Raw genomic sequence first — 100,483 nt, 5'->3', positions numbered from 1 at the left:
GTGGCCGCGGTGGCCGCTGGCCCCGGATCCGCGCCGCGCCCCGCCGCCGGCGCGTCGAAGGTGACCTCGAACATCGCGTCGAGCGCCGCCATCGCCTGCGCACGGCTGTCGGGCGCGCCTTGCGCCGGCATCGGCTCGAGCGGCACGCCGCGCTGCAGCTGGCGCTCGATCGCGCGCGCCAGCTGGGTGTGCAGCGCCGCCTCGTCGATCGGCTTGGTCAGGAAGGCATCCATCCCGCAGGCCAGGTAGCGCGTGCGGTCCTCGTCGCTGGCGTTGGCGGTGAGCGCCACGATCATCAGGTGCGGATCGATCACTGGCGCATCCTGCGGGCCGCCGGCGCGGATCAGGCGGGTGGCGCTGGCGCCGTCCATCTCGGGCATGCGGCCGTCCATCAGGACCAGGTCGTAGCGCTTGCGCGCGCAGGCGGCCACCGCTTCCAGGCCGTTGTCGACGATGTCGATCGCATGGCCCAGCTCCTCGACCATCAGGCGCGCGATGATCTGGTTGGTAGGGAAGTCCTCGGCGCACAGGATACTGAGGCGATGGCTGTGCGGCGCGCGCGGCGCATGCTCCACGCGCACCGGCGGGGCGCCGTCCGGCAGCGGCAGCAGCACGCTGAACACGCTGCCCTTGCCTTCCTGGCTGTTGACGCCGATGGTGCCTCCCATCAGCTCCACCAGCTGGCGGCAGATCGCCAGGCCGAGGCCGGTGCCGCCGTAGCGGCGCGTGGTGGTGGTATCGGCCTGCTCGAACTTCTGGAACAGCCGCGGCAGCGCATCGGACGGGATGCCGATGCCGGTGTCGCGCACCGTGAAGCGGATCATGTGCATGCCCGGCGGGCGGTCCTGGTCGTCCGGCCGACACTCGACCTGCACCGTCACGCTGCCCGACCTGGTGAACTTGAAGGCATTCCCGATCAGGTTCACCAGCACCTGGCGCACGCGGGTCGGGTCGCCCACCAGGAAGCGCGGCACGTTGTCGTCGACCTGGACCGAGAAGTCCAGGCTGTGGCCGGCGGCCTGCTCCTGGAAGAGGCTGGCCACGTTGCGCATCTTCTCGTGCAGGTCGAAGTCGATGCGCTCGACGGTCAGCTTGCCGGCCTCGATCTTCGAGAAGTCGAGCAGGTCGTTGATGATCGCCAGCAGCGCTTCGGCATTGGCCTGGCCGCGCAGGATCTGCTCGCGCGTGTTGTCCCTGAGCGCCGCGTCGCGCAGCGCGAAGCCCAGCATGCCGATCACGCCGGCCAGCGGGGTGCGCATCTCGTGGCTCATATTGGCCAGGAACTCGGACTTCTGGCGCGTCGCATCCTCGGCGCGCTCCTTGGCCTGGCGCAGGACTTCCTCGTTCTCCTGCAGCGTGCGGTAGGCGCGCGCCAGCTCGTTGCTCTGGTGGCGTCCGCGCCGCTCCTGCTCGCGCAGTTCCTGCGTCTGCTGCTCGAGCATGCGGTTCTGCTGCTCCACCTGCTCGGTGCGCGCGCTCACCTGGTGTTCCAGCCGCTCCTTGTGGCGGCGCAGGCTGGACAGGCGCATGCGCAGCCCCCCGTAGACGGCGCTGCACACCAGCAGGATCATGGCGATCCGGGCCCACGGCGTGCCCCACGGCGGCGGCTCGATGGTCAGCGCCAGCGCCGCCACGTCCTCGCTCCAGACGTCGTCCTTGTTGGCCGCGCGCACCCGGAACACATAGGTCCCGGGATCGAGGTTGGTATAGGTGGCGAAGCGCTGGTCGGCGCCGGCGTTCACCCAGCCCTTGTCGAAGCCGTCCAGCCGGTAGGCGAACTTGTTGCGTTCGGGCGCGGCGAAGTGCAGCGCCGCGAATTCGAGGGTGAGCACGGCGGCGTCGGCCGGCAGGGTCACGGCGCTGGCGTTCTCGATCGGCCCCGGCAGCAGGCCCGGGAAGGCTTGCTCGAGCGGCCGGTTGAAGACCTGCAGGCCGGTGATCACGGGACGCGGCGCGATGCGGTTGTCGCGGATCGCGCGCGGATCGAAGGCGGTGATGCCGTTGAAGCCGCCGAAATACAGGGTCCCGTCGCTCGCGCGCAACACCGAGGCGTCGAAGAAGGCGCCTTCGGTGATGCCGTCGGCCGCCGTGTAGCTGCGCCAGCGCCCGTTGGCCGGGTCGAAGCTCGAGATGCCGCTCGAGGTGCTGGCCCAGATGCGGCCGTCCTGGTCTTCCACGATCGCCGCCACCGAATCGTCGACCAGGCCGTCGCGCGTGGTGTAGCGGGTGAAGCTGAGCGCGCCGTCGCGCCCCGTCACCATGCGGTTCAGGCCTACCGCGGTGCCGATCCAGATGTCGCCGCGGCTGTCTTCCATCAGGTGGTGCACCTCGTCGTGGCTGATGCTGTTCGGGTCGTAGGGATCGTGGCGGAAGTGGCGGAACCTGCCGCTGGCGCGGTCCAACAGGTCGAGGCCGGCGAAGGTGCCGACCCAGAAGCGGCCGCGCCGGTCTTCGAGCATCGGCCGCGCGATGTCGTCCGACAGGCTGGTGAACTTCGACGGATCGTGGCGGTAGCTGGTCACCGCGCGCGTGACCGGGTCGAGCCGGTGCATACCGCCGCGGGTCGTGATCCAGACCATGCCGGCGCGGTCGAGCAGCATCGAGCGCACGTTGTTGGCGTCGGCGTCGCCCGGCAGCACCTGGCGCCGGAACCGGCGCGCCGCGGGGTCGAAGGAGGTGATGCCGGAGCGGCTGCCGATCCACAGCAGGCCGGCGCCGTCGCGCACGATGGCCGCCGCTGGCACGTCGATCAGGCTGTTCGGGTCGTCCTTGCGGTGGCGGAACACCTCGGCCTTGCCGGTGCGCGGATCGAGGTGGTGCAAGGCGGTGGCCGAGCCGACCCACAGCCGCTGTCCGTCTTCGAGCAATGCGCGCACCTTGTTGTCCGCCAGCGAGTCGGGCATGCCGGGGCGCGCATTGAGGCGCGCGAAGCCGCCGCTGCCCAGGTCGACGCGCGAGACGCCGCCATACCAGGTGCCGGCCCAGAAGGTGCCGACCCGGTCGCGGTACAGGGCCGAGACGTAGTTGTCGACCAGGCTGTGGCGGTCGGTCACGACGTTGCGGAAGGCGTCGAAGCGCTCGCCCCCGGCGCGCCAGCGCAGCAGGCCGTCTTCGTGGGTGCCGGCCCACACCGTGCCGTCGGGATCCTGGTACAGCGTGGTGATCCAGGATTCCTTGACGCCGTCGGCCGGCCCGAAGCGGCGCAGCCTGCCCGCATCCGGGCCACGCAGTTCGCGCCGTTCCAGCCCGCCGAAGCGCCCGACCCAGAGCCGCTGCCCGGCGTCGACCAGCAGCGCGTGCACCGGCCGTGAACGAACGTCCAGTTGCGAAGGATGGTGCTCGACCGTCCGGCGGTTGGGGGCCAGGCTGTCCAGGCCCGCCGCGGTGCCGATCCAGAGGCGCCCGTCGGCGTCGAGCGCCAGCGCCTGGATGCCGTCGTCGCGCAGGGTGCGCTCGTCGTTCGGCACGTGGTGCCAGACCGTGAACTTGCCGGTCTCGGTGTCGAAGTGCTGCAGGCCGTCGGCGGTGCCGATCCACAGCCCGTCCTTGCCGTCGCCGATCATGGCCTTGATCTGGCGGTTGCCGGTGCCGCGCCGGGTCGGCTCGTGCGGCGCGTACAGGGTAAAGCTGCGGGTGGCCGGATCGTAGCGGTTCAGGCCGCCGTCGGTGCCCAGCCACATGCGGCCGTGGCGGTCCAGGTGCAGCACCCGCACCCAGTTGCTGGACAGGCTGCGCGGGTTGCCGATCTCGCTGCGGTAGTGCACGAACCGGTAGCCGTCATAGCGCGACAGGCCGGACTGGGTGCCGAACCACATGAAGCCGTCGCGGTCCTGGACGATGGACAGGACCGATTCCTGGGCCAGGCCCTGCTGCACCGACAGGTGTTCGAAGCGCAGGGTCGGTTCGGGCGCCGCCGCGCGCGACGGCGCCGATGCCGCCAGCACGAGCGGCAGCAGGAAGATCGACAGGAAGATGGAGAAGCACCGGCGCAGCATGGTCATGGGGCGCGAAAGCGGGCGCGCGCATCGGCGACACGCGCTCCCGCTCCCATCGGGATCGATCCGGTTTTCTGTTTGCTATCCACGGGCGACAGGTTAGCAAACTCTGATTGTCTTGAGGCAAATATGGGGTGGGGAACGCAACAAATTGTCTGCATTTGTCGCTTCCCCGCCCATTTTCAATCGCCCTTGGCAATGCCCTCGCGGCGCGGATCGGCGCCGCCGAACCACATCGGCACCCCGTGCACCTGGATCCGCTCGATGCCGTGCAGGCCCGAGGTCTGTTCGCTGACGCGGATCGCATGGCCGCGCGCGCGCAGCAGGTCTTGCGTGGCCTGCGGGAAGCGCCCGCGTTCCAGCTCGGTGGGGCCGTTGCGGCTGCCGAAATTGGGCAGCGCGATCGCCTGCTGCACGTTCAGGCCCCAGTCCAGGGTTCCGACCAGCACCTTGGCCACGTAGTTGATGATGGCCGGGCCGCCCGGCGAGCCGACGGTGAGCACCAGCCTGCCGCTGTCCTTCTCGAACACGATGGTGGGCGACATGGCGCTGCGCGGCCGTTTATTGGCCTCGACCCGGTTCGCCACCGGGCCGTCGGCGTCACGCGCGCTGAACGAAAAATCGGTCAGCTGGTTGTTGAGCATGAAACCGTCGACCATCTGGCGCGAACCGAAGGCGTCCTCGATGGTGGTCGTCATCGCCAGGCCGCGGCCGTCGGCGTCGACCACCGACAGGTGCGAGGTCGACGGCGTCTCGATCGCATTGTCGGTGCCCCACGCGACTTCCATGCCCGGCGGCGTGCCGGCCTTGGCCTCGCCCATCGAGCGGGCGCCGACCAGGGCGGCGCGCCCCTTCAGGTAGCCCTTGTCGATCAGGCTCGGGATGCCGCGACCCGGCAGCGGCACGAAGTCGGCGTCGGCCGCATAGCGGTTGCGGTCGGCGTAGGCCAGGCGCCCCACTTCCGAGAACACGTGCACGGCTTGCGCGCCCGGCACGCCGTCCTTCGGGGCCAGCGCCTTCATGTCGAAGGTCTCGAACATGCCCAGCATCTGGGCCACGGCGATCCCGCCGGACGACGGCGGCGGCATGCCGCACACGGTGTATTGCCGATAGTCGCTGCAGACCGGCGCGCGCACCTTGGGCCGGTAGTCGGCGATGTCCTTCGCCGTGAGCAGGCCGGGGTTGGTCGGATGGCTGGCGACCTTGGCCGCGATATCGCGCGCGATGCGACCGGTATAGAACACGTCGGCGCCGCCCTCGGCGATCTCGCGCAGCGTCCTGGCCAGCGCCGGGTTCTTCAGCACATGGCCGACCGGCCACGCCTGGCCATGCTGGTCGTAGAAATAAGCGGCGGCCACCGGGTCCTTGCGCAGGTGGGTCTCGCCGGCCAGCATCTTGTGCATGCGCGGGCTGACCGCGAAGCCCTGCTCCGACAGCCGGATCGCCGGCTCGAACAGCGTCTTCCAGGGCAGCTTGCCGTGCTGGCGGTGGGCCAGTTCGAGCATGCGCAGCACGCCCGGGGCGCCGACCGAGCGGCCGCCGACCACGCCTTCGGTGCGCGACAGCGGCGTGCCGTCCGGGCGTTCGAACAGGTGCTCGTCGGCCCTGGCGGGCGCGGTCTCGCGGCCGTCGAAAGCCTGGGTCTGTTTGCCGTCGTAGTGGACCATGAAGGCGCCGCCGCCGATGCCCGACGATTGCGGCTCGACCAGGGTCAGCACCAGCTGGGTGGCGATCGCCGCGTCGATCGCGCTGCCGCCGCGGCGCAGGATCTGGTAGCCGGCGTCCACCGCCAGCGGGTTGGCCGCGGCCACCATGTATTTCTGGGCCGGCCAGCCGGCCTTGTCGGCATAGCCGGTGGCCGCTTCCGGCGCGGCCTGCAGGGAATCCTGGGCGCCGGCAGGCAGGTGGAAGGCGGCGGCCAGGGAAAGTGCAGGTATGACTGCACGCGCAAAGGTGCTGAACTGTTTCAAATGATTCTCCCAAAAGCAGACGGGCGCGCCGCCGCACGACAGCGGCGACGCGCCCGAGATCGCAGACATGCTACCTCATGTCGCGCGAGCTTGCTTTAAGGACAATGCCTGAGCTAAGCGTTTACTTCGGCTGCATGCGGATCGCGCCGTCGAGGCGGATCGTCTCGCCGTTGAGCATCACGTTCTCGATGATAGCCTTGGCCAGGTGGGCATACTCCTTCGGCAGGCCCAGGCGCGGCGGGAACGGCACCATCTTGCCCAGCGAATCGCGCACTTCCTGCGGCATGTTCATCAGCATCGGGGTTTCGAAGATGCCGGGCGCGATGGTCATCACGCGAATGCCGCTGCGCGCCAGGTCGCGCGCCATCGGCAGGGTCAGGCCGGCCACGGCCGCTTTGGATGACCCATACGCGGCTTGCCCCATCTGGCCGTCGTAGGCCGCGACCGAGGCGGTGTTGATGATGACGCCGCGTTCGCCGTATTCGGCCTCGTCGGTCTTCGCCATGGCGTCGGCCGCCAGGCGCGCCATATTGAAGGTGCCGACCAGGTTGATGTTGACGGCGCGCTGGAACACCTCGAGCGGATGCGGGCCGTCCTTGCCGACGGTCTTGGCGGCCGGCGCCACGCCGGCGCAATTGACCAGGCCACGCAGGACGCCCAGCGCGACAGCCGCCTCGACCACCGCCTTGCCGTCCGCTTCCTGGGTGACGTCGCAGCGGACGAACTGGCCGTTCAGTTCTTGCGCCAGCGCCCGGCCGGCCTCTTCCTGGACGTCGGCGATCACGACTTTCGCCCCGCCGTCCGCCAGCATGCGCGCGGTGGCCGCGCCCAGGCCGGAGGCGCCGCCGGTGACGATGAAGACGTTGTTCTGGATTTGCATGGTGTGTCCCTTATAAAAGTTCTATGTGCCACATGTTTAACGTTTACGTTAACGTCAACTGGCATTGTAGCGAACTTTTATAGGGAACCACCATGTCGCCGCTCAGGCGTTCAGAAGCACTGCATCGTGTTGCCGGTGCGGTTGCACAGGCGGCCTTCGCTGTTGACGCTGGCGTTGCCGACCTGGCCGGCCGTGGTGGCGCCGCTGGCGTCGGTGCAGGTGGCGCCGGTGCAGGCGCTGACCGGGCGCGACGTCGGGCCGACCGGGGCCGGCGCGGTGGTCGGCGTCGGCGTCGGCGTGATGCGCGTGCTCGCCGGCACCGCCTGGGTGTCCTGCGGACGCGGCATCGGGACCGGCTGCGGACGCACGTTCTGCGGCGCCGGATGGGTGGCGGGATCGATGTCCTTCAGGCGCGACGGTTCCTGGCGCCCGGTCGCCTTTTCTTCCTGGGTCATGGGACGCATGTCAATCGTCGGGGCCGGCGCCGTGGTCTGCTGGCCGTCGAGCGATGGGCGGTAGGTCGCGCCAGTCGCCGGCTGGCCCTGCGTGACGCCGGTGGTCTGGGCGCCGGCGCCGATGGCGGTGGCGGCGAGCAGGACGGCAAGGATGGTTTTCGGCGTATTCATGGCAGACCTCTCTCTTGGCTTGATCGATGACCTATTATCGTCTTGTCAACGTGCGCACGGCGCACGAGAAACAATTTCTCACATAATCGAGGGGACATGCAGGTCAGGCAGAGAATGCGCCGCGCTCAAAAACGTCGTTCCCGCGGAGGCGGGAACTCAAGTTGCTTGCGTCATCGCGACACGTGGAACTTGGGTTCGCGCCTGCGCGGGAACGACGGTTACTGCTAACTTGCTTTGGTTGCTGCGCTTATTCGGACAGCGCCGCGAACGCGTTGTCGCGCACCTGCTCGACCGGGCCGACGCCCGAGATCTTGCGGTATTTCGGCGCGCCCGGCAGGCCCGACTCGGCCCACTTGCCGTAGTAGCCCAGCAGCACTTCGGTCTGGTTGTGATAGACCTCCAGGCGCTTGGAGACGGTCTCGGCCTTGTCGTCGTCGCGCTGGATCAGCGGCTCGCCGCTGACGTCGTCGACGCCTTCGACCTTCGGCGGGTTGAACTTGACGTGGTACACGCGGCCCGAGGCCGGGTGCGAGCGGCGGCCGGTCATGCGTTCGAGGATCATTTCGTCAGGAACGTCGATTTCGAGCACGTAGTCGATGGTGACGCCGCTGTCCTTCATCGCCTCGGCCTGGGCGATGGTGCGCGGGAAGCCGTCGAACAGATAGCCGTTGGCGCAGTCCGCATCCTTCAGGCGCTCCTTGACCAGGCCGATGATGATGTCGTCCGACACCAGTTGGCCGGCATCCATCACCTTTTTCGCAGCCAGGCCCAGTTCGGTGCCCGCCTTGATCGCGGCGCGCAGCATGTCGCCGGTCGAGATTTGCGGGATATTGAACTTTTCCTTGATGAAATTTGCCTGGGTGCCCTTCCCGGCGCCGGGTGCTCCTAACAGAATGAGACGCATGAGTTTCCTGAGATTCTAGAAAATAATGAAAATTGCTGTGGATTGTATAAATTATGTTTGATGTTGCCAAGCCTTCTTGACACGGAAGTTACCACAAAAGTTGGCTTTCAAGCCAGTTTTGGGGCCCTGCGGCCAGGATTATTGATCCTGCGCAGACAGCCCCATCACAGACCTGTGGTCTACATCAAGACGGATAATGCAGGCGTACTCGCGCCAGGTCGTCCGGCGTGTCGACGCCGCCGGGCGGCGCATCTTGTGTGACGTGCACGGCGATCGGGTAGCCGTGCCACAGCACGCGCAGCTGTTCGAGCGCCTCGATGCTCTCGAGCGGCGAGACCGCCAGCTTCGGATAGGCTTGCAGGAAGGCGTTGCTGTAGGCGTAGAGGCCGATATGGCGCAGCGGCGCGTAGCCGAGCGGCAAGGAGTCCTGGGTGGCCGCGAAGGCGTCGCGGTGCCAGGGAATGGTGGCGCGCGAGAAGTAAAGCGCGCGGCCGAGCTTGTCGAGCACCACCTTGACGATGTTCGGGTTGAAGACCTCAGAGGTGTCCAGGATCGGATGCGCGCAGGTGGCCATCGGCGTGTGGGCGTCGATGCGGGCGGCGCAGGCCGCCAGCAGCGCCGGATCGATCAGCGGCTCGTCGCCCTGCAGGTTGACCACGACTTCATCCTGGCCCAGGCCCAGCACCTGCGCCACTTCGGCGATGCGGTCGGTGCCGGACGGGTGATCGGCGCGCGTGAGCACCGCGGAGACGCCATGGGCGGCGCAGGCGGCGGCGATGTCTTCATGGTCGGTGGCGACGATGATGCGCGCCGCGCCGGATGCGCGCGCGCGTTCGGCCACGCGCACCACCATGGGTTTACCGCCCAGGTCGGCCAGCGGCTTGTTCGGCAGGCGGGTCGAGGCCAGGCGCGCCGGGATGATGACAGTGAAGTTCATCTGTAACCCGTCATGCCGGTTCGATCTTGCGCGCCTGGTCGGCCCACATGATCGGGATGCCGTCGCGGATCGGGTACGCCAGGCGGTCGGCGCGGCAGGTCAGTTCCTGCGCCTTTTTGTCGAGTTCAAGCGGTCCCTTGCACAACGGGCAGACCAGGATATCAAGCAAGCGAGCGTCCACGACATTTCTCCACGATTTGTTCGGCCAGTGCAGGGTCGAGCTGCGCCGTGACCGGCACGACCCACAGGCGTGGATCGTTCTTCAGATGATCAATTTGCCGACATTTTACTGCATCCTTCTCGGTGATCAGGATGACATCGGCATCGACCCCGGCAAACGGGTCGTCCATGAAGTCGTGATGGTCGGGCAAAGGCAGCTCGCCGACCGCCAGGCCGGCCGCGCGCAGCATGGCGAAGAAGCGTCCCGGATTGCCGATGCCGGCGGCGGCCACGATGCGTTGTTCGCTGAACTGGGCCAGCGGAACCTGCCCGCCGCCCTGCAGCGGCTCGGCATGGTCGCCGGCCAGGCGCATGCGCCAAGGTTGTCCGCCGACCGCCCGGGCCAGGCCGGGCGTGATCTCGGGCGCGTTGACGACCGTGAAGTCGCGCCGGCGCGACGGCGGTTCGCGCAGGGGACCGGCCGGCAGCAGCCAGCCATTGCCGACGCCGCGGCCGTCGAACAGTACGATCTCGACGTCACGCGCCAGCGCGTAGTGCTGCAGGCCGTCGTCGGCGATCAGCACGTCGACGCCGGGATGCGCCGCCAGCAACGCCCTGCCCGCCTCGACGCGGCGGCGGCCGACCACGACCGGGCACCCGGCGCGGGCCGCGATCAGGAGCGGTTCGTCGCCGACGGCGCGCGGATCGGACTGCGGGGCGACCTCCAGGGCCGCGCCTTCCTGGCCGCCATGGCCGCGCGAGATCACGCCGGGATTCAGGCCGGCCGCGCGCAGGCTCTCGGCCAGCCAGATCGTCAGCGGCGTCTTGCCGGTGCCGCCGATGAAGATATTGCCGACCACGATCACCGGCACCGGCAGGCGTTCGGCGCGCTTCAGGCCGGTGCGAAACAGCAGGCGGCGCAGGCCGGCCAGCAGGCGAAACAGCAGCGCCAGCGGCAGGAGCAGCAAGGCCAGGGGCCCGCGCCGGAGCCAGGCGCGGGTCAGGGTCGATTCGAGTCGGGAAGCCATGCGGAAAGAAAAACGGCGCGCAGCGTGCGCGCCTTGGGGATTATTTGGCGGCGCCGGTCTGGGCCGCGAAGGTCAGCTTGTCGTAGCCGGCCACGCGCGCCGCTTCCAGCACGTTGATGACCATCTGGTGCATCGCGAACTGGTCGGCGTTGACGATGATCACCGGGCTGGCCACCACCTGGCCGTCGGGCGTGCGCGCGGCGTTCTTCATGTCCTGGGCCAGGCCGGCGACGCTGTGGAAGGTCACCGGCGTATTGTTGACCGTGTAGTTGCCCTTGGCGTCGACCGTCACGTTGATCTCGAAGGGTTTCTCCGCCTGCTTCTCGGCCTCGGCGGTCGGCAGGGTGATCTGCAGCTCGGTGAACTTGCTGTAGGTGGTCGAGACCATCAGGAAGATCAGGACCACCAGCAGCACGTCGATGAACGGGATCAGGTTGATCTCCGGCTCTTCGCGCTTGCGGCCGCGGCGAAAGTCCATCATTTGCGGGCACCGTGGACGACATCGACCAGTTTCACCGCCTGCAGTTCCATCTCGACGATATAGGTGTCGACCAGGTTGCGGAAGTGGCGGTAGAACACCAGGGCCGGCATCGCGATCGCCAGGCCGAAGCCGGTGTTGTACAGCGCCACCGAGATGCCGTGCGCCAGTTGCGCCGGATTGTTGCCGCCGGTCGGGGTCGAGGCGCCGAAGATCTCGATCATGCCGACCACCGTGCCGAACAGGCCCATCAGCGGCGCCAGCGAGGCGATGGTGCCGAGCGTGGTGAGGAAGCGTTCCAGGTTCTGGGCCACGCCGCGGCCGGCCTCTTCGATCGACTCCTTCATCACGTCGCGCGGGGCGTCGACGTTGCGCAGCGCCGCGGCCAGCACGGTGCCGAGGGGCGAGTTCTGTTCCAGCTTGTCCACCACGTCGGGCGTCACCTTGCCGCTGCGGTAGACGCGGATGACTTCATCGAGCAGGTTGCGGGGCAGGATCTTCTCGCGGCGCAGGGTGATCAGACGTTCGACGATGAGGGCGACGGCGACGATCGACGCGACCAGCAGGAACCAGATGGGCCAGCCTGCGGCTTGAAAAATGGCGAGCAAGAGATACTCCTGAGAGGAAAAAGATCAATTCGGCAATGTAGCAAGTTGGCAGCGAAGCGGCAAGTAGAGTTCTTCACATCTTCTGTGGATAAAATTGTGCGCAATGGCCGCGAGGTGGAACAAGTACCTTGATTTGTAAGGGCTTTCTGCGCCTGCGCAAGAAAATGGCAGTCTCATGACTTGGCTCAACCGGGCCCGGGCTCAACCAGTTACTCACTGGCATCGTGTAGTTGCGAACAAATTCTGTGGACAAAATTGTGCGCAAGGGTAGCCGGACTCGACTAAGTAACTGATTCCAGACGATTTTATTGTTGAGCCTAAATTCCGGGCAGCCGAACCCGGCTGTACTTTGGCTGCGATCAGGTGAGGTTCCGCACACTTTTTGTGGACAAAAGTGTGAGCAATGGGCACTTTATGACCGTAAGCCTTTGATTTACCTCAATAAAACACCGCTGCTTAAAATATTGGCATACAGCACTTTTTGCCAACAAAAGGTGCCTGAGTGGCGCTTTCTGCCTCGTTTGTTTGGCCTCCGGGGCACCGGTGCACACATTATTCGTTATCTGCACAATTTTTGTGGATAAGAATGTGAGGAAGGTCAAACTTTACTACTTAAGTGCTTGATTTGATTGACATTAGATCAGACTGCCTCAAGAACAGGCAGCGGAGAACGCAACATGTTCAGCTCGACAAAGGGCACGGTAGTCCACGCCGCTGACCTGGACACGACGCCAAATGTTTGCACAGATTCTGTGGACAACTTTGTGATCAAGCTTCCGGCTAGGGGGTTAAGTCATTGATTCGTAACAATTCTACTTATCCTGCCCAATCGCTGCGCACTCCCACTTCGCGCGGATGAGTTCCCCACAGTTTTTGTGGATAAACCGCTCTCAAACGACATTACCCAACATCCAAGCCCTTGATTTAAAAGGGTTTTCAATAGATTGCATTGAAAAGCAGCAACATTGATCGGATCCGGGCCACGGCGTGGAAACCACTTGCCATCCGCCGATAAGGGATAATGATCGCTTTCGCCATTTTCACCAGCCCGCCATGCAAGCACCGAACGACGCCGATCCAGCCTTCACCGCCCCCGCCGTCCTGAGCGTCACCGCCCTGAACCAGCAGGTGGCGCGCCTGCTGGAGCGTTCGTTCCCGCTGGTGTGGATTGGCGGCGAGATCTCCAACTTTACCCGGGCCGCCTCCGGCCACTGGTATTTCACGCTGAAGGACGACGCGGCCCAGGTGCGCGCCGTGATGTTCCGTAGCCGCGCGCAGATGGCCGGCTTTACCCCGCGCGAAGGCGACAAGGTCGAGGTGCGCGCCTTGGTCACCCTGTACGGCGCGCGCGGCGACTACCAGATCAACGTCGAGGCGATCCGCCGCGCCGGCGTGGGCCAGCTCTACGAAGCCTTCCTGCGCCTGAAGGAAAAGCTGGCCGCGCAAGGCCTGTTCGACGCCGACCGCAAGCGCGCGCTGCCGCTGTTCGCGCGCAGCATCGGCATCGTCACCAGCCCGCAGGCCGCCGCGCTGCGCGACGTGCTGACCGCCCTGCGCCGGCGCGCCCCGCACGTGCGGATCGTGCTCTACCCTGCCCCGGTCCAGGGCCAGTTCGCAGCCGACAAGATCGCCGAAGCCATCATGACCGCCTCGCGCCGCGCCGAGGTGGACGTGCTGCTGGTCTGCCGCGGCGGCGGCTCGATCGAGGATTTATGGAGCTTCAACGAGGAATGCGTGGCGCGCGCAATCGACGCCTGCGCGATCCCCGTGATCTCGGGTGTCGGCCACGAAACCGACGTCACCATCGCCGACTTCGCCGCCGACGTACGCGCCGCCACGCCGACGGCAGCCGCCGAACTGGCCGCCACGCCGCGCGCCGACTGGCTGGCCTCGCTCGAAGGCGACGCCCTCGACCTGCAGCGCGCGATGGAGCGCCGCCTGCACGACGCCAGCCAGGGCCTCGACAACCTGAGCCGCCGGCTGCTCAGTCCCTCGGCCCAGATCGGCCACCAGCGCCTGAAACTGCTGTCGCTGGCCACGGCCATGACGCACGCGGTCAAGCTGCCGGTGAACCGCCACGGCCTGCTGCTCGCCCAACTGCAGCAGCGCTGGTCGCGCCACCGTCCCGACATGCGCGCCCTGCGCGCCCGGCTGGCGTCGGACAGCCGCCACCTGAACGCCAGCCTGTGCAGCCAGGTCAGGGCGCGGCGCGAAGCGCTGAACGCCCTCGCCGCCCAGCTCGAGCTGCTCAACCCGCAGCGCACGCTGGAGCGCGGCTATGCCATCGTGCGCGACGCCAAGGGCCAGATCGTGCGCGACCCGGCCCAGATCCATGCGCGCGACACGCTGACGATCCGCCTGGCCAATGGCAGCGCCGAGGTGGGCGTGGCCCAGGTCCAGAGCGTCCTCGAGTGAATTGGGATCGGTTGGCGGGACTGCATAAAATGCAAGCCTGCAACGTTGCTCCATATTGCGTAGAATAACGGCGCTATAAGAACAGCAACCTTTCCCAACCACTAAGGAACGCACAATGGAACACACCCTGCCGCCGCTGCCGTATGCCAAGGACGCCCTGCAACCGCACATCTCGGCCGAGACCCTGGAATACCACCACGGCAAGCACCACCAGACCTATGTCACCAACCTGAACAACATGATCAAGGGCACCGAGTTCGAGAACCTGTCCCTGGAAGAGATCATCAAGAAGTCGACCGGCGGCGTGTTCAACAACTCGGCCCAGGTCTGGAACCACACCTTCTTCTGGAACTGCATGAGCCCGAACGGCGGCGGCGCGCCGACCGGCAAGGCGCTGGACGCGATCAACGCCAAGTGGGGTTCGTTCGACAAGTTCAAGGAAGAGTTCAACAAGTCGGCATTGGGCAACTTCGGCTCGGGCTGGACCTGGCTGGTGCAAAAGGCCGACGGCAGCGTCGACATCGTCAACACCACCGGCGCCGGCACCCCGCTGACCACCGCCGACGTGCCGCTGCTGACCGCCGACGTCTGGGAACACGCCTACTACATCGACTACCGCAATGCGCGCGCCAAGTTCCTGGAAGCGTTCTGGAATGTCGTGAACTGGGAATTCGTGAACAAGAATTTCGTCTGAATGCGCTGACGGTCACGCCGGCGACGGCGTGATGCGTCGACGACCAGGGCCCGCTCGCGCGGGCCTTGTTTTTACCGGAACCCCAAGCTAGTCGCCGCCGCCGCAGCCACCGCCCCCACCATCGCCGCAACCGTCGCTGCCGCCAGCGGAATCGAAAACGGCAATGCCGCCATCGCCTGTTTGCGCTTCCGGTCCTGGTTTCTTCGACAGCGCCAGGTAAGTCATTTCACTGACCAGGCCCGCACCGAACAACGCCGGCAGCGCGACATCAAACCGCGCCCACTTCTACTCCCTGGAATAGGAAGAGCAGGTCGTCATTCACCCATCGAACGCACCAGGCTCGCTGCGGTAACGCAAGGCATCGAGCACCAATGCGAAGGCGGGCGAGGCCTGCCGCCGGCTTGGATAATAAAGGTGGTAACCGGGGAAAAGCTCGCACCAGTCTTCCAGCACCCGCTGCAGAGCGCCCGTCGCGAGCTGGCGCTGCACCACGTCTTCCAGCACGAACGCCAGCCCCATCCCGGCCAGCGCCGCGTCGACCACCTGCGGGAAACCATTCAGGGTCATCTGCCCTTCCACCCGAACGACCAGCTCGCGCGTACCTTGCTTGAAATCCCACGGCAGCAGCCCGCCATGCGTGGGCAGACGCACGTTGATGCAGTCGTGGCTCGTCAAATCCTGTGGCTTCACGGGCCGGGGGCGGGTGGCGAAATAGGCCGGAGACCCCACCACCGCCATCCGCACTTCGGGGCCGACAGGCACCGCGATCATATCCTTCTGCAAATGCTCTCCCAGGCGCACGCCGGCATCGAAGCGCTGCTCGACGATATCGATCATGCGGTAGTCGGTATTGATCTCCACCTTGATGTCAGGGTAGTTCGGCAGGAGCGTTGCCAGCCGCGGCAGCAGAATCCAGCTTGCCGCGTGCTCGGATGCAGTGATCCTGACATTGCCCGCAGGCTTGTCGCGCAGCTCGCTCAAGGCGGCGAGATCGTCCGCGATGCCGTCGAGTCGCGGGCCGACCGATGCCAGCAGGCGCTCGCCAGCGTCGGTCGGCGCGACCCGCCGCGTCGTCCGGGTCAGCAGGCGCACACCCAGTCGCTCTTCCAGCGCGCGGATGGTCTGGCTCAGCGCCGATTGCGAGACCCGCAGTTGCGCCGCTGCGCGCGTAAAGCTGCCTTCGCGCGCCACCATGACGAAGGCCGTCAGGTCATTCAGATTCTCTCGCATTACTCATAAGGGAAGCTAATAAGGACACGTCGATTATAGCGAGATGCCCAAAAGACATTGATAAGTTGAGCTAATAACGCCATGCACAATTAAGCGGCTAATCAAGGGGCAATCGTGCCCGGTACAGTACACCGGCAGATTGCAGCTTACTGACAAGGATTCGACCATGGACCATGTGACACTCAATAACGGGCTCAGAATGCCCATCCTCGGCTTCGGCGTTTTCCAGATTCCCGACCCGGCGGAATGCGAACGCGCGGTCATCGACGCGATCGCGTCCGGCTACCGCCTGATCGACACCGCGGCGTCGTACCTGAACGAAGCCGCGGTCGGCAACGGCATCAGGAATGGCGGCGTCGCCCGCGACGAGCTGTTCGTCACCAGCAAACTGTGGGTTCAGCACGCGGGCTACGAACGTACCCGCGAGGCCATCGACCAATCCCTGCAACGCTTGCGCCTGGACTACCTCGACCTGTACCTGATCCACCAGCCATTCGGCGACGTCCACGGTGCCTGGCGCGCGATGGAGGAAGCGCAGCGCGCCGGCAAACTGCGCGCCATTGGCGTGAGCAACTTCCAGCCCGACCGCCTGATGGACATCATCGCCTTCAACGAGATCAAGCCGGCGCTGAACCAGATCGAGGTGCATCCCTTCCATCAGCAGGAAGAGAGCGCCGCCTTCATGGCCGAGAACGGCATACAGGCCCAGGCCTGGGCGCCGTTTGCGGAAGGCAGGAACGGCTTGTTCGAGCACCCGGACCTGGCGGAGATCGCGGCCAGGCACGGCAAGTCCATCGGCCAGGTCGTGCTGCGCTGGCTTGTCCAGCGCAATATCGCGTCACTGGCCAAGACCGTGCGCCGCGAGCGGATGCGGGAAAACCTGGACGTGTTCGATTTCGCGCTGGACGGCGACGACATGGCCGCCATCGCGGCGCTGGAAACCGGCGCCAGCAGCTTCTTCTCGCATCGCGACCCGGCGATCGTGAAGTGGATGAGCGAACGCCGGCTCGGGATCTAGGCGATGATCGAGCGACTGCTGGCGCCGTGCGCCCTCCTCTTCTGCATCGGCGTCGCGAGCGCCGCCGAGAACCCATCGCCGGACGTGACGATCATTCGCAACGGCTCGCGGCCGGCCGTCGCGGGGCCGGAGCAGAACTTCACGGGCGCGGTCCGCGTCGATTCCGCGTTCCGTGCCCCGGCGCCCGGCCGTTCGAGCGGTGGCGTGGTCTCCTTCGCGCCGGGCGCGCGCACCGCATGGCACGTGCATCCACTGGGGCAGACGCTGATCGTCACCGAAGGCGCCGGACGGGTGCAGCAATGGCAGGGTCCGGTCGAGGAAATCCGGCCGGGCGACGTCATCTGGATTCCCGCCGGCGTGAAGCACTGGCATGGTGCGAGCCCGACCCAGGCGATGCGCCATGTGGCGATCACGGAATCGCTGGACGGCACATCGACGGTATGGATGGAAAAAGTCGGCGACGCCGCTCCCGACGCAAGCGCCCCCGGCCCGTTAGCCACGCCGGCACAACGCATGTATGGGGACATCGCGCCGAAACTGGCCGATCTCACCGACAGGGTGCTCTACGCCGACGTCTGGGAACGGCCCGGGCTGTCGAAACGCGACCGCAGCCTGGCCACCGTCAGCGCGTTGGTCGCCATGAACCGCCCCGATCAACTGCGCTCGCACTTGCGCATCGCACGCGAGAACGGCGTCACCGAAACCGAACTGGTGGAATCCATCACGCACCTGGCGTTCTATGCCGGATGGCCGAACGCGGTCACGGCAATCGCCGTCGCCAGGGAGGTGTTTGCCAAGCCCACGGGCGCGCAATGATTGCCCTGCTCAAGTCCTTCTACAGCAATCCCGATGAAAGGTTGGATATGTCGACACACACCACGAAGCACGCATCGGCTCCAGGCCGCCGGAATTTCCTGCTGGCGGCGGGCAGCCTGGCCGCGGCGCCGCTCGCGGGCGATGCCCTGGCCCAGGCAGGCGCCAGCAGCGGCGCACCGGCGCGCGCCGCGGCCGGCATGCGCCGCAAGCTGGGTACGCTGGAAGTGTCCAGCATCGGCCTGGGGGTGCAGAACATGAGCCGCACCTACCAGACCACGGTTCCCAGCCGTCCGGAGATGCTGAACATCATCCGCGCCGCCCACGAGCGCGGCCTGACTTTCTACGACGCCGCCGAAGCCTATGGGCCGCATGAAGTCGAGCGCATCCTCGGCGAAGGCGTGGCGCCGTTTCGAAACGAGATCGTCATCGCGACCAAGTTCGGATGGAATATCGACCTCGAGACCGGCAAGCGCCTGCCCGGCCTGAACAGCCGGCCCGCGCATATCAGGCAGGCAGTCGAGGGCATGCTCAAACGCCTGCGCACCGACCGCATCGACCTGCTATACCAGCACCGCGTCGATCCGCAGGTGCCGATCGAGGACGTGGCCGGCGCGGTGCAGGATTTGATGAAACAGGGGAAGGTGCTGCACTGGGGACTGTCGGAAATGGGCTTGCAGACCCTGCGCCGCGCGCATGCCGCGCTGCCCGTCAGCGCCGTGCAGAGCGAGTATTCGATGCTGTGGCGCGGACCCGAGCAGAATGTGATCCCGACCTGCCGCGAACTGGGCATCGGTTTCGTTCCATGGAGCCCGCTGGGCGTGGGCTTTCTCACCGGCGCCATCGATGCCAACACCCGTTTTGCCGAGGGCGACATTCGCCGCATCGAGTCCAGGTTCGCCCCCAGCAACCTGTCCCACAACCTGGCCCTGCTCGACCTGCTCGGGCACTGGGCTCAGCGCAAGGGCGCGACGCCGGCCCAGCTGGCGCTGGCATGGCTGATGGCGCAGCAGCCGTGGATCGTGCCCATCCCCGGCACCACCCAAATGGCGCATATGGTCGAGAACCTGGGCGCCGACGCCGTGCGCTTCACGAGCGCCGAACTGGCCGAACTCGATCGCGCCGTCAGGGAGATCCAGGTGCGCGGCGCCAGGCTGCCGGATGCGGTGCAGGTCTATTCGGACGTCGAGGCGCCCGCCAGGTCTTGATCGACGCATGGTCGCCAACGAACACGAGGACAGACAATGAACAGCAACGACAACCCGTCATTCACTCGCCGCGCCTTCATGGCCGCCAGCGCCGGCGCCACCGCCGCGCTGGCGGCGCCGCTGGCCGAAGCCGCGCAAGCGCCTTCCGGTGCGCCTCCATCGGCCGTCAGCTTCGAGGTCAACGGCAAGCCACTCCGCCTCCAACTCGACACCCGCACCACCCTGCTCGATGCGCTGCGTGAACACCTGCATCTCACCGGCACCAAGAAAGGCTGCGACCAGGGCCAGTGCGGCGCCTGCACCGTGCTGGTCAACGGCGAGCGCATCAATTCGTGCCTGAGCCTGGCCGTCATGCACGATGGCGACCGCATCACCACGGTCGAAGGACTCGGCACCCCTTCGAAGCTGCACCCGATGCAGGCCGCCTTCATCAAGCACGACGGCTACCAGTGCGGCTACTGCACCCCCGGCCAGATCTGTTCGGCGGTGGCGGTGCTGTCTGAAATCGCGGCCGGCATCCCGAGCCACGCCAGCGCCGACCTGAACGCGCGGCCGCTGCTGTCGAAGGCCGAGCTGCGCGAACGCATGAGCGGCAATATCTGCCGCTGCGGCGCCTATCCCAACATCATCGATGCGATGACCGAGGTCGCGGGAGACGCCGCATGAAGTCATTCACCTATGAACGCGTCCACAGTCCGGCAGAGGCGGCGCAGGCCATGCGGCGCACGCCCGGCGCCCGTTTCATCGCCGGCGGCACCAACCTGCTCGACCTGATGAAACTGCAGATCGAGACGCCGCAACACCTCATCGACGTCAACCACATCGGACTGGACCGGATCGAGTCCGCTGCCGATGGCGGCTTGCGCATCGGCGCGCTGGTGCGCAACACCGCCCTGGCCAGCGAGCCGCGGGTGCGGCGCGACTACGCGGTGCTGTCGCGCGCGCTGCTGGCAGGCGCCTCGGGCCAGTTGCGCAACAAGGCGACCACCGCCGGCAACCTGCTGCAGCGCACCCGCTGTCCCTACTTCTACGATACCGCCCAGCAGTGCAACAAGCGCCAGCCCGGCAGCGGCTGCGGCGCCCTGCGCGGCTTCAATCGTCCCCACGCCATCGTCGGCGCCAGCCAGGCATGCATCGCCACCCATCCGAGCGACATGGCGGTGGCCATGCGCGTGCTCGATGCGGCGGTGGAGACGGTACGCCCGGACGGTGCCACGCGCACCATTCCGATCGCGGATTTCTACCGTCTCCCCGGCATGACGCCTCAACGGGACACCAACCTCGCGCCGGACGAACTGATCACGGCCGTGACGCTGCCCCGTCCCGCAGGCGGCATGCACACTTACCACAAGGTGCGCGACCGCGCGTCCTACGCCTTCGCGCTGGTGTCGGTCGCCGCCATCGTCCAGCCCGACGGCAGCGGGCGCGTCGCCGTGGGCGGCGTCGCCCACATGCCGTGGCGGATCGAGGCGGCAGAGGCCGAGATGCCGCGCGGCGCCGCGGCGCTGACCGCCCGCTTGCTGGCCGATGCGGCCACCACGGAACAGAACGCCTTCAAGCTGCAACTGGTCGAGCGCACGCTGGCCACCATATTGACCGACGCGAGGACCAGCCCACGATGAAATTCCTGACTCCCGCCACCCGCAACCCGATCGACCGCTTGAACGTGGTCGGCAAGCCGACCGCGCGCATCGAGGGACGCCTCAAGACCACCGGAACCGCGACCTACACCTATGAACACCATGCCGCCGTGCCGGATGCGGCCCATGGCTACATCGTCGGCACCGGCATCGCCAAGGGACGCATCGTGGCGATCGACCTGGCCCAGGCGAAGTCCGCGCCGGGCGTGCTCGGCATCGTCACGGCGGACAACGCCGGCAAGCTCGGCGTCGGCCAGTTCTACGTGGCGCGGGTCCTGGCCGGCCCCGAGGTGCAGCACTACCACCAGGCGGTGGCGATCGTGGTCGCCGAAACCTTCGAACAGGCGCGCGCGGCGGCCCAGCTGGTGCGCGTGCGGTACGCACGGACCGACGGCAAATTCAGCCTGGCGCAAGAGAAAAGCACACCGCTGCCGCCCGAGCCGGGCATGGACACGGCGGCAGGCGATTTCGATTCCGCCTTCGCCAGCGCCCCGGTCACGCTCGACCAGCACTACACGACGCCCGACCATTCGCACGCGATGATGGAGCCGCATGCGGCAATCGCGTCCTGGAAGGGGGACAAACTGACGCTCTGGAATGCGATCCAGCTGGTGAGCTGGGGCATGCGAGACCTGTCGCGCACGCTCGGCATCCCGCGCGAGAACATCCGCATCGTGTCTCCCTACATCGGCGGTGGTTTCGGCGGCAAGGCCTCGGTCCTGGCCGACGCCGTGCTGGCCGCCGTTGCCGCGCGGCTGGTGGGACGGCCGGTCAAGGTCACCCTGCAGCGCCACCTGATGTTCAACAACACCTCCCACCGCCCCGCCACCATCCAACGCATCCGGCTCGGCGCGGGGCGCGACGGCAAGCTGACCGCGATCGGCCACGAAAGCTGGTCCGGCAATCTCGGCTCGCTGCCCGAACGGGCGACGCTGCCGACCCGCCTGCTGTACGCGAGCGCCGACCGCATCACGCGGCTGCGCGTGTCCCATCTCGACCTGGCCGAGGGCAATGCGATGCGCGCGCCAGGCGAAACGCCAGGCCTGATGGCGCTCGAAGTCGCGATGGACGAGATGGCCGAGAAGCTGGGCCTGGACCCGGTCACCTTCCGCATCCTCAACGACACCCAGGTCGACCCCGAGGTGCCCGCCAGGCCGTTCTCGACGCGCCAGCTGGTGCGGTGCATGCAGACGGGAGCAGATCGATTCGGCTGGGACCGGCGCAACGCCAGGCCGGGCGCCCGGCGCGAGGGCCACTGGCTCATCGGGATCGGCATGGCCGCGGGCATCCGCGGCGGGCGCGCCATGAAGTCGGCGGCTAGCGTGCGACTGGACCGCCAGGGCCGGATCACGGTAGAGACGGACATGACCGACATCGGCACCGGCAGCTACACGATCATTGCACAAACGGCGGCCGAAATGATGGGTGTCGGGATCGACAAGGTAACGGTGCTGCTGGGCGACTCGGCGTACCCGGAAGGCGCGGGCTCCGCCGGCCAGTTTGGCGCGGCCTCGTGCACGGCCGGCGTGTACGCGGCCTGCGTCAAGCTGCGCGGCCTGGTTGCAGAGCGGTTGGGACTGGGCACTACCGACATCGAGTTCAGCGGCGGCCGCGTACGGGCCGGCGGCACGAGCAGGCCGCTGGCAGACGCCGTCGATGCGGGAGAGTTGCAGGCCGAAGACGTGATGGAAATCGGGGAACTCGGCAAGCAGTATGCCCAGCAGACGTTCGCGGCCCACTTCGTCGAGGTGGGCGTGCATGCGGGCACCGGAGAAATCCGGGTGCGCCGCATGCTGGCCGTGTGCGCCGCCGGCCGCATCATCAATCCGCTCGCTGCGCGCAGCCAGATCATTGGCGGCATGACGATGGGCGTCGGCGCGGCGCTGATGGAAGACCTGGTGGTCGACAAGCAGGTCGGCTTCTTCGTCAACCACGACCTGGCCGGCTACGAAGTGCCGGTGCATGCCGACATCCCGGAGCAGGAAGTGATCTTCCTGGACGAGGTCGATCCCACGGTGGGGCCGTTGAAAGCGAAAGGTGTGGGCGAACTCGGTATCTGCGGGACGCCGGCAGCCGTTGCGAACGCGGTCTACAACGCCACCGGCATCCGCGTGCGGGAGTATCCGATCACGCTCGACAAGCTGCTGCCGAAGCTGCCCAGGATGGCATGAGGAGAACGCCATGAGTCAACCCGCTTCGACCCGGCGCCGCCAGTTCATGGCGACGTCCGTCCTGTCCGGCCTCGCGGTGGCGGCGCCCACTGCCGGCGCCGCCCCAGGCAGCATGCGGCGCCAGGGCGGCGACGTCCTGGTCGCCTACTTTTCACGCAGCGGCAACACCCGCGTGATCGCCGGCCAGATCCAGCGCGCACAGGCGGCGACGCTGTTCGAGATCCAGCCGGCCCGGCCCTACCCCGAGGACTATCTCGAGACGGTCGAGCAGGCCCGCCGCGAGCGCGACGGCGACGTGCGTACGGCATTGATGGCGACCGTGCCCGACCTGGCCCGTTACCGGACCATCTACCTCGGTTTTCCGATCTGGGGCGAAACCGCGCCCCCGGTGATCCGCGCCTTCCTTGCGGCGCATGATGTCAAGGGCAAGACGATCATTCCATTCATCACACATGGCGGCTATGGCCCCGGCAACAGCCTGGCGGTGGTCGCCGCCCATGCCCGTGGTGCGCGCGTCCATGACCAGGGCCTGGTCATGGAAGCCGACCAGGAACGCCGCACGATGGAGCGGGTCAATCAATGGCTGAGCGGTCTCGGCAGCACCTAGAACAGGAAATGCAGGTCGAGCCGCTCACCGCTCAGCGCGCCATCGTAGCCCGGCAGCGTCGACAGCACCTCCCTGAACGAGCCGCCCGCCATCGCGGCCTGCGCCGACGTCAGGAGCGGCGTCTCCAGCGCGCCGGCGTCGCAAGCCAGGAAATACCGTTCGCGAATCACCGGGATGAAATCCAGATCGAAGCGCCGCGCCGCGGTTTCGACGCCGAAGCCCACGTCGGCCATGCCGCTGGCAACGTAAGCCGCCACCGCCGCGTGCGTGAATTCGGCGGTGCCGGAACGGTTGATGACGGCCGGGTCGACGCCAAGGTCGGCCAATAACAATTCGAGCAGCACCCGCGTCCCCGACCCCTTCTGGCGGTTGACGAAGCGCAGGTCCGACCGCGCCAGGTCGGCCAGGCTTGTCACGCCTTTCGGATTGCCCTTGGCCACGAACAGCCCCTGCATGCGGTACGCCAGGTGCAGCAGCGCATGGCGCTCTGGATCGAGCCAAAGCCGGTACTTGGCCGCCGCCGCTCCCTCCAGTTCTCCCACCGGCAAATGAAAGCCCGCCAGGTCGCACTCCCCGCGCGCCAGCGCCGCCACCGCGTCGCTGCTGCTGCGGTAATTGATGTCGACCGTCACGCCATGCTCGTTCAGCTGCGTCACCAGCGCGGCCACCGCGAACCCGTGCGAAGCGGTCAGGCGCAGCACCTGGGCGTCGCCGACCAATACCCGCGCCAGTTCCTGCTGCAATTCCGAGGCCAGGCTGTCGAGCATGGGGGTCAGGCGGGCGTGGATGCGGCGGTCGGCCCACATCAGCTTTTCGGCGAGCGGAGACAGCACCGTGCCCTGTCCGCGCACCTTGTGAACGAGCTCCACGCCGAACTGTCGCGAGAACTGCTGCAGCAATCCCCATGCATGGCGGTAGGACATGCCGCGCGCCGTGGCGGCCTTGCTGATCGAACCGAGCTCGCTCACCGCGAGCAACAGCCCGAGCAGCGCCGGCAGCGCGGTCGGCTGGCCGGCGGCGTCGCGCACGATCCAGTCCGGCCGTATCTCCACTCTGATCATATGCAAAATCCTTCATATTGAACACCTGCAGAACGGGTGCTACTCTGGACGGAGCAGTACATAAAAGCCGTTATATATGTTCCCATAAACATATGCAAGGCAGAGATGGAGACACCCATGAATGCACCAGATACCCTTGACCCGCGTCGCGTCATCGGCGACATCCTCGCACTCCATGCGCACAATGGCCTGCTCGGCCAGGACATGCTGCTGCCGGTGCTGCACGCCATCCAGGACCGGCTCGGCTTCATCCCGCCCGATTCGGTCGAAGGACTCGCGCAAATCTTCAATCTCTCGCGCGCCGAGGTGCATGGCGTGATCACTTTCTACCACTACTACAAGACCACGCCGCCGGCGCGCTGCACGGTGCAGGTCTGCCGCGCCGAGGCGTGCCAGAGCATGGGCGGCGACGCCCTGCTGTCGCATGTCCAGCAGGCCCTCGGTTGCGACCTGCACGCGCATACCACCGACGGCGGCTTCGCCCTGGAGCCGGTGTACTGCCTCGGCCAGTGCGCCACCGCGCCCGCCATCATGATCAACGACGCCGTCCATGCCCGCGTGACGCCGGCGCGTTTCGACAAGCTGGTCGCGAAAGTGGCCGCCAAGGCCAAGGAGGCAGCATGAGCGTACGCATCTACGTCCCGGCCGATTCGGCGGCGCTGGCCCTGGGCGCCGACGACGTCGCCGCCACGATTCAATGCGAGGCCGCGCGGCGCGGCATCGCCATCGACCTGGTGCGCAACGGCACGCGCGGCCTGCTGTACCTCGAACCGCTGGTCGAAGTCGAGACGCCAGGCGGGCGCATCGGCTTCGGCAACGTCGATGAAAGCGACGTGGCCGCCCTGTTCGACGCCGGTTTCCACGACGGCCAGTCCACCCACCGCCTGGCGCTCGGCCTCGTCGAGCAGATTCCCTACCTGGCCCGGCAGACCCGCCTGACCTTCGCCCGCTGCGGCGTCACCGATCCGCTGTCGCTGCGCGACTACGAGGCGCATGGCGGCTACCGCGGCCTGCGCCAGGCCGTGACCATGAGCGGCGCCGACATCATCGCCGCGGTCACCGCCTCCGGCCTGCGCGGACGCGGCGGCGCCGCCTTCCCCACCGGGATCAAGTGGAACACGGTGCTGCGCGCGCCTGGCCACCAGAAATACATCGTCTGCAATGCCGACGAGGGCGATTCCGGCACCTTCGCCGACCGCATCATCATGGAAAGCGATCCCTTCGTCCTGATCGAGGGCATGACGATCGCCGGCCTCGCGGTCGGCGCCACCCGCGGCTTCATCTACGTGCGCAGCGAGTATCCGCATGCGATCGCCGCGCTGAATCACGCGATCCAGACCGCCACGCGCGCGGGCCTCCTCGGACCGAACGTCGCCGGCAGGGGCCGCGCCTTCGAGCTCGAGGTGCGCAAGGGCGCCGGCGCCTATATCTGCGGCGAAGAGACCGCCCTGCTGGAGAGCATCGAGGGCAAGCGCGGCGTGGTGCGCGCCAAGCCGCCCCTGCCCGCGCTCGCCGGCCTGTTCGGCCAGCCGACCGTGATCAACAATGTGTTGTCGCTGGCCTCGGTGCCGGTCATCCTCGACCAGGGCGCGCAGTATTACCAGGACTTCGGCATGGGGCGCTCGCGCGGCACCTTGCCGGTGCAACTGGCCGGCAATATCAAGAACGGCGGCCTGATCGAACTGGCGTTCGGCGCCACGCTGCGCGAGATCTTGTACGACTACGGCGGCGGCAGCGCCAGCGGCCGTCCGATCAAGGCGGTGCAGGTGGGCGGCCCGCTGGGCGCCTACCTGCCGCCGTCGCAGTGGGACACCCCGCTCGACTACGAAGCCTTCGCCGCCCTGTGGGCGGTGCTGGGCCATGGCGGCATCGTGGTCCACGACGACAGCGCCGACATGGCGCATCTTGCGCGCTACGCGATGGAATTCTGCGCCGTCGAATCGTGCGGCAAATGCACGCCCTGCCGCATCGGTTCCACCCGCGGCGTCGAGGTGATCGACAAGATCCGCGCCGGCGCCGAGCGCCCGCAGCAGGTGATCCTGCTGCGCAGCCTGTGCGACACGATGCTCAACGGTTCGCTGTGCGCGATGGGCGGCATGACGCCCTACCCGGTGCTGTCGGCGCTGAACCACTTCCCGCAAGACTTCGGCCAGGTGGCCGGCGACGAAATGGCCGCCTGAATGGCTGCCCAGGAGAGAAGGCAATGATCGAAACCATCCTCACTCGCGACTTTGGCACCCCGGCGAAAGACATCGACGTCGCCACCGAAATGATCACCTTGACCATCGACGGCGTCCAGGTCACCGTCCCGGCCGGCACCTCGCTGATGCGCGCGGCGGCCGAGAACAGCATCAACATCCCCAAGCTGTGCGCCACCGACAGCCTGGAGCCGTTCGGCTCCTGCCGCCTGTGCCTGGTGGAGATCGAAGGCCGCCGCGGCTATCCGGCGTCGTGCACCACCCCGGCCGAAGCGGGCATGGTGGTGCGCACCCAGAGCCCCAAGCTGCAAGAAGTGCGCAAGGGCGTGATGGAGCTGTACATTTCCGACCACCCGCTCGACTGCCTCACCTGCCCCGCCAACGGCAACTGCGAGCTGCAGGACATGGCCGGCGTCACCGGCCTGCGCGAGGTGCGCTACGGCTACGAGGGCGCCAACCACCTCAAGCTCAAGAAGGACGAGAGCAATCCCTATTTCACCTTCGATTCATCGAAGTGCATCGTGTGCAACCGCTGCGTGCGCGCCTGCGAAGAGACGCAAGGCACCTTCGCGCTGACCATCTCGGGCCGTGGCTTCGATGCGCGCGTGTCGGCCGGCCAGAGCGAACCGTTCATGCAGTCCGAATGCGTTTCGTGCGGCGCCTGCGTCGAAGCCTGCCCGACCGCCACCCTCACCGAGAAATCGGTGATCTGGCTCGGCCAGGCCGAGCACAGCATCACCACCACGTGCGCCTATTGCGGCGTCGGCTGCTCGCTCAAGGCCGAGATGAAGGGCAACGAGGTGGTACGCATGGTGCCGGCCCGGGACGGCAAGGCCAACGAGGGCCATGCCTGCGTCAAGGGCCGCTTCGCCTGGGGCTACGCCACCCACAAGGACCGCATCCTGAAACCCATGATCCGCGCCAAGATCACCGACCCGTGGAAGGAAGTGTCGTGGGACGAGGCGCTCGACTACGCGGCATCCGAGTTCAAGCGCATCCAGGCCAAGCACGGTCGCGATGCAATCGGCGGCATCGTCTCGTCGCGTTGCACCAATGAAGAAGGCTATCTGGTGCAGAAGCTGGTGCGCGCGGCGTTTGGCAACAACAACGTCGACACCTGCGCCCGCGTATGCCACTCGCCGACCGGCTATGGCCTCAAGACGACGCTCGGCGAATCGGCCGGCACCCAGACCTTCAAGTCGGTCGAGAAGGCCGACGTGATCCTGGTCATCGGCGCCAACCCGACCGACGGCCACCCGGTGTTCGCCTCGCGCATGAAGAAGCGCCTGCGCCAGGGCGCGCGCCTGATCGTCATCGATCCGCGCCGCATCGACCTGGTCAAGTCGCCGCACATCCGCGCCGACTACCACTTGCAGCTGCGGCCCGGCACCAACGTCGCGATGATCAGCGCGCTGGCCCACGTGATCGTCACCGAAGGCCTGATGGCCAACGATTTCATCACCGAGCGCTGCGACCTGCGCGCCTTCGCGCAGTGGCGCGCCTTCGTCGCCCAGCCCGAGAACTCGCCGGAAGCGATGGAAGCGATCACCGGCGTGCCGGCGCAGCAGGTGCGCGACGCCGCCCGCCTGTATGCGCTCGGCGGCAACGGCGCGATCTTCTATGGCCTGGGCGTGACCGAGCACGCGCAGGGCTCGACCGCCGTCATGGGCATCGCCAACCTGGCCATGGTCACCGGCAACGTCGGCCGCCCCGGGGTGGGCGTCAATCCGCTGCGCGGGCAGAACAATGTGCAGGGTTCGTGCGACATCGGCTCCTTCCCGCACGAGCTGCCGGGCTACCGCCACGTCTCGGACACCACCGTGCGTACCCTGTTCGAGCAAGCCTGGGGCGTGCCGCTGCAGGCCGAACCGGGGCTGCGCATCCCGAACATGTTCGAAGCGGCCCTCGACGGCAGCTTCATGGGCCTGTATTGCCAGGGCGAGGATATCGTGCAATCCGACCCGAACACCCAGCACGTCACCGCGGCGCTCGAGGCGATGGAGTGCATCGTGGTGCAGGACATCTTCTTGAACGAGACCGCCAAGTATGCCCACGTGCTGCTGCCCGGCTCCTCGTTCCTGGAAAAGGACGGCACGTTCACCAATGCCGAACGCCGTATCTCGCGCGTGCGCAAGGTGATGCCGCCGCGCGCCGGCTATGCCGACTGGGAAGTCACGGTGGCGCTGTCGAACCGGCTGGGCTATCCGATGAACTACCGCCACCCGTCCGAGATCATGGACGAGATCGCGCGCCTGACCCCGACCTTCAGCGGCGTGAGCTACCGGCGCCTCGATGAACTGGGCAGCATCCAGTGGCCTTGCAACGACGAGGCGCCGGAAGGCACGCCGACCATGCACGTCGACGGCTTCGTGCGCGGCAAGGGCCGCTTCATCATCACCCAGTACGTCGCCACCGACGAGAAGGTGACGCGCAAGTATCCGCTGATCCTGACCACCGGCCGCATCCTGTCGCAGTACAACGTCGGCGCGCAGACGCGCCGCACCGAGAACGTGCGCTGGCACGCCGAGGACCGGCTCGAGATCCACCCGCACGACGCCCAGGAGCGCGGCATCGAGGATGGCCAGTGGGTCGGCATCCACAGCCGCGCCGGCGAGACCGTACTGCGCGCGATGATCACCGAGCGCATGCAGCCGGGCGTGGTCTACACCACCTTCCACTTCCCCGAATCGGGCGCCAACGTCATCACGACCGAGAACTCCGACTGGGCAACCAACTGCCCCGAATACAAGGTCACGGCGGTGCAGGTGATGCCGGTCCAGCAGCAGTCGGATTGGCAGCTGGAGTACGCCCGCTTCAACCAGATGCAGCTGGGCCTGGCGGAGCCGGTCGCATGACCTGCGCTGTCGACCTGGATGCGGATACCGGCGTGCAGGCGCCGGTCCAGCACTTTCCGAGCGCCTGCATGACGGTGGCGCGCACGCACGGCGGCGCCTTGCGCAGCGCCCAGGACGAGCTGGCCGAGGAAGTGCCGGTCGCGCTCGAGTACAACGGCGTCTCGCATGCGGTGATGCTGGCCACGCCCGCCGACCTGGAAGAGTTTGCGCTCGGCTTTTCACTGAGCGAAGGCATCATCGCCTCGCCCGCCGAATGCTATGGCGTCGAGATCGAACACGCTGCAAGCGGCATCACCGCCCACATCGACCTCGCCGCCGGCGCTTTCATGCGCCTCAAGGAACGGCGGCGCAGCCTGGCGGGCCGCACCGGCTGCGGCCTGTGCGGGGTCGACAGCCTGGCCCAGGTGGTGCGTCCCCTGCCCTGGCTGGCGCCGACGCGGGCGCTGTCCGGCGCGGCGATCCGGCGCGCCCTGCTCGATGCCAGGGCCCAGCAGCCGCTCAATCGCATCACCGGCGCCACCCATGCGGCCATCTGGTGCGGCCGTGACGGCATGCCGCGCGCGGCGTTCGAGGACGTCGGCCGCCATAATGCGCTCGACAAGCTGATCGGGGGGCTGCACATGAATGGCGCCGATCTCGCCGACGGTTTTTGCGTGATCACCAGCCGCGCCAGCGTCGAGATGGTGCAGAAGGCCGCCACCGTCGGCATCGGCGCCCTGGTCGCCATTTCCGCACCCACCGCCCTCGCCGTGCGCACCGCGCTCGGCTGCGGCCTGACCCTGGTCGCCTTCGCCCGCGGCGACGACTTCGTCGCCTACGCCCACGGCGCCAACATCGCTATGGAGTCCGCATGAACATCGACAACCTGGTCACCATGGCCAACCAGATCGGCACCTTCTTCGCGTCCTACCCGGATCCCCGGGAAGGGCGCACCGAGATCGCCAACCACCTGCAGCGCTTCTGGGCGCCGCGCATGCGCAGCCGGCTGTTTTCGCACATCGACGACACCCAGGGTGAGGGACTCAGCCGGATGGTGATCGAGGCCTTGCTGGAACACCGGCGCGAGCACATGCCGCCGCCGCCGCCGGGTGGCGACGCCGGCTGATGTCCCACGTCCCGCGGCCCAGGCGCGTCATTCCCGCGTAGGCGGGAATGACGTTCTTGCATTACGGGACTAGCATGGAGCGAGACTGGATGAACAGGATCAAGCCTGCGCCGTCTCGAGCTGCGCCAGCCGCGCGCGCAGCTTGCGTTCTTCTCCCCAGCGTTCGGTCTCGTCACGCACCAGGGCGACGATCGCCGACACTTCCCCGCCCGGCCCGTGCAACAGCGCCACCGTGAAGGCGATCGACAGTGGCTTGTCTTCCTTGTGCACAGCCGGCACCCGCAATACGTCGGCGCCATAGCGCGTCTCGCCCGTGGCCATGGTCTTGTGATAGCCGTCCCAGTGCCGCTGGCGTTGGCGCTGGGGGATGATCAGGTCGAGCGACTGTCCGATCGCCTCGCTTTCGGTGAAGCCGAAGATGCGCGTGGCGGCGGCGTTCCAGAATGTGATGTCGCCTTTCGCGTCGCAGACGATGACGCCGTCGCCCAGCGCCTGCAGCAGTTGTTGAAAATCGATGTCGGCTTGCATGCTTGTCTCCCCCATAAAAAACAGGTGCGCGTCGCACACCGCCGACGCGCACCAGACGCTCGTTTTATCCAGCCAGGCCCGTGATCACACCACCCGCTTCTCGTGCAGCGCCGCGATCTCCTTGCTGCTGTAGCCCAGGCCTTCCAGCACCTCGTCGGTGTGCTCGCCCAGCAGCGGCGAACCCTTGATCTCGACCTTCATGTCCGAGAACTTGATGGGGCTGCCCACGGTCAGGTACGTGCCCCGTTCCTTGTGCTCGACCTCGGCGATCGTGCCGCTGGCGCGCAGCGATGGATCGGCGGCGATTTCCTTCATCGACAGCACTGGCGAGCAGGGAATGTCGAACTTGCGCAGGATGTCGACCGCTTCGAACTTGGTCTTGTCCTTCAGCCATTCCTCGATCGTGCCGAAGATGTCGAAGATCTTGTCCTGGCGCGCGATCGCGGTCGTGTAGGCCGGGTCGTCGATCCACTCTTCCTTGCCGATCGCCCTGCAGATCGGCGCCCAGGCATGGCCCTGGATGGTGAAGTAGATATAGGCGTTGGGGTCGGTTTCCCAGCCCTTGCACTTGAGCACCCAGCCCGGCTGGCCGCCGCCGCCGGCGTTGCCGCCGCGCGGCACGACGTCGGAGAACTTGCCGTGCGGGTACTGCGGATACTCTTCCAGGTAGCCGACCCGGTCCAGGCGCTGCTGGTCGCGCAGCTTGACGCGGCAGAGATTCAGCACGCTGTCCTGCATCGACACCGCCACTTTCTGGCCCTTGCCCGTGGTGTCGCGCGCACGCAGGGCGGTCAGGATGCCGATCGCCAGGTGCATGCCGGTATTGCTGTCGCCCAGGGCGGCGGCGCTGACGGTCGGTGGGCCGTCGTCGAAACCGGTGGTGGACGCGGCGCCGCCGGCGCACTGCGCCACGTTTTCATAGACCTTCAGGTCTTCATAGTGGTGACCGTCGCTGAAGCCCTTCACCGAGGCCACGATCATGCCCGGGTTCAGTTCCTTGATGTGCTCCCAGGTGAAGCCCATGCGGTCGAGCGCGCCCGGACCGAAGTTCTCGACCAGCACGTCCGACTCCTTGATCAGCTTGGTCAGGATTTCCTTGCCTTCGGGCGTCTTGGTGTCGAGCGTCAGCGAGCGCTTGTTACTGTTGAGCATGGTGAAATACAGGGCGTCGACGCCGGGGATGTCGCGCAACTGCGAACGCGTGACGTCGCCCGCGCCGGGACGCTCGACCTTGATCACGTCGGCGCCGAACCAGGCCAGCAACTGGGTGCAGGCAGGGCCGGCCTGGACGTGGGTGAAATCGATGATCTTGATGCCTTCGAGTGGTTTGCTCATGATGTCAGTCTCCTTTGTTCAGTCGATATTGCGGGCACCGCCGGCGGCCTCGTGGGCGCCGGCGGTCGTGCGTCGCTGGGCTATATCACTTCTTTGCGTTGCTTTGCGGATTCAGATTGGTCAGGCGGCCGCTCTCGGTGCCGGCGGTCTCGTCGATCACGGCATTGATCAGGGCGGGCTTGCCGGCCGCGATCGCCTCGCTCAACGCCCGGGTCAGCTCTTCCGGGGTGGTGGCGTGGTAGCCGATGCCGCCGAAGGCCTCGATCATCTTGTCGTAGCGGGCGTTCTTGACGAACACGGTCGGCGCGACGTCCTTGCCGCCGGTCGGGTTGACGTCGGTGCCGCGGTAGACGCCGTTGTTGTTGAAGATGATGGTCGTCACCGGCAGCTCGTAGCGGCAAATGGTCTCGAGTTCCATGCCACTGAAGCCGAAGGCGCTGTCGCCTTCGATCGCGACCACCGGCTTGCCGCTGACGACGGCCGCGCCGATCGCGTAGCCCATGCCGATGCCCATGATGCCCCAGGTGCCGGAGTCGAAACGCTTGCGCGGCTGGTACTGGTCGACGATGCTGCGCGCATAGTCCAGGGTATTGGCGCCCTCGTTCACCAGGTTGATGTCCGGATGCTGCTTGAGCACGTCGCGGATGGCGCGCAGGGCGGTGTGGAAGTTCATCGGCGCCGCATCGCGATTGAGCAGCGCCGTCATCTTGGCCATGTTCTGCTCCTTGCGCTCGGCGATCGGACCGAGCCATTCCGCGTCCGGCTTCGCGATGCCGGCGCCGTCGAGCCCGTCGAGCAAGGCCGCCACGCAGGAGCCGATGTCGCCGATCAGGGGCGCGGCGATCGCCACGTTGCTGTCGATCTCGGTGGGCGAGATATCGATCTGGATGAACTGCTTGGGCTTGCCCCAGGTCTTGCCCTTGCCGTGCGCCAGCAGCCAGTTGAGGCGCGCGCCGATCAGCACCACCACGTCGGCCTCGGCCAGCACGTAGGAGCGGGCCGCCGAGGCCGACTGGGCATGGGTATCCGGCAGCAGGCCCTTGGCCATCGACATCGGCAGGTACGGAATGCCGGTGCGCTCCACCAGCGCGTGGATGTCGGCGTCGGCCTGGGCGTAGGCGGCGCCCTTGCCGAGCAGGATCAGCGGCTTCTTCGCGCCCTTGAGCAGCGCGAGCGCGCGCTGCACCGAGTCCGGGGCCGGGATCTGGCGCGGCACCGGGTCGACCACCTTGACCAGGGAGCGCTTGGCGTGGCCGGCCTCGATCGTCTGCGCCAGCAGCTGGGCCGGCAGGTCGAGATAGACGCCGCCCGGGCGGCCCGAGACGGCGGCGCGGATCGCCCGTGCGACGCCGATGCCGATGTCCTCGGCCTTGTTGATGCGGTAGGACGCCTTGGCGTAGGGCTTGGCCGCGTTCAGCTGGTCCATTTCTTCATAGTCGCCCTGCTGCAGGTCGACGATCTCGCGTTCGCTCGACCCCGAAATCAGGATCATCGGGAAGCAGTTGGTGGTCGCGTTGGCCAGCGCGGTCAGGCCGTTGAGGAAGCCCGGCGCCGAGACCGTCAGGCAGATGCCTGGCTTTTGCGTCATGTAGCCGGCGATTGCCGCGGCGTTGCCGGCGTTCTGTTCATGACGAAAGCCGATGAAACGCATTCCTTCGGCCTGCGCCAGGCGCGCCAGGTCGGTAATCGGAATGCCGACCAGGCCGAAGATCGTATCGATGTCGTTGTGTTTTAGCGCATCGATTACCAGGTGGAAGCCGTCGGTCACGTCTACCGATACGAGGTTAGTCATTGCTGTCTCCAGTTATTGTCGATCCGGGCAGAACGCGGTGTGTATCGCCCGCAAACCATCATAGCCAGCGCGCCTGATTTGTCTCATTGACCATGGTCAATTTTGGCCGCATGATGCGAGAATCTCGGTAAACGGCCGCGTCATGACGACTATTGCAAATCACTCCGAACGAAACATCATTCGTCTGCAGTTAAAACAAAACGTGGTCCTCAAGGAACTGCGCGACAGCGAAATGGCGGCGCTCGAGCCGTACCTGACGATCGAGAACCACCAGAAGGGCGACTTGCTGCTGAACCAGGGGGTGCACGAGATGTCGCAGTACTTCATCCTGGACGGCATCCTCAAGCGCCAGGTCTCGAACCAGGAAGCCAAGGAGATGATCCTGCGCTTCTCGGCGGAGCGGGACATCGAAACCAGCTACGCCGCCTGGTGCCTCAAGACGCCGACGCCATTTTCCATCGCCTGCGTCACCAAGGTGCGGGTAGCGCGCATGCCGCTGCCGCAATGGGTCGACTTCATGCGCAGCCACAGCATCGTCAAGCAGGCCTTCGAGTACGAGGTCATGAACCTGATGAGCGCCATCATGGCGCACACCATCACGCTGCATCTGCTCGATGCGCCGGGCCGGGTCCACCGTTTCATGCGCAAGCACCCCGACCTGTTCGAACGTCTGCCCAAGAAAGAACTGGCGGCGTACCTGAACCTGTCGCCTGAGACGCTGAGCCGCCTGAAGAATCGGGGGAAGATCTGAAGATCAGGCGAAATCAGTTCCTTCGTCTGCTCGAAAACGTCGCCCCCGCGAAGGCGGGGGCCCAAGTTCAGCGTTACCGAGACGCTTGTAATCTTAGGCCCCCGCCTTCGCGGGGGCGACGTGCTGATTGCATCTAAGCGGTCGTTACCGCCCTCTGCAGCTTGACCCCACCACCCTCCTCGGTCATGGTCTGCTCCAGCAGCTTGACGAGCGCATACGCCGAATCGATATGCGGCGTCGGGGTGCCGGTCATGCGCGCCAGTTCGATCACCGACCCGACCAGGGCATCGATTTCCGGCCCCCGGCCCGCCTCGACGTCTTGCAGCATCGAGGTCTTGTGCTTGCCGATCTGGGCGGCGCCCTCGATGCGCCGGTCCAGGGGCACGCGGAAGGTGATGCCCAGTTTGGTTGCCACCGCTTCCGCCTCGCGCATCATCTCCGCCGCCAGCTCGCGTGTGAGCGGGTATTGGCAGATGTCGACCAGGGTCGAATGCGCCAGCGCGCTGATCGGGTTGAAGCAGACGTTGCCCCATAGCTTGAGCCAGATCTCGGCCCGGATATTGTCGAGCACCGGCGACTTGAAGCCGGCGTTCTGGAAGCAGGTCGAGACTTCATTGACCCGCTCGCTCGCCGTGCCGTCCAGTTCTCCCAGCGGGAAGCGCGCACCTTCGATGTGCCGGATGACGCCCGGCGCCACCAGTTCGGCGGCCGGATAGACCACGCAGCCGAGCACCCGCTCGGGTGGAATCCGGCGCGCCAGTTCGCCGCCGGCATCGACGCTGCGCACGGTGCGCCCGTCGAACTCGCCGCCATGGCGGTGGAAATACCAGAACGGTATGCCGTTCTGCATCGTCACCACCACGGTGCGCGGCCCGAACAGCTTGCCGATCTGGGCCGATACCCCATCGACCTGGTGCGCCTTGAGGGCCAGGATCACCAGGTCCTGCTCGCCGGCCGCGTCATAGTCGTCCGTCGCGCGCACTTGCGAGGCAATCTTCTCCTCCCCGTCCATCTCGATGAGCTTGATGCCGTTCGCGCGGATCGCCGCCAGATTGGCGCCCCGCACGATGAACGTCACCTCCTCGCCCGCCAGCGCCAGCCTGGCGCCGACCAGGCCGCCGATTGCTCCCGCTCCGATAACTGCGATCTTCATGACCCACCCCTTGTCGTTTACTCGAACCGATTGATGAGCTTTCCGATGCCGTCGATCTCTACCTCGATCGTGCTGCCCGGCCGCATCGAGCCGACGCCGACCGACGTCCCGCACAGCAGGAGGTCGCCCGGCTCCAATGTCATGTCCTGGGAAATCCGGCTGACCAGCTCGGCCACCGGAAACACCATGTCGTTGATCGGGTAATCCTGGCGCACCTCGCCGTTCAGGGTGGTGCGCACGACCAGCATTGCCGGGTTGAGCCCGGTGGCGATCACCGGGCCGAACGGGCAGAAGGTGTCGAAGCCCTTGGCGCGCACCCACTGGGGAAAGGTCGGGTCGCGCCCGATGATCTCGCCCACGGTGACGTCGTTGGCGCAGGTATAGCCGAACACGTAGTCGGGCGCCTCCTCGACCGGGACGGCGCTGCAGCGGCGGCCGATCACGATCGCCAGCTCGCCTTCGAACGCCACCTTGCCCTCGCACAGCGGCTTGCGGATCGTGCCGCCCGGCGCCAGGTAAGAGGTCGATGGCTTCATCAGGTAGAGCGGCTCGCCCGGGGGCGCCAGGCCCAGCTTCTGGCCGAGCGCGTGAAAATTGTTCCACATCGCCAGCACCTTGCCGGGCACGCACGGGGTGAGCACCTCGACCTCGTCCAGGTTCACCGCCAGGTCGGTGCGGCGCGGGCTGTCGAACATATCGCCCTTGAAGATCCGGATCTTGTCGCCCTCGATCGTGCCGAAACGTACGGTGTCGAGGTGTTGGAAGCGTATCCAGTGTCGGATCATATGATGTCTCTCGTACGTCGGGTCGGTGGATGGGCTGATTGTGGAAGAACGATTTCCGTATATCCTTGACCACGGTTAAGATTCGAAAATCTCTGCCCAGCCGTTGGTGTCTACACGCCGATCTGCCGCTGCTGGAGCGCGGACCAGTCGATAAAGGCGCCCGGATTGCAACCGGCGGCGCTCAGCTGCGCGTGGCAGCGCTCCTTGGCGGCCAGGATCGCCTCGACCAGGAAGTCGGCGTCGTGCGCGCTCAACAGGTGGGATTGATGCCGCGCCAGATAGTTGCGCAGGCCGGTGCGGTCGTCGGCGCCGGCGACCGCGCTCGCGTACAGTCCGGTGTCCCAGACCCAGCTCAGTCCCAGTTCATGAAAGGCCGCGTTATAGGCGTTGCACTCGGCATCGGCATTGCAGATCGTCGTCATGGCACTCTCCAGGTGGTGGTGGTTGCGGTCGAGCTGTCTGAACATCATCGTAGTCCAACAAAATGATGAGCAATAGTGAAAGTTTTTAGGGATAATCATTAACGACTGCTTATACATGGACAGAAGCGCCGATGAAGAACGCGACACTGCGTCAACTGAAGGTCTTCGAAACCGTCGCGCGCCGGCTCAGTTTTTCGCGCGCCGCCGAGGAGCTGCACCTCACCCAGCCGGCCGTGTCGACCCAGGTCCGCACGCTCGAGGGCCACGTCGGCATGCCCTTGTTCGAACAGCTGGGAAAGAAGATCTACCTGACCCAGGCGGGCGAGGAGCTGCTGCACTTCTGCCGCGCCATCATCCAGCAGTTCGATGAGGCGGAAGATGCGATGGCGCAACTCAAGGGAATCGCCGGCGGCAAGCTGAACGTGGCGGTGATCAGTGCCGGCGACTATTTCTTTCCGCAGCTGATGGTCGCCTTCGCGCGCCAGCATCCTGGTGTGCAGCTGAACCTGACGGTGCACAACCGCGAGGAGTTGCTGGACAAGCTGGCGGCCAATCGCACCGACCTGGCCGTGATGGTGCGCCCACCCGCCGAACTCGACACGCAGAACGATGCGTTCGCCCCTCATCCGTACGTGATCGTGGCGGCGCCCGACCATCCGCTGGCCGCGGCCAGGCATGGGCGCATCCCGATGAGCGACCTGATCCGCCACCCGTTCGTGATCCGCGAACCGGGCTCCGACACCTGGTTCTCGATGCAGGACGCCTTCGGCCCGCACCTGGCCGAGCTGAGCGTCGCCATGGAGATCAAGAGCACCGAGACGATCAAGCAGGCGGTGATCGCCGGCATCGGACTGGGCTTCCTGTCGTTTCACACGATCGGCCGCGAACTCGCCGCGCGCAGCCTGGTGGTGCTGGAGGTCGAGGGGTTTCCACTGATGCTCAACTGGTATGTCGTGCATCGTCGCGAGAAGCGCCTGCCGCCGGTGGCGCGGGCGTTTCGCCAGTTCCTGCTGGACGAAGGAAAGGCACGCATCGATGCGCTGATCCCCTCATCCTGACCGGCAGCCTGTGGCGACGCAGCCACATCCGACGACCACGCGGGCCGCGGTAGAGATCACGCATAAATGCCGGTTTTTATAGAGCAACATTCACGAGCAGCATAACTGGTATCAGCACTCGAAATTGGAAGCGCCGGTAAGTAGTCCCTATATTTACTGCATTGCACAAACCAACTTTCAGGAGCCAGTCATGATCAACGCACCAGCCGAAACCACGTTCGCAGCCCCGTCGCACTCGCTGCTGTCGCTCATCGTCGCTTTCCTCACGCTCAACCTGCGCGAAAAGCTCGAGCCAGGCTACACCGGCCAGGATTCGGACCCGGCCTACTACGGTTGCGGCCTGTAATTTCCCGGGGCCAGCCCCGCGCAACACCCTTCAGCGCTGCAGCAGCGCACGCACGTGCGCCGCGCTGCCGCCCTGCAGCCCCTCGACGCTGTAGCCTCCTTCCAGGATCGACACGATCCGGCCCTCGCACACCTCTGCTGCGATCGCCATCACTTCACGCGTAATCCACGCGAAATCCTCGTCTTCCAGGGCCATACTGGCCAGGGGATCGCTGCGGTGCGCGTCGAACCCGGCCGACATCACGATCAATTGTGGCGCGAAGCGCCGCAAGGCGGGCAGCAGCCCGCTCGCCACCGTGGACCGGAACAGCGCCGAGCCGCAGCCCGGCGGCAGCGGCAGGTTGACGATATTGCCGCTGGCTCCCGTCTCGCCCGCCGCGCCGGTTCCCGGATACAGCGGCGACTGGTGGCTCGAGCCGAAGAATAGTTGTGGGCGGTGAAAGAATGCGGCCTGCGTTCCATTGCCGTGGTGGACGTCGAAATCGACCACGGCGACGCGCTGCAGGCCATGCGTCTCGAGCGCGTGGACGGCGGCGATGGCGGCCTGGTTGAAGATGCAGAAGCCCATCGCCCGTTCCGGCTCGGCGTGATGGCCGCACGGCCGGGTCGCGCAAAACACGTTGGCGGCTTCGCCCGCCACCACCGCATCGACCCCGGCGCAAGCGGCGCCGACGCAGCGCATCACCGCCTCCCAGCTGCCGGGCGACATCAATGTGTCGCCGCCGTCCAGCGCCACCAGGCCGCTGCGCGGCGCCGCGGCGGCGATCGCGTCCACATACTCTTCGCCATGCACCAGCAAGACCTGGTCGCGCGTGCCGAGCGGCGCCTCGCGCCAGGCCAACCGCGAGAATTCCGGCTGGCGCAGCGCCTGCATGACCGCATGCAGGCGCTGCGGCGCTTCAGGATGGCCTGGCCCGGGCTCGTGCGCCAGGCAGGCCGGATGATGAAACACCCAGGTATCCATATGCTGCCTCCATTGGCGCCACGCCGCTGCCTCAGGCCGCGGCGATGGCGTGGTTCGACATCCGCTCGATCGCCTGGCACAGCGCCGAATGGTCGAGCTGGGCCATGCCGTGGGCGGCGCAGGAATTCATCAGCTCCTGCGCGCTGGCGGTATTCGGCAGCGCGAGACCGAGGCTCTTGGCACCCTGCAGCGCCAGGTTGAGGTCCTTCTGGTGCAGCTCGATGCGAAAACCCGGCGCGAAGGTGCGCTTGACCATGCGCTCGCCGTGCACTTCCAGGATGCGCGAGGCGGCGAAGCCGCCCATCAGCGCCTGCCTCACCCGGGCCGGGTCGGCGCCCGCCTTCGAGGCGAACAGCAGCGCCTCCGCCACCGCCTGGATGTTCAGCGCGACGATGATCTGGTTCGCCACCTTGGTGGTCTGGCCATCGCCATTGCCGCCCACCAGCGTGATGTTCTTCCCCATCAGCTCGAACAGCGGCCGGGCGCGGTCGAACGCCTCTTGCGCGCCGCCCACCATGATGGTGAGCGTCGCGGCGCGCGCACCCACCTCGCCGCCCGACACAGGCGCGTCGAGGTAGTCGCACTGGCGCTTGTTGATCTTCTTGGCGAACTCCTTGGTGGCCATCGGCGAGATCGAACTCATGTCGATCACGATCTTGCCCGGCGTGAGGCCCGCGGCCACGCCGTCGGCGCCGAACAGCACTTCCTCGACGTGCGGGGTGTCGGGCACCATCACGATGATGATGTCGGCGCGCTTGGCCACCTCGGTGGCGTTGGTGCAGACGGTGGCGCCGCCCTCGATCAGGGCCAGCGGCGGATTTTTCAGGTCGTGCAGGTACAGCTTGCAGCCGCCCTCCTGCAGCTTGGCGGCCATGGGCCCGCCCATGATGCCCAGGCCGATGAATCCTACTTTCGTCATGATGGTCTCCAGTGTGATGGTGTGCGATACCCTATGCCTGCAGGCCGTGCTCGCCGATCCAGCGCAGGCCCTGGGCGGTGCCGGCCCGGGGCTTGTACTCGCAGCCGACCCAGCCGTCATACCCGATCTCGTCGAGCATGCCGAGCAGGTAGCGGTAATTGATCTCGCCCGTGCCCGGCTCGAAGCGGCCCGGATTGTCGGCCAGCTGGATGTGGCGGATCAGGCCGAGGTTGGCCTTGATCGTCGCCGCCAGCTCGCCCTCCATGCGCTGCATGTGATAGATGTCGTACTGCAGGAACAGATTGTCGGAGCCGGTCGCGCCGATGAGCTCCAGCGCCTGGCGCGTGCCGTGCAGGAAGAATCCCGGGATGTCGAAGGTGTTGATCGGTTCGACCAGCAGGCGGATCCCCTCGCGTTTCAGCTGGCCGGCGGCGAAGTCGAGGTTCGACACCAGCGCGAGATAGGCCTCTTCGAGCGCGACGCCGGGCGGCACGATGCCCGCCAGGCAGTTGAGCTGTCTGACGCCCAGCGCCTTGGCATAGTCGATCGCCGCGCCCACGCCGTCCTGGAATTCCGCCTTGCGTCCCGGATGGCAGGCGATGCCGCGCTCTCCCGCGGCCCAGTCCCCGGCCGGCAGGTTGTGCAGCACCAACTCGAGGCGGTGTGCGTCGAGCCGGGCGGCGATGTCCTCGACCCGGTAGGCGTACGGGAACAGGAATTCGACGCCGCGAAAGCCCGCCCTGGCGGCGTGCTCGAAGCGGTCGAGGAAATCGACTTCGTTGAACAGCATGGTCAGGTTGGCGGCAAGTCTGGTCATGGCAGTCTCCTCATCTCGGTCTCCCGTGCTGGCGTTATTTGACGTCCAGGACTTCATTGAACTCGTTGAGCGCATCGATCTCGGTGCCCATCGCGATATTGGTGACGCGCTCCAGGATGATCTCGACCACCACCGGCACGCTGTACTGCTGCATCAGCGCGCGCGCACGTTCGAAGGCGGGGATGATGTCGTCGGGCCGGAACACCCTGAGCGCCTTGCAGCCCAGGCCCTCGACCACGGCGACGTGATCGACGCCATACCCTTCCAGTTCGGGCGCGTTGACGTTCTCGAACGCCAGCTGGACGCAGTAATCCATCTCGAAGCCGCGCTGGGCCTGGCGGATCAGGCCGAGGTAGGCGTTGTTCACCAGTACGTGGATGTAGGGCAGCTTGAACTGTGCGGCCACCGCCAGTTCCTCGATCAGGAACTGGAAATCGTAGTCGCCCGAGATGGCGACGATGTCGGCGTCGGGGTCGGCCACGCGCACGCCGAGCGCCGCCGGGATGGTCCAGCCCAGCGGGCCGGCCTGGCCGCAGTTGATCCAGTGGCGCGGGTGGTGCACGTGCAGGAACTGGGCGGCGGCGATCTGCGACAGGCCGATGCTGGCCACGTAGCGCACCTCGCGTCCGAAGTAGGCGTTCATCTCGTGGTAGACGCGCAAGGGGTTGACCGGCACGGTGTCGAAGTCGCTCTTGCGCAGCATGGTGCGCTTGCGCTCCTGGCATTCCTCGAGCCATGCGGTGCGGTCTTGCAGGCGGCCGCTCGCGCGCCACTCGCGCGCCACCTCCACCAGCAGTTCGAGCGCGGCCCTGGCGTCGGACACGATGCCGAGATCCGGCCCGAACACGCGCCCGATCTGGGTCGGTTCGATATCGATGTGCACGAACGTGCGGTCCTTGGTGAACACCTCGATGCCGCCGGTATGGCGGTTGGCCCAGCGGTTGCCGATGCCCATCACGAAGTCGGAGGCCAGCAAGGTCGCATTGCCGTAGCGGTGGCTGGTCTGCAGGCCGGCCATGCCCGCCATCTGCGGATGGTCGTCGGGAATCGCGCCCCATCCCATCAGGGTCGGGATGACCGGCACGCCGGTGATCTCCGCGAACTCCACCAGCAGCGCCGACGCGTCGGCATTGATGATGCCTCCGCCGGCGGTGATCAGGGGGCGCCGCGCCGCGTTCAGCATGTCGAGCGCCTTCTCGACCTGGGCGCGGGTGGCCTGCGGCTTGTGCAGCGCCAGCGGCGCATAGGTGTCGCCGTCGAACTCGATCTGCGCCATCTGCACGTCGATCGGCAGGTCGATCAGCACCGGGCCCGGCCGGCCGGAGCGCATCAGGTGGAAGGCTTGCTGGAAGACGCGCGGCACCAGGGCCGGCTCGCGCACCGTGACCGCCCACTTGGTCACCGGCCTGGCGATCGACTCGATGTCGACCGCCTGGAAGTCTTCCTTGTACAGGCGGGCGCGCGGCGCCTGGCCGGTAATGCAAAGAATAGGTATCGAATCGGCTTGCGCCGAATAGAGGCCCGTGATCATGTCGGTGCCGGCCGGCCCGGAAGTGCCGATGCACACGCCCAGGTTGCCGGCCTTCGCCCGGGTATAGCCCTCGGCCATGTGCGAGGCGCCTTCGACGTGGCGCGCCAGGTAGTGGCGGATGCTGTCGCGCTTGCGCAGCGCGGCGTAGAAGGGATTGATCGCGGCGCCGGGCACGCCGAAGGCGACCTCGATGCCCTCTTTTTCCATCACCAGGACCGCTGCCTCCGCGGCTGTCATCTTTGCCATTGCGCTCTCCAGGTTCATCACCGCACGATTGCGATGAGCGTATGCTAGAGCGTCGCGGCGCTGCTGATAAGAACACAAAAAGTAGGTGTATTCGATCCCTGGAGTATGGAATACTGCAGGGATGGACAAGGTCAAACAGATGTGGGCCTTCGTCGACGCGGTCGACAAGGGCAGCTTGGCGCGCGCCGCGCTGGGGCAGAACATCACCCCGGTCATGCTGGGGCGGCGCATCGACGCGCTCGAACGCCGCCTGGGCGTCAAGCTGCTGCACCGGACCACGCGCCACCTGACGCTGACCGAATCGGGGTCGGTATTCCTCGAGCATTGCCGCAGGCTGCTGGCCGACATCGACATGGCCGAGACCATCGTGTCCGAAGGCCGCGACCAGGCCAGCGGGCACCTGATCGTCTCGGCGCCGGCTGCGTTCGGGCGGCTGCACGTGGCGCCGCACGCCCCGGCCTACCTGGCCGCCAATCCGAACGTGCAGATCTCGTTCAACCTCACCGACCACGTGGTCGACCTGGTGCGCGAAGGCTATGAACTGGGGATCAGGATCGGCGGCGTGCTCGATCCGAGTTTCGTGGCGGTGCGGCTGGCAACCAACCGGCGCGTGGTGTGCGGCACCCCGGACTATTTCGCGCGCTGCGGCGTCCCGCGCACGCTCGAGGAACTGGCGCAGCACAACTGCCTGGCCTTCAACCTGCAGGGCGGGCAGCAGCGTGGCTGGTACTTCCAGAAGGAGGGCAAGCCGGTGACCATCAAGGTCAACGGCAACCTCGATTGCAACGACGGCGAATTGCTGCACCGCTGGGCCAGCGAAGGACTGGGCCTGGCCTGGCGCTCGACCTGGGAAATCCAGGCGCAGCTGGCGGCCGGCGAGCTGGTCACGGTGCTCGACGAGTTCGCCCTGCCCGACTACGACATCATGGCGGTCTACATGCAGCAGCGCCACCTGCCGGCGCGGGTGCGCAGCTTCATCGACACCCTCAAAACGGTCTACGCCCAGCCCGGGTACTGGACCCGGCCGGCGGCGGCGCGGCCCTAGATCACCCGCTCTTCGCGCAGCATGGCGATCTGCTCGGGAGAGTAGCCGAGCTCGGACAGCAATTCGTCGGTATGCTCGCCCAGCAGCGGCGAGCGGCGCACCTCGGTCGGGCTGTCGGACAGCTTGATCGGGTTGCCCACCGTGAGATAGGAGCCACGCTCGGGATGATCGACCTCGACGATCGTGCCGGTGGCGCGCAATGACGGATCTTCGGCGATTTCCTTCATCGAGAGGATCGGCCCGCATGGGATATCGTATTTGTTGAGGATATCCATCGCCTCGAACTTGGTCAGCGTGGTGCTCCACTCCTCGACGGCGGCAAAGATCGCCATCAGGCGCGGCAGGCGCGCCTTCGGCGTCGCGTAATCGGGATCAAGGATCCACTCCTCGCGCCCGATCAGCTTGCAGACCGAAGGCCAGACCTGGGCCTGCGCAATGAAATAGATGTACGCATTGGGATCGCTCTCCCAGCCCTTGCACTTGAGGATCCAGCCGGGTTGGCCACCGCCCGAGGCATTGCCCGCGCGTGGGACGGACTCGCCGAAGCGGCCCTCCGCGAACTGCGGATACTCTTCCATGACGCCGTTGCGCTCGAGACGCTGCTGGTCGCGCAACTTGACCCGGCACAGGTTCAGCACGGCGTCCTGCATCGCGGTGAGGACCCGTTGGCCGCGTCCCGTGGTGTTACGCTGGTAGAGCGCGGTCACGATGCCCAGCGCCAGGTGCAGGCCGCTGCCGCTGTCGCCGATCTGGGCGCCGCTGACCATCGGCGGGCCATCGTCGAAGCCGGTGGTGGCCGCCGCGCCGCCGGTGCACTGGGCGACGTTTTCGTAGACCTTGCAGTGCTCGTAGGGGCCGGGGCCGAAACCCTTGACCGAGGCCACGATCATGCGCGGATTGAGTTCCTGGATACGTTCCCAGCTGAAGCCCATCCGATCCAGCGCGCCCGGCGCGAAGTTTTCGACCAGCACGTCGCATTGCCTGATCAGCGTTTCGAGCACCTTCTTGCCGTCGGGCCGCTTGGTATCCAGCGTCATGGAGCGCTTGTTATGGTTGAGCATGGTGAAGTACAGGCTGTCCACGCCCGCGATGTCGCGCAACTGGCCGCGGGTCGCATCGCCCTCGCCGGCGCGCTCGACCTTGATGACGTCGGCCCCGAACCAGGCCAGCAGCTGGGTGCAGGTCGGTCCGGACTGGACATGGGTGAAATCGAGGATGCGAACGCCTTCCAATGCCTTGCCCATACCAGTTTCCTCCGAAGATTTAACTCAGCCATTGCATTCTGCTCCCGCCAACGCCTTAATGCACGCTGCGGTGCACACTTCGCCGCTTGCCTCAGCGCGTGAGAGCAAAACGCCAATTGATGGTAGCGAAACGCACCGGCCGAGCTCAATGACCGCCGTCAAGATTCATGAAATAGCGATTTGACATTGAAATACCGTTTCATCGGCAAGAAAAAGGGCTTCCGAAGAAGCCCCTTTCCCTGTCACGCTACGCTTGCGGCAAGGCCATCATGCAGGCAAAGGCCCTTTCCCGACCGCGTTCTCCTCGGCATAGCGACTCCTGGAGTAGCTGACGTGGTTGCGCAGCACCGGTCGCAGCACCGTGATCGCCAGCAGCGCCGCGGTCAAGTCCATGATGGCGACCGTGTACAGGACGGTCGACCAGGTGCCGGTCGCCTCCATCATCAGGTTGCCGACCGGGACGAACAGCGCGCCGATGCCCTTCGCGGTGTACAGGACGCCGTAGATCTTGCCGATGTGCTTGGTGCCGAAGGCATCGCCGGCCAGGGCCGAGAACAGCGAGTACACCTCGCCCCAGGCCAGGAACACGACGCCGGACAGGATCAGGAAAGCGTACGGGTTGCTGCCGAAGTAGCCGAGCGCGATGATGCCGCAGCCTTCGAGCGTGAACGCGATGACCATGGTCTTCTCGCGGCCGATGTGGTCCGAGATCCAGCCGAACAGCGGCCGCGAGATGCCGTTCATGATCCGGTCGAGCATCAGCGCCAGCGGCAAGGCGGCCATCACGAAGAAGTGCAGGTCGACCTGGAATTCCTTCACGCCCAGGTCTTGCGCGATCACGCCCAGCTGCGCCACCGCCATCATGCCGCCGGTGACCACCAGCACGAACATCACCAGCATCAGCCAGAACAACTTGGTGTTCAGCGCTTCCTTGAGCGTGTAGTCGTGCGTCGATTGCACCAGCTTGCCCGACTTCCTGACCTCGGTCGCTTTTGGCGAGCGCAGGAACCAGGCGGCGACGAAGGCCAGGGTGCCTTGCAGGATCCCGAAGAACAGGAAGGTCTGCTGGAAGCCCGACGACTCGATCATGGCCGCGATCGGCAGGATCGTGGCGGCCGAACCGGCGCCGTAGCCACCCGCCGTGAGGCCGACGGCCAGGCCGCGGCGATCCGGGAACCACTTGATCGCGTTATTGATGCAGGTGGCATAGATCGAGCCCACGCCGATGCCGCCGACGGCCGCGCCAGCGTAGAAGCCGGCCAGGCTGGTGGCTTGCGAGTTGATGATCCAGGCCAGGCCGATGAAGATGGCCCCGAAGGCGACCATCATGCGCGGACCGAATTTATCGATGAAGTAGCCTTCGAGCGGTGCGAGCCAGGTCTGGACGATGACGAACAGCGTGAAGGCGACCTGGATGCTGGCCCGCGACCAGCCGAACTCACCCTGGATTTCGGGAACGAACAGGGTCCATGCATACTGGATGTTCGCGGTGGCGATCATGCAGACGACGCCGACGGCGAGCTGGAACCAGCGCGTATTGCCGGAGGCCGGTTGCTGTGGCTGAAGCGCGGCTGCCGATGAATTATGCATTTGGCGCTCCTCGATCGGTGTGGTGTTGTTCTTCCCAACGTGCAGACGGATATGCGGGCGCCCGGGGCGCCTGCCTGGTTATGGTTTCCAGCATTTTCATGTCTCCATTTTTATGGTGTGATGTGCATGCTCCACGTCGAGTCATGGACTCGCGCGCCAACCCCTACGCCTTTTCTAGTTAAAATTGTTAAAGCACCCTGCCAGCAAAAAGGACGTCGGCATGCTCCTGGCGGCCAACCTGCCCGCCAGGCGAGACAGCCGCTTGCTACAGTGCTCTCCAGATTTTGATGTGCGCTATTGCCGCTCTCCTCATCTAGCAAGATTGCTACCCTGGACGACCGCAAAGGTATTGCGTTCCCCTGCTTTCACCATCGGCGCCCGAAACGGACGGCGCCGCATCGTGATCTGGAAAACGGTGAAAGTGAGATGATGTTGCTGGAGCCGATTTTGAGAATCATTGACCGCGGTTATGTTTTGAGTTTTTAGCGGGCCGCCGCCAGGCGGGCTTGATTTGGCCGCCGCGTGGCGGCCTGGCCTCAGGGAAGGTGCGACTGCGTCATGCTCATCAATACACTGTAGTCGCTCAATGCCTTCAACGCGAGCCTGTCGTTGAAAAATCATCGTGGCGCACTGCCCGCCGTCCTGTTTTGTGTGGGGGGGGCGGACGTTGGTCTAGTCGGCGGGCGGCTTTTCGACAACGAGCGCGAAGGACGACCCGCCGCCCTTGAACATCCCCATCTCCTGGCCCTTGCGCACCCGCGCGCCGCGCCGCATGCCAGGATCGAACGCGATGCTGGCGACTTCGCTCATGCCCAGCGCGATGCAGCACACGTGACCATGGTCCTCGGTCCTGATCACGATCACCCCGCGCGCGCGGTCCTGGCCGATGAAGCAGCCGGGAATGGTGAACGGATCGAACAGCACTTCGCCATCGGCCGGCGCCCACCAGCGGTGGAAGTCATATGGACCCAGGTCGGTCTGGAAGACCTGGCCACCTTCGAACAGGTCCAGCAGCCGGTAATCGTCGATCAGCGCCTGCTGCCGCGGCACGCTGGATGCGAGGAGATCGGCCGGCGAGCGATGCCTGTCCCCGGACCGGCGTGCGTCCCCGGGCGCCGGCGCGCGCGCCGGCCCGGGATGCTCGAAGGTGCGGGCCAGGAAGGCATTCCAGCTTTTCCAGTAAGGCGGCTTGCCGGCATCCTTTTTCCATAGAGCGAACCGGTAGCGCTCCTTCACGTCTGGCGCCAGCCACTGTTCGCCTTCGATGCGAAAACCCGCATTCGAGGCCGGGCTGTCGAGGAAGGCGTGCCAGTCGGTCAGGATGTTCGACATCAGGAGGCTGACGGTGGGCTGCCTGAACAAGGCGGCGCCGCGCGCGGTGCTGCCGAACTCCGCCAGGAAGGCGGAAAACGGCAGGCCGATCAGCTCGCCGTCGACGAAGCCCGGCGCATGGGTAAGGACCGTGTTCAGGCCGTGCAGCAGGGCGCCCACGTCCCCGATGCGCGCGCCCGCCATGCTCCCGGCCTGCGGCGCATGCCGGTCGATGGTGGCCAGGTTGGCGGCGCAGGCAGCGTCGGCCAGGCGCAGCCAGCCGCCGTGCGGATCGACGGCGCCGGGATCGATGTCGAATTGCGCGTCATGCAGGGCGATCGTCACGGCGTCTCCTTTGGCATGGTGATCAACATGGAACGATCACCTTTTTAACTGCCGCCCGATCACGCCTGTTTGATATGGATCAGTCCGCTCTCCTGCCATCCCGGAGGCATCTCGACAAGGTGCAAGCCCGCCCAATTGTCGTCAAACTGTAATGAACTGTCTTCTATTTCTGGAGGATGTGTTAATTCGACACTTGGTCTTATACAATGGCAGACCAAGGAGAAAATGTATGTACCGAGTGATGTTGGTGGAAGACGATGCGCGCCTGGCCGAGCTCGTCACCGAATACCTGTCCGGCTATGAATTCGCGGTCGAACTGGTCACGCGCGGCGATGCGGCGCTCGGCCGCTTCAAGGAACTGGCGCCCGACGTCGTGATCCTCGACCTGATGCTGCCGGGCCTGGACGGCATGGTCGTCTGCCGCCAGATTCGCGACCAGTCCGACGTGCCCATCCTCATCCTCACCGCGCGCGAGGACTCCTACGACGAAGTCTCCGGCCTCGAGCAAGGCGCCGACGACTTCGTCAACAAGCCGGTCCAGCCGCGCGTGCTGCTGGCGCGCCTGCGCGCGCTGATGCGCCGCACCCAGGCCAAGTCGGGCGTCGATGCGCGCGTGCTGCAGTTCGGCGCCCTGCGCATCGCCACCTCCGACCGCAGCGTGGTCTGGCGCGGCCAGCCCTGCGTGCTGTCGAATACCGAATACAAGCTGCTGCTGGTGCTGGCCGAGGCGGCCGGACGCGTGCTGTCGCGCGACGCCCTGCTCAAGAAGATGCGCGGCATCGAATTCGACGGCCTGGATCGCAGCATCGACAACTGCATCTCGAAGCTGCGCCGCAAGTTCGACGATGCCGAATCGGAAAAGATCAAGACGGTGTGGGGCGAAGGTTACCTGTTCTCGCCGTCGGCCTGGAATTGACGACCTCCCCATGAAACCTGCGCCGTGCAGGTTTTTTTTCGTCGCGCGCCGGTTACTCGAACAGCGGCACGATCGCCAGCGGAGCGTTGTAAGTGACGACCTGGCCCGCCGGCTGCGCGCCGAAACGGTAGGTGACGACCGGGAAGTCGGCATCAAGGTCGCCCGCGAAGGCGGCCCCGCGCGCCGCCGGCAACGCCTGTTCGGCGCCGCCCGTACGCACCCGCACGCCCGCCGCCGCGCCCTCTTTCGGGAACACCAGGCGCACGCCGACGCATTGGCGGCCGCGCGCCGAGTTGTCGGCATAGCGAGCGAAGCCGAGCGCCTGCTCGCAGGCCGCGCGCAGGTCGGCCACGTCGTACGAACCGTCGGCGCGCAGCGCCAGCGAGACCCGCGGCTTCACGGTGAAGCCGCCCAGCGGCCGGTTTGGCGTCAACACCGCGTTTTCGTCATAGGCCGCCTTCAGCAGCGGCAGCACGGCGCGGCCGAGCGGATCCAGCGCCAGGCTGGTCTGGACGGTCTTGCCCTGCATGAGCAGTTGCGCGCCCGGCCCCAGCACGCCCTTGTCGCGCGGCAACACCTGCAAGTGATTGTTCAGCAGATTCTTGGGGCCACCGTATTTGTCAAACAGCACCATCGCGCGGTAGGCGTCGCGATAGTTCACCCATTCCCCGGCGCGCGATTGCGCCACGGCCGTTCCGGCCGTCAGCAGCAAGGTCACGCAGGCGGTGAGGTGTGCGCGTCGCATCATCAAAACCGGTAGGCGAAGGCGGCCGAAACCGTCACGTTGGTGGGCCGCTCGACGAGCGGGCTATTGCGGACGCTGCCGACCAGGCGCGCGGCCTGGACATTGGTGACCAGCATCCAGGACGGGCTCAACGCCCAGTTCCAGCGCACGCCGGCGCGGACATCCTTGAGGCCGCCGCCCGGGCGATACGGAGGATTGCCGCTTTGCCAGGACTCCTGGCCAGTGACGCCGAAATAGGCGCGGCTGTAGTCGGCATTCACGATGGTGGCGCCGGCGTTGAACGACAGCGTATGCCGCGGCGCGACCTGCACCGCCAGGCGCTGGATGCCCAGCTGCATGCGCGCGCCGTCGCGGTCATTGCCCGCGCCGAGCAGCACGCTGCTGGTCAGCCGCCATTCCGGCGCCAGGTAGTAGTTGAAGAAGAACCCGCCTTCGAGGCGGGTGCTGACGTCCTTCATGCCGTCCAGGCGGTTGCCGGTGCGTGCGAACTGCATGGGCGAGCTGGTCACGCCGACGCCGTCGACGACATGCCCCGTGCCGGACTCGTCACGGTTGGGGTGGACCGACAGCAGCGGACCGTATTCGACCGTCGGGCGGTTGGACAGATGCATCCCTGCGCTCATGCCGGAAATAAAAAGGCCGTTGCTCCATTGAACCTGGAGCACCGGCAAGGCTGAAACCTTCTGGCTGTCCGCCCCTTCGTAACGCGGCCGCGAGACGGCGCCCAGCCCTGCGTACATGTCGCGGCTGCCGTCGGGCATCGGGTTGGTGGCCGGCGTCTGCGCACTCGCTGCGGTGCTCGCAGCCGCCAGGGCCAGGGCGAAAAATGGTTTCATCGTGAAAGTACTCGGAGAGTTCGTTGGTCGATATTTTACGTCGAGCAAGCTTCGCTCTCCCATCCCATTATGACAAGCGTCGCATTCCCGTTCGGGCTGCGTTCACGGTCAGCGCATGGAACCGCGCTATGCGCCGCGCGGGCGCTTCGGAACCGACCGGCGCGGCGCCGGGTTCGACGATGTTGCTCGCGCGCACCATACTCATAAGCGCTTCCTTATGGTCGCGGCGCGGCCCGTGCGGGTCGATTCCTATGAATAAAAAAACCCACCGATACTTTCGCATCAGGTGGGCAAACGGAAAACCTGATGATGGGAAAGATGGTAATCGCCCGGCCTCCTGTCATGCACCCTCCAGATGTCGGCCAATTGTCATCAATTTGTAAGCCGCGCTGCCTCCCGCTCTCATGGCTCACCAAAGTAATCGTTGCGCCTGTACAATTCGTGCCCGAGGAGACACCATGCAGCCGGCACCACTGCCAGACCGACAGTTACCCAGGACCCGCCCGTGAACCGGATCTTCTTCCGCTTCTTCGTGCTCGTCATGCTGTCGATCACGGCTGCCACCTTCGTCATCTATTTCGCCTTCGCGCGCCTGTTCGGCGACCCGCTGGACGACATCGCGCGGCGCCAGGCCGCGGCCCAGATCTTCCTGCTCGAACAATACGTCGACCAGGCGCCCGGCGACGAATGGCTGACCCGCCTGAACAATGTGCGCGAAGTGTCCGAGGTGCGCTACGACCTGATGCCCCTGGCCCAGGCGCTGGATGCCCTCGGCGCCGGCCAGCGCGCCGAGCTCGAGCGGGGCAACATCGTGATCGACGTGGCCGGCAAATCGTTCTACCGGCGGGTCGACCTGGACGGCGAACGCTATATCGGCAGCCAGGACGAAGTCTTGCACGCCCGGAACTTGCCGATCGATACAGGACAGGCGCTCAAGATGGAGCTGCTGCGCTACGTGATCGTCGCCATCGCCCTGCTGGTGCCGATCGCGCTGTGGTCGCGCTCGCATTGGCGCGCCCTGCAGTCGCTGTCGCGCATGGCGGACGAGTTCGGCGCTGGCAAGCTGTCGGTGCGCGCCCGGCTGAAACCGTCGGACGCCGTCTATCCGCTGGCCGAACGGATCAACCACATGGCCGGCCGCATCGAGGACTTGATGGAAGCGCAGCGCAACCTGCTGCACTCGGTGTCGCACGAACTGCGCACGCCGATCGCGCGCCTGGAATTCGCGCTCGAGCTGCTCGACGCCAAGGCCAGGGATCCCGAGCTGAGCCGCCGCATCGCCGCCATGGAGGGCGACCTGTCCGAGCTGAACAACCTGGTCAAGGAATTGCTCGATATGAGTAAGCTCGACAGTACGCGCACGCTGCAGGGCGCGCCGGTCGAGCTGGAAGCGCTGCTGCGCGATTGCTGCGCCACCCTGCCGCCTTCGCCGCAACCGGTGGCCTGCGAACTGGCGTCCGGGCTCGGCACGGTCGAGGCTGACGCGCGCCTGCTGGCGCGCGCGGTCGGCAATCTGCTGCGCAATGCCCAGAAGTATGCGCAGGGGCGCATCGTGCTGTCGGCGCGGCGCACGCCGGATGGCGTCGAGATCGCCGTCGACGACGACGGCCCCGGCATCCCCCTTGACGAGCGCGAGCGGATCTTCGACCCGTTCTACCGCCTCGACCGCAGCCGCGACCGCGCCACCGGCGGCTTCGGGCTCGGCCTGTCGATCGCGCACAAGGCGGTGGCCCTGCACGGCGGGACGCTGCGCGTGGAAAGCTCACCGTTGGGCGGCGCCCGCTTCGTGCTCAGGCTGCCGGCATGAACGAACGCCTGCTGATCGCCACACTGTGCGGGCTGGGACTGCTGTCCACCGTCGGCGCCTCCCTCCCCTATCCGATGCTGGCGCCGCTGTTCGCGGACGGCGGCGTCAACGGCCTGAACAGTTTTCTCGGCCTGCCGCCCAAGCTGCTGCTGGGGATCGCGCTGATGATCAATCCGGTCGGCCTGCTGATCGGCAGCGCGGTCCTGGGGCCGCTGTCGGACGGCTTCGGCCGGCGCCGCGCCCTGCTCCTGACCACCGTCGGGGCGGCAGTGGGCCACCTGCTCACGGCCGTGGCGATGGTGATGGAATCGTATCTGCTGTTCCTGGCCGCGCGTTTCTTCACCGGTCTGCTGGAGGGCAATGGCGCGGTAATGCGGGCACTGGTCATCGAGCGCATCAAGGGGCCGCTGCGCAACCACGCGCTGTCGTGGCTCAACGGCTCCTTCAACCTGGGCTGGCTGGTCGGCCCGCTGCTGGCCGGCTTCACCATGTCGTTCGGCCCGGAGCTGCCGTTCTACATCGCCGCCGGCGCCCTGCTGCTGGGGACGCTGGGCGTGCTGGTGTCGATCCCGTCCACGCCGGCGCCGCCGCATGCGCACCGCTGGTGGGCGGTGGCGCGCGACCGCCATGCGCTGACCCTGCTGCGCCATGCGCCGCTGCGCACCCTGTTCACGGTGCACCTGGCGTATTGCTGCGGCGTCGCCGCGCTATATGAATTCTTTCCGCTGTGGCTGGTGGACGTGGGCGGCTACGATGCGCGCCAGATCGCCGTCGTCAACATGGGCATGTGCGCGCTGATGACCACGGCCGCGCTGTTCGCCGGCCATGCCAGCCGGGTCGAGGGCCGCCTGCGCGCCGGCTGGTATGCGAGCATGGCCGCCGCCGCGGTGCTGTGCGTGGGCTTCGGCAACCTGTGGGTCGGCATCGCCGGCATCGTCCTGTTCGGCGCACCGCACGCCTTCTACAACACCGCCCTGCAGACCTGGTCGGCCGACGAGTTCGCGCTGCACGGCCAGGGTTCGGTCATGGCTCTGCTGTCCACGATCTTTTGCCTGGCGAATATCCTGATGGCGCTGATCGGCGCCGTGCTCACGCTGATCGATACCCGGCTGGTGCTGATCGTTGGCGGCCTGTTGACTGCCTGGGCCTCGGTGGCCCTGCGGCGCTGGAGCGCCCGCAGTCCCCGTCCGCACCTGGAAAGCACCTGACCCGCATCCAGACAGAAAAACGGCGTCCGCAGGGGACGCCGTGTTGTCTTACCGTATAGTATTACTTCCTGGTATCGATGCGACCATCGTGCTCGGGATGGGAACGCACATGGGTCACGCCGTACCAGAGATGCTCCCACCAGTGATCGCGCGAACGCACGGTCAGCAGGCACTTCTGGTCGAACCCCTCCTTGAACACTTGATCGGGACAGAGGTTCGACGCCATCGCGTGGCGCTGGTTTTCGGCATGGACGAGCGCGATGCCGAACCAGACGGTGGTCAGGACGAAGATCAGCGCAAGCGTCCACGCGACGTGATTCACGTTACTGGTCTCGAACAAGTTTTCCTCTTTGGGCCGGGACCCTTCGTAAATCTTGAGGATCTCGCCTTCGACTTTATCGGTCATTTTTCCTTGGCTGCCTTCGCCACCAGTGCGTCGAGGACCTGGCCGGTCGCCGTCATCAGCTGGCCCATGTCCTGGATCTTGTTGGATTGCGCCACCGTTGCCGGCGACACGACGTATTTGCCGTCGATGACGACGGTCGGGGTGCTGCTGGCTTTATACGCTTCGGCGATCTGCGGCAGGCGCTTGAGCTTGGTCTGCACGCCGAACGAGTTCCACGCTTCCATGAATTTCGCCTTGTCCAGGCCGTTCGCGGTCGCCCAGGCGATGATGTCGTCGTCCTTCATCAGGCGCTTGCGCTCGACGTGCACGGCGCGGAACACGCGGTGATGGTACTGCTCCAGTTTGCCCATGGCGTCGAGCGTCAGGAACAGGCGGGCTTCCGGATCGCTGGCGCCCTGGAACGGCAGCGGGATGCGGCGCATCACGATATTGTCACCCTGCTTCTTGACCCAGTTCACCAGGGTCGGCTCGAACGCATTGCAGGCGCCGCAGTGATAGGCGAAGAACTCGACCACTTCGACCTTCTTGCCCACGGTCTGGGTCGGCTGCGGGGTCGCGAGCACGGTGTATTCGGCGCCGACGCGCGGATCGGTTGGCGAAGCATTGGCGAAACCGGCGACCAGGGCAGCGGCAACGAGGGCGAAACGCAGGGTGCGCATAAAATCCTTCCAAAAGAATGAACGAACGACCGCGAGATTACCACTTTTTGTCTGTCCCCTGTCCCGGGAGCGCATTTTTTTTGCATTTGCTTACGGCTGAAACAGGGGCGTGGTGACTTTCAATCTACGCCGGCAACGCGAATAGTCAAGTCGTCAAGGCCGGCGCCCGCGCGCGTCCTCGAGCAGCGCGCAGATGCGGGCGGCGCCGTCGGCCGTGCGCGGCCCCGCCCGGCTGGTCAGGTCGCCATCGATCTCGAACAGGTTGCCGCGTCTTACCGCCGTCATGCCCTTGTACGGTTGCCAGATCTTCCAGCCGGGGTCCTTGGGATCGTCGCGCTTGCCGACCAGGATCACTTCGGGATCGGCTTCGATCACCGCCTCGATGCCGACCTCGGGCGCGATCGTCTTCAGGGCCCCGAACAGGTTGCGGCCGCCGCACAGGCGCAGGATGTCGCTGGCGACATGGTCGTCGTTGAGGGTGTACAGCGGGCGGTCCCAGACCTGGTAGAACACGCCGACCTGCGGCCGCCCGGCGTAGCGCGTCCTGAGCGCCGCGATGCGCGCCCCGTAGTCGTGCGCCGCCCGCCGGGCCACGGGCTCGGTGCCGAGCAGCCGGCCCAGGCGCAGCAGGCTGTCGCCGACCTGCTCCAGCCGGCTCGGCTCGCTGTAATAGACGGGGATGCCCAGCCGCGCCAGCTGCTCGACCTGGCGCGTCGGGTTGCCGCTCTGCCAGACCACCAGCAGGTCGGGCTTCAGCGCCAGCACGCGCTCGACATCGATCTTGTTGAAGCTGCCGACCTGGGGCAGCTTTTTCGCCGCCTCGGGATAGTCGCTGTAGTCCACTGCGCCGACCATGCGCGCCCCGCCGCCGGCCGCGAACAGCAGCTCGGTGACGTGCGGCGCCATCGAGATCACCCGCTGCGCCGGCCGCGCCAGCGTGACCGTGCGCCCGACGTCGTCGACGACCGTGATCGCCGCGAACACATTGACCGAGGTTGCGGCCAGCACGGCCGCCAGCGCGGACTTCATGGCATCAGAAGTCGAAGCGCAGCGACAACTTGAGCTGGCGCCCGTCGCTTGGATAGATGCCGGCGCGGCAGTTGTAGGCCTGGCTGTAGTACTGGCGGTCGGCCAGGTTCAGGCCCGACAGCGCCACTTCCCACGGGCCGAAGCGGCGCGCATAGCGGGCGTCGATCGTGGTGAACGACGGCATGCGGGTGCTGCAGCTGTTGGTGAAGTCGTCGCCATAGCGCTGGCTGTCGACCCACTGGGCGCCGATGTCGGCGGTCTGACCAATGCCCGGCGTCCACGCCAGGCGCGCGGTGACCACGTGTTTCGGCACCAGCACCATCTCGCGGCCGGCGTTCGGGCCGTCGCGGAACTCGGCCTGCACGTACTGCCACGAGCCAAGCAGGCGCCAGGCGTCGGCGAAGACGGCTTGCCCTTCCAGCTCCACGCCCTGGCGGCGGGTCGGATCGAGGTTGGTGTTGGCGCCATAGCCGATGGTCGGGTCGTAGAAGATCTCGTTCGTCAGGCGGTGGCGGAACACGCGCGCGGTCACCTTGCGCGCATCGAGGCCGGCGCTGACGCCCAGTTCCAGGTCGCGCGAGGTTTGCGGCTCCAGCACGTCCAGGGTCGAACGGTAGCTGTTTTCGTCGATATTGGCGATGCGGTAGCTGCGGCCGGCCTTGGCGAACACGGTCACGAGCGGCATCACGTCGATGCTGCCTTCCACGGTCCAGGCGTTGAGCGACTGCTTGCGCTGCTCGTTCACGACCGGCGGGAAGGCCAGCGGGTCGCTGTAGTCCTTCTCGAAGCGTTCGTGACGGCCACCCACCGCCAGGCGGGCGTTGTGCGGGGCATTCCAACGCAGTTCGTCGCGCAGGTAGAAGGCTTTCGAGTCCTGGCGCGCGTCGCCGGCCGAGAAATTGGAGGTAACCTCGCGCTCCCAGCGGATCAGGTCGATGCCGGTGACGAATTCGTTGCGCTTGTCGCCGAGGTCGAGGGTGTGGCGCAGGCGCGGCGAGAACTGGGTCTGCTCGGCCTCGTAGATCGACGTCGACGGCGCGCCGAAGTCGTAGGTGGACGAAACCTCGCGCTCGCGGTGCGACAGATCGGCCGCCAGCTCGAAGGCGCCGACACGGTGCTCGACGAACGCGGTCACGCGGTCGGTATCGAGCGAGCCGTAATTCTTCGGCGTGTTGCTCTGGGTCGGGATGGTCAGGAACTGCTCTTCGCTCAGCGAACCCGGCAGGCGCGAATCGGCGCGCGAACTCTCGAAACGCAGGCCGGCGCGGCCGTTCGGCGCGTAGGCATACCCCACGCCGCCACTGAAGCTGGTCTGCTCGTACTTGTTGTTGTCGCGGTAGTTATCCGTGCTGCGGTCGCTTACTGCGGCGTCGAACGACCACGGGCCGGCGCCGTGCGTGATCGAGGCGCGCAGGTCGCGGTGGTCGAAGCGGCCGGCTTCGGCGAACAACGAGCCGTGCGTTCCCGCGCCGGCGCCGCGGCGGGTAACGATGTTGATCACGCCGCCGGTGGCGCCGTCGCCGTACAGCACGCTGCTGCCGCCGCGCGTGATCTCGATGCGCTCGACCGTGTCCACGGGAATGGTCGACAGCACCGTGTGCGCCAGTTCGTTCTCGTTCAGGCGCACGCCGTCGACCAGCACCACCGTGTTCTGGGCGCTGTTGGTGCCGAAGCCCCGCAGGTCGAGGCCGAAGTCGGGCGAGCCGTCCAGGCTCTGGCGGCCGAACACGCCGCCGATCTTGCGGATCGCCGCATTGACATCAAGGGCGCCGGCGCTGCGGATCTGCTCCGCGGTGATGACGGTGGCGCCGATCGGCGTGGCCTGGGCCGGGAAGCGCGGGCCGGTGATGAGGACCGATGGCAAGGAGGACTGCGCGCTGTCCTGGGCGATGGCGTGAGGGGCGAACATGGCGAAGGCGCAAGCCAGTGCGAGTGGCGCGCGGCGCGGTGCAACTGCAAAAATCATGATGAATGTGTTCTCGATAAAAGGCACCGGCCTGCTTCCCCGCAGCCCGGAGTCAACGGAAGCGCCTGGCGCTTCCACCTGCTTTGGCCGGTATCCGGGCTGGCAAGCATGACGGCCTCACCTTCCTGCGCAGAAAAGAATGTACAGCGGCGCAGTGGTTGTCGAGACCGTCCGCCACGCTCTTGATGAGAAGCGCGGCGCTTGTTGACCGTTGCGGGGGCAGCACACCTCCATGGCGGCGCGTGGCGCGGCCATGTCGTGTTTCCCGTTTAACTTCGCGCACCTGGACGTGCGCGAGAGCACCAAAACGGGGCGATTATACCTTGACAAGGTGCTGGCTGCCCGGCCGCCGGCAAGCCGCCGTCGCTTGGGCTAACATGGTCGCTTCAATCCAACAGCAGGAGCGCTCGATGGCACGTCTACCCACCTATTTCGTCTCGCACGGCGGCGGCCCGTGGCCTTGGATGCGCGAGCAGTACGGCACTGCCTACGACCAGCTGGCCGCTTCGCTTGCCGCGCTACGGACCGAGGCCGGCGACGCGGTGCGTGCGGTGCTGGTCGTGACTGCCCACTGGGAGACGCCGCAGTTCATGGTGTCGTCCGGCACGGCGCCCGGCATGATCTACGACTACGGCGGCTTTCCGCCGCATACCTACCAGGTCAAGTACCCGGCCCCCGGCGAGCCGGCGCTGGCGCGGCGCGTGGCCGACCTGCTCGAGGCCGCGGGCCACCCGGCCGCGCTGGACGCCGAACGCGGTTTCGATCATGGCACGTTCTCGATGCTGTACCCGGTCTATCCGGAAGCGCGCATGCCGGTGGTGCAGCTGTCGATCCGGCGCGACCTGGATCCGGCCACCCACCTGGCGGCGGGCCGTGCGCTGGCGCTGCTCCGCGACGAGGGCATCCTGATCATCGGCAGCGGGTTGTCGTACCATAACCTGCGCCAGTTCGGGCCGAACGGGCGGGAGGCGTCACGCGCTTTCGACGGCTGGCTGCAGCACGCGCTGCTCGAACTCGATCCGGCGCAACGTGAGCAGGCCTTGCTGCGCTGGGATGCGGCGCCGATGGCGCGGGCGGCGCATCCGCGCGAGGAGCACCTGATTCCACTGATGGTGGCATTGGGGGCGGCCGAACAGGAGGCGGCCGCCTGCGTCTATCATGAAGACGCGTTCATGGGGAATCTGGCGGTGTCGAGTTTCAGGTTCGGGGCGACGCCAGCGGCGTGATCACGTCCCGCGCTTGCCGCGCGCCGCTTCTTCGGCCTTGGCGGCTGCCTTCTCGGCCGCGATACGTGCTTTTTCGGCCATCTCGGCCTCGTGCTGCGCCAGGCTGGCCGCGCGCGATTCCGGCGTCTCGAGGCTGATGCGGCCGAGCGCGCCCTGGCGGTAATCCTGCAGCAGCGTGTGCGCCGCCTTTTCGTAATCGAAATCGCCGCCGCGCACGCGAAAACCCCGGCGCTGGGCCACGCCCTCGATCACAGCCACGCCGTCCATCCCTTCGGTCTTGAAACCGTAGCGCGCGCTCAAGAGCTGCGGATAGCGCTGCAGCAGCAGCTCGCCCAGGTATTCGGCCACTTCTTCCTCGACCAGCGCATTGGTGCCGATCGCGTGGCTGGCGGCCAGCATCAGGCCGTCGCTGGCCATGGCGATCTTCGGCCACAGCATGCCCGGAGTGTCGACCAGCACCACGTTCTTGTTCAGGTACAGGCGCTGCTGGGTCTTGGTCACGGCCGGCTCGTCGCCCACCTTGGCCACGCGCTTCTTTAAAAGCGCGTTCATCAGTGTTGATTTTCCTACATTTGGGATGCCCATGATCATGATCCGCAGCGGCTTGGTCGGCACGCCGCGATGCGGCGCCAGCGACAGGGCCAGGTCCGGAATGCGGGCGACGTCGGCCGGCTTCTTGGTCGTCATCGGATAGGCGGTCACGCCGTCCTGGGCGTCGTAATAGGCTTTCCAGGCGGCGGTCGCGTTCGGGTCGGCCAGGTCGATCTTGTTCAAGACCTTCAGGCAAGGGCGCTGGCGGAACTTGCGCAGCTCTTCCACCAGCGGGTTGCAGCTCGCCTCGGGCAGGCGCGCATCGAGGACCTCGATCACCAGATCGATGTTTTCCATCTGCTCGGCCGCTTCCCGCTTGGCCGCGTTCATGTGGCCAGGGAACCATTGAATCGACATACTATTGCTCTCTTAATCTTTCGTCCAAGGCGCTATTTTACGCTGAGCGTCGACACAAACGTAGCGGCGCAGCCACAAGGCCTCTTTCCATCGCGCACACCGTTGAGCTATTGCAACACTGATGACATATTCCGCGCGCACACTGCTCTCTTGCCTGCACAAGACGGAGATGGGAATGCGCGTACGGGAAAAACTGAAACGGTCGCTGGCGCGCTGGTATGGCGTGCTGATGCTGTGCTGCGCCATCGCGGTGTCGGCGATGGTCGAGCAATTGCCCCTGCTTCCCTACTGAGCCTTCCCGCAGTCGGCCGGCGGCAGCGGCGCCTGCGGATCGAAGCGCGCCAGCCGCGTCCGCGCCGCGGCGCGGTCTTTCGCGTACTCGGCCAGGTAGCGGCTGCGTTCCTCGCTCTGCCACTCGGCATCCGGCACGCCGGCCAGCGAACGGGTGCGGCTGGCAAACACCTTGCCCTCCAGGCGCGGCAACAGCAGGCGGTCGGGATCGACATTTTCGCGCAGCAGATAGCCCTCGACGTCGCGCAGCAGCAGCGGCAGGCGCGGCGCGCCGTCGTGCAGCAGCTTGCCGTGCACCCTGAGCCGCACCTGCTGCGCGCCCTGCCCCAGCACCTCGTTGAAGGTGGCCAGCGCGAACGGGCGGCCGTCCGCATCGTCGACGCGGCCCGTGACCACGTAGCGTCCGGGCAGGCGCACCTCCAGCGGCAGCGCGAACTGCAGCGCGCCGCCGTCGACCGCCTCGCGCGGCGCCCCGCTCCAGGTGGCCGGCGACTGCGGCGAGTAAATGACGTCGAACAGGACGAAACCTTCGCGGCCGCCGGCCTGGTAGCGCACCTCGAGCCGGATGGTGCCGTGAAAACCCGCCAGCGCCGTTTGCGCCGGCGCGAGTGTCCCCTGCCAGGCGCCGCCTTGTTCAGCGAACGGCACGGCGACCTGCGGCGCCGGGCGGCTCGGCCCATAGGTCATGCCCTGGGCCAGCGCGCGCGTGACGACCAGCGGCAGCGGCTGGCCGCCCCCATCCACCGCGCGCAGCGAGAAGCGGGCCTCTTCGCCGGCCGCCAGGTAGACCCGCGACTGCGCGGTCTGCAGCTGGACCTCGGGATGGCTGTCGCCGCCCTCGGCCCGCATCGGGTTGGTCTCGAGCAGCGGCTGGTTCGGGTACAGCTGGTCGGAATGGTGGCCGGCCGGCCGCGAATCGTGCGGATAGCGCGAATGCGCCAGGTAGCTGCAATAGGTGTGATCGGTCAGGCGCACCTGTTCGACCAGCTGGCGCCGGCGCGCGGCGCGGTCTTCACGCCGAGGCGCGACGGGCCGCGCCTCGGCAATGGGAGGCGCGGACTGCGGCGCCGGCGCCGCGTCGGGCACCGCCTCGCCCTTGTCCGCCAGGACGATCAGCCCCAGGCCGATGCAGCCCCCCACGCCCGCCGCGGCCGGCCAGCGCCAACGCCGACGCCAAGCCATCCTGTGCCCCTAGTTGGCGGTGTCGACCATCGCCTGGCGCACGACCCCGATGATGCCCTCCCAGTTGCCGTCGGCGTAGTGGTCGAAGTCTTCGCCGTCGTCGCGGAAGGCGACCGAGTGCCAGCTCCACTTGACGCTGCCGCCCTGGTTCGGTTCGGTGCCATAGCGCAGGTCGTCGCAGAACCAGTCGCCCGGATTGCAGAGCGAACGGCCGGAGTTGCCGGCCGCGCCGCCGCTGCTGTGATAGGCCACCACCTCGTCATCCTGGCCCGGCAGCAGGAAGGAGTACAAGGTGCCGCGCGCGCCGGCGTAGCGGTAGAACCAGATATTGCGGGTGTCGTTGTGGTTGTACATGGCGCGCGCGGTGCCGGTGCGCAGGTCTTGCACCAGCGGCTCGGAGGTGGTCCAGGCGCCGGCATTGGCCAGTTCGGAGCCGCCCGCGGCGCCCGAGGCCGTCCTGACCCACTTGATGTTCCAGCCGCCCTGCACGCCGCCCGCGTCGCCGCAGACGCCGGCCGCATTGGCCGTGGCGTTCTTGACCGCGCGCGTGGTGCCGCCGAAGTTGGCCAGCGTGTACCCCAGCAGCAGCTCGCCCGCGCTGTAGGCCGCGATATAGCACCAGTTCTGGCCGGTGCAGAAGCAGTCGAGCGCGTCGCGCACGCGCAGGCTCTGCGACGAGATGCTGCTGTAGCCGTCCCAGTTGACGGCCTTCTTGTTGACGCCGGCGGGCGTGGTATCCGGCCCCCAGTAGCGGAAATCGGCGTAGTTGCCGGGACTGCCACCGCTGTTGCGGCCGTTGATCCAGAGGGTGTAGTTGGCAGCCTCAGCGATGCCGGCGGCTGATAGCAAGCAGAGCGCACACAGGGTGTGTTTCTTGTTCATCTTCGTCTCCTCTACGCAAGCCGGACAAAGGCCGGTCATGCGTTAGTGCGCGCGAGGAGCCGCTGAGTTCCGCGACCGGCGCCGTTGCCTACTCGAGGTCGGCCATCACCTTCAGGTGCGCCACCACGCTGCGGCCCAGCGCCGACAGGTCGTAGCCGCCCTCCAGGCAGCTCACCACGCGCCCGCCGGCGTGCTCTTTCGCCACCGCCATGATCTGGCGCGTGATCCAGGCATAGTCGGCCTCCACCAGGCCCATGCCGCCCATGTCGTCGTCGCGGTGGCCGTCGAAGCCGGCCGAGATGAAGATCATCTGCGGCTTGAAGGCGTGCAGGGCCGGCAGCCAGTGTTCGCGCACCAGGGCGCGCACCGCCTCGCCGTCGCTGCGCTCGGGCACCGGCAGGTTGACGCGGTTGGCCGTGACCGGTTCGACCTCGCTGTAGGGATAGAACGGATGCTGGAAGAAGCTGGCCATCAGCACGCGCGGATCGTCGCGGAAGGCGTCGGCGGTGCCGTTGCCGTGGTGGACGTCGAAATCGACGATGGCGACCCGCTCGAGTCCGTGGGCCTCGAGCGCATGGCGCGCCGCGATCGCGACGTTGTTGAAGAAGCAGAACCCCATCGGTTCGGTCGGCGTGGCATGGTGGCCGGGCGGGCGCACCGAGCAGAAGGCGTTGGAGACGCTGCCCTTGATGACGTCGTCGGTGGCGGCCACCGCGGCGCCGGCCGCGCGCAGCGCCGCCTGGTAGCTGTAATGACAGAGCGAGGTGTCGCCGTCGAGCGGGTAATAGTCGCCAGGCGTGGCCGGCACGTGGTCGCGCACCAGCGCCAGCGCCCCTTGCGTATGGTTGCGCAAGACCTGCTCGACCTCGGCCAGCGGCGCGCTGCGCTGCTCGATCAGCCCGTCCAGCCGGGCCAGGATCAGCTGGTCGTCGATCGCCTGCAGGCGGGCCGGGGATTCGGGGTGCCAGCTGCCCATTTCGTGCCGCAGGCAGTCCGGGTGGCTGTAAATCGCTGTGCTCATGGTGCTCTCGTCTCCGACTATGCTCATCCATTCACACCCTGCGCCGCCGTTCTCGCATAGAATCTTCTGGAACGGCTGGCAGTGGCCAGGGCATGAAGCTTGCCAATGGCGCTAATCTACCACGGCAGGCCGCGGCCCCGCTCGTCCGCTGCCATGGCAAGCGCACGCCGAACGACGCATCGATCAATTCACGGAAAATCCATGTTCAACAAATTGCACGCCGTCGCACGCCAGGTCAACGAAGTCGTGGTCGGCAAGGACCAGCAGGTGCGCCTGGCCCTGACCTGCCTGCTGGCCGGCGGCCACCTGCTGCTGGACGACCTGCCGGGCGTGGGCAAGACCACGCTGGCGCATGCGCTGGCGATCTCGCTCGGCCTGCGCTTCAACCGGGTCCAGTTCACCAGCGACCTGCTGCCGGCGGACGTGGCCGGCATCTCGGTCTACGAGCGCGACAAGAACGAGTTCGTGTTCCATCCCGGACCCATCTTCACCCAGGTGCTGCTGGCCGACGAGATCAACCGCGCCACGCCCAAGACCCAGTCGGGCCTGCTCGAGGCGATGGAAGAACGCCAGGTGTCGGCCGACGGCGTCACGCGGCCGCTGCCCGAGCCGTTCTTCGTGATCGCGACCCAGAACCCGGCCAACCAGGTCGGCGTGTTCCCGCTGCCCGAATCGCAGCTCGACCGCTTCCTGATGTGCCTGAGCCTGGGTTATCCGGACGCCGCCGCCGAGCGCGCGCTCCTGATGGGCGAAGACCGGCGCAGCATGCTCAAGACCCTCCAGCCGGCCATGCTGCCCGAGGAACTGGCCCAGGCCCAGCGCCAGCTGCGCGAGATCCACGCGTCAGGCAACCTGGTCACCTATGTGCAGGCGCTGGCCCAGGCGTCGCGCCAGAACGGCCTGTTCGCCGAAGGCCTGTCGCCGCGCGCCGCGATCGCCCTGCTGCAGGCCGGCCGCGCCTGGGCCGCGCTGGAAGGGCGCGACCACGTGATCCCGGAAGACATCCAGGCCGTGCTGGTGCCGGTCTGCGCGCACCGCCTGCGGCCCCTGCGCGCCGCCCACGGCACCGCGCTGGCCAGCCGCGACCTGGTGCTGCAGCTGCAGAAGGCGGTGCCGGTCTGATGGGGCAGACGGCGCAGAAGGTCTGGGGGCTGCGCGGGCGGCTGCGCCGCGCGACCGGCGCCTGGCTGCCGCGCGCCGGCACGCTCGACGCCGGAGAGGTGGTGCTCAGGCAGCGCCGCGTGTTCATCCTGCCGAGCCGGGCCGGCCTGGGCTTTGCCCTGCTGCTGGCGGTGCTGTTGATCGGCTCGGTCAATTATGCGCTCGGCCTGGGCTTCGGCCTGACCTTTCTTGCGCTGTCATGCGCGCTGGTCGACATGGTCGCCACCTACCGCAACCTGGCGCACCTGGCCCTACAGCAGGGCCGGGTCGCGCCCGTGTTCGCCGGCCAGGAAGTCCAGTTCGAACTGCAGGTGTTCAACCGCACGCGGCTGGCGCGCTACGCCATCCGGGCCGATTTCGCCGACGTCGCCAATGTCGACGATATGCGCCACGTGGCAGACATCGCGCCCGGCAACCACGCGATCCTGACCTTGTCGGCGCCGACCCTGCAGCGCGGCTGGCTGGCGCCGGCCCGGGTCAAGCTGTCGACGCGCTTTCCGCTCGGCCTGTTCACCGCCTGGAGCTACTGGCGCCCGGCCGCGCGCGCCCTGGTCTATCCGCGCCCCGAGGAAGGCGCGCCGAGCCTGCCGCTGGGCGGGGGCAGCGGGGCCAGCCTGCGCGCCGCCGGCCACGACGACTTCGCCGGCGTGCGCAACTACCAGGCCGGCGATTCGCCGCGCCAGCTGGCCTGGCGCCAGATCGCCCGGCTCGACCCCAGCATCGGCGGCGCCCTGGTGTCGAAGCATTTCGAGGGCGGCGGAGGCGACCAGCTGGTGCTCGACTTCGATGCCCTGCCCGCCACGCTCGACCTCGAGCTGCGCCTGTCGCGCCTGACGCGCTGGGTGCTGGAGGCGGAAAGCCGCGCCCTGCCCTATGCCTTCCGCCTCGGCGCGCTGCGCTTGCCCGCCGCCCTGGGCGCGGCCCACCAGGCGGCCTGCCTCCGCGCGCTGGCGCTGCATGGGCTGGAGAACGACATGGGGGAAGCGGCATGAAACTCCTGGCCACGCCGCTCACCCGCGACAAGGCCGACACCCTGCTGCTGCTGGGCAGCGCGGTGCTGGTGCTGGCGCCGCATACCCTGCACCTGCCGCTGTGGGTCTCGCTGCTGTGCGGCGCCACCCTGGCCTGGCGCGCCGCGATCACCCTGCGCGGCAAGCGCATGCCGCCGGCCCTGGTGCTGCTGCCGGTGGCGGTGGCCGCGATAGCCGGCGTGCAGTTCAGCTACGAGACCCTGCTCGGCAAGGATGCCGGGGTGGCGATGCTGGTGCTGCTGGTCGCCTTCAAGATGCTCGAGATGCATGCGCGGCGCGACCTGTTCGTCGTGATCTTCCTGTGCTTCTTCCTGGTGCTGACCAACTTCTTCTATTCCCAGGGGATCGGCACCGCCCTGTTGACGATCGCCTCGGTGCTGCTATTGCTCGCGACTCAACTTTCGTTCCAGTTCGCAGGCAGGGTGCCGCCGCTGCGCACCCGCCTGGCGATGGCCGGCCGCATGCTGGCCTTCGCCCTGCCGATCGCGATCGTGCTGTTCGTGGTCTTCCCGCGCATCCACGGCCCGCTGTGGACCATGCCGGGCGATTCAGGCGGCGGTTCGCGCTCGGGCCTGTCCGATACGATGGCGCCGGGCCAGATGTCGAACCTGGCCTTGTCCGAGGAGCCGGCCTTCCGCGTGCGCTTCCTGACGCCGCCCCCGGTGCAGACCCAGCTCTACTGGCGCGGCCCGGTGCTCGACTTCTTCGACGGCCTGACCTGGTCGCGCGGCGCCAGCCAGGCCTCCGGCCGCGACCTGCACCTGGCGGTGCATGGCGACCCGGTCGACTACGAGGTCACGCTGGAACCCTCGCAGTCGCGCTGGGTGTTTACGCTGGAGATGCCGGGCGAGCTGCCGCAGGTGGCGGGCCACGAACTGCGCCTCTCGCCGCAGTTCGAGCTGACCGCGAACGAGGCGCTCTCCAGCCGGGTGCGCTATCGCGCCAGCTCGCACCTGCAGTTCGCCTTCCAGGGCGGGCCGGCCCTGGACGACGCCCGCCGCTGGCTGCTGCTGCCGTATGGCTTCAACCCGCGCGCGCTGGCCGCCGGGCGCGCGCTGCGCCGGCTGCCCGATCCGGCGCAGCGGGTCGAGGCCGTGCTGGCGCAGTTCCGCGAGCAGCCTTTCGAATACACGCTGGCGCCGCCGCTGCTGGGCCGGCACACGGTCGACGAATTCCTGTACGGCACCCGCTCGGGCTTTTGCGAACACTATTCGGGCGCCTTCGTGTTCCTGCTGCGCGCGGCCGGCGTGCCGGCGCGCGTGGTGACCGGCTACCAGGGCGGCGAGATCAATCCCCTCGACGGCTTCATGACCGTGCGCCAGTCCGATGCCCACGCCTGGGCCGAAGTCTGGATCGCGGGCATCGGCTGGCAGCGGGTCGACCCGACCGCGGCGGTGGCGCCCGAGCGCGTGCGGCGCGGCCTGGACGCCTCGGTGCCGCGCCCGGCGCCGTTCGGCATCGAGGCGCTGCGCGGCATGAATCCGTTCCAGGGCGGCGCCAACGCCTGGCTGGCCCAGCTGCGCAACGCCGTCGGCGCCGTCAACAACGGCTGGAACCAGTGGGTGCTCAACTATACGCCGGAGCGCCAGCGCGACGTCGTGCGCGACTTGCGGCGCAAACTGTCCGGCTGGCCTTTTATCGCTCTGTTAACGTCTGTTGCCCTGGGCCTCGCCCTGCTGGTCTTTTTGCGCCGCCGCCGGGAAATCCACCCGGTCGATGCTCTATACTCGACCCTGTGCAAGCGTCTCGGCCAACTGGGCCTGGCGCGCGCGCAGGACGAAGGACCGAGCGCCTACGCGGCGCGGGTCGCCGGCGCCAGCGAGCTGGCGCCTCAAACGCGCGCGGCGGCGCAGGAATTCCTGCGTCGTTACAGCGCCTGGCGCTACGCGCCCCCGACAACCGATCCCCGGCTTACCGCCACCTTGAAAAGCTTATTGTCGCAAGTCAGATGAAATCGATCGCAATCCTGTTTTCCGCGCTCGCGCTTGCCGCCGGCGCGCATGGCGATGCCCTCGCCGCTCCCCAGACCACCTCGACCCAGGCCGCCATGACGCTGGCGGCCGACCAGGACCCGGAACACGTGAACTTCGTCGAATGGCTGCCGGTGCGCGAGTTCATCGAAGAGATGGTCACGCAGCACGGCTTCGAGCGCGAGGCGCTGCATACCCTGTTCGGCCAGGTCCGTTTCATCGACCGCGCCGTGCAGCTGGTCAAGCCGGCGCCGCCGGGCAAGCCGAAGAACTGGCAAGCCTATAGCGCGCGCTTCATCGAGCCGATCCGCATCCGCGCCGGCGTGCGCTTCTGGAACGAGAATGCCGATGCGCTGGCGCGCGCCGAGGCGGCCTATGGCGTGCCGGCCGAGATCATCGTCGGCATCATCGGCATCGAGACCATCTATGGCCGCGATACCGGCAAGTTCCGCGTGCTGGACAGCCTGACCACGCTCGCCTTCGCCTATCCGGAAGCGCCGAACCAGGCCGCGCGCAAGGCCTTCTTCCGCGAAGAGCTGGCCAATACCCTGGTGCTGGCGCGCGAGCGCGGCTACGATCCGTTCTCGCTGCTGGGCTCGTTCGCCGGCGCGGTCGGGATGCCGCAGTTCATGCCGAGCAATATTCTCAAGTACGGCGTCGACTTCGACAGCGACGGCCGGGTCGACCTGCGCGGTTCGGCCACCGATGCGATCGGCAGTGTGGCCAATTTCCTGGTCCAGCATGGCTGGAATGCCGAACACCGCGGCCCGACCGTGTTCGCGGCCGACGTCTCGCCGGCACGCGCCTGGGAGGGCTTGCTCGGGCGCGGCCTGGAAGCCACCCTGCGCCCGGAAGAGCTGCGCGAAGCGGGCGTGAGCACGGGGACGACGCTGCCGGGCGACCGCCTGTACGGCCTGATCGACCTGCAAAACGGCGCCGAGGCAACGGAATACTGGGTGGCGAACGATAACTTCTATGCCATCACCAAATACAATCGCAGTTACTTCTATGCCATGTCGGTCGTCGACCTGGGGCGTGCAGTGCGGGCGGCACGGCCTGGCTGAGTCTTTCCAGGCGGGAAATTTTGTAATCTTTTGTAACAGGTTTCCCGCTTTCCTTTTCCGTTGTTCGTAGGCATCCTCCTACATACCCCCCAGGGGTATCCGCCGACAACATTGTTGTGTCCGTGACAAAAATAGCACTGATGGCAACATACCCCCCAGTTTCTTTCCATTTCGTCAGCAAATATCGTACCGTGCGGCATCAAATGCTGGATGCCCGTACACTGGTCATTAAATAAAAAACAATATATTTCCCCAGTGACTTTGTGAGAGAATTGCATTGCGGCTATTGTTGCAATGAGACAACAAAATCCGAGGTGAGAAAAATGATTCCGACTTGCTCATGAGTATCGGAATAAAAATAGTTGTACAATTGAATAGAAAATTACGAAATTAAACTTCCGGAATCGAACGCCGCCAGCGACTCCGTTTCAACCCCAGATAGGAATTTGAATCATGACTAACCAAGTCGGCATTGATATGAACAGCGATTCGGAAGGCGATGAACTGCTTCAGTACAACCCGAACCGCCTGCTCGACACCCTGATCGAGAACCTGCGCCTGAAAAACGACGCGGCACTGTCGCGCGCCCTCGAAGTCGCGCCGCCGGTGATCTCGAAGATCCGCCACCATCGCCTGCCGGTCGGCGCTTCGCTGCTGATCCGCATGCACGAAGTCAGCGACCTGTCGATCCGCGACCTGCGCTACCTGATGGGCGACCGCCGTGCGAAGTTCCGCATCAGCGACAAGCAGTTCAAGCCGAAGGAAGGCGCGGTCCCGGCAGCCAAGGACTGAGTCGTCGCGGGCGCGGCAGTTGGCGCCCGGGCTTCTCTCCTGACGGGATGGGCGGCGCCTTGCGCGCCGCCGGATGAGTAGTGCGTACGCCCGCGCGGGCGTACGAGCCGCCGCATTGGCGGACGACCGGATATCGTCGGCGACATGCCAACTGAACGGTCTATGCAGTCCCAGCGACTGATACAACAAGGCCGCCTGTTACCCAGGCGGCCTTTTTCATTGCGCGGCGCCGTTCAGGCCGGGAAGACGCCGGTCGACAGGTAGCGGTCGCCGCGGTCGCACACCACGAACACGATGGTCGCGTTTTCGACCGTCTGGGCGATGCGCAGCGCGACTTCGCAGGCGCCGGCGGCGGAGATGCCGCAGAAGATGCCCTCTTCGGCGGCCAGCCGGCGCGCCATCTGTTCGGCGGACGCCTGGCTCACGCTCTCGACCTGGTCGACGCGCGCCGCCTCGTAGATCTTCGGCAGGTAGGCTTCGGGCCATTTGCGGATGCCCGGGATCGACGAGCCTTCCTCGGGCTGGGCGCCGATGATGCGGATGGCCTCGTTCTGTTCCTTCAGGTAGCGCGACACGCCCATGATGGTGCCGGTGGTGCCCATGGCGCTGACGAAGTGCGTGATGCGGCCTTCGGTGTCGCGCCAGATTTCGGGACCGGTGCTCTCGTAGTGCGCGCGTGGATTGTCGAAGTTGGCGAACTGGTCGAGGATGATGCCCTGGCCATCCTTTTGCATCTGCTCGGCCATGTCGCGCGCGTATTCCATGCCGCCCGATTTCGGCGTCAGAATGATTTGCGCGCCATACGCGGCCATGCTCTGGCGGCGCTCGACCGACAGGTTGTCGGGCATCAGGAGGATCATCTTGTAGCCGAGGATCGCGGCCGCCATCGCCAGCGCGATGCCGGTATTGCCGCTGGTGGCTTCGATCAGCGTGTCGCCCGGCTTGATCTGGCCGCGCAGCTCGGCGCCGCGCAGCATCGACATGGCGGCGCGGTCCTTCACCGAGCCGGCCGGGTTATTGCCTTCCAGCTTGCCCAGGATGATGTTGTTGCGGGCCGCGATGTCGGCGCCGGGCAGGCGCTGCAGCTGCACGAGCGGCGTGTTGCCGATCGTGGCTTCGATGGTCTTGTAAGCCATTGCTTTCTCTATTCCTTGCGAAACCAAAGCGCCATTTTAATCCGAGAAGCAATACGGCGTTTGCGCATGGTTCCAACATACCCTGCCGGACATCTTCCGACAGGGCGAGGAAGCGTGGCGTACGCCGGTTCAGCGCAGCGGCAGCGGATAGGTCGCCGGGCTGACGTTGCCGTCCTTGTCGACCGCCTGCACGCCGAAGAACACATTGTCCTTCGACAGGTCGACCGTCGCTTCCGTGACGTTGCCGACCCACTTCGAGCCTTCCCAGTTCGCGCTGGTGGTGTCGCGCCACACGAGGCGGTAGCCGGCCAGGTCGGGTTCAAGATTGGCCTTCCACACCAGGGTCGAATCGTTGGTCAGCCCGGCGGTGCGCAGCTTCACTTCCTGTGGCGCGGATGGCGCCAGCGCCAGCGACGCCATGGCGGCGCCATTCACCCTGGTCACGTTGGCCACATAGCGGAAGTCGACGTGGTCGAGCGTGTCGCCATACACCTTGCCGTTTTCGGTGCGCAGGTCCTGGTGCTGGTGGTCGAAGTTCTCGGCCGGCTCGGTGAAGCGCAGCGCGGCATAGCCCTGCTCCAGGAACGGCATGTGGTCACCGCCGCGCAGGTAGCGGTCGTGGCGCTGGATGACGGACACCTTGAAGCCCTTCACGTAGCGCTCGCCCTGCTCCTTGGTGTGGCGCGCGAGCTGGCGCGAGATCGAATCGTTCTCGCCGCCGGTGGCCACCAGCTGGCGCACGGCCTCGCTCATTTCCTTGGTCGCCGGGATGCTCTGGGCGAACAGGCGCACCGATTTGTCGTCGACCTTGCCGTCGTCGCCGCGCGAGCTGCCGATGATGTCGTTGGTGAACATGCCGGCCACGTTCCAGCCCTTCTCGCGCGCCTGGGTCGCCCAGTGGCGGGCGCCGATCAGGCCCTGCTCCTCGGCCGCGACGGCCATGAACACGAGCGTGGCGTCGAACTTGTGCTTGGCCATCACGCACGCCAGCTCCATGATGGCGGCGGTGCCCGAGGCGTCGTCATTGGCGCCCGGCGCATCCGAGGTGAAGTCCATCACGTCCGAGGCGCGCGAGTCGTAGTGGCCGCTCACGACGTACATGCGGTCCTTCGAGGCCGCCTGCGTGCCCGGCAGGGTCGCGACCACGTTGACGATCTCGGTCGGCTTCGAGATGCGCGCCGAGACCGGCGCCACATGGCTGTCGAAGGCCACCTGCAGCGGCGTGCCGGCGCCGCAGCGCTCCAGCTCGGCCTTGATCCAGCGGCGCGCGGCGCCGATGCCGCGCGTATTCGATTCGGTTTCCGACATCGTGTGGCGGGTGCCGAAGCTGACCAGCTTGCGGATATGGCTTTCGATACGCTGCTGCGAAATTTCGCCCAGGATCTTGTTGATTTGGGCTTGCTGGGCGGTGATGTTCGGCTGGGCCGGGGTGGCGGCAGAAGCCGTCGCGGACGCGGCCAGCAGGGCCGCCAGCAAGGCGGTGGAAACACGGGCGTGAGGCATGATGACCTTTCTGGTATTGATGTGCAAGCTGTAACAGATGAGCTTGCACATCTTGCCACGCAGCCGCGGGAATGTCAGTCAATACATGTCATCTGGCGATCACAGGGCTGCCTTGGCGTCGGCCGTCTGGCTCGGCTTGGCGTCCTTCGCGACCGGCTTGGCCGCGGCGCCTTCCTTGCCCTTGCCGTTGACCACCAGGCCGGCCTCGGACAGCTTGGCCGCCTTCTTGTCACCCAGGCCCTTGACCCGTCCCTGCAGGTCGGCCCAGTCCTTGAACTCGCCCTTGGCGCGTTCGTCCAGGATGGCCTTGGACATGCTCGGTCCCACACCCTTCACGCCGTCGAGCGCCACGGCATCGGCCTTGTTGACGTCGACCTGGGCGAAAGCAAACCCAGCCGAGGCGACCAGCGCGGCGACCGCCAGCATCAGATTCTTGATCATTGCATGTTCTCCGTAAGTGAATGCTCCCGACGGCGGGGCGCCGCCGGTGTTCACTTAGACGGATGACCCCGGCTATTGTTGGGGCCCGGGGACTGAGCGCGATCAAGCGTCAGGCGGGAAACAACTCCTCGCGCGTCACGGTAGCGGTGCCCAGCTTGCCGACCACGATGCCGCCGGCGCGGTTGGCGGTGACCAGGGCCTCGGCCAGCGGCGCGCCGGTGCCGAGCATGGTGGCTAGCGTGGCGATCACGGTGTCGCCGGCGCCCGAGACATCGAACACTTCGCGCGCATCGGCATGCACGTGCAGCACCTCGTCCTTCGTGAACAGGCTCATGCCTTCTTCGGAGCGGGTCAGCAGCAGCGCGTCCAGGCTGAGCTCTTCGCGCAGCTTCTGCGCCTTCTCGAGCAATTGCTCTTCGGTCTTCCAGCCCCCCACCACGCGCTGCAGCTCGGAGCGGTTCGGGGTCAGGATGCTCGCGCCCCGGTACGGCGTGAAATCGTCGCCCTTCGGATCGACCAGTACGATCTTGCCGGCGGCGCGCGCCAGCGCGATCATCTCGGCCACGTTGACCAGGGCGCCCTTGTTGTAGTCGGACAGGACGATCACGTCGTAGTCGGGCAGCAGCGCCTTGAATTGGGTGAGCTTGTCGCGCAGGACGTTCTCGGTCGGCGCATCCTCGAAGTCGATGCGCACCATCTGTTGCTGGCGGCCGATCACGCGCAGCTTGATGATGGTCGAGATCGCCTCGTCGCGCTTCAGGTAGCTGTGGATGCCGCCATCCTGCAGCAATTGTTCCATCTGGTCGCCCGCCTCGTCGGCGCCGGCCACGCCCAGCAGGCCCGTGTGGGCGCCGAGCGCGGCGGCGTTGCGCGCCACGTTGGCGGCGCCGCCCAGGCGCTCTTCGCGCTTCTCGATGCGCACCACCGGCACCGGGGCCTCGGGCGAGATGCGCGAGACGTCGCCGAACCAGTAGCGGTCGAGCATGACGTCGCCCACCACCAGCAGGCGCACGGAAGACAGTTGCGGGGCCGCCTGCTGGCGGAAATCGTCGGCCGCCAGCAGGCGGCTTGGAGTCGGCTTGTTCATCGTGCTCAGTTCATGACGTTCAGTTCTTCGGTGCGGCGCGGCGGGTAGGAATCCCAGCGGTTGCACCCCGGGCAATGCCAGTAGAACTGGCGCGCCTTGAAGCCGCAGTGGCTGCACTGGTAGCGCGCCAGCTTCTGGGTATAGCGCTGCACCAGGTTCTTGACCATCGACAGCTCTTCCCAGATATTCGCCGGCGCATCCATCAGGCGCGCTTCCAGCAGTTTATCCAGCCCCAGCAGGGTCGGATTGCGGCGCAGCTCTTCGACCACCAGTTCCTTGGCGGCCTGCACGCCATCGAGCTCGATGACGGCCTTGAACACGACTTCGATCAGGTCGATCGACGAGGCCTCGGCCAGATACGATTTGAGCAGGTTGACGCCTTCCTGCGGGCGGCCCACCTTGCGGTAGCCATCCATCAGGCGGGCAGCCACCAGCGCCACGTGCGGCACGCTCTGCTGCTCGACGCGGCGCCAGGTCTTGAGCGCCTCTTCGACGTCGCCCTGGGCCAGCAGCGCGTCGCCGCGCAGGATGGTGGCGCGCACGCTGTGGCGGTCGGCTTCCAGCGCCTTGTCCAGCAGTTGCATGGCGTCGCTCGGCGCCGTGTGCACCAGCGCGTCCTGGGCCAGTTCGCAATAGAACTGGGCGATTTCCTTCTGGCGCGATCCGGCGCCCGAATCCTGCAGGCCTTCGGCAGCGGCGATGGCGCGCTTCCATTCCTTCTCGCGCTGGTAGATCTCGAGCAGCGAGCGGCGCGCCTTGACCGCATACGAGGTGTCGACCAGCTGGTTGAAGGTTTCCTCGGCGCGGTCCAGCAGGCCGGCCTTCAGGTAATCGATGCCGAGCTCATACTGGGCGTGCGCCTTGTCTTCCGCCGGCAGGTCGGGCCGCGCCAGCAGGTTCTGGTGCACCCGGATCGCGCGCTCGGTTTCGCCGCGGCGGCGGAACAGGTTGCCGAGGGCAAAGTGCATGTCGGCCGATTCGGGGTCGAGCTTGACGATTTCGATGAAGGAATCGATGGCTTTGTCGGGCTGGTCGTTCAGCAGGTGGTTGAGGCCCTTGAAGTAACCGCGTGGCAAGGTACGCGATTCGGAGACCAGTTCGTTGATGTCGACCCGGGCGGCAAGCCAGCCGAGGCCAAAAAAGAATGGGATGCCAAGCAGCATCCAGAGTTCAAATTCCATGGATTTCTAGTGTTGTTATTGTTCAGGGCCGCGGTGCAGGCGGGGTCACGCTGTCCGGCGTCGGCGCTGCGTTGCCGGTGCCGGCGGCGCTTTGCAGGGACTGGATGGTGATCTTGTTCAGCCATTTCTCGCGGCGCTGGCGGAACACGGTCGGGGTCAGCGCCAGGATGCCGAGGGCGGCGCCGGCCACGAAGAAGGCCAGCAGCATCAGCACCAGCGGGCCGCGCAATTCATATTGCAGGAAGAAATGCAGGTCGACTTCCTGGGTGTTCTTCAGGGCGAAGCCAAAGAAGAGGATGAACAGGACGATTCCGACGATGGTCGAGACGAATTTCATCAGCAGGTTCCGCTGGAGAATGGTGTGAGGGCGAAGTGTCGCATATTCGCCATGATATTTCAAAATGACACCGGGCGTGGGCTGGAAGCCAATCGCAGACCGGCGAAAAAAAACGGCATCCTCGCGGATGCCGTTTTTCGGGACTGCAGGGCGACTCAATCGTTGATGATCGGTTGCCCGACCATCGCATCCACCCGCTCGCGCAACTGCTTGCCCGGCTTGAAGTGCGGCACCCGTTTTTCGGGCACCATCACCTTGTCGCCGGACTTCGGATTGCGTCCGATGCGCGGGGGACGGCTGTTCAGCGAAAAGCTGCCGAAACCACGGATCTCGATGCGCTGCCCGGTCGCCAGGGCGTTGGTCATCGCATCGAGGATGGTCTTGACAGCGAATTCCGCATCCTTCGCCACCAGCTGGGAATAACGCTCAGCCAGACGGTTGATCAGCTCGGATTTGGTCATCGCAGCTCCTCAGGAAATTCCTGATTAGTTCTTATTGTCGAACTTGGCCTTCAGCAGTGCGCCCAGGCTAGTGGTGCCCGAAGCTGCGCTGTTGTCGTTCGCCAGTTTGCTCATCGCTTCCTGGGTGTCGGCGCTGTCTTTCGCCTTGATCGACAGCTGGATGCTGCGAGCCTTGCGATCGATGTTGATGACCAGGGCTTCGACCTTGTCGCCCACTTTCAGGTGGGTGCCAGCGTCTTCCACGCGGTCACGCGAGATTTCCGAAGCGCGCAGGTAGCCTTCGACTTCATCGCTCAGCGAGATCACGGCGCCTTTTGGCTCAACCGATTTCACGGTGCCGGTGACCAGCGAACCCTTGTCGTTCAGCGACGAGTAGGTGTTGAACGGGTCGCCTTCCAGCTGCTTCACGCCCAGCGAAACACGCTCGCGCTCGACGTCGATTGCCAGGACGACGGCTTCCAGCTCGTCACCCTTCTTGAAGCGACGCACGGCTTCTTCGCCGGCTTCGGTCCACGACAGGTCCGACAGGTGGACCAGGCCATCGATGTTGCCTGGCAGGCCGATGAAGACGCCGAAGTCGGTGATCGACTTGATCGAACCCTTGACCTTGTCGCCCTTCTTGTGGGTCATGCCGAAGTCGTCCCATGGGTTCGCCTTGCACTGCTTCATGCCCAGCGAGATACGGCGACGCTCTTCGTCGATTTCCAGGACCATGACTTCCACTTCGTCGCCCAGCTGGACAACCTTGTTTGGAGCCACGTTCTTGTTGGTCCAGTCCATTTCCGACACGTGGACCAGGCCTTCGATGCCTTGTTCCACTTCGACGAACGCGCCGTAGTCGGTCAGGTTGGTGACTTTACCGAACAGGCGGGTGCCTTGTGGGTAACGACGCGACAGACCGGTCCATGGATCGTCGCCCAGTTGCTTGACGCCCAGCGAAACGCGGTTCTTCTCTTGATCGTACTTGAGGACCTTAGCGGTGATCTCTTGGCCAACCGACAGAACTTCCGACGGGTGACGCACGCGACGCCATGCCAGGTCGGTGATGTGCAGCAGGCCGTCGATGCCGCCCAGGTCGACGAACGCACCGTAGTCGGTGATGTTCTTGACGACGCCGGTAACCACGGTGCCTTCTTTCAGGGTTTCCATCAGCTTCGCGCGCTCTTCGCCCATCGATGCTTCGATGACGGCGCGACGCGACAGCACGACGTTGTTACGCTTGCGGTCCAGCTTGATGACCTTGAATTCGAGGGTCTTGCCTTCGAATGGGGTGGTGTCCTTGACTGGACGGGTGTCAACCAGCGAACCCGGCAGGAAGGCGCGGATGCCGTTGGTCAGGACGGTCAGGCCGCCTTTGACTTTACCGTTGACGGTACCGGTGACGATTTCGCCCGATTCCATCGCTTTTTCCAGTGCCAGCCACGATGCCAGGCGCTTGGCCTTGTCGCGCGACAGGATGGTGTCGCCGAAGCCGTTTTCCAGCGACTCGATAGCCACGGAAACGAAATCGCCGATCTGAACTTCCAGTTCGCCCTGGTCGTTCTTGAATTCTTCAACTGGGATGAACGCTTCCGACTTCAGGCCGGCGTTGACGATCACGAAGTTGTGATCCAGGCGCACGACTTCAGCCGAAATGACTTCGCCCGAACGCATGTCTTGACGCGACAGCGATTCCTCGAAGAGGGCTGCGAAGCTTTCCATACCGGTATCTTGGGTTGCAGTAGACATAAAAGGAGTGTTATTTCATGTTAGCCAGCAGGCCGGCAATATGCGGACTGAACTGGGTTAGGGTTAAAACACGCCTGCAACATAAAAGCGCGTTGCAGACACCAAAGGACGGCGGCCTTCCGCCGACGACACCGCTGAACGGCGCCACCAGCCCAAAGACCGTCGTCCCCGCGAAGGCGGGGACCAAAGTTTGCTTGCCTACCACGGCGATGACTCGAGCCAACGGTATGCATCGAACTGTGATTCCCGCCTGCGCGGGAATGACGTTTTGACGCCAACAGCTTACGCCGAAAGCATCGAAACGCCATTCAAAGTCTTTAAAAAACTCTTCTTGATTACTTTTGCGCGTACCAAGCCAAGACCTGGTCCACTGCCTGATCCACACCCATTTCGGACGTGTCCAGCAGATGCGCATCGCTTGCCGGGGCCAGGGGAGCGACCGCGCGATTGGTGTCGCGCTCGTCTCTTGCCTGCAAATCTGCCAGGAGGTCGTTCATATTAGCAGAAAACCCTTTGTCAATCAATTGCTTATACCGGCGTTGCGCACGGGCCTCAACACTTGCGGTCAAGAACACCTTCAGCTTGGCGGTCGGGAAGATCACGGTCCCCATATCGCGCCCGTCGGCCACCAGGCCCGGCGTCTGGCGAAAGCCCAGTTGCAGCCCGAACAGCGCCTGGCGCACGGTCGGCAGCGCCGCGATCTTCGACGCCATATTGCCCACCTCCTCGGCCCGGATCGCGTGCGTCACTTCCTCTTGCGCCAGGTAGATATGCTCTCCCTGGAAGCGCGCCGGCAGGTGCTCGGCCAGCTTGGCGATCGCGTGCTCGTCGCGCAGCTCGACCTCGCGCCGCAGCGCCTGCAGCGCCGTCAGGCGGTACAGGGCGCCCGAATCGAGCAGGTGGAAGCTGAGGCGCTCGGCGACCCGGCTGGCGACCGTCCCCTTGCCGGATGCGGTGGGGCCGTCGATGGTGATGACTGGAACGTTCGAATTCGGCATGCGGATCCTGGCAATCGGTTAGAACAGCTCGTCGCGCGCGATGCCCGCGAACGCTTCGAAATAATCGGGGAAGGTCTTGGCGACGCACTTCGGATCGTTGATGCGCATCGCGTTGCCGCGGCGCGCCTTGCCATCCAGCGAAGCGAGCGAGAAGCACATCGCCATGCGGTGGTCGTCGTAGGTGTCGATCGTGGCCGGCTTCAGCTCTTCCGGCGGGGTGATGCGGATGTAGTCCGGCCCCTCCTCCACCTCGGCGCCGACCTTGCGCAGCTCGGTGGCCATGGCGGCCAGGCGGTCGGTTTCCTTCACGCGCCAGCTGGCGATATTGCGCAGGGTGCTCGGGCCGTCGGCATACAGCGCCGCCACCGCGATCGTCATCGCCGCGTCCGGAATGTGATTGAAGTCGGCGTCGATGGCTTTCAGCACGCCGTTCGAGCGCGCTTCGATCCAGTTGTCGCCGCGGGTGACGATGGCGCCCATCCTCTCGAGCGCGTCGGCGAAGCGCACATCGCCCTGGATGCTCTGTTCGCCCACACCCTCCACCCGCACCGGGCCGCCGGCGATCGCGCCGGCCGCCAGGAAATAGGATGCCGACGACGCGTCGCCCTCGACGTGGATCGTGCCGGGACTCTGGTAGCGCTGGCCGGGATGCACGGTGAACGAGGCCCAGCCGTTCTGCTCGACCTCGACGCCGAAGCGGCGCATCAGGTTCAGGGTGATCTCGATATACGGCTTCGAGATCAGCTCGCCGACGACGTCGATCGCCACCGGATGGGTCTTGGCCATCAGTGGCGCCGCCATCAGGAGCGCGGTCAGGAACTGGCTCGACACATTGCCGCGCACGGCGATGCGCTGCGGGTTGACGCGGCCGCGGCGGATGCGCAGCGGCGGAAAGCCCTGCTCTCCCGTGTACTCGATCTGGGCGCCGACCTCGTTCAGCGCGTCGACCAGGTCGCCGATCGGACGCTCGTGCATGCGCGACACGCCATGCAAGGTATAGTCGCCGCCGATCACGGCCAGCGCCGCCGTCAGCGGACGGATCGCGGTGCCGGCATTGCCCATGAACAGGTCGGCTTCATGGTTCGGCAGCTCGCCGCCATTGCCGTGCACGACTACGGTGCGCTCGTCGACTTCGTCCCACTGGATGCCCAGCGAGCGCAGCGCGCCCAGCATCACCATGGTGTCGTCCGAAGCCAGCAGGTCGTGGATCGTGGTCGTGCCCTCGGATAGCGCCGCCAGCAGCAGCGTGCGGTTCGAGATGGACTTCGAACCCGGCAGCCGCACCGTTCCCTGCGCATGAAGCACGGGCTCGAGGTCGATATGCTGCGGGTAGTGTTTTTGCTGCGTCATGTGTTTTCCTGATTGGGCGAACGCCGTTCCAGCGCGCCGGCTTCGATGGCCTCTTGCCATTCGCGGCGGGCGCGCTGGGCGGTCGCGTAGATTCCTTGCAAGCCGACGCCGTCCGCGGCCGCGAGCATGGCCCGCATCGACGTCAATTGTGCCAGATATGCATCCAGCTCGGTAAGCAGCGCGGCGCGGTTGGCCAGGCTGATGTCGCGCCACATCTCGGGCGACGATCCGGCGATGCGCGTGAAGTCGCGGAAACCGCTGGCGGCGTACTGGAACAGCAGATCCGCATGCGGCTTGGCGGCGATGTCGTCCACCAGCGCATAGGCCAGCAGGTGCGGCAGATGGCTGACGGCGGCGAACACGCGGTCATGGTCTTCCGGGCTGAGCGTATGGATCACGGCGCCGCAGGCGCGCCAGGCGCCAGCGACTTTTTCGACGTCCTGCTCAGCGTTCTCCGGCAGCGGCGTCAGCACGCACTTCTTGCCTTGATAGAGTCCGGCCAGCGCGGCGTCGGGACCGTTCGACTCGCTGCCCGCGATCGGGTGGCCCGGCACGAACTGGCGCACGCGATCCCCCAGCACCGCGCGCGCGGCCGCGACCACGTCGCACTTCGTGCTGCCGGCGTCGGTCACGACCGTCTGCGGCCCGAGGTGCGGCAGCAGCGCCGCCAGGATAGGACCCGTTTGCGCCACCGGCGCGGCCAGCAGCACCAGGTCGGCGCCGCGCAGCGCATCGGCATGGTCGTCGCATACGCGGTCGACGATGCCCAGTTCCAGCGCACGCGCCAGCGCTTCCGGGTGACGGCCGATGCCGACCACCTCGCCCACCTGTCCGGCGCGCTTGAGCGCCAGCGCGAACGAGCCGCCGATCAGGCCGACGCCGACGATAACGACTTTAGCGAGCATTCAGCTGAGGGATTTCTTGAGGGCTTCGATGAAGGCGGCATTCTCTTCCGGCAGGCCGATCGAGATGCGCAGCCACTGCGGCAGGCCGTAGGCGCCGACCGGACGCACGATCACGCCCTGCTTCAGGAGCGCCAGGTTCACGCGCGCGCCGGCGCCTTCGTCGTCGCCGACCTTCACCAGCACGAAGTTGCCGAACGACGGCACATACTCGAGCTTCAGCTCTTCGAAGGCGGCGACCATCTGCTTGTAGCCTTCGGCGTTGTTCTTCGCACCCTTTTCCAGGAAGACCTTGTCGTTCAGCGCGGCGACCGCGGCGGCCTGCGCCAGCGAGTTGACGTTGAACGGCTGGCGGATGCGGTTCATCAGGTCCGTCACTTCCGGCTGGGCGATGGCGAAGCCCACGCGCAGGCCGGCCAGGCCGTAGGCCTTGGAGAAGGTGCGCGAGACGATCAGGTTCGGATACTTGCGCACCCAGGCGCTCGACTCGAACTGGTGCTGCGGCGCCAGGTATTCGTTATACGCTTCGTCCAGCACCACGATCACGTTGCTTGGGACCTTCTGCAGGAAGGCTTCGACCTGTTCGGCCGGGATGAAGGTGCCGGTCGGGTTGTTCGGGTTGGCGACGTAGACCAGGCGCGTGTCCGCGTCGATGGCGGCGGCCATCGCATCCAGGTCGTGGCCGTAGTTCACGCTCGGCACCACGATGGCGCGTCCGCCCACGCCCTGCGTGGCCAGCGCGTACACGGCGAACGAGTACTGGGAATACACGACCGCTTCACCCTTCTGCACGAAGGCATGGGCGGCGATCTCCAGGATGTCGTTGCTGCCGTTGCCGAGGGTGATCCACTCGAGCGGCACGTCGTAGCGCTGCGACAGCGCGGTTTTCAGATCGAAGCCGTTGGCGTCCGGGTAGCGGCCCAGATCGGCGGCGGCTTCGAGCATCGCGGCGCGGCTCGATTCCGGCAGGCCGAACGGGTTCTCGTTGGAAGCCAGCTTGACGATGGTCGCTTCGTCGAGGCCGAACTCGCGGGCGACTTCGGCGATGGGTTTGCCGGCCTGGTAAGGGGCGATGGCGCGGACATAATCGGGACCGAACTGCGCAGGACCAAATTTCGACATGGGATTTCTCTCTGATTGTTAAAGGCTTTGCGGGTAGGACCCGAGCACCTTGAAGAAGGCGGCGTTGTCCTTGAGTTCCTCGAGCGCGCGCGCCACCGCGGCGTCGTGCACATGGCCCTCGATGTCGACGTAGAAGTAATACTCCCAGGTGCCGATGCGCGCCGGGCGCGATTCGAAACGGGTCATCGACACGCCATGCTTTTCGAGCGGCGCCAGCAGGTTGTAGACGGCGCCGGCCTTGTTCGGCACGGCCAGCACGATGCCGGTGCGGTCCTTGCCCGACGGCCCGGTCTGCAGCTGGCCGATCACCACGAAGCGGGTGCGATTGTGCGGGTCGTCCTGGATGTGAGCCTGCACGACGCCCAGCTGATACTGCTCGCCCGCCATCTCGCTGGCGATCGCGGCGACCGTCGGATCCTGGCTCGCCAGCACCGCCGCCTCGGCGTTCGAGGCCACGGCGCGGCGCTCGATGTGCGGATGGTGCAGGTTGAGCCAGACCTGGCACTGGGCCAGCGCCTGCGAATGCGCGCAGACGACCTTGACACCGTCCATCGAACCGGTCTTCGTCATCAGGCTGTGGTGCACGGCGATCGATACCTCGCCGCTGATGATGGTGGTGGTCCCCAGGAGCAGGTCGAGCGAACGGTTGATCGCGCCTTCGGACGAGTTCTCGACCGGGACCACGCCGAAGTCGGCGGTGCCGGCCTCGGTGGCGCGGAACACCTCGTCGATCGACACGCACGGCAGCGTCTCGATGGCGGTGCCGAACTGCTGGAACACGGCCTGCTCGCTGAAGGTGCCGCTCGGGCCGAGGTAGGCGACCGTCACGCGCTTCTCGAGCGCGCGGCAGGACGACATGATCTCGCGGAAGATGGTCTGCACGTCCTTGTCCTTGAGCGGGCCGGGATTGCGGTCGGCGACGCCGCGCAGCACTTGCGCTTCGCGCTCGGGACGGAACACCGGGGCGTTGGTTTCGGCCTTGACGTGGCCGACCTCTTGCGCGACCTTGCCGCGCTCGCTGAGCAGCGAGAGGATTTGCGCGTCGATCGCATCGATGCGTTCGCGCAGGGGTTTGAGTTTGTCTGTCATCGTTATGCTGTATGGTCGATTGGTTCGCCTGACCGGTGCTGCACGCCTGAAAGCCCCGGCATGCCGGGGCGGGTCTCAACGACCGGCGAACTCGTTCAAGTAATCGACGAGGGCCTGTACGCCCTCGATCGGCATCGCGTTGTAGATCGATGCCCGCATGCCGCCGACGGACTTGTGGCCCTTCAGTTGCAGCAGGCCGCGCGCTTGTGCGCCGGCCAGGAATGATTGGTTGAGCGCTTCATCGCGCAGGTAGAACGGCACGTTCATGCGCGAACGGAATTCCGGCGCCACGCGATTGGCGTAGAAATCGTCGCGGTCAAGCGCCTCGTACAACAGGCGCGCCTTCTCGACATTGCGCGCCTCCATCGCGGCCACGCCGCCATTGGCCTTGAGCCAGGCGAACACCAGCCCCGCGATATAGATCGAATAGGTCGGCGGCGTGTTGTACAGCGAATCGTGCTCGGCGCAGGTCTTCCAGTTGAAGGCCGACGGACACTGCGGCGACGCGTAGTCGAGCAGGTCGTCGCGCACGATCACCAGGGTCAGGCCGGCCGGGCCGATGTTCTTCTGGGCGCCGGCGAAGATCACGCCAAACTTGGAGATATCGATCTTGCGCGACAGGATGTGCGAAGACATGTCGGCGACGATCGGCACATTGGGATCGGTCGCCGGCGCGTCAGGGTATTCGACGCCGTCGATGGTCTCGTTGGTGCAGATGTGCAGGTAGGCCGCGTCCGGCGACAGTTTCCAGGCACCGCGCGCCGGCACGCGGGCAAAACCTTCGGCCTCGCTGGACGCCGCGACGTTCACGCGCGCATAGCGCGCCGCTTCCTTGATCGACTTGCCCGACCACGAACCGGTGTGGACGAAGTCGATCACCGGGTCCTGGCGGCGACCGGCCAGGTTGAGGGGAACGATGGCGTTCTGCCCCAGCCCCCCGCCCTGCTGGAACAGGATTTTATAGTTGGCCGGCACGTCCAGCAGCTCGCGCAGGTCATCGAGCGCCTGGCGGTGGATGCTGGAAAATTCTGGACCGCGATGGCTCATCTCCATCACCGACATGCCGCTGCCATGCCAGTCGAGCATCTCGCTCGCTGCCTGCTGCAGCACTTCTTTCGGAAGGACGGCGGGGCCGGCCGAGAAATTGAAGACGTGGGTCATGCGGTCCTTTCTACGATTTATTTGGCCTTGGCGTTCTGCATCACTTCCAGCATCAGGCCGTTCAGGCGCGGCGCGACGATCTTCTGGCCGATCGCCATGCTCTCGGCAGCCAGGCGCGGCGACAGGGCCAGCATCTTCTGGCCCAGCGGGGTGCGATAGAAGGCGCTCAGCTGTTTCAGCTCGGCCACCGAGTAGTGGCGGGCGTACAGCGGCCCGATCTCGGCCATCATCTCGTCGATCAGCGCCGGATCGCGGAACATGCGGTTGACCGCATCGGCGGCGCCGGGCAGGACCTGTTCGACCTTCTCCAGCGCGGCCTTCTTCTTCTCGTCGCTGGCGCTTGGATCGGCATTGATCACCGCCGTAACCTGGGCGCGCATCATCTGCGGCAGCGCCTTTTCCATCTCGGTGAACGAGGCGGCCATCATCTTGCGCACGTCCATCGCGTCCATCAATTCCTTGACGGCGGCGCGCTCCTGCTCGCTCGGGGCAGCGCTTTGCGCAAAGGCAAACGAAGGAGCGCCGGCAAAGGCGGCGGCGCAGGTCACGGCGAGCAGGATTTTTTTCATTGGCTTTCCAGGCGGGCGCTGGCGCCCATTGCATTGAACGAAGGGGGCAAGCGCACGCATACCGATGCGCAACGCTTGCCCCGGGACGCCATTACTCCGGCGCCGGTTCGAGCTCGACTTCTTCGAGGTCGGTCTCGACGATGCGCTGCAGGCCGGACAGCTTGGTGCCATCCTCGACCGCGATCAGGGTCACGCCCTGGGTCGCGCGGCCCATCTCGCGGATCTCGGACACGCGAGTGCGGATCAGCACGCCGCCGGTCGTGATCAGCATGATCTCGTCGCTTGGCTCGACCAGGGTCGCGGCCACCACCTTGCCGTTACGCTCGCTGGTCTGGATCGCGATCATGCCCTTGGTGCCGCGGCCGTGGCGGGTGTACTCCGTGATCGGGGTACGCTTGCCGAAGCCGTTCTCGGTGGCGGTGAGGACGGTCTGCTCTTCGCTCTCGGCCACCAGCAGCGCGATGACCTGCTGGCCTTCCTCGAGGTTCATGCCGCGCACGCCGCGCGCGGTGCGGCCCATCGGACGCACGTCGTTCTCGTCGAAGCGCACGGCCTTGCCGCCGTCGGAGAACAGCATCACGTCGTGCTTGCCGTCGGTGAGCGCGGCGCCGACCAGCACGTCGCCTTCATCGAGGTCGACCGCGATGATGCCGGCCTTGCGTGGATTGCTGAAGTCGCGCAGCGGCGTCTTCTTGACGGTGCCCAGCGAGGTCGACATGAAGACGTAGTGGTCTTCGGGGAAGGTGCGGTTCTCGCCCTGCAGCGGCAGCACGACGGTGATCTTCTCGTTGTCCTGCAGCGGGAACATGTTGACGATCGGCTTGCCGCGCGAATTACGCGAGCCTTGCGGCACTTCCCACACCTTGAGCCAGTACATGCGGCCACGGTTGCTGAAGCACAGCATGTAGTCGTGGGTATTGGCGATGAACAGCTGGTCGATCCAGTCTTCGTCCTTGGTCGCCGTCGCCTGCTTGCCGCGGCCGCCGCGCTTCTGGGCGCGGTATTCGGAGATCGGCTGCGCCTTCATGTAGCCGGCGTGCGACAGGGTCACCACCATGTCCTGCGGGGTGATCAGGTCTTCGGTCTCGAGGTCGCTGGCGTTGTGCTCGATGGTCGAACGGCGGGTGTCCTTGCCATTGTCGGCGTACTCGGCCTTGATGGCGGTCATCTCGTCGACGATGATCGTGGTGACGCGCTCCGGCTTGGCCAGGATGTCGAGCAGGTCGGCGATGTGGGCCATCACTTCCTTGTACTCGTTGACGATCTTGTCCTGCTCCAGGCCGGTCAGGCGCTGGAGGCGCATCTGCAGGATCTCTTGCGCCTGCTCGTCCGACAGCTTGTACAGGCCGTTCTGCTGCATGCCGTAGTGCTTCGGCAGGTGCTCCGGACGGAAGGCCGCGATGCCGCCCGACTCGCCCAGTTCGGTACGATTGAGCATCTCGCGCACCAGGGACGAATCCCAGGCGCGGTCCATCAGCTCGACCTTGGCGACCGGCGGGGTCGGCGCGGCCTTGATGATGGCGATGAAGTCGTCGATGTTCGCCAGCGCGACGGCCAGGCCTTCGAGCATGTGGCCGCGGTCGCGCGCCTTGCGCAGCTCGAACACGGTGCGGCGGGTGACCACTTCGCGGCGGTGCGACAGGAAGCACTCGAGCATCTGCTTGAGGTTCAGCAGCTTCGGCTGGCCATTGACCAGCGCCACCATATTCATGCCGAAGGTGTCTTGCAGCTGGGTCTGCTTGTACAGATTATTCAGCACGACTTCAGGCACTTCACCGCGCTTGAGTTCGATCACCACGCGCATGCCCGATTTGTCGGACTCGTCGCGGATGTCGGAAATGCCTTCGAGCTTCTTGTCGCGCACGTTCTCGGCGATGCGCTCGAGCAGCGATTTTTTATTTACCTGATACGGCAGCTCGTCGATGATGATCGCGGTGCGGCTGCCGTCGCGGCCCACTTCCTCGAAGTGGGTCTTGGCGCGCATCACCACGCGGCCACGGCCGGTGCGGTAACCGTCGCGCACGCCCGAGACGCCGTAGATGATGCCGGCGGTCGGGAAGTCCGGCGCCGGGATCAGCTCGATCAGCTCGTCGATGGTGCAGTCCGGATTGCGCAGCACATGCATCGCGCCGTTGATGACTTCGGACAGATTGTGCGGCGGAATATTGGTCGCCATGCCGACCGCGATGCCGGACGAACCGTTGATCAGCAGGTTCGGGATGCGGGTCGGCAAGACCGTCGGTTCCTTTTCCTTGCCGTCGTAGTTCGGCTGGAAGTCGACGGTGTCCTTGTCGATGTCGGCCAGGATCTCGCCCGAGATGCGGTCGAGGCGGCATTCGGTGTAACGCATCGCCGCAGCGCTGTCGCCGTCGATCGAGCCGAAGTTGCCCTGGCCGTCGACCAGGGTGTAGCGCAGCGAGAAGTCCTGGGCCATGCGGACCAGGGTGTCGTAGATCGACGAGTCGCCGTGCGGGTGGAATTTACCCATCGTGTCGCCGACGACGCGCGCGCACTTGAGGTAGGGACGGTTCCACACGTTGTTCATCTCGTGCATCGCGTAGAGCACACGGCGGTGCACCGGCTTCAGGCCGTCGCGTACGTCCGGCAGCGCACGGCCCACGATCACGCTCATGGCGTAATCTAGGTAGCTCTTGCGCATCTCTTCTTCGAGGGAAATCGGGACTGTTTCTTTTGCGAATTGATCCATTGGGCGGGTCGACTGCTTTCAGGCGATGGTTATAAGTTGCAACGGACGATTCTACCATGCGACAGATAGCAGTTGCTCAATTCCGACCGGCCCACTATGGATGCCAGAAATCAAGGGTCGACCGATGGAATGACCACGAAATTTCCAGCATTGTCGTCCCCGGCCGGGTACGCTTGTGGAAATGTTGCGGCAAAACAACGTCAAGCAATTAATGCTTGATGTTTGATTTGGGTGCAGTCGTGCGATTTTGGTGCATGTGGCAAAATGGACAGGAAGTCAATTGCTTGTTTCATAATACGAAACAGACGGAGCGGCCGCCGTGTTAATCTTATGACCACATGGAGCCTGTCTGAATCGCTACGGAATTAACCGAAAGGAAAAGAATATGAAGAAACTGATCACTGTTCTGCTCGCAGCGTCGGCCGCGATTGCGGGCGTCGCCTCCGCCCAAAGCGCCCCACCCTACGCGCCGCTGACCACCGACATTCAGGCTCGCACCCCATACAGCGCCTATGTGCAGGACTCCCGCGGCGTGATCGCGCGCAATCCTTTCGGCCTGTGCTGGCGCACCGGCTACTGGACCCCGGCCGACGCGGTCCCGGGCTGCGATGCGCCACTGTGCGTCGAGCCAGAGAAACTCGAAAACGGCAAGTGCGTCGCTCCGCCGCCACCGGCAGCGCCGGCACCGGCTCCAGCGCCTGCGCCAGTCGTGGCCGCGCCAGTGCCGACCTCGGAAAAAGTCAGCTACTCGGCCGACGCCTTCTTCGACTTCGACAAGGCGATCCTGAAGCCGGCCGGCAAGGCTTCGCTGGATGAGCTGAGCGCCAAGCTGGGCGACATGAACCTGGAAGTCATCATCGCCGTCGGCCACACCGACTCGATCGGCACCGATGCCTACAACCAGAAGCTGTCGATCCGCCGCGCCGAAGCCGTCAAGGCCTACCTGAAAGGCAAAGGCATCGAAGAAACCCGCATCTACACCGAAGGCAAGGGCGAAAGCCAGCCGAAAGCGGACAACAAGACCGCCGAAGGCCGCGCCCAGAACCGTCGCGTGGAAATCGAAGTCGTCGGTACCCGTACCGTCAACAAGTAATCCAGGCCGAGCGCCATCGAAACCCCGCTGCGGCGGGGTTTTTTCATTGGTAAGCCGTTCCCCCGCATCAAATCCGCTATTATTCGAGCCATGACGACGACAAACGCAGACCCATTAGAAATCCAGAAGTTCAGCGAACTGGCCCACCGCTGGTGGGACCCGACCTCGGAATTCCGACCGCTGCACGAAATCAACCCCTTGCGCCTCGAGTGGATCAATGCGCGCGCGCCACTTAGCGGCAAGAACGTGATCGACATCGGTTGCGGCGGCGGCGTGCTGTCCGAATCGATGGCGCGCAAGGGCGCCAAGGTGACGGGCATCGACCTGTCCAAGAAGGCGCTCAAGGTGGCCGACCTGCACAGCCTGGAATCGGGCGTCGAGGTGCGCTACAAGCACATCGCGGCCGAAGAGATGGCCGAGCAGGAAGCCGGCCAGTTCGACGTCGTCACCTGCATGGAAATGCTGGAGCACGTGCCTGACCCGGCCTCGATCGTGCGCGCCGCCGCCAAGCTGGTGAAACCGGGCGGCCACGTGTTCTTCTCGACCCTGAACCGCAACCCCAAGTCTTACCTGTTCGCCGTGATCGGCGCCGAGTACGTGCTGCGCATGCTGCCGCGCGGCACCCACGACTACGGCAAGTTCATCACGCCGGCCGAGCTGGCGCAGTTCATACGCCAGGCCGGCCTGCAGGTCGACGGCCTGAAGGGCCTGACCTACAACCCGCTGACCAAGATCTACTCGCTGAACAACGACACCGATGTGAACTACATGGTGGCGTGCAGCAAACCGCTCTGAACGACATGACCTTTCCCACCGTGATGCCGGCACCGCGTGCCATCCTGTTCGACCTCGACGGCACGCTGGCCGACACGGCGCCCGACCTCGCCGCGGCCGTCAACTGGCTGCGCACCGAACGTGGCCTGGACCCGACCCCATACGAGGCGCTGCGTCCGACCGCCTCGGCCGGCGCGCGCGGCATGATCGGCGCCGCCTTCGGCCTGGCGCCGGGCGACGACGGCTACGAGGAATTGCGCCTGGCCTGGTTCGAGCGCTACCAGTCGGCGATGTCGCTGCACACGACGCTGTTCGACGGCATTCCCGAGCTGCTGGACGGTATTTCGGACGCCGGCATGGCCTGGGGCATCGTCACCAACAAACCGTCGCGCTTCACCGATCCGCTGGTGCCGCAGATCGCACTGGCGCACGCCGGCTGCATCGTCTCGGGCGACACCACGGGCTTCGCCAAACCCCACCCCGCCCCGCTGCTGGAAGGCGCGCGCCGCCTCGGCCTTGCACCAGAACAGTGCTGGTACGTGGGCGACGACCTGCGCGACATCGAGGCCGGACGCGCGGCCGGCATGGTCACCGTCGCCTGCGCCTGGGGCTATTGCGGCGCGATCGAACCATCGACCTGGGGCGCGGACTACCTGCTCGACACGCCGGCCGAGCTGCTGGCGCTGCTGGGGCAAGTCTCCGAAGCGGCGCGACAGGCCGAGCACGCGGCCTGATCTCTGACATTCGTCCGTTACGGCGCCCCTCGCGGCGCCGTTTTTCATTTCTGCCCTGTGCTTACATCTATTTACGATTGATACAGGGGCATGTCTATCTCTCGGTCCGGCTCGCCAGTAATCTACGTCCATACGAACACGCCATACCTTATGGAGCAGATCATGGAAAATACGACCACCAACCGCATTCACCCACTGATGGCCGCTGCCGCCGCGTCGGTCATTATCGTGAGCCTGACCGGCGCCGCCGCGATCACCGGTCTGCTGCCTACCTCGAACAGCGCGCCCGAGCCAAGCCTGCCGCTGGCAGCGGCCTCGCCGTATGCCATGCCGCAAGCGGGCATGCAGGCGCCGGTGAACGGCTATGCCGCCCAGCCTGGCCAGATGGCGCCGGTGGCGGCGGCCGGCCAGCAGATGGTCCCGGCAATGGTGCCGGCAATGGTCCCGGCCCAGCAGGTGGCGTATGCCCAGCCGGCAGTCCAACCGCAACCGCAGCCGACCGTGATCGTCAAGGAAAAGCCGGTGGTGAAAGTGGTCGAGAAGACCCGGGTGGTGCACGCCGCGCCGCAGCCGGCGCGCTATGAAGAACCGCGCTACTCGCAGCCGGCCCCGGCCCCGGCCCAGCAGCCGAACTATGTCGGCATCGGCACCGGCGCCGTGATCGGTGGCCTGATCGGCAACCAGATCGGCGGCGGCAACGGCAAGAAGCTGGCGACTGTCGCCGGCGTGATCGGCGGCGGCATCATCGGCAACGAAATCGCCAACCGCAACGGCCGCTAAGCAAGCGCTAACTAACTCTCTCTCCCTTGGCCGCGGACCTTCAGTCTGCGGCCTTTTTTTTGAACACGCCGACGATGATGTCACTCGGGAACATGCGCAAGACGGGAATCGCGCACATGATCGCGACATATTGCAGGTAGAGCGATACGGTCGGCACATTGCCGGCGCAGCGCAGGCGCTCCAATAAGCCCTTCGCGCGCAGCGCCGGCAGCTCGGCCGCCTCGGCCAGCTCGAAGCCCTGCCCCACGACCAGCTGCTGCAGATTGCGCGGATTGAAGTAGTGAACGTGCGGCGACGGCAGGTCTTTCTGCCACAGGCGCTCGAACGGCCCGCGCCAGCCCAGGCGCGCGATCAGCTTCGACAACCGGTAGAAGAAGCCGCGGCTGTTGGGCAGGTTGAGGATCAGGATACCGCCGTCGTGCAGGCGCGCGTGGCAGGCGGCCAGCGCGCTGCGGATGTCGGGAATGTGTTCGATCACGTCGTTGAACACGATGACGTCGAAGCGTTCGCCGTCCTTGAGCACATCCGGAAAGTAGCCGGAGCGTACCGGCAAGCCGCGCGCGGCGGCGCGGGCGCCGACCACCGCATCCGGCTCCACGCCCAGCACGTCGAACTGTTCGCGCGCCGTCTCGAGAAACCAACCGTGGGCGCTGCCGACGTCGAGCAGGCGCGGCCGGCTGACGCTCACGTGCTGCCGGGCCCAGGCGACGATGGTGCGGAAGTTCTCGAGGCGCAGCGCCTTGAGGCCAGCCTCACGCTCGACTTCGTCAACGGCGGGACCGGTATGCGCATTGATGACGACGCTCAGGGCGGCGCTTTCATAGTTGCAAGCCGGGCAGGTCGCATGCCATCCGGCCAGGCCAGCCACCTTGGTGTTGCCACAAACGATACACGTCATGTCGAACCTCGTCAGCATCTCGAATCCCTTTAGCATATTGCAATTAAGCTATGCATTGTAGGTTTTTTATGGTGACAGACTTTAAGCAGGCGCTAAGGAACGGCGCTGTACATCCTCAGCGCTTGGAGTACAATAGAGGTTCTTGACGTTGGGGGCGACCTGGTTTCGACGTGGGTTGCAAAGCAGCGCAGGGCATACCGAGGACTGGTTACCTCGTAAATACATCCAGAAATCAATAACTGCAAACGATAACTCGTACGCACAAGCAGCTTAATTGCTGCTAGCTCTACAACACCTCGCCTCTGGGGTGAGTCGCAAGACTGGTAGAGTCATTTACAGAGGCTAGGAATCAACCGGGTTACTTGGTTGCTTCCGAAATTTAAGGTAACTCGCTTGTACAAAGGGTGCACATCCCCGTTGTGCAGGTCAAATCAAATGATAGTGCTAAGTATGTAGAACTGTCTGTAGAGTGCTTGCGGACGCGGGTTCGATTCCCGCCGCCTCCACCAACCTCTTTCCAAAAGCCGCTGATTCGTCAGCGGCTTTTCCTTTTCTGGCGACAGTTTCGGTCGCGGGTTCGAGCCGAATATCACATCACTCTTCGTCAACTTTCATACTATAGTCGCTGCGGAATATTGTACCTTTTGAAATTCTGATCGAACGTGCCCGCGCCGTCGTTTTCGTTAAGCCACAGTGAACTGCTCAGTTCACAGAGCAGAAATAATACTACCGACGCAATTTAGTTGATCGCCCTCAGCCAAGATACCTTCCACCCGCTTGTAGGGCCACTTTGCTACATAAAGAAGCGATCTAGCGACAGAGCAAGAGACTCGATCTGATCGCCGGGATCAGCTTGATGAATTCGGGCGACCGACGTGAGCCGAGTTGCCATGCGAATCAGGCCATTCGCTTTAGGCGAAGAAGTCGGCGATTCAAGTAGTACGGGACAGTACGCCGGCGGCACGCCTATCGGGCGAACACGCCAAGGCTGAACTGATTTAGATCGCTATCCATTTATATCGAGAGATTCTTGCCAGTACTTTCGTAGCTCTCATACTGAAGGAGAGGCCAGTTAGATCCGACACAGCCGCGATCGCACTTCTCACCAAGATCACCGGCAAAAGGAAGACAGGGAAACCTATCGGCAATATCATCACCTATTTAGTCAATAACTGCCCCGCATAAACATGTTTACGATCTCTAAGTGGACTATCAGCTCCAGAGCTTCTAAGGCACGTGTGAAGGTTTTTATCAAGAACTGATGATAGTTCGGACCGAAAAATTAATATTTTTATCTGCAGGAAATTAACATATAAAAAAGCCCCCCAATGCCCTTCGGGAAGGGGGGCAAATCTTATTTCGCGTGCGAATGATTACCGTTACCAAAGTAATGAACGATTGCAGCGCCTGCGAAGCCAACAACTGCTCCACCAGCCGTCCAAAGAGCATAGGCGACGAGGGGGCCAACCGCGCCGCCAACTTGATCTATCTCAGCTTCGGTTAGCAGTGCAACACTGCCCTTATTAGTCGAATCAATAGCGATCATTACACCACCTCCTAATTAATGATTGAAACGGTTAAATTGCGATGCCACAGAAGTAAAATCTACCCAATACCCAACCCGAGTAGACGGCCAAGAAAAAGAGTGCTGGGCCAGCCATTGCACCAAATGGAAGCTCTTTTTTCATTTCCCTCTCCATCTAAGTCGTGGCGTAATTTATCGACTCATTGATCACAGAAAAGTGCACGACCAAACTGCCAGCCGGCCGCAACCCCTGCAGTTCCGCCAGCAGCATAAAAAGCCCACAAAGGAATCATAAGAAGGCCGCCACTGACCTCATCAATCTCAAACACATTCATTTCTTGCATGATATTTTCCTTTAAAATTTAATAGGACGGCCGTTAGAAACACATATTCATGTAAGTCGGCACTCATCAGCATCCGAAACTCTGGAGTAAAAATAAGTACATGTGACATTACTATGAACAGCTTAGACGGCAGAGACAGTATTGCAAAACGTAAATGTGACTGTCAACAGAATATTTACGAAAGAGAAGTTTTTTTGCTTAAGAGCAAATTTCAGAAAATATTTCTATATCTACATCTCTTCTTTGACTTCAGCTCGTTTTGTTGCCGCTTTACTAAGTAAGCGCAATACATGCGCCTCTTCTGCCTCGTGAAGCATTCTTCCCGAATATGACGTCGGCACGAGATCGTTATATTTTCTTTATTGATAAATCTGTATGCTTTTCCTCGTGACTGCACACATTGTTGATATGCGTCTACAGTTGTTGATGACGCCGATACATTCCTATATTCCCCTCCTCCATACAATAAGTTTGCTGATGGATTTCCCAGAAGCATCTTGAGAGGAGCTACTTTGCACAATACCGTTCTCCCCACGGATGAAAAAGGAAAAACACAGGCTACGCAGTCATCCGATCCCATACGTAAGTCATTATTTCGCCAACAAGCCATTGAACATGTAACAGTTCACGCGTGCGGCAGAGTAATCCTAACCCGTCACATCAGTCATATAATCTAAAGTGGACCCATCAGTCAAGACACTCAGCCGGCTAGTTTAAGCTGTGTCCATTTCCACTTCAGCAGCTGCCCGGCGCTGCCCCGTTCCGCCGTTTTTCTCCGGCTCTTGGTCCGCGTCGCCGAACTTGTCGACGATCAACGCACCTCCTCCAACACCGGCACGGTAGACATGATCTGGCGTCTCGTAGCCCAGCGCCTGGTGTGGACGCTCGGCGTTGTAAAACGCGAAGTACTGTGCCAGGCCGACTGTCAGCTCGGCCATGTTGGCGTAGCCCTTCAGGTACACGTCCTCGTACTTCACGTTGCGCCACAGGCGCTCGACGAAGATGTTGTCCAGCGCCCGTCCTCGCCCATCCATGCTGATGGCCACGCCTTCGCGCTTGAGCACGCTGGTAAAGGCGTCACTGGTGAACTGCGAGCCCTGGTCGCTGTTGAATACCTCGGGCTTGCCGTGGTGGCGCAATGCCTCCTCCAGACAGTCCACGCAGAACGACGCGTCCATGCTGTTGCTGATGCGCCAGGCCAGCACACGACGCGAGTACCAATCGATGACCGCCACCAGGTAGGCAAAGCCGCGCGCCAGCCGAATGTACGTCAGGTCCGTACTCCACACCTGGTTCGGCCGCGTGACCGCCACCCCGCGCAGCAGATAGGGATAGACCTTGTGCTGCGGGTGCGGCTTGCTCGTGGACGGCCCCGGCGCCATGCCCGCCAAGCCCATTTCCCGCATCAGGCGCTGCACGCGCTTGCGGTTGACGCGGTGCTCTCGGCCTCGCAGGAAGACCGCCATGCGCCGGCTGCCGTAGAACGGGCGGCTGGTGTACTCCTCGTCGATCAGGGCGCGCAGCTGGCCGTCCTCCTCCTCGATGCATTCCTGTCGGGCCGCCGCCTCCAGCCGCCGATACACGGTCGAACGCGGCACGCCGGCCAGCTCGCACTGCATCGTCAGCGGTATCTTGTCCTCGCGCTCGATCCACCGTGCCCGCTCGGCCGGACTCATTCCCCAAGCTTTTTTTTGAGCCAATCCACCTGCATCTTCAGCTTGCCGATCTCGCTGTACAGCTTGTCCTCCGGGCTGCTTTCGTCCACCGGCTTCGGCCCGCGCTTGACGTCGAACAGGGCGCCGGCGTTCTCCAGGATCTCCTTCTTCCACTGGCCCACCAGTACTGGATGCACGCCGAATTCCTGCGCAATCTCCGTCACCGTCTTCACCCCACGCACCGCTTCCAACCCAACCTTGGCCTTGAACTCGGCGCTGTGCACCCTGCGTTTTTTACCTTCACTCATTCGCTGTCATCCTTTCGCGGACGACAGCTTAAACCACCGTCTCAGATTCGGGGTCCACTATAATCCTCACCAGCGTGTTCGTGACCCTGACGCTGCTGCTCATTATATTTTTCGCCACGTTTGAAACTATCCGTAAGGTGCCGATTCAGGGGATGCTAATGCCGACTGCCGGAGTAACGCGCGTTTTTTCCAGCCAAGCCGGCGTCATCAAGGAGGTTCATGTTAAGGACGGACAGCTCGTGCGCGAAGGTGAGATCCTATTCGTCGTTTCCAGTGAACGCAGCACCTCCAATCTACGCTCTACGGAAGACCTGATTTCCGAATTGCTGGCGCGCCGCCGCGACAATTTTCATACCGAGCTCCTGCAAGCCCGAACGCAGTTCAAGTATCGACGCTCGGCCTTGAGACAACGTGCGTTTGATCTACGCGGTGAAATCAAAGGCCTCGACAGACAGGCCTTTATGCAAAAGCAGCGCGTTACCTTGTCAGAGCAAAATTTCGCACGCTTCGTACAATTAAAAGCTACAAACTACATTTCAGCAGCGCAACTGCAGGAACGGGAAGCCGAGTTGCTCGATCAGCGGCAACGCCAGCTTGAGATCGAGCGCATTCGATCCACGATTCAGCGCGAATTGGCTAGTACCCAGGCAGAGGAGCAGGACATTGCACTAAAGTGGACCCATCAGTCAAGACACTCAGCCGGCTAGTTTAAGCTGTGTCCATTTCCACTTCAGCAGCTGCCCGGCGCTGCCCCGTTCCGCCGTTTTTCTCCGGCTCTTGGTCCGCGTCGCCGAACTTGTCGACGATCAACGCACCTCCTCCAACACCGGCACGGTAGACATGATCTGGCGTCTCGTAGCCCAGCGCCTGGTGTGGACGCTCGGCGTTGTAAAACGCGAAGTACTGTGCCAGGCCGACTGTCAGCTCGGCCATGTTGGCGTAGCCCTTCAGGTACACGTCCTCGTACTTCACGTTGCGCCACAGGCGCTCGACGAAGATGTTGTCCAGCGCCCGTCCTCGCCCATCCATGCTGATGGCCACGCCTTCGCGCTTGAGCACGCTGGTAAAGGCGTCACTGGTGAACTGCGAGCCCTGGTCGCTGTTGAATACCTCGGGCTTGCCGTGGTGGCGCAATGCCTCCTCCAGACAGTCCACGCAGAACGACGCGTCCATGCTGTTGCTGATGCGCCAGGCCAGCACACGACGCGAGTACCAATCGATGACCGCCACCAGGTAGGCAAAGCCGCGCGCCAGCCGAATGTACGTCAGGTCCGTACTCCACACCTGGTTCGGCCGCGTGACCGCCACCCCGCGCAGCAGATAGGGATAGACCTTGTGCTGCGGGTGCGGCTTGCTCGTGGACGGCCCCGGCGCCATGCCCGCCAAGCCCATTTCCCGCATCAGGCGCTGCACGCGCTTGCGGTTGACGCGGTGCTCTCGGCCTCGCAGGAAGACCGCCATGCGCCGGCTGCCGTAGAACGGGCGGCTGGTGTACTCCTCGTCGATCAGGGCGCGCAGCTGGCCGTCCTCCTCCTCGATGCATTCCTGTCGGGCCGCCGCCTCCAGCCGCCGATACACGGTCGAACGCGGCACGCCGGCCAGCTCGCACTGCATCGTCAGCGGTATCTTGTCCTCGCGCTCGATCCACCGTGCCCGCTCGGCCGGACTCATTCCCCAAGCTTTTTTTTGAGCCAATCCACCTGCATCTTCAGCTTGCCGATCTCGCTGTACAGCTTGTCCTCCGGGCTGCTTTCGTCCACCGGCTTCGGCCCGCGCTTGACGTCGAACAGGGCGCCGGCGTTCTCCAGGATCTCCTTCTTCCACTGGCCCACCAGTACTGGATGCACGCCGAATTCCTGCGCAATCTCCGTCACCGTCTTCACCCCACGCACCGCTTCCAACCCAACCTTGGCCTTGAACTCGGCGCTGTGCACCCTGCGTTTTTTACCTTCACTCATTCGCTGTCATCCTTTCGCGGACGACAGCTTAAACCACCGTCTCAGATTCGGGGTCCACTATAATCCTCACCAGCGTGTTCGTGACCCTGACGCTGCTGCTCATTATATTTTTCGCCACGTTTGAAACTATCCGTAAGGTGCCGATTCAGGGGATGCTAATGCCGACTGCCGGAGTAACGCGCGTTTTTTCCAGCCAAGCCGGCGTCATCAAGGAGGTTCATGTTAAGGACGGACAGCTCGTGCGCGAAGGTGAGATCCTATTCGTCGTTTCCAGTGAACGCAGCACCTCCAATCTACGCTCTACGGAAGACCTGATTTCCGAATTGCTGGCGCGCCGCCGCGACAATTTTCATACCGAGCTCCTGCAAGCCCGAACGCAGTTCAAGTATCGACGCTCGGCCTTGAGACAACGTGCGTTTGATCTACGCGGTGAAATCAAAGGCCTCGACAGACAGGCCTTTATGCAAAAGCAGCGCGTTACCTTGTCAGAGCAAAATTTCGCACGCTTCGTACAATTAAAAGCTACAAACTACATTTCAGCAGCGCAACTGCAGGAACGGGAAGCCGAGTTGCTCGATCAGCGGCAACGCCAGCTTGAGATCGAGCGCATTCGATCCACGATTCAGCGCGAATTGGCTAGTACCCAGGCAGAGGAGCAGGACATTGCACTAAAGTGGACCCATCAGTCAAGACACTCAGCCGGCTAGTTTAAGCTGTGTCCATTTCCACTTCAGCAGCTGCCCGGCGCTGCCCCGTTCCGCCGTTTTTCTCCGGCTCTTGGTCCGCGTCGCCGAACTTGTCGACGATCAACGCACCTCCTCCAACACCGGCACGGTAGACATGATCTGGCGTCTCGTAGCCCAGCGCCTGGTGTGGACGCTCGGCGTTGTAAAACGCGAAGTACTGTGCCAGGCCGACTGTCAGCTCGGCCATGTTGGCGTAGCCCTTCAGGTACACGTCCTCGTACTTCACGTTGCGCCACAGGCGCTCGACGAAGATGTTGTCCAGCGCCCGTCCTCGCCCATCCATGCTGATGGCCACGCCTTCGCGCTTGAGCACGCTGGTAAAGGCGTCACTGGTGAACTGCGAGCCCTGGTCGCTGTTGAATACCTCGGGCTTGCCGTGGTGGCGCAATGCCTCCTCCAGACAGTCCACGCAGAACGACGCGTCCATGCTGTTGCTGATGCGCCAGGCCAGCACACGACGCGAGTACCAATCGATGACCGCCACCAGGTAGGCAAAGCCGCGCGCCAGCCGAATGTACGTCAGGTCCGTACTCCACACCTGGTTCGGCCGCGTGACCGCCACCCCGCGCAGCAGATAGGGATAGACCTTGTGCTGCGGGTGCGGCTTGCTCGTGGACGGCCCCGGCGCCATGCCCGCCAAGCCCATTTCCCGCATCAGGCGCTGCACGCGCTTGCGGTTGACGCGGTGCTCTCGGCCTCGCAGGAAGACCGCCATGCGCCGGCTGCCGTAGAACGGGCGGCTGGTGTACTCCTCGTCGATCAGGGCGCGCAGCTGGCCGTCCTCCTCCTCGATGCATTCCTGTCGGGCCGCCGCCTCCAGCCGCCGATACACGGTCGAACGCGGCACGCCGGCCAGCTCGCACTGCATCGTCAGCGGTATCTTGTCCTCGCGCTCGATCCACCGTGCCCGCTCGGCCGGACTCATTCCCCAAGCTTTTTTTTGAGCCAATCCACCTGCATCTTCAGCTTGCCGATCTCGCTGTACAGCTTGTCCTCCGGGCTGCTTTCGTCCACCGGCTTCGGCCCGCGCTTGACGTCGAACAGGGCGCCGGCGTTCTCCAGGATCTCCTTCTTCCACTGGCCCACCAGTACTGGATGCACGCCGAATTCCTGCGCAATCTCCGTCACCGTCTTCACCCCACGCACCGCTTCCAACCCAACCTTGGCCTTGAACTCGGCGCTGTGCACCCTGCGTTTTTTACCTTCACTCATTCGCTGTCATCCTTTCGCGGACGACAGCTTAAACCACCGTCTCAGATTCGGGGTCCACTATAATCCTCACCAGCGTGTTCGTGACCCTGACGCTGCTGCTCATTATATTTTTCGCCACGTTTGAAACTATCCGTAAGGTGCCGATTCAGGGGATGCTAATGCCGACTGCCGGAGTAACGCGCGTTTTTTCCAGCCAAGCCGGCGTCATCAAGGAGGTTCATGTTAAGGACGGACAGCTCGTGCGCGAAGGTGAGATCCTATTCGTCGTTTCCAGTGAACGCAGCACCTCCAATCTACGCTCTACGGAAGACCTGATTTCCGAATTGCTGGCGCGCCGCCGCGACAATTTTCATACCGAGCTCCTGCAAGCCCGAACGCAGTTCAAGTATCGACGCTCGGCCTTGAGACAACGTGCGTTTGATCTACGCGGTGAAATCAAAGGCCTCGACAGACAGGCCTTTATGCAAAAGCAGCGCGTTACCTTGTCAGAGCAAAATTTCGCACGCTTCGTACAATTAAAAGCTACAAACTACATTTCAGCAGCGCAACTGCAGGAACGGGAAGCCGAGTTGCTCGATCAGCGGCAACGCCAGCTTGAGATCGAGCGCATTCGATCCACGATTCAGCGCGAATTGGCTAGTACCCAGGCAGAGGAGCAGGACATTGCACTAAAGTGGACCCATCAGTCAAGACACTCAGCCGGCTAGTTTAAGCTGTGTCCATTTCCACTTCAGCAGCTGCCCGGCGCTGCCCCGTTCCGCCG

General features: G+C 65.3%; 91 protein-coding genes, 1 other RNA gene and 1 riboswitch. Of the genes, 35 read left to right on the top strand and 57 right to left on the bottom strand.

What is annotated here, in order from left to right:
• The 10 genes from HMPREF9710_RS19345 to HMPREF9710_RS19305 all read right to left on the bottom strand — a co-directional run.
• Positions 1 to 4,001: hybrid sensor histidine kinase/response regulator (locus HMPREF9710_RS19345; RefSeq protein WP_005669123.1), on the bottom strand; the 4,001-nt coding region annotated here is incomplete at its 3' end.
• 176 nt (positions 4,002 to 4,177) lie between these two features.
• Positions 4,178 to 6,034 (bottom strand): gamma-glutamyltransferase, encoded by a 1,857-nt coding sequence (gene ggt, locus HMPREF9710_RS19340; RefSeq protein WP_005669121.1) that lies wholly within the window; start codon positions 6,032 to 6,034, stop codon positions 4,178 to 4,180.
• Between the two features lie 52 nt (positions 6,035 to 6,086).
• Complete coding sequence (locus HMPREF9710_RS19335) at positions 6,087 to 6,845, bottom strand: 3-hydroxyacyl-CoA dehydrogenase (protein ID WP_005669119.1); 759 nt, start codon at positions 6,843 to 6,845, stop codon at positions 6,087 to 6,089.
• Between the two features lie 110 nt (positions 6,846 to 6,955).
• The gene (locus HMPREF9710_RS19330; RefSeq protein WP_005669117.1) at positions 6,956 to 7,471 is read right to left on the bottom strand and encodes a hypothetical protein; all 516 of its coding nucleotides are present in this window, start codon (positions 7,469 to 7,471) and stop codon (positions 6,956 to 6,958) included.
• Between the two features lie 247 nt (positions 7,472 to 7,718).
• Positions 7,719 to 8,375 carry an adenylate kinase gene (adk, locus tag HMPREF9710_RS19325; RefSeq protein ID WP_005669115.1) on the bottom strand — a complete coding sequence of 219 codons (657 nt, stop codon included), beginning with the start codon at positions 8,373 to 8,375 and terminating at the stop codon, positions 7,719 to 7,721.
• Between the two features lie 184 nt (positions 8,376 to 8,559).
• Complete coding sequence (gene kdsB / locus HMPREF9710_RS19320; protein ID WP_005669113.1) at positions 8,560 to 9,312, bottom strand: 3-deoxy-manno-octulosonate cytidylyltransferase; 753 nt, start codon at positions 9,310 to 9,312, stop codon at positions 8,560 to 8,562.
• A gap of 10 nt (positions 9,313 to 9,322) precedes the next feature.
• Positions 9,323 to 9,493 (bottom strand): Trm112 family protein, encoded by a 171-nt coding sequence (locus HMPREF9710_RS27310; protein WP_005669111.1) that lies wholly within the window; start codon positions 9,491 to 9,493, stop codon positions 9,323 to 9,325.
• On the bottom strand, positions 9,474 to 10,499 hold the full coding sequence (gene lpxK, locus HMPREF9710_RS19315; protein WP_005669109.1) for a tetraacyldisaccharide 4'-kinase: 1,026 nt from the start codon (positions 10,497 to 10,499) through the stop codon (positions 9,474 to 9,476). The genes HMPREF9710_RS27310 and lpxK overlap by 20 nt, the downstream gene beginning before the upstream one ends.
• Positions 10,500 to 10,539: 40 nt before the next feature.
• On the bottom strand, positions 10,540 to 10,977 hold the full coding sequence (locus HMPREF9710_RS19310; RefSeq protein WP_040777085.1) for an ExbD/TolR family protein: 438 nt from the start codon (positions 10,975 to 10,977) through the stop codon (positions 10,540 to 10,542).
• The gene (locus HMPREF9710_RS19305; protein ID WP_005669106.1) at positions 10,977 to 11,585 is read right to left on the bottom strand and encodes a MotA/TolQ/ExbB proton channel family protein; all 609 of its coding nucleotides are present in this window, start codon (positions 11,583 to 11,585) and stop codon (positions 10,977 to 10,979) included. The genes HMPREF9710_RS19310 and HMPREF9710_RS19305 overlap by 1 nt, the downstream gene beginning before the upstream one ends.
• A gap of 1,053 nt (positions 11,586 to 12,638) precedes the next feature.
• On the opposite strand from HMPREF9710_RS19305, the gene xseA reads away from it, so the two are divergent.
• Positions 12,639 to 14,000, top strand: a complete 1,362-nt coding sequence (xseA, locus tag HMPREF9710_RS19300; RefSeq protein WP_005669103.1) for an exodeoxyribonuclease VII large subunit — start codon at positions 12,639 to 12,641, stop codon at positions 13,998 to 14,000.
• A gap of 115 nt (positions 14,001 to 14,115) precedes the next feature.
• Positions 14,116 to 14,694, top strand: a complete 579-nt coding sequence (locus tag HMPREF9710_RS19295; RefSeq protein WP_005669101.1) for a superoxide dismutase — start codon at positions 14,116 to 14,118, stop codon at positions 14,692 to 14,694.
• 318 nt (positions 14,695 to 15,012) lie between these two features.
• Here HMPREF9710_RS19295 and HMPREF9710_RS19290 read toward each other — a convergent pair whose 3' ends face one another.
• A complete protein-coding gene (locus tag HMPREF9710_RS19290) occupies positions 15,013 to 15,924 on the bottom strand; it encodes a LysR family transcriptional regulator (RefSeq protein ID WP_005669099.1) in 912 nt (303 codons plus the stop codon).
• Between the two features lie 166 nt (positions 15,925 to 16,090).
• On the opposite strand from HMPREF9710_RS19290, the gene HMPREF9710_RS19285 reads away from it, so the two are divergent.
• From HMPREF9710_RS19285 to HMPREF9710_RS19255, 7 genes are read left to right on the top strand one after another with little or no spacing between them, the layout of a single operon-like run.
• Positions 16,091 to 16,942, top strand: coding sequence for an aldo/keto reductase (locus HMPREF9710_RS19285; protein WP_005669097.1), 852 nt, complete (start codon positions 16,091 to 16,093; stop codon positions 16,940 to 16,942).
• Positions 16,943 to 16,945: 3 nt separating this feature from the next.
• Positions 16,946 to 17,758 carry a (R)-mandelonitrile lyase gene (locus HMPREF9710_RS19280; RefSeq protein ID WP_005669095.1) on the top strand — a complete coding sequence of 271 codons (813 nt, stop codon included), beginning with the start codon at positions 16,946 to 16,948 and terminating at the stop codon, positions 17,756 to 17,758.
• 47 nt (positions 17,759 to 17,805) lie between these two features.
• Positions 17,806 to 18,963 (top strand): aldo/keto reductase, encoded by a 1,158-nt coding sequence (locus HMPREF9710_RS19275; protein ID WP_051205148.1) that lies wholly within the window; start codon positions 17,806 to 17,808, stop codon positions 18,961 to 18,963.
• 36 nt (positions 18,964 to 18,999) lie between these two features.
• Positions 19,000 to 19,629 carry an aldehyde dehydrogenase iron-sulfur subunit PaoA gene (gene paoA / locus HMPREF9710_RS19270; RefSeq protein WP_005669092.1) on the top strand — a complete coding sequence of 210 codons (630 nt, stop codon included), beginning with the start codon at positions 19,000 to 19,002 and terminating at the stop codon, positions 19,627 to 19,629.
• On the top strand, positions 19,626 to 20,585 hold the full coding sequence (locus tag HMPREF9710_RS19265) for an FAD binding domain-containing protein (protein ID WP_005669090.1): 960 nt from the start codon (positions 19,626 to 19,628) through the stop codon (positions 20,583 to 20,585). The genes paoA and HMPREF9710_RS19265 overlap by 4 nt, the downstream gene beginning before the upstream one ends.
• Positions 20,582 to 22,774, top strand: coding sequence for an aldehyde oxidoreductase molybdenum-binding subunit PaoC (paoC, locus tag HMPREF9710_RS19260; RefSeq protein ID WP_005669088.1), 2,193 nt, complete (start codon positions 20,582 to 20,584; stop codon positions 22,772 to 22,774). The genes HMPREF9710_RS19265 and paoC overlap by 4 nt, the downstream gene beginning before the upstream one ends.
• A gap of 10 nt (positions 22,775 to 22,784) precedes the next feature.
• The gene (locus tag HMPREF9710_RS19255) at positions 22,785 to 23,381 is read left to right on the top strand and encodes a flavodoxin (RefSeq protein ID WP_005669086.1); all 597 of its coding nucleotides are present in this window, start codon (positions 22,785 to 22,787) and stop codon (positions 23,379 to 23,381) included.
• Here HMPREF9710_RS19255 and HMPREF9710_RS19250 read toward each other — a convergent pair.
• A complete protein-coding gene (locus tag HMPREF9710_RS19250; protein ID WP_005669084.1) occupies positions 23,378 to 24,442 on the bottom strand; it encodes a substrate-binding domain-containing protein in 1,065 nt (354 codons plus the stop codon). The genes HMPREF9710_RS19255 and HMPREF9710_RS19250 overlap by 4 nt on opposite strands.
• A 117-nt stretch (positions 24,443 to 24,559) precedes the next feature.
• Between HMPREF9710_RS19250 and HMPREF9710_RS19245 the strand changes: the two genes are divergently transcribed.
• The 5 genes from HMPREF9710_RS19245 to HMPREF9710_RS19225 are packed head-to-tail and all read left to right on the top strand — an operon-like array spanning position 24,560 to position 30,600.
• Positions 24,560 to 25,066 carry a formate dehydrogenase subunit gamma gene (locus HMPREF9710_RS19245; protein WP_005669082.1) on the top strand — a complete coding sequence of 169 codons (507 nt, stop codon included), beginning with the start codon at positions 24,560 to 24,562 and terminating at the stop codon, positions 25,064 to 25,066.
• Positions 25,063 to 26,622: a formate dehydrogenase beta subunit gene (locus HMPREF9710_RS19240; RefSeq protein ID WP_005669078.1), complete on the top strand. Its 1,560-nt coding sequence runs from the start codon at positions 25,063 to 25,065 to the stop codon at positions 26,620 to 26,622. Before HMPREF9710_RS19245 ends, HMPREF9710_RS19240 begins: the two co-directional genes overlap by 4 nt.
• Before the next feature lie 23 nt (positions 26,623 to 26,645).
• Positions 26,646 to 29,495, top strand: coding sequence for a formate dehydrogenase subunit alpha (fdhF, locus tag HMPREF9710_RS19235; RefSeq protein WP_005669075.1), 2,850 nt, complete (start codon positions 26,646 to 26,648; stop codon positions 29,493 to 29,495).
• Positions 29,492 to 30,349 (top strand): formate dehydrogenase accessory sulfurtransferase FdhD, encoded by an 858-nt coding sequence (gene fdhD / locus HMPREF9710_RS19230; RefSeq protein WP_005669074.1) that lies wholly within the window; start codon positions 29,492 to 29,494, stop codon positions 30,347 to 30,349. The genes fdhF and fdhD overlap by 4 nt, the downstream gene beginning before the upstream one ends.
• Positions 30,346 to 30,600, top strand: a complete 255-nt coding sequence (locus HMPREF9710_RS19225) for a formate dehydrogenase subunit delta (RefSeq protein ID WP_005669071.1) — start codon at positions 30,346 to 30,348, stop codon at positions 30,598 to 30,600. Before fdhD ends, HMPREF9710_RS19225 begins: the two co-directional genes overlap by 4 nt.
• 99 nt (positions 30,601 to 30,699) lie before the next feature.
• On the opposite strand, the gene HMPREF9710_RS19220 is transcribed toward HMPREF9710_RS19225, so the two are convergent.
• The 3 genes from HMPREF9710_RS19220 to oxc all read right to left on the bottom strand — a co-directional run bounded on the left by HMPREF9710_RS19220 (position 30,700) and on the right by oxc (position 34,255).
• Positions 30,700 to 31,128: a PAS domain-containing protein gene (locus tag HMPREF9710_RS19220; protein ID WP_005669070.1), complete on the bottom strand. Its 429-nt coding sequence runs from the start codon at positions 31,126 to 31,128 to the stop codon at positions 30,700 to 30,702.
• A gap of 84 nt (positions 31,129 to 31,212) precedes the next feature.
• Positions 31,213 to 32,463, bottom strand: coding sequence for a formyl-CoA transferase (frc, locus tag HMPREF9710_RS19215; RefSeq protein ID WP_005669069.1), 1,251 nt, complete (start codon positions 32,461 to 32,463; stop codon positions 31,213 to 31,215).
• Between the two features lie 85 nt (positions 32,464 to 32,548).
• On the bottom strand, positions 32,549 to 34,255 hold the full coding sequence (gene oxc / locus HMPREF9710_RS19210; protein ID WP_005669068.1) for an oxalyl-CoA decarboxylase: 1,707 nt from the start codon (positions 34,253 to 34,255) through the stop codon (positions 32,549 to 32,551).
• Between the two features lie 142 nt (positions 34,256 to 34,397).
• On the opposite strand from oxc, the gene HMPREF9710_RS19205 reads away from it, so the two are divergent.
• Positions 34,398 to 35,006 (top strand): Crp/Fnr family transcriptional regulator, encoded by a 609-nt coding sequence (locus HMPREF9710_RS19205; protein WP_005669066.1) that lies wholly within the window; start codon positions 34,398 to 34,400, stop codon positions 35,004 to 35,006.
• Positions 35,007 to 35,139: 133 nt separating this feature from the next.
• On the opposite strand, the gene HMPREF9710_RS19200 is transcribed toward HMPREF9710_RS19205, so the two are convergent.
• The 3 genes from HMPREF9710_RS19200 to HMPREF9710_RS19190 all read right to left on the bottom strand — a co-directional run bounded on the left by HMPREF9710_RS19200 (position 35,140) and on the right by HMPREF9710_RS19190 (position 37,414).
• Positions 35,140 to 36,159 (bottom strand): 2-dehydropantoate 2-reductase, encoded by a 1,020-nt coding sequence (locus tag HMPREF9710_RS19200; protein WP_005669065.1) that lies wholly within the window; start codon positions 36,157 to 36,159, stop codon positions 35,140 to 35,142.
• A 17-nt stretch (positions 36,160 to 36,176) separates the two neighbouring features.
• Positions 36,177 to 36,944, bottom strand: coding sequence for a fumarylacetoacetate hydrolase family protein (locus HMPREF9710_RS19195; protein ID WP_005669064.1), 768 nt, complete (start codon positions 36,942 to 36,944; stop codon positions 36,177 to 36,179).
• A gap of 110 nt (positions 36,945 to 37,054) precedes the next feature.
• Entirely contained in the window at positions 37,055 to 37,414 is a 360-nt protein-coding gene (locus tag HMPREF9710_RS19190; protein ID WP_005669062.1) for an HAD family hydrolase, read from the bottom strand.
• An 83-nt stretch (positions 37,415 to 37,497) separates the two neighbouring features.
• On the opposite strand from HMPREF9710_RS19190, the gene HMPREF9710_RS19185 reads away from it, so the two are divergent.
• Both HMPREF9710_RS19185 and HMPREF9710_RS28020 read left to right on the top strand, forming a co-directional pair.
• Positions 37,498 to 38,424 carry a LysR family transcriptional regulator gene (locus HMPREF9710_RS19185; RefSeq protein WP_005669061.1) on the top strand — a complete coding sequence of 309 codons (927 nt, stop codon included), beginning with the start codon at positions 37,498 to 37,500 and terminating at the stop codon, positions 38,422 to 38,424.
• Between the two features lie 190 nt (positions 38,425 to 38,614).
• Complete coding sequence (locus HMPREF9710_RS28020) at positions 38,615 to 38,770, top strand: hypothetical protein (protein WP_005669059.1); 156 nt, start codon at positions 38,615 to 38,617, stop codon at positions 38,768 to 38,770.
• Positions 38,771 to 38,800: 30 nt separating this feature from the next.
• Here HMPREF9710_RS28020 and HMPREF9710_RS19180 read toward each other — a convergent pair whose 3' ends face one another.
• From HMPREF9710_RS19180 to gcl, 4 genes are read right to left on the bottom strand one after another with little or no spacing between them, the layout of a single operon-like run.
• On the bottom strand, positions 38,801 to 39,733 hold the full coding sequence (locus HMPREF9710_RS19180) for a histone deacetylase family protein (protein WP_005669057.1): 933 nt from the start codon (positions 39,731 to 39,733) through the stop codon (positions 38,801 to 38,803).
• Between the two features lie 31 nt (positions 39,734 to 39,764).
• The gene (locus tag HMPREF9710_RS19175) at positions 39,765 to 40,652 is read right to left on the bottom strand and encodes a 2-hydroxy-3-oxopropionate reductase (protein ID WP_005669056.1); all 888 of its coding nucleotides are present in this window, start codon (positions 40,650 to 40,652) and stop codon (positions 39,765 to 39,767) included.
• 31 nt (positions 40,653 to 40,683) lie between these two features.
• Positions 40,684 to 41,469, bottom strand: a complete 786-nt coding sequence (hyi, locus tag HMPREF9710_RS19170; RefSeq protein WP_005669054.1) for a hydroxypyruvate isomerase — start codon at positions 41,467 to 41,469, stop codon at positions 40,684 to 40,686.
• Positions 41,470 to 41,503: 34 nt separating this feature from the next.
• Entirely contained in the window at positions 41,504 to 43,246 is a 1,743-nt protein-coding gene (gene gcl, locus HMPREF9710_RS19165) for a glyoxylate carboligase (RefSeq protein ID WP_005669053.1), read from the bottom strand.
• Between the two features lie 121 nt (positions 43,247 to 43,367).
• Between gcl and HMPREF9710_RS19160 the strand changes: the two genes are divergently transcribed.
• Positions 43,368 to 44,291: a LysR family transcriptional regulator gene (locus HMPREF9710_RS19160; RefSeq protein WP_005669051.1), complete on the top strand. Its 924-nt coding sequence runs from the start codon at positions 43,368 to 43,370 to the stop codon at positions 44,289 to 44,291.
• On the opposite strand, the gene frc (HMPREF9710_RS19155) is transcribed toward HMPREF9710_RS19160, so the two are convergent.
• The 3 genes from frc (HMPREF9710_RS19155) to HMPREF9710_RS19145 all read right to left on the bottom strand — a co-directional run bounded on the left by frc (HMPREF9710_RS19155) (position 44,288) and on the right by HMPREF9710_RS19145 (position 48,781).
• Positions 44,288 to 45,535, bottom strand: coding sequence for a formyl-CoA transferase (gene frc / locus HMPREF9710_RS19155; RefSeq protein WP_005669050.1), 1,248 nt, complete (start codon positions 45,533 to 45,535; stop codon positions 44,288 to 44,290). The genes HMPREF9710_RS19160 and frc (HMPREF9710_RS19155) overlap by 4 nt on opposite strands.
• Before the next feature lie 267 nt (positions 45,536 to 45,802).
• Positions 45,803 to 47,125: an oxalate/formate MFS antiporter gene (gene oxlT / locus HMPREF9710_RS19150; protein ID WP_005669048.1), complete on the bottom strand. Its 1,323-nt coding sequence runs from the start codon at positions 47,123 to 47,125 to the stop codon at positions 45,803 to 45,805.
• 672 nt (positions 47,126 to 47,797) lie between these two features.
• Positions 47,798 to 48,781: a phosphatidylserine decarboxylase family protein gene (locus tag HMPREF9710_RS19145; protein WP_005669046.1), complete on the bottom strand. Its 984-nt coding sequence runs from the start codon at positions 48,779 to 48,781 to the stop codon at positions 47,798 to 47,800.
• A 229-nt stretch (positions 48,782 to 49,010) separates the two neighbouring features.
• On the opposite strand from HMPREF9710_RS19145, the gene HMPREF9710_RS19140 reads away from it, so the two are divergent.
• Positions 49,011 to 49,697, top strand: a complete 687-nt coding sequence (locus HMPREF9710_RS19140; RefSeq protein ID WP_005669045.1) for a response regulator — start codon at positions 49,011 to 49,013, stop codon at positions 49,695 to 49,697.
• A gap of 52 nt (positions 49,698 to 49,749) precedes the next feature.
• Here HMPREF9710_RS19140 and HMPREF9710_RS19135 read toward each other — a convergent pair whose 3' ends face one another.
• Positions 49,750 to 50,445, bottom strand: coding sequence for a hypothetical protein (locus HMPREF9710_RS19135; protein ID WP_005669043.1), 696 nt, complete (start codon positions 50,443 to 50,445; stop codon positions 49,750 to 49,752).
• Positions 50,445 to 51,278 carry a MipA/OmpV family protein gene (locus HMPREF9710_RS19130; RefSeq protein WP_005669042.1) on the bottom strand — a complete coding sequence of 278 codons (834 nt, stop codon included), beginning with the start codon at positions 51,276 to 51,278 and terminating at the stop codon, positions 50,445 to 50,447. Before HMPREF9710_RS19130 ends, HMPREF9710_RS19135 begins: the two co-directional genes overlap by 1 nt.
• Positions 51,279 to 51,783: 505 nt before the next feature.
• Between HMPREF9710_RS19130 and HMPREF9710_RS19125 the strand changes: the two genes are divergently transcribed.
• Together HMPREF9710_RS19125 and HMPREF9710_RS19120 are read left to right on the top strand one after the other, a co-directional pair.
• Positions 51,784 to 53,085: an ATP-binding protein gene (locus tag HMPREF9710_RS19125; protein WP_005669040.1), complete on the top strand. Its 1,302-nt coding sequence runs from the start codon at positions 51,784 to 51,786 to the stop codon at positions 53,083 to 53,085.
• Entirely contained in the window at positions 53,082 to 54,293 is a 1,212-nt protein-coding gene (locus HMPREF9710_RS19120) for an MFS transporter (protein ID WP_005669039.1), read from the top strand. The genes HMPREF9710_RS19125 and HMPREF9710_RS19120 overlap by 4 nt, the downstream gene beginning before the upstream one ends.
• A 61-nt stretch (positions 54,294 to 54,354) precedes the next feature.
• Here the strand turns inward: HMPREF9710_RS19120 and HMPREF9710_RS19115 are convergent, their stop codons facing one another.
• The 4 genes from HMPREF9710_RS19115 to HMPREF9710_RS19100 all read right to left on the bottom strand — a co-directional run bounded on the left by HMPREF9710_RS19115 (position 54,355) and on the right by HMPREF9710_RS19100 (position 58,353).
• Entirely contained in the window at positions 54,355 to 54,699 is a 345-nt protein-coding gene (locus tag HMPREF9710_RS19115; RefSeq protein ID WP_005669035.1) for a hypothetical protein, read from the bottom strand.
• Positions 54,696 to 55,358: a thiol:disulfide interchange protein DsbA/DsbL gene (locus HMPREF9710_RS19110; protein WP_005669033.1), complete on the bottom strand. Its 663-nt coding sequence runs from the start codon at positions 55,356 to 55,358 to the stop codon at positions 54,696 to 54,698. The genes HMPREF9710_RS19115 and HMPREF9710_RS19110 overlap by 4 nt, the downstream gene beginning before the upstream one ends.
• Before the next feature lie 153 nt (positions 55,359 to 55,511).
• A complete protein-coding gene (locus tag HMPREF9710_RS19105; RefSeq protein ID WP_005669031.1) occupies positions 55,512 to 56,387 on the bottom strand; it encodes a cobalamin-binding protein in 876 nt (291 codons plus the stop codon).
• Positions 56,388 to 56,391: 4 nt separating this feature from the next.
• Positions 56,392 to 58,353: a TonB-dependent receptor gene (locus HMPREF9710_RS19100; RefSeq protein WP_040777489.1), complete on the bottom strand. Its 1,962-nt coding sequence runs from the start codon at positions 58,351 to 58,353 to the stop codon at positions 56,392 to 56,394.
• Positions 58,354 to 58,421: 68 nt separating this feature from the next.
• A riboswitch (cobalamin riboswitch) is annotated at positions 58,422 to 58,675 on the bottom strand.
• 88 nt (positions 58,676 to 58,763) lie between these two features.
• Between HMPREF9710_RS19100 and HMPREF9710_RS19095 the strand changes: the two genes are divergently transcribed.
• Entirely contained in the window at positions 58,764 to 59,579 is an 816-nt protein-coding gene (locus tag HMPREF9710_RS19095) for a DODA-type extradiol aromatic ring-opening family dioxygenase (protein WP_005669027.1), read from the top strand.
• Here HMPREF9710_RS19095 and ylqF read toward each other — a convergent pair whose 3' ends face one another.
• From ylqF to HMPREF9710_RS19075, 4 genes are all read right to left on the bottom strand, one after another.
• Positions 59,580 to 60,527 carry a ribosome biogenesis GTPase YlqF gene (gene ylqF, locus HMPREF9710_RS19090; protein WP_081589963.1) on the bottom strand — a complete coding sequence of 316 codons (948 nt, stop codon included), beginning with the start codon at positions 60,525 to 60,527 and terminating at the stop codon, positions 59,580 to 59,582.
• A gap of 285 nt (positions 60,528 to 60,812) precedes the next feature.
• A complete protein-coding gene (locus tag HMPREF9710_RS19085; RefSeq protein ID WP_005669021.1) occupies positions 60,813 to 62,000 on the bottom strand; it encodes a hypothetical protein in 1,188 nt (395 codons plus the stop codon).
• A gap of 9 nt (positions 62,001 to 62,009) precedes the next feature.
• Complete coding sequence (locus HMPREF9710_RS19080) at positions 62,010 to 62,882, bottom strand: hypothetical protein (RefSeq protein ID WP_005669019.1); 873 nt, start codon at positions 62,880 to 62,882, stop codon at positions 62,010 to 62,012.
• 88 nt (positions 62,883 to 62,970) lie between these two features.
• The gene (locus HMPREF9710_RS19075) at positions 62,971 to 63,903 is read right to left on the bottom strand and encodes a histone deacetylase family protein (RefSeq protein ID WP_005669018.1); all 933 of its coding nucleotides are present in this window, start codon (positions 63,901 to 63,903) and stop codon (positions 62,971 to 62,973) included.
• A 201-nt stretch (positions 63,904 to 64,104) separates the two neighbouring features.
• On the opposite strand from HMPREF9710_RS19075, the gene HMPREF9710_RS19070 reads away from it, so the two are divergent.
• From HMPREF9710_RS19070 to HMPREF9710_RS19050, 5 genes are all read left to right on the top strand, one after another.
• Entirely contained in the window at positions 64,105 to 65,025 is a 921-nt protein-coding gene (locus tag HMPREF9710_RS19070; RefSeq protein WP_005669016.1) for an AAA family ATPase, read from the top strand.
• Positions 65,025 to 66,056, top strand: a complete 1,032-nt coding sequence (locus HMPREF9710_RS19065) for a DUF58 domain-containing protein (protein ID WP_005669014.1) — start codon at positions 65,025 to 65,027, stop codon at positions 66,054 to 66,056. Before HMPREF9710_RS19070 ends, HMPREF9710_RS19065 begins: the two co-directional genes overlap by 1 nt.
• On the top strand, positions 66,053 to 68,047 hold the full coding sequence (locus HMPREF9710_RS19060; RefSeq protein ID WP_005669012.1) for a transglutaminase TgpA family protein: 1,995 nt from the start codon (positions 66,053 to 66,055) through the stop codon (positions 68,045 to 68,047). Before HMPREF9710_RS19065 ends, HMPREF9710_RS19060 begins: the two co-directional genes overlap by 4 nt.
• Positions 68,044 to 69,129 (top strand): lytic murein transglycosylase B, encoded by a 1,086-nt coding sequence (gene mltB / locus HMPREF9710_RS19055; RefSeq protein ID WP_005669010.1) that lies wholly within the window; start codon positions 68,044 to 68,046, stop codon positions 69,127 to 69,129. The genes HMPREF9710_RS19060 and mltB overlap by 4 nt, the downstream gene beginning before the upstream one ends.
• A gap of 453 nt (positions 69,130 to 69,582) precedes the next feature.
• Complete coding sequence (locus tag HMPREF9710_RS19050; RefSeq protein WP_005669009.1) at positions 69,583 to 69,921, top strand: hypothetical protein; 339 nt, start codon at positions 69,583 to 69,585, stop codon at positions 69,919 to 69,921.
• 233 nt (positions 69,922 to 70,154) lie between these two features.
• On the opposite strand, the gene cysM is transcribed toward HMPREF9710_RS19050, so the two are convergent.
• The 16 genes from cysM to gyrA all read right to left on the bottom strand — a co-directional run bounded on the left by cysM (position 70,155) and on the right by gyrA (position 87,693).
• Positions 70,155 to 71,057, bottom strand: coding sequence for a cysteine synthase CysM (gene cysM / locus HMPREF9710_RS19045; RefSeq protein WP_005669006.1), 903 nt, complete (start codon positions 71,055 to 71,057; stop codon positions 70,155 to 70,157).
• A gap of 129 nt (positions 71,058 to 71,186) precedes the next feature.
• Positions 71,187 to 72,560, bottom strand: a complete 1,374-nt coding sequence (locus HMPREF9710_RS19040) for a M20/M25/M40 family metallo-hydrolase (RefSeq protein WP_157225644.1) — start codon at positions 72,558 to 72,560, stop codon at positions 71,187 to 71,189.
• A gap of 99 nt (positions 72,561 to 72,659) precedes the next feature.
• Positions 72,660 to 73,001 (bottom strand): ComEA family DNA-binding protein, encoded by a 342-nt coding sequence (locus HMPREF9710_RS19035; RefSeq protein WP_005669003.1) that lies wholly within the window; start codon positions 72,999 to 73,001, stop codon positions 72,660 to 72,662.
• A 109-nt stretch (positions 73,002 to 73,110) separates the two neighbouring features.
• Entirely contained in the window at positions 73,111 to 74,088 is a 978-nt protein-coding gene (gene rfaE1 / locus HMPREF9710_RS19030; protein ID WP_005669002.1) for a D-glycero-beta-D-manno-heptose-7-phosphate kinase, read from the bottom strand.
• 5 nt (positions 74,089 to 74,093) lie between these two features.
• Positions 74,094 to 75,269, bottom strand: coding sequence for a lipopolysaccharide assembly protein LapB (gene lapB / locus HMPREF9710_RS19025; protein WP_005669000.1), 1,176 nt, complete (start codon positions 75,267 to 75,269; stop codon positions 74,094 to 74,096).
• Between the two features lie 22 nt (positions 75,270 to 75,291).
• A complete protein-coding gene (locus HMPREF9710_RS19020) occupies positions 75,292 to 75,606 on the bottom strand; it encodes a LapA family protein (protein ID WP_005668998.1) in 315 nt (104 codons plus the stop codon).
• Between the two features lie 155 nt (positions 75,607 to 75,761).
• Complete coding sequence (locus tag HMPREF9710_RS19015; RefSeq protein WP_005668997.1) at positions 75,762 to 76,067, bottom strand: integration host factor subunit beta; 306 nt, start codon at positions 76,065 to 76,067, stop codon at positions 75,762 to 75,764.
• Positions 76,068 to 76,091: 24 nt separating this feature from the next.
• Complete coding sequence (gene rpsA / locus HMPREF9710_RS19010) at positions 76,092 to 77,795, bottom strand: 30S ribosomal protein S1 (protein ID WP_081589962.1); 1,704 nt, start codon at positions 77,793 to 77,795, stop codon at positions 76,092 to 76,094.
• Positions 77,796 to 78,130: 335 nt separating this feature from the next.
• Entirely contained in the window at positions 78,131 to 78,793 is a 663-nt protein-coding gene (gene cmk, locus HMPREF9710_RS19005; protein ID WP_005668991.1) for a (d)CMP kinase, read from the bottom strand.
• 18 nt (positions 78,794 to 78,811) lie between these two features.
• Positions 78,812 to 80,143, bottom strand: a complete 1,332-nt coding sequence (aroA, locus tag HMPREF9710_RS19000) for a 3-phosphoshikimate 1-carboxyvinyltransferase (RefSeq protein WP_005668989.1) — start codon at positions 80,141 to 80,143, stop codon at positions 78,812 to 78,814.
• A complete protein-coding gene (locus tag HMPREF9710_RS18995) occupies positions 80,140 to 81,048 on the bottom strand; it encodes a prephenate dehydrogenase (protein ID WP_005668987.1) in 909 nt (302 codons plus the stop codon). The genes aroA and HMPREF9710_RS18995 overlap by 4 nt, the downstream gene beginning before the upstream one ends.
• A complete protein-coding gene (gene hisC / locus HMPREF9710_RS18990; protein ID WP_005668985.1) occupies positions 81,049 to 82,167 on the bottom strand; it encodes a histidinol-phosphate transaminase in 1,119 nt (372 codons plus the stop codon).
• 18 nt (positions 82,168 to 82,185) lie between these two features.
• Complete coding sequence (gene pheA / locus HMPREF9710_RS18985; protein ID WP_005668982.1) at positions 82,186 to 83,256, bottom strand: prephenate dehydratase; 1,071 nt, start codon at positions 83,254 to 83,256, stop codon at positions 82,186 to 82,188.
• Positions 83,257 to 83,331: 75 nt separating this feature from the next.
• Positions 83,332 to 84,417 (bottom strand): 3-phosphoserine/phosphohydroxythreonine transaminase, encoded by a 1,086-nt coding sequence (gene serC / locus HMPREF9710_RS18980; RefSeq protein WP_005668981.1) that lies wholly within the window; start codon positions 84,415 to 84,417, stop codon positions 83,332 to 83,334.
• Between the two features lie 17 nt (positions 84,418 to 84,434).
• The gene (locus HMPREF9710_RS18975; RefSeq protein WP_005668979.1) at positions 84,435 to 84,986 is read right to left on the bottom strand and encodes a DUF2059 domain-containing protein; all 552 of its coding nucleotides are present in this window, start codon (positions 84,984 to 84,986) and stop codon (positions 84,435 to 84,437) included.
• Between the two features lie 91 nt (positions 84,987 to 85,077).
• Positions 85,078 to 87,693, bottom strand: coding sequence for a DNA gyrase subunit A (gene gyrA / locus HMPREF9710_RS18970; RefSeq protein ID WP_005668977.1), 2,616 nt, complete (start codon positions 87,691 to 87,693; stop codon positions 85,078 to 85,080).
• Between the two features lie 385 nt (positions 87,694 to 88,078).
• Here gyrA and ompA point away from each other — a divergent pair, with 385 nt between their 5' ends.
• The 4 genes from ompA to HMPREF9710_RS28850 all read left to right on the top strand — a co-directional run bounded on the left by ompA (position 88,079) and on the right by HMPREF9710_RS28850 (position 91,074).
• Positions 88,079 to 88,786, top strand: coding sequence for an outer membrane protein OmpA (ompA, locus tag HMPREF9710_RS18965; RefSeq protein WP_005668975.1), 708 nt, complete (start codon positions 88,079 to 88,081; stop codon positions 88,784 to 88,786).
• Between the two features lie 90 nt (positions 88,787 to 88,876).
• The gene (gene ubiG, locus HMPREF9710_RS18960; RefSeq protein WP_005668974.1) at positions 88,877 to 89,581 is read left to right on the top strand and encodes a bifunctional 2-polyprenyl-6-hydroxyphenol methylase/3-demethylubiquinol 3-O-methyltransferase UbiG; all 705 of its coding nucleotides are present in this window, start codon (positions 88,877 to 88,879) and stop codon (positions 89,579 to 89,581) included.
• A 5-nt stretch (positions 89,582 to 89,586) separates the two neighbouring features.
• On the top strand, positions 89,587 to 90,294 hold the full coding sequence (locus HMPREF9710_RS18955; protein ID WP_005668972.1) for an HAD family hydrolase: 708 nt from the start codon (positions 89,587 to 89,589) through the stop codon (positions 90,292 to 90,294).
• A 162-nt stretch (positions 90,295 to 90,456) separates the two neighbouring features.
• Positions 90,457 to 91,074 (top strand): glycine zipper 2TM domain-containing protein, encoded by a 618-nt coding sequence (locus tag HMPREF9710_RS28850; RefSeq protein WP_005668969.1) that lies wholly within the window; start codon positions 90,457 to 90,459, stop codon positions 91,072 to 91,074.
• Between the two features lie 40 nt (positions 91,075 to 91,114).
• On the opposite strand, the gene HMPREF9710_RS18945 is transcribed toward HMPREF9710_RS28850, so the two are convergent.
• Positions 91,115 to 91,972, bottom strand: a complete 858-nt coding sequence (locus HMPREF9710_RS18945; protein ID WP_040777478.1) for a class I SAM-dependent methyltransferase — start codon at positions 91,970 to 91,972, stop codon at positions 91,115 to 91,117.
• A 150-nt stretch (positions 91,973 to 92,122) separates the two neighbouring features.
• Here HMPREF9710_RS18945 and ssrA point away from each other — a divergent pair.
• Positions 92,123 to 92,481: a transfer-messenger RNA gene (ssrA, locus tag HMPREF9710_RS27305) on the top strand.
• 845 nt (positions 92,482 to 93,326) lie between these two features.
• On the opposite strand, the gene HMPREF9710_RS28015 is transcribed toward ssrA, so the two are convergent.
• The 3 genes from HMPREF9710_RS28015 to HMPREF9710_RS18940 form a co-directional block, all read right to left on the bottom strand.
• A complete protein-coding gene (locus HMPREF9710_RS28015; protein ID WP_157225643.1) occupies positions 93,327 to 93,518 on the bottom strand; it encodes a hypothetical protein in 192 nt (63 codons plus the stop codon).
• Between the two features lie 179 nt (positions 93,519 to 93,697).
• Entirely contained in the window at positions 93,698 to 93,841 is a 144-nt protein-coding gene (locus tag HMPREF9710_RS28010; protein WP_157225642.1) for a hypothetical protein, read from the bottom strand.
• Between the two features lie 713 nt (positions 93,842 to 94,554).
• Positions 94,555 to 95,804, bottom strand: a protein-coding gene (locus HMPREF9710_RS18940) for an IS3 family transposase (protein ID WP_229409725.1) whose coding sequence is annotated in 2 segments (ribosomal slippage) — positions 94,555 to 95,519 and positions 95,519 to 95,804 — 1,251 coding nt in all. Because the reading frame shifts where the segments join, the coding sequence is not laid out codon by codon here.
• Positions 95,805 to 95,884: 80 nt separating this feature from the next.
• Here HMPREF9710_RS18940 and HMPREF9710_RS18930 point away from each other — a divergent pair.
• Positions 95,885 to 96,511 (top strand): HlyD family secretion protein, encoded by a 627-nt coding sequence (locus tag HMPREF9710_RS18930; protein WP_157225641.1) that lies wholly within the window; start codon positions 95,885 to 95,887, stop codon positions 96,509 to 96,511.
• Between the two features lies 1 nt (position 96,512).
• Here HMPREF9710_RS18930 and HMPREF9710_RS18925 read toward each other — a convergent pair.
• A protein-coding gene (locus tag HMPREF9710_RS18925; protein WP_229409725.1) for an IS3 family transposase occupies positions 96,513 to 97,762 on the bottom strand; the annotation gives its coding sequence in 2 pieces (ribosomal slippage) (positions 96,513 to 97,477 and positions 97,477 to 97,762; 1,251 coding nt in all).
• A gap of 80 nt (positions 97,763 to 97,842) precedes the next feature.
• Between HMPREF9710_RS18925 and HMPREF9710_RS18915 the strand changes: the two genes are divergently transcribed.
• A complete protein-coding gene (locus tag HMPREF9710_RS18915) occupies positions 97,843 to 98,469 on the top strand; it encodes an HlyD family secretion protein (RefSeq protein ID WP_157225641.1) in 627 nt (208 codons plus the stop codon).
• A gap of 1 nt (position 98,470) precedes the next feature.
• Here the strand turns inward: HMPREF9710_RS18915 and HMPREF9710_RS18910 are convergent.
• A protein-coding gene (locus tag HMPREF9710_RS18910) for an IS3 family transposase (protein WP_229409725.1) occupies positions 98,471 to 99,720 on the bottom strand; the annotation gives its coding sequence in 2 pieces (ribosomal slippage) (positions 98,471 to 99,435 and positions 99,435 to 99,720; 1,251 coding nt in all).
• 80 nt (positions 99,721 to 99,800) lie between these two features.
• Here HMPREF9710_RS18910 and HMPREF9710_RS18900 point away from each other — a divergent pair.
• Complete coding sequence (locus HMPREF9710_RS18900; RefSeq protein WP_157225641.1) at positions 99,801 to 100,427, top strand: HlyD family secretion protein; 627 nt, start codon at positions 99,801 to 99,803, stop codon at positions 100,425 to 100,427.
• The last annotated feature ends 56 nt before the right edge of the window (positions 100,428 to 100,483 follow it).

The sequence above is a fragment of the Massilia timonae CCUG 45783 genome (assembly GCF_000315425.1).
In the GTDB taxonomy this organism is placed as follows: Bacteria; Pseudomonadota; Gammaproteobacteria; order Burkholderiales; family Burkholderiaceae_D; genus Telluria; species Telluria timonae.
Note: the sequence above shows the minus strand (reverse complement) of the source record. Positions and strands in the feature narration are given on the sequence as shown.

Excerpts from the sequence above, each read along its gene's own strand:
- ggt (WP_005669121.1), bottom strand. The coding sequence starts at position 6,034 with ATGTCTGCGATCTCGGGCGCGTCGCCGCTGTCGTGCGGCGGCGCGCCC.
- HMPREF9710_RS19335 (WP_005669119.1), bottom strand. The coding sequence starts at position 6,845 with ATGCAAATCCAGAACAACGTCTTCATCGTCACCGGCGGCGCCTCCGGC.
- HMPREF9710_RS19330 (WP_005669117.1), bottom strand. The coding sequence starts at position 7,471 with ATGAATACGCCGAAAACCATCCTTGCCGTCCTGCTCGCCGCCACCGCC.
- adk (WP_005669115.1), bottom strand. The coding sequence starts at position 8,375 with ATGCGTCTCATTCTGTTAGGAGCACCCGGCGCCGGGAAGGGCACCCAG.
- kdsB (WP_005669113.1), bottom strand. The coding sequence starts at position 9,312 with ATGAACTTCACTGTCATCATCCCGGCGCGCCTGGCCTCGACCCGCCTG.
- lpxK (WP_005669109.1), bottom strand. The coding sequence starts at position 10,499 with ATGGCTTCCCGACTCGAATCGACCCTGACCCGCGCCTGGCTCCGGCGC.
- HMPREF9710_RS19310 (WP_040777085.1), bottom strand. The coding sequence starts at position 10,977 with ATGGACTTTCGCCGCGGCCGCAAGCGCGAAGAGCCGGAGATCAACCTG.
- xseA (WP_005669103.1), top strand. The coding sequence starts at position 12,639 with ATGCAAGCACCGAACGACGCCGATCCAGCCTTCACCGCCCCCGCCGTC.
- HMPREF9710_RS19295 (WP_005669101.1), top strand. The coding sequence starts at position 14,116 with ATGGAACACACCCTGCCGCCGCTGCCGTATGCCAAGGACGCCCTGCAA.
- HMPREF9710_RS19290 (WP_005669099.1), bottom strand. The coding sequence starts at position 15,924 with ATGCGAGAGAATCTGAATGACCTGACGGCCTTCGTCATGGTGGCGCGC.
- HMPREF9710_RS19285 (WP_005669097.1), top strand. The coding sequence starts at position 16,091 with ATGGACCATGTGACACTCAATAACGGGCTCAGAATGCCCATCCTCGGC.
- HMPREF9710_RS19280 (WP_005669095.1), top strand. The coding sequence starts at position 16,946 with ATGATCGAGCGACTGCTGGCGCCGTGCGCCCTCCTCTTCTGCATCGGC.
- HMPREF9710_RS19275 (WP_051205148.1), top strand. The coding sequence starts at position 17,806 with ATGTCGACACACACCACGAAGCACGCATCGGCTCCAGGCCGCCGGAAT.
- paoA (WP_005669092.1), top strand. The coding sequence starts at position 19,000 with ATGAACAGCAACGACAACCCGTCATTCACTCGCCGCGCCTTCATGGCC.
- HMPREF9710_RS19265 (WP_005669090.1), top strand. The coding sequence starts at position 19,626 with ATGAAGTCATTCACCTATGAACGCGTCCACAGTCCGGCAGAGGCGGCG.
- paoC (WP_005669088.1), top strand. The coding sequence starts at position 20,582 with ATGAAATTCCTGACTCCCGCCACCCGCAACCCGATCGACCGCTTGAAC.
- HMPREF9710_RS19255 (WP_005669086.1), top strand. The coding sequence starts at position 22,785 with ATGAGTCAACCCGCTTCGACCCGGCGCCGCCAGTTCATGGCGACGTCC.
- HMPREF9710_RS19250 (WP_005669084.1), bottom strand. The coding sequence starts at position 24,442 with ATGATCAGAGTGGAGATACGGCCGGACTGGATCGTGCGCGACGCCGCC.
- HMPREF9710_RS19245 (WP_005669082.1), top strand. The coding sequence starts at position 24,560 with ATGAATGCACCAGATACCCTTGACCCGCGTCGCGTCATCGGCGACATC.
- HMPREF9710_RS19240 (WP_005669078.1), top strand. The coding sequence starts at position 25,063 with ATGAGCGTACGCATCTACGTCCCGGCCGATTCGGCGGCGCTGGCCCTG.
- fdhF (WP_005669075.1), top strand. The coding sequence starts at position 26,646 with ATGATCGAAACCATCCTCACTCGCGACTTTGGCACCCCGGCGAAAGAC.
- fdhD (WP_005669074.1), top strand. The coding sequence starts at position 29,492 with ATGACCTGCGCTGTCGACCTGGATGCGGATACCGGCGTGCAGGCGCCG.
- HMPREF9710_RS19225 (WP_005669071.1), top strand. The coding sequence starts at position 30,346 with ATGAACATCGACAACCTGGTCACCATGGCCAACCAGATCGGCACCTTC.
- HMPREF9710_RS19220 (WP_005669070.1), bottom strand. The coding sequence starts at position 31,128 with ATGCAAGCCGACATCGATTTTCAACAACTGCTGCAGGCGCTGGGCGAC.
- frc (WP_005669069.1), bottom strand. The coding sequence starts at position 32,463 with ATGAGCAAACCACTCGAAGGCATCAAGATCATCGATTTCACCCACGTC.
- oxc (WP_005669068.1), bottom strand. The coding sequence starts at position 34,255 with ATGACTAACCTCGTATCGGTAGACGTGACCGACGGCTTCCACCTGGTA.
- HMPREF9710_RS19205 (WP_005669066.1), top strand. The coding sequence starts at position 34,398 with ATGACGACTATTGCAAATCACTCCGAACGAAACATCATTCGTCTGCAG.
- HMPREF9710_RS19200 (WP_005669065.1), bottom strand. The coding sequence starts at position 36,159 with ATGAAGATCGCAGTTATCGGAGCGGGAGCAATCGGCGGCCTGGTCGGC.
- HMPREF9710_RS19195 (WP_005669064.1), bottom strand. The coding sequence starts at position 36,944 with ATGATCCGACACTGGATACGCTTCCAACACCTCGACACCGTACGTTTC.
- HMPREF9710_RS19190 (WP_005669062.1), bottom strand. The coding sequence starts at position 37,414 with ATGATGTTCAGACAGCTCGACCGCAACCACCACCACCTGGAGAGTGCC.
- HMPREF9710_RS19185 (WP_005669061.1), top strand. The coding sequence starts at position 37,498 with ATGAAGAACGCGACACTGCGTCAACTGAAGGTCTTCGAAACCGTCGCG.
- HMPREF9710_RS28020 (WP_005669059.1), top strand. The coding sequence starts at position 38,615 with ATGATCAACGCACCAGCCGAAACCACGTTCGCAGCCCCGTCGCACTCG.
- HMPREF9710_RS19180 (WP_005669057.1), bottom strand. The coding sequence starts at position 39,733 with ATGGATACCTGGGTGTTTCATCATCCGGCCTGCCTGGCGCACGAGCCC.
- HMPREF9710_RS19175 (WP_005669056.1), bottom strand. The coding sequence starts at position 40,652 with ATGACGAAAGTAGGATTCATCGGCCTGGGCATCATGGGCGGGCCCATG.
- hyi (WP_005669054.1), bottom strand. The coding sequence starts at position 41,469 with ATGACCAGACTTGCCGCCAACCTGACCATGCTGTTCAACGAAGTCGAT.
- gcl (WP_005669053.1), bottom strand. The coding sequence starts at position 43,246 with ATGGCAAAGATGACAGCCGCGGAGGCAGCGGTCCTGGTGATGGAAAAA.
- HMPREF9710_RS19160 (WP_005669051.1), top strand. The coding sequence starts at position 43,368 with ATGGACAAGGTCAAACAGATGTGGGCCTTCGTCGACGCGGTCGACAAG.
- frc (WP_005669050.1), bottom strand. The coding sequence starts at position 45,535 with ATGGGCAAGGCATTGGAAGGCGTTCGCATCCTCGATTTCACCCATGTC.
- oxlT (WP_005669048.1), bottom strand. The coding sequence starts at position 47,125 with ATGCATAATTCATCGGCAGCCGCGCTTCAGCCACAGCAACCGGCCTCC.
- HMPREF9710_RS19140 (WP_005669045.1), top strand. The coding sequence starts at position 49,011 with ATGTACCGAGTGATGTTGGTGGAAGACGATGCGCGCCTGGCCGAGCTC.
- HMPREF9710_RS19135 (WP_005669043.1), bottom strand. The coding sequence starts at position 50,445 with ATGATGCGACGCGCACACCTCACCGCCTGCGTGACCTTGCTGCTGACG.
- HMPREF9710_RS19130 (WP_005669042.1), bottom strand. The coding sequence starts at position 51,278 with ATGAAACCATTTTTCGCCCTGGCCCTGGCGGCTGCGAGCACCGCAGCG.
- HMPREF9710_RS19120 (WP_005669039.1), top strand. The coding sequence starts at position 53,082 with ATGAACGAACGCCTGCTGATCGCCACACTGTGCGGGCTGGGACTGCTG.
- HMPREF9710_RS19115 (WP_005669035.1), bottom strand. The coding sequence starts at position 54,699 with ATGACCGATAAAGTCGAAGGCGAGATCCTCAAGATTTACGAAGGGTCC.
- HMPREF9710_RS19110 (WP_005669033.1), bottom strand. The coding sequence starts at position 55,358 with ATGCGCACCCTGCGTTTCGCCCTCGTTGCCGCTGCCCTGGTCGCCGGT.
- HMPREF9710_RS19105 (WP_005669031.1), bottom strand. The coding sequence starts at position 56,387 with ATGAAGTCCGCGCTGGCGGCCGTGCTGGCCGCAACCTCGGTCAATGTG.
- HMPREF9710_RS19100 (WP_040777489.1), bottom strand. The coding sequence starts at position 58,353 with ATGATTTTTGCAGTTGCACCGCGCCGCGCGCCACTCGCACTGGCTTGC.
- HMPREF9710_RS19095 (WP_005669027.1), top strand. The coding sequence starts at position 58,764 with ATGGCACGTCTACCCACCTATTTCGTCTCGCACGGCGGCGGCCCGTGG.
- ylqF (WP_081589963.1), bottom strand. The coding sequence starts at position 60,527 with ATGTCGATTCAATGGTTCCCTGGCCACATGAACGCGGCCAAGCGGGAA.
- HMPREF9710_RS19085 (WP_005669021.1), bottom strand. The coding sequence starts at position 62,000 with ATGGCTTGGCGTCGGCGTTGGCGCTGGCCGGCCGCGGCGGGCGTGGGG.
- HMPREF9710_RS19080 (WP_005669019.1), bottom strand. The coding sequence starts at position 62,882 with ATGAACAAGAAACACACCCTGTGTGCGCTCTGCTTGCTATCAGCCGCC.
- HMPREF9710_RS19075 (WP_005669018.1), bottom strand. The coding sequence starts at position 63,903 with ATGAGCACAGCGATTTACAGCCACCCGGACTGCCTGCGGCACGAAATG.
- HMPREF9710_RS19070 (WP_005669016.1), top strand. The coding sequence starts at position 64,105 with ATGTTCAACAAATTGCACGCCGTCGCACGCCAGGTCAACGAAGTCGTG.
- HMPREF9710_RS19065 (WP_005669014.1), top strand. The coding sequence starts at position 65,025 with ATGGGGCAGACGGCGCAGAAGGTCTGGGGGCTGCGCGGGCGGCTGCGC.
- HMPREF9710_RS19060 (WP_005669012.1), top strand. The coding sequence starts at position 66,053 with ATGAAACTCCTGGCCACGCCGCTCACCCGCGACAAGGCCGACACCCTG.
- mltB (WP_005669010.1), top strand. The coding sequence starts at position 68,044 with ATGAAATCGATCGCAATCCTGTTTTCCGCGCTCGCGCTTGCCGCCGGC.
- HMPREF9710_RS19050 (WP_005669009.1), top strand. The coding sequence starts at position 69,583 with ATGACTAACCAAGTCGGCATTGATATGAACAGCGATTCGGAAGGCGAT.
- cysM (WP_005669006.1), bottom strand. The coding sequence starts at position 71,057 with ATGGCTTACAAGACCATCGAAGCCACGATCGGCAACACGCCGCTCGTG.
- HMPREF9710_RS19040 (WP_157225644.1), bottom strand. The coding sequence starts at position 72,560 with ATGCCTCACGCCCGTGTTTCCACCGCCTTGCTGGCGGCCCTGCTGGCC.
- HMPREF9710_RS19035 (WP_005669003.1), bottom strand. The coding sequence starts at position 73,001 with ATGATCAAGAATCTGATGCTGGCGGTCGCCGCGCTGGTCGCCTCGGCT.
- rfaE1 (WP_005669002.1), bottom strand. The coding sequence starts at position 74,088 with ATGAACAAGCCGACTCCAAGCCGCCTGCTGGCGGCCGACGATTTCCGC.
- lapB (WP_005669000.1), bottom strand. The coding sequence starts at position 75,269 with ATGGAATTTGAACTCTGGATGCTGCTTGGCATCCCATTCTTTTTTGGC.
- HMPREF9710_RS19020 (WP_005668998.1), bottom strand. The coding sequence starts at position 75,606 with ATGAAATTCGTCTCGACCATCGTCGGAATCGTCCTGTTCATCCTCTTC.
- HMPREF9710_RS19015 (WP_005668997.1), bottom strand. The coding sequence starts at position 76,067 with ATGACCAAATCCGAGCTGATCAACCGTCTGGCTGAGCGTTATTCCCAG.
- rpsA (WP_081589962.1), bottom strand. The coding sequence starts at position 77,795 with ATGTCTACTGCAACCCAAGATACCGGTATGGAAAGCTTCGCAGCCCTC.
- cmk (WP_005668991.1), bottom strand. The coding sequence starts at position 78,793 with ATGCCGAATTCGAACGTTCCAGTCATCACCATCGACGGCCCCACCGCA.
- aroA (WP_005668989.1), bottom strand. The coding sequence starts at position 80,143 with ATGACGCAGCAAAAACACTACCCGCAGCATATCGACCTCGAGCCCGTG.
- HMPREF9710_RS18995 (WP_005668987.1), bottom strand. The coding sequence starts at position 81,048 with ATGCTCGCTAAAGTCGTTATCGTCGGCGTCGGCCTGATCGGCGGCTCG.
- hisC (WP_005668985.1), bottom strand. The coding sequence starts at position 82,167 with ATGTCGAAATTTGGTCCTGCGCAGTTCGGTCCCGATTATGTCCGCGCC.
- pheA (WP_005668982.1), bottom strand. The coding sequence starts at position 83,256 with ATGACAGACAAACTCAAACCCCTGCGCGAACGCATCGATGCGATCGAC.
- serC (WP_005668981.1), bottom strand. The coding sequence starts at position 84,417 with ATGACCCACGTCTTCAATTTCTCGGCCGGCCCCGCCGTCCTTCCGAAA.
- HMPREF9710_RS18975 (WP_005668979.1), bottom strand. The coding sequence starts at position 84,986 with ATGAAAAAAATCCTGCTCGCCGTGACCTGCGCCGCCGCCTTTGCCGGC.
- gyrA (WP_005668977.1), bottom strand. The coding sequence starts at position 87,693 with ATGGATCAATTCGCAAAAGAAACAGTCCCGATTTCCCTCGAAGAAGAG.
- ompA (WP_005668975.1), top strand. The coding sequence starts at position 88,079 with ATGAAGAAACTGATCACTGTTCTGCTCGCAGCGTCGGCCGCGATTGCG.
- ubiG (WP_005668974.1), top strand. The coding sequence starts at position 88,877 with ATGACGACGACAAACGCAGACCCATTAGAAATCCAGAAGTTCAGCGAA.
- HMPREF9710_RS18955 (WP_005668972.1), top strand. The coding sequence starts at position 89,587 with ATGACCTTTCCCACCGTGATGCCGGCACCGCGTGCCATCCTGTTCGAC.
- HMPREF9710_RS28850 (WP_005668969.1), top strand. The coding sequence starts at position 90,457 with ATGGAAAATACGACCACCAACCGCATTCACCCACTGATGGCCGCTGCC.
- HMPREF9710_RS18945 (WP_040777478.1), bottom strand. The coding sequence starts at position 91,972 with ATGACGTGTATCGTTTGTGGCAACACCAAGGTGGCTGGCCTGGCCGGA.
- HMPREF9710_RS28015 (WP_157225643.1), bottom strand. The coding sequence starts at position 93,518 with ATGATCGCTATTGATTCGACTAATAAGGGCAGTGTTGCACTGCTAACC.
- HMPREF9710_RS28010 (WP_157225642.1), bottom strand. The coding sequence starts at position 93,841 with ATGCAAGAAATGAATGTGTTTGAGATTGATGAGGTCAGTGGCGGCCTT.